We start from the raw sequence: 115343 nt of genomic DNA, 5'->3' as shown, positions 1-115343 counted from the left end.
TGCTAGAAAGTGAAAAACTAGCACCTTTTAAGTCATTTTACTCACTGCACCAATAGGTTTATTCATTACTTTCAAATCTAGTGCTACTGCCACGACAGTAAGCAACCACAATCAGCTACAAAAAGAGGCCAAGGTTTAATACCCTGGCCTCTTTTTATGGCTTACCTTCCAAACAAGGGCTAATCCACTCGCTCTAGCAATCGTAGTAGAGAGCCAGTTCGTAGGGGTGGGGCCGCAGGCGCATGGGGTTCACTTCGTTGTCGAGCTTGTACTCGATCCAGTTGCTGATGAAGTCTTCGGTGAAGACGCCAGTGCTGGTCAAGAAGCTGTGGTCAGCTTCGAGAGCCTTGAGGGCATCCAGCAGCGAGCCGGGGGTAGACGGAATCTTCGCCAGCTCCTCGGGGCTGAGGTCGTAGATATCCACATCCAGCGGGTCGCCGGGGTCGATCTGGTTTTTGATGCCGTCGATACCGGCGCAGAGCATGGCTGCAAACGCCAGGTATGGGTTCGAGGTGGCGTCCGGGCAGCGGAACTCAAGGCGCTTGGCCTTGGGGTTGTCGCCCGAGAGGGGAATGCGCACGGAGGCCGAGCGGTTGCCCTGGGAGTAGGCCAGGTTCACTGGCGCTTCAAAGCCGGGCACCAGACGCTTGTAGGAGTTGGTGGTGGGGTTGGTCAGCGCCAGCAGAGCGGGGGCGTGCTTGAGAATGCCTCCGATATACCACAGAGCCATTTGGCTCAGGCCGGCATAGCGATCGCCCGCAAACAGAGGCTCACCGTTGTTCCAGATTGACTGGTGGGTGTGCATGCCAGAGCCGTTGTCGTTAAACAGAGGCTTGGGCATGAAGGTAACGGTCTTGCCCCACTTCTTGGCGACGTTCTTAATGCAGTATTTGTAGATCATCAACCAGTCAGCGGCTTCGATCAGCCGACCAAAGCGAATGCCCAGCTCGCACTGACCACCGGTGGCCACTTCGTGGTGGTGCTTCTCGATTGGCACGCCCAGCTTGGCCATGGTCAGCAGCATTTCGCTGCGCATGTCTTGGGAGGTGTCGGTGGGGGCAACGGGGAAGTAGCCCTCTTTGTAGCGGGGCTTGTAGCCCAGGTTGCCGCCTACTTCTTCGCGGCCAGTATTCCAGCGGCCCTCGACGCTATCGACGTAGTAGTAGGCCGAGTGCTCGTTTTGGTCGAAGCGCACGTCATCAAAGATGAAGAACTCAGCTTCGGGGCCAAAGAAGGCGGTGTCGCCCAGACCGGTGGACTTGAGGTATTCGATCGCCTTGGTTGCGATCGCTCGAGGGCAGCGAGCATAAAGCTCCCCGGTGCGGGGCTCCTTGATGGTGCAGATCATGCTCAGGGTCGGCTCCGCCATGAAGGGGTCGATCCAGGCGGTGTTGGGATCGGGCACCATCATCATGTCTGACTCGTTGATGGCCTTCCAACCCCGAATGCTGGAGCCGTCAAAAGCTACCCCATCGGTAAAACTGCTCTCGTCAATCTGGCTCTTGTGTAGAGTGAGGTGCTGCCAGATACCCGGCATGTCAATAAATTTCAGATCAATTAACTCAATGCCGTCATCCTCAATCCATTTCAGGATGTCTGCTGGGGTTGCCATGAACTACTCCTTAGCCTCTTTAGCGTTCAAACGTGGGGAAACCGATTTAACTCGTCGTAGATGATGCCCTGGCTCCGTCCCAATTTCCCTGCCAAATCGGCAAGGCTGCAACAGGCAAGCCCTATACAACACCGGTTTGTTGGCACGGGCACTCTGACCCTGCTGGTTCCACAGGTATCAACTCATCAGAATCATCCTAGGGAGAGGGGTTAGCCCGTTTTGTATCACCTAATACTTTTTGTCAGGGAAAGCCAACAAAAGCGCTAGGTCAGTCCATGATGTTTTGTAACAATTCGCTCATAAAGCCCCGCCTCTGACGGGCCTGGGCAACCCAGGGGTTAGGCCCCCGTGGTAAACTTCTTCGAAGATTAAACCTGGCAATTTATCAGGGTTTTGGCCCTTAGGGTTAGAGCCTTTAGCCAGAGACGGGCAGCCTGCGCCTGCCACCATTTATAAAATGCTGTTTGCCAAGTGAGAGTTGGGAGAAACCACCTATGCGGGACGCTGTCACCACGCTAATCAAGAATTACGACAACACTGGACGCTATCTCGATAGCAGCGCCCTCGACTCTATTAAGTCCTACTTTGACAGCGGTCTCGATCGCATCAAGGCGGCGGCAATCATCAGCGCTAACGCCGCTGGCATTGTCAAAGAAGCGGGCGTTACCCTGTTTGCCCAAGTCCCTGAGCTGATTCGCCCCGGCGGCAATGCCTACACCACCCGCCGCTACGCCGCCTGCCTGCGCGATATGGACTACTACCTGCGCTACAGCAGCTATGCCCTGGTAGCTGGTAACCCCGATGTGCTCGACGAGCGAGTGCTGACCGGGTTGCGCGAAACCTACAACTCCCTGGGCGTGCCCATTGCCCCTACGGTGATCGGCATTCAGCTGATGAAGGACCTCGTGAAGGCCAAGGTGCAAGAAGCGGGCGTAGCCGATCCCTCTGTGGTCGACTATCCCTTCGACTACATCACCCGTTCGATCAGCGAGACCAGCATCTAAGCGAAATCGGAGGAATGGTGTAGCGAACGGCTGCTTCGTGACGACCCCTCCCCTAGCTCTGGGTATAGACTTTGGCACCTCTGGGGTGCGTGCCGCTGTGGTCAATCCACAGCGGCATTTGTGTTGGCAATATCGCCAGGGCTACCCCGACTTGCCGGCTCCAGAGTGCTGGCGGCAGGGGCTCTTTGCCTTGCTGGAGGCGCTGCCGGGGGCGATCGCCCCCCAGATTGGCCGAGTGGCGATCGATGGCACCTCGGCCACCGTGCTGCTGTGCGATCAGGCAGGAGAATCGATTATTACCCCACTGCTCTACAACCATCCCTGTAGAGAATCCCTGGCAACCGTCAAAGTCCTGGCCTCTGCTCAAAGCCCCGCTGCCAGCGCCACATCGAGCCTGGCCAAGCTGGTGTGGTGGCACCAAACGTTGCCCGCCTCAACCTGGAATCAAGCGACCTATCTGCTGCACCAGACCGACTGGCTCAGCGCCCAGCTCCACGGCCAGTGGGGGCTGAGCGACTACCACAACAGCCTCAAGTTGGGCTACGACGTGGGCAATCTCGACTATCCCGACTGGATGCAGGGGCAGCCGTGGAGTCGGGTACTGCCTCGGGTGCTGGCACCGGGAGAATTAGTGGGGTGCGTGACGGAAACCGTGGCCCAGCGGTTTGACCTATCGCCCCAGTGTCAGGTAGTGGCAGGCACCACCGACAGCATTGCGGCCTTTTTGGCCAGCGGCGCGATCGCCCCAGGAGATGGGGTCACATCCCTAGGGTCAACCTTGGCCATCAAGCTGCTCAGCAACCAGCGAGTCGATGTGGGCGACTACGGCATCTACAGCCACCGGCTAGGAAGCCACTGGCTAGTAGGCGGTGCGTCCAACAGCGGCGGTGCCGTGCTTGAAAAATTCTTTGACCGAGAGGCTTTAGCCAGCCTGAGTCAGTGCATCGATCCAGCCGTGCCTACGGAGCTAGACTATTACCCCCTGGCTGCACCAGGGGAGCGCTTTCCCATCAATGACCCCACCCTGGCTCCGCGGCTCTCGCCGCGCCCTGAGGATGACACCGCGTTTTTGCACGGCCTGCTAATGGGCATTGCCCGCATCGAGCAGCGCGGGTATGAGTTGCTCACTCAGCACGGGGCATCGCCCCTGCGGCAAATTTTCACGGCTGGGGGCGGTGCAGCCAATGAGACCTGGCGTCAGCTGCGGGCCAACCTGCTGCCGGTGCCCATCAAAAACGCCGCCTCGGTGGAGGCGGCGGTCGGTAGTGCCTATTTGGCGCTGGGGTGGCTAAAGGATACGATTGAGTGATCCTTAAAGCGGGTGAAGGGGCGCGATCGCTCTACCTCGCCCCCAACTGCTCGGCTACGAATTAAGCTTATTGTCCCGGCGATATTGCAAGTAAGCCGCAACGAAAAGCCCGGCCAGGGTGACAGGAATAAACCCTAGAACAATGCCACTTAGCAAAGGCTCAACCACAGCAATACTCCTTATCTCAACAAAAATCTATGGTCTAACCATAACACTAATCAGGGTCTGAACTAAGGCCTTCAGCCGCTAACCCCGTGCCGGTCTGTCAGTTTAAGCACCCCGATCGAACTAGCGCTCTGGCGCGATCGCAAACGCAAGTTAGTGGCTTCGTTACCAATGTTGGAAAGAGGCCATTTTAACGGGAAGGTGTTTGGGGTCAAGCCCGGCCCTGGCGGTATTGTAGACAAGCTCCAACTAGAGCTTGCGCGACCTCTGGGCAGCCACCCCAGTGCAGGTGCAGGTATGAGGCATGAATACGATGCGATCCCCAGCCCTCGGTGGCATGGCGCTGGGTTGCTCCGTAGCGCTTGAGTTGATACAGCGGCGAGGGAGATGGCGTTTCTGCCTCGGAGCGGTGAAACTCGTGCCCCCAAATGGTTTGACCGGTCTGTAAAAGTAAACTGTCTTGTTCCGCTAAGGCGTGACGGTAGCCTAGAGTGAGTCGTCCGGTCATGCGCACGCTGGTGGGTAGCACTCCGACCATAGGCCAGGCATTGTCGTTTAGATCGACTAGGGTAGTGGCCAAATACATCAATCCGCCACATTCAGCGTAGACGGGTAAACCTTGATGAATAAGGGCGTTGAGCGTTAAGCGCAACTCCTGGTTGGCGGCTAGCTCGGCAGCAAACATTTCGGGAAAGCCGCCGCCGAAGTACAACCCATCGGCATCGGCAGGAGGCTGGGCGTCCCGCAGCGGACTCCAGGGAATAATCTCGGCCCCCAGGGCAGTGAGAATGTCGAGGTTGTCGGGGTAGTAGAAGCTGAAGGCGGGGTCTTGGGCGATCGCGATGCGAGGGGTGGGGGAGTGGGAGGGTGGGGGAGTGGGAGGGTGGGAGAGTGGGAGGGGATAGGGAGGGTGCGAGAGTGGGGGAGTCGGGTCGGCAAGCAGAAGGGGGGTGAGGGCGGGCCAGTCGAAGGAGGTGTGGCCGAGGTGGGCGAGGCGGGTGAGGATGTCGGGAAGTTGGGGGAGTTCGGCGGTGGGCACGAGGCCCAAGTGGCGATCGGGGAGGGCGATCGCAGTTTGCCGTCGCAATACGCCAAGAATCGACAGATTGATGCCGGCTATGGCATCGGTGAGGAGTTCGAGGTGGCGATCGCTGCCTACCCGGTTCAGCACCACCCCGGCAAGTTTCACCCGAGGATCCAGCGTACGGTAGCCGTGAATAATCGCCAGCACCGATCGCGACAGACGACTGCAATCGACCACTAGCAGCACGGGCAGGTTCAGCAGACGAGCGATATGGGCGGTGCTAGCGACATCCGAGAGCCCAGACGCGCCGTCGAAGAGGCCCATGACCCCTTCCACTAAGGCAAAGTCAGCTCCCTGGCAGCGGTGGGCAAAGCATTGCTGCACGTAGGTTTCTGAAGTCAAAATGGGGTCGAGGTTGTAGCAGGGTCGCCCCGTGGCCTGCTGGTGGAACATCGGGTCAATGTAGTCTGGCCCCACCTTAAACGACTGCACGCGGGGCGATTTTTGCGCCAGGGCCGCCAATAGCGCCAGGGTGACGGTGGTCTTACCCACACCGCTGCGCTCGCCCGCGATCACTAGGCCGCCGGGGCTAGCCGCTGTACTCAAGACCCTGCCCTCATGGTTAGCTTCCTACTGTTAAATCTGTGCAAACCATCTTATCGAGGGACGGGTACCGACGGTGGCGGTTGGGTAATCTGGGAATATCTACGGCACGGGATAGCCCAACGCAATGACGACTCCTTCGCTCCTGGAGCAGGCCAAGGATGGGGATGCAGCAGCGATCGCTGCCCTGCTTACCCACGCCCTCAAGCCCAGGGGCATTACCGTACGGGGCGACCGCCACAGCTACTGTTTGCAGCTGTGGTTTAGCGGCAGCCCTACCCCACCCCAATCGACAACGGTGGCCTACGTCCGCCGCACAATGGCAAAATTACAGCCCTCCGTCATTGGTATTGTGCAACTCCATGGCACACAAACAGGCGAGGCTCAGCCTGTTTGGACTGAGGAAATTGCCCTGCTATCGCTGTTCTCAAAAGCTCCCTTGTCTGACGAGTCACAGGCCTGTGAGACGCTAACTTCCACAACTGATGGGGGCAGAGCTGCTACCCCGGCACCCCCAGCGCCAGTAGCAGTAGTTCGCGCCTACGAGGAACTGGGGCTATCCCTCGGAGCCCCACTCCCTCAGATAGAGGCTGTGTATTTTAAGCGCCGAGCGGAGCTGCTTCGCCGAGGCGATCGCGCCGCCCTAGAGCCCCTCAAGTGGGCCTTCACCACTCTCAAAAATCACCTCGAACAGAGCGCTGTCCTCCCGGGTCAAGCTTCCGATAACCACCCCAGCCAGGACTCAGCTACGACGAGCGCCACGGCTAAGTCAGGAATGAAGTTGGTGTCGCGATCGCAGCCTTGGCCAGCCCAGATCCACTTAGACCACCTTGCCCGAGCCGACGATACTGACATTTTGTCATTTCAAAATCGCTACAGTAACGGGCTGATTTTCCCCGGCCTGATGCTGCTAGGGATGCTGATGAATGCCATGCCCATCGTGAATGCGCTGCTGTTCGGCATCAAGATTTGGCTGCATGAGTTTGGTCACGCCACCGTCGCTTGGCTGTCGGGGCGGCAGGCGTTGCCCCTACCCATCGGCTGGACGAGCTACAATCCTCAGCGATCGCTTTTGGTTTACCTCGCCATTCTGGTGCTGCTGGGTCTGCTATTTTGGGCTGGACGCCGCGAGGGTCAGCGCTGGCCCATAGTGCTGGCTGCAACGCTAGCTGTGATTCAGTTTTATATGACTTGGCTACTGCCCGCCGATCGTTTTGAGATGCTGATGGCCTTTGGCGGCGTGGGGGGCGAAATTTATCTGTCCGCCCTGCTGATGGTGGGATTCTACTTCCCCCTGCCCAACTACTTTCGGTGGGATTTTTATCGCTTTCCGGTGGTGCTGGGGGCAGCCTTTTGCTTTTGGGGTCAGGTGTGGCTGTGGCAGCAAGTTCCTAAGGGCAAAGCCTCAATTCCCTTTGGCAGCCTGTGGGGCGAAGCCGAGCACGGCGACATGAACCAGCTGATCGACATTCACGGCTGGATGCCGGGCGACATCATCAGCACCTACGGCACCCTAACCCACCTCTGCCTACTAGGAATCATTGGGGTCTACGGGTACAAGCTATTTCGGCAGCACCGTGAGATTTTTATTGCTCTTGGGCGGCAGTGGTTACCCTAGCGATGCCACTCGGTGACGCCGCCCGGCTTGTCGATCAAAGTAATGCCCTCGGCTTGAAGTAGGTCGCGGATGCGATCGCCCTCGGCAAAGTCTTTCGCGGCTCTGGCCTCGCGCCGCTGGGTCAGCAGCGCCTCAACCTCGGCATCCGACAGTCCGCCCTCAGTGGATGCTTCGACCCCAGGCTGAGCTTCTAACCCCAGCACCTGAGCTAGGCACACCAGGGTTTGCCACTGCTGGCGGAGAACATCGCTAGCGGTGTCGGCTTCGCCCGTGTGGGTGATCAGATTTCCCGCGCGGCGCAGGTCTTTGGCCAGGTCAAACAGCACCGCCAGTCCCCCAGCGGTGTTGAAGTCATCGTCCATCGCGGCTTGGAAGGTTTGTACCGGATCACTCTCCCGGTCAATGCGCATGGCTGCTGGGTCACCAAAGGCGGAGTCTTCAACATCGACCCAGCCAAGCTTGGCCCCATACTGGTAGCCAAACAGCAGCCCGTCCAGGAGCGTGCCCCAACTGGTTTGGGCGGCGGCGATCGCCTCATCGGTAAAATCTACCGGTTTGCGGTAGCTGCCCTGGAGCAAAAACAGCCGCACCGCCATGGGGTCAGGGGCGTTGGGCGCATCCAGTAAATCTCGAATGGTAGTGAAGTTGCCGAGGGATTTCGACATTTTCTCGCCGCCCACGTTCACCATGCCGTTGTGCATCCAGTAGCGCGACAGTGGATGGCCAGTAGCCGCCTCCGACTGAGCGATCTCGTTCTCGTGGTGGGGAAACACCAGATCGCTGCCGCCCACATGGATGTCGATGGTGTCGCCGAGGCGATCGCGAATCATTGCCGAGCACTCAATGTGCCAGCCCGGTCGTCCGGGCCCCCAAGGCGACTCCCAAAAAGGTTCACCTTCTTTGGCGCTTTTCCACAGGGCAAAATCGAAGGGGTCTTGCTTGATCGAGTCTTCGGCGGCGACCCGACCGCTGGCTCCGGCCTGCATATCGTCGAGATTGCGGCCCGAGAGCTTGCCATAGCCCTCAAATTTGCGCACTGAATAATACACATCGCCGTTGGCGGGGTAGGCGTAGCCCTTCTGCTCTAGCTCACCAATCAGCCGCTGAATGCCGTCGAGGGTTTGGGTGGCGTAGGTGTATTCGTCGGCCTCCACCACGTTGAGGCGGGCAATATCCTCCAGGTATGCCTGGGTATAGCGCTCCGCCACCGTCTGCATAGAAGACTCTTCTGACTTAGCGCGGTTGAGAATTTTGTCGTCAATGTCAGTAAAGTTTTGCACATAGTGGACGGCGTAGCCCCGCCACAGCAGGTAGCGTCGCACCGTATCCCAAGCCACGTAGCAGCGGGCATGGCCCAGGTGCGAATGGTCATACACCGTGACGCCGCAGCAGTACATCTTCACCCGGCCCTGCTCCAGGGTTTCAAAGGGTTCCTTCTTACGAGTCAGGGTGTTGTAGAGAACAATGCTCATGGCAGGGCGGGGCAACGGCGCAGAATGCCCAGTATATAAGTTATAAAAGGCGCTAACAGAACGATTCAACACTGAAACCGCCCTGGGCGCAACGCAGCGCTCAGGTATTGCAGATAGCCAAACAAGCCCACAAGACTAAAATCCAAAATTGCTCCCGTTCACCGCAGCACCTCCGCCAGGGTTTTAACGACGGTGTTGCTCTTCCAGTAGCCGCTGTGAGCATCGCCACCCCACAGCAGAGGCAGCCGTCCCCAGGTAATGGGCAAGCCGCGATGCTCAGTAATCACATCTCGCAGATGCACGTAGAGCTGAGCATTGCCCATCAGCCGAGGCATTAGCCCCTGTAGGGGGTAGGCAATCGGGTCACCGGGGTGCAGGTAGTTATACCAGGGCAGCGCTTTCTTGCCGCGCTGGTGGTACAGGGTTTGCAGCATGGCTCGCAAATCCTTCGTCAAGTCGTGGGTGCTATCGCCGGTCACCGACAACAGGCTAAACAGCGCGATCGGCGACCCCAGGGTGTGCACGCTGGAAATATGTATTCCCCGCCCCGGCTCCTGGCCCAGACCAAACAGGGTATTGCGCAGCTGGGTTACCGTTTGCCGAGTCTGGCGAGTGCTAGCGTCTTTGTCCAAGCTAGGGTCATCCCAGCGGGTGGCAAACAGCAGGTCGAAGAGAATGACGCTGCCCAAGCTGTGGGTGACAATGTGGAGGCGATCGCCGCCGCCCGACTGCGCCCCTTGCAGTATCGGCAAAGCGATTTGCTGAAACCGCTGCACCACCTGAGCCCCCACGTGGCGGCTGAGATACAGAGCCGCATCGCCCGCAAACTCAACTACCTCTTTAATGCGAAAATCGGCCAGCCACAGATTGCGCCACTGGGGAGAGGCTTCAAGCCCCTGGCGCAGACTGGCCTGGGGCTGCACGTTCAAGTCGCCCCAAAATACGACGATGGGTTTAATCGTGCGTCCGTTACTACCGATGCTTCGCTGCACGTTCTGGAGCAGTTCCTGAACGGTGCGGTTAAACTCCTCAGGCTGACGCTGCTTGACGCCGTGGACGAATAAAACGTAGTCGGTGGCCATAGCAGTGTTCTCCAGAGGCGATGGGTAATACAGCTTACCTGCGCACCACCAGGTCGCAGGCATCGCTCTATAGCTACAGGAGTAGCGGCAACATTCCAGAAGATTGCCGCTGGCAGCATGCAGGATACCTGTAGGCTGGGGGATTGGTTTGGCCTAAGTCAACCTGTAAACTCAAATATGTAGGATTTGATTTGAATATATTGGGAGCCATGGTTAGTCGATCCAGCCTGTGTCGGATAGTTGTAGCCACGCTGATGGTGCTAACCCTTTGCCTCAGCTGGGTGGGCCCGGCCCAGGCCACCAGCTACGATCGCCAAAACCTGAGAAAGACCGACTGGTCTAACCAAGACCTGCGCGACAACAACTACACCCGCGCCGACATGGCCGACGCCGACATGAGCCACGCCAACCTGCGCGGGGTTCGCCTGTTTGACACCACCCTGGCCCGCGCCAACATGGAAGGAGCCGATATGACCGGAGCAACCCTAGATGGGGCTCGTTTCTTTCAGGCCAACCTCACCAACGCCATTCTGGAAGGGGCCTACGCCTTTGGCACCGACTTTCGCGAGGCCATTATTGATGGAGCCGACTTTACCGATGTGCTCCTCGACCCCAAGGTCAACAAAATGCTCTGCGATGTGGCCAAGGGCACCAATCCAGTCACAAAGCGCAACACCCGCGATACCCTCTACTGCCCCTAGGTTTAGATCAGTTCCCCCCAGCTAAAACTGGGACGGCGAACTGGTGTGTAGCCATTGCCGACTACCGATGAAAACGTCCTAACCTTCGTGGCAACGGCGATGAGGTTAACCAATCAGAAACAAAAGCCCCTGCGCTGAGTTCAGCGCAGGGGCTAAAGGCATGGACTTCAGACGGTCAAGACACCCTAAGCCGCAACGGGCTCAGCCGAGTTAATCGTAATAACCAAGTCGTTAAAGTCATTGTCAAACAGATCTTCAAAGCCCCAAACGTTGCCGTTGCGCTGGATGCGGGACTCACCGATCGTAGCTAGGTCATTGATGTCACCATCCACCAGCAGCACAGGGGCGTAGTAAGTGCCACCGGGCAGGGTCAGGGTGACATTGTCAGTCACCAAGTTGTCGACAAACAGCTCGGCATCGAGCAGGTTGGCGACAACGGCCTCCTCGTAACCAGCATCTCCGGCCCCAAGACCATCCACGCGCCCCTGGGCGTCGGTTTCATAGAACCTCAGCACGTTATCGAAGGTCGCCTCGCGGGTCACGGTAATATCAACGACGACATCGCCATCGATACCGGTCAGGTCAACCAGCTCAGCCACAGGCGGCTCAAACGCCTCATCCCCAAACAACGTGCGGTACATCATCTCGTAGATGAAAGTGTTGTCTAAGGTAGAAGGCAGCAGGTCGGCATTGAGACCATAGGCTTTAGACACGATGCTGCCAGGGAAGTCGGGGGTGCCCACCCAGGCCACACCGAAGTTGCCCATGGGGCCATCGATGCTGTCGGTAGCCGCAAACGAATCCCAGGGGAGCTCCACACTGCCGGTGCTGCCGGTAGCGCCGTCGAGAAAGACAGGGGTACCTGCTTCGGTAGTGGGGTTGGCGTAGATGAACGGTACCTCAGTTTCTTCTCCACCCAGAGCCGGTCCTGAGATGGGGTTACCCGAGGGGCGAGTGTAGGGAGCAAATTGGAACACCTGTAGACCGCCGGCATCGCTATCGGCAGCGGTGACTACCAGGGTGTTGGGGTCAACGTTATCGACGTAGTCCATGGCGACACCAATGGCGGCATCGGCCCGACGCACGGCTTCGATCGTGCCTGCTGCATTGTTGCTGTTGGCAAAGTTGTCGGTGCCCTCTTCCTCCAGCACCACAAAGAAGCCATCGGGATCGTTAGACACCAGCTTGAGAGTGGCATCCAGCATTTCGGCAACGGTGGGAGCGGTCGCCACGTAGAGGGGCAGGGGAGAATCTGTATTTAGCCCTAAATCCTCTTCGGTGGTGGCGTCAAAGGTAGCATCAGCGGCAAAGACACCCAGCAGCTTTTCGGGAGGGTTGTCGCCATTAACGACCTCATTCATTTGATCTTCTGTGTAGACCACGGTGTAGCCGAGGGATTCTGCCAGTTCGATCAGGTTGGTCTCAGGGCGACGCTCGGGCCGAGTTTCAGCAGCATCGATTTCGGTGGTGACGTGGAAGCCAGTGGTACCGACGGGCAGCATGTACAGCTCACCCCCGCCCAGAATGACATTGGTGCCAGAGCGAATGGTCTGCTCGATGATTTCGGCATACTTGTCGCGGGCGCGGATGTCATCGCCGTCGCGGTTGGTGGTGGCGGCGGCAAAGGCGGCGGTGCCCGGTTCGGCCATCTGACCCGACTGAATCAGCGCGGTAGCTTTGCCCGCCTCGATCGCCTCCTCCAGAATGGTTTTGCCCACGTTGCCAGAAGCCGGTACCACAACGGAGTTGTCTTCTTCTAAACCAAAGGACTCGTTGAAGACCTTGACCCCGTTGGCGTGGGTGACGGCCCCGGCATTGGAGGTGCCGGTCAGCTGGTTTTCCATGTGGCCCAGGTAGACCCCGGCGTTAGACATCTTGTCCCAGTTGAGGCGACCATCTGGCCCCTGGTCGATGTTGCGCAGCGCCATGTAGTGGGAGGGGCTGGTGCCATCGGGGTGAATGAAGATGACGTTGCCAGTCTCAGCGGTGGGAGCAGGCGCCACCTTAGTTTGGTCAGGGATGCGAGACTCAAGTTCTACATCGAACAGAGTTTCATACATCAACTCGTAGATGCCGGTGTTGTCGATGGTGGCGGGTAGCTTGTCGGCGTTGAGACCTTCGGCCTTGGAGACGATAGAGCCCGAGAAGTCAGGGGTACCGGCCCAGCCCACCGCGAAGTCAAAGACGTCGCCATCGGCATCAGGAGCAGCCACAAAGGGCAAGGTGCCCACGCCGCCCACGCCGTCGAGGGGTACCGGCCGGTCGTCGAGGGTGGGGTTGTTGTTGATGGTGCCTACGGGCTCAGCGGGGTCCACGTCAGTGACCTGTAACCCACCGGCATCGCTGTCGGCAGCAGTGATGATCAGGGTGTTTTCATAGCGGCTGAGAAAGTCTTGAGCAACGCCGATCGCGGCATCGGCCCGCCGCACCCCCTCAATGGTGCCAGCGGCGTTGTTGTTGTTGCCAAAGTTATCGGAGCCTTCTTCTTCGACGATCGCGATCGAGCCATTCTCAAAGTTGGGATGGGCCTCCATCAGCTGCTGGGTGACCTCTAGCATTTCGGCCAGCGTGGGCGCCGTCTCTAGGTAGAGGGGCAAACCACCTTCAGCCAGCACTTCTTCGGGGCGATCGTTAAAGGTGTGAACGGGCGCGAAAACCCCCAGCACCTTTTGAGGCGTTGCCGACTGCTCTAGCAGGGCATAGAGCTCATCGCGGGTATAAACCACGGTGTAGCCTAGGGACTCAGCCAGCTCAATTAAGTTTTCAGAGGGGCGACGGACGGAGTCGCTGGCGATCGCGTCGTATTCCGCAGCGGTACCATGAAAGCCGTCAGTGCCCACCGGCAGCAGCGTGACTTCGCCCCCAGCCAAGATAAAGTCCACCCCAGACTCAATCACCTGCTTGGCGATTTCAGCGGTTTGGCTGCGAGGCACAACCGTTCTACCATCGACTTCAACATTGCCGGTCTCAGCCACAAAGGCGGCCGTACCCGGTTCAAAAATCGCCCCAGACTGCACTAGCGCGGTGACCTTGCCTGCGTCGATCGCCTCCTCAACGATGGTTTTGCCCGTGTTGCCCGAGAGCGGCGTAATCTCCGAGCCATTTTGCTCTAGACCAAAGGATTCGGCATACACCTTAGCCCCAGTGGCGTGGGTGACAGCACCCGCATTGGAGGTGCCGCCCAGCTGGTCTTCCATATGCCCTAGGTAGACCCCGGCATAGTCCAGGTTGTCCCAATTAAGGCGACCATCGGGGCCTAGATCGGCAAATCGCGCCGCGGCGTAGTGAGATGGGCTAGCTCCATCAGGGTGAATGAAGATAACGTGGTTGTTGGCCATTGGTATGCTTCCTTACAGATTGTGTCTCTAGAACCGGGCAAGCTCTACACAGCAACCTTTCGTCTCGCCTGGCCCATCCCAAGCGCTGCAAACCTGGCAAAGCGCACTAAAGCAGGCCACACCGGTTGCGACCGTGCGACGTCTCATTGCCTGAGCCCGATAGCTCAGGGTTGAGACAAAGGTTAGAGTGGGGCAACTCCCCAATCGCGTTAGAGGGGCTTAAGACTGAGCGTCGAGATCCGGTTACTGCTTGACCGCCGCTTGATAATCTCTCACAGCAACTTTAAAGAGAAGCTGACATCGGGTTAACGGATGCCCCGTAATTGGTTTAATCATTTCGAAAAGTTCTTAACCGCAAGTTCCATCCCACCCAACCAACCTGTTCAGATAGTCCTTTCAGGTCAATGGAGTGAGATGGGAACTGGCTTAGCTTCAAGCCATTTAAGCAACGGCCTCAGCCGAGTTGACGGTGACGATTAGGTCGTTGAAGTCGAAGTCGGTGAGATCTTCGAAGCTCCAAACGTTCCCGTTGCGCTCAATGCGAGACTGCCCCAGGGCCGCATCGTCGATCGTGACCAGGTTCTCAGGGTTGCCCTGAATCAATAGCGCTGGCGCGTAGTAAGTGCCACCCACCAGCAGGATGGATTGATCGACAACGCTGAGATTGTCGAGGGTTAAGCCGTCTGCATCGAGCAGGTTAGCCGCAACCGCTGCTTCATAACCAGCTTCACCGGGTAAAAGCCCATCCACAGCGCCCCGAGCATCGGTCTCATAGAATTTCAGGACGTTGTCGTAGGTTGCTTCGCGGCTCAGAGTAACATTCACGGCCACATCGCCATCAAACCCGGTCAGGTCAACTAGCTCAGTGACAGCGTCTCCAGCCAATCCAGCGACGCCCAAACGAGGGTCGAGGTTTAAAGGCTGATCGAGCTGAAGTTCGATAATTTCGTTGTTGTCAATCCCCGGTGGACGGCCCACCGAGAAGGGGTAGTTGTTATCGTTGGCCACCAGGATGGTGTCGGCATCGAGCACCAAAACATCCTCAATCGTTTGAAAGGGGAAGTCAAAGGTGGTGCTGCCGTCGCCGTTGAGATCGTTGGGATCGCTGATGTTCAGCAGATCGACCAGCTCTTCTTTTTTGACAAAGCCCTCGCTGTTGAGCTGAGACAGGTCAACTTTGAAGATCTTCTTGAACTCGGCGGCCTCACCCTGGTTGTTATCGCGCTCAATTACGAGAAACTCGTTGGCGTTGATGGGAGTGAAGTCGCCGATCGCATGGCTAGTCGACTCCAGCTGATACAGACCTGCCACTCCCTCAAAGGAACTGCTAGCCACATCAAATTCGTAGATGCGCAACGAGCCAGCGGGGTCACCGACGACGGTGCCCTCCAGCATCGGGTAGAGGGTGGTGCGATCGGGGCTAAAGGCCATGCCCTCAAAACCCTGGGAGCGATTGAGGTTTGCCACTGCCGGCTCTTCAATGAAGATGCTGCGGGCGGTAAAGCCGGTGCCAGGGAAATCGGTAAAGAAGCCGTCTACCCCTAGCTCGATGAACTGCTTATATTCATTAATGGGGTCACCCTCATAGCTGTCGGGCAAGAAGAAGCTCTCATTGCGCAGCGTATAGAGGTGAACCAATAACCCAGCATCATGGGCGTCTTGAATCAGGGTGGTAGGGGTGCCGGTGACGCGATCGCCATCACTGATCGACCCATCGCCATTGAGGTCATCGGGCTGACTGTTGCCATCAGCATCCACCGTGCTCAGAGGCACAATGCGCTGTTTGTTGGGACCAATGCCGGCAGCATACTCAGCAATTTCGGCCAGCCCTGCAGGAGTAGACAGGTCGGTGTAGGTGCGAGCGTCGCCAGCGACCACAAAGTCGTAGGGCTGACCTGAACCACCAAACAGCTGCACCAGCAGAATGTCGATCTCGGCGGCGGGCATGATGGTGTCGTTCAGCGCCTTCAGGTTCGCCACCTCAAAGGACTGAATATAAACTCGGCTGGGGTCAGTGAAGCCCTCCGCCACCAGGGTTTCCACCAAGATTTCGCTGGTGTTGAAGCCCTGCTGCTCAAAGAAGGTGGGGTGCTTGGTTTCGGGATAGATGCCGATTTTGCGTCCGGTTTCCGCCTCGACCTCTTGCACCAGGTCAATCACCTCCGCTAGGGTGGGCACCTTCAGGCCGTCGTTGTTGAATTCAGTACCCCGGATAGCCGGAATCCGCTCAATGGCGTTGAGCTGCTTGACCTCTGCCAGGGTAAAGTCTTCGGCAAACCAGCCGCCCCGCAGAACGCCGTCCAGGTTTTTCACCGTCAGGCGATCGGCAAACTCAGCCCGGAGGTAAACATCGGTGCTGGTGTCGGTGGTGTTGAGCACGGGGTTACCGCTGGCATCCAGCTGAATGGTGCCATCAGGGTTCAGCGCCACCACCCCTAACATGGGCTCGTGGCGAGCGATCAGCACGCCGTCTTTAGTCACTACCAAGTCGGGCTCGATGAAGTCTGCCCCTTGGGCGATCGCCAGCTTGTAGGCCTCTAGGGTATGCTCAGGCCGCTCACCGGATGCCCCTCGGTGCCCAATCACAATGGGAGCACCGCCAGTCAGCGTATCGAACTCTGTGGTGGCGAGAACTTCAGGGTTCTGGGGAGAGCGGACAAAGTCACTGGTGATTTGATCACGCACCAAATCCCCCGTGCCAGGGAAGTCGGTGAAGTAGCCATCCACCCCTAGGTTGATGAACTGCTCATACTCTTTGTTGGGGTTGCCTTGATAGTCGGCCGCCAAGAACCGCCCCTCATTGCGGAAGGTATAGGCGTGGACAAACAGGCCCGCATCGTGGGCATCGGGAATCAGCGTGGATGGGGCAGTGGTCGTTTTGTCGGCGTCGTTGACTGCGCCATCGCCGTTCACATCGTCAGCCGCCCCGTCGCCATTGGCATCAACACCTTCGACGGAAACAATCATTCGCTTCCAGGGGCCAATGCCGTCGGCGTAGGCGGCAATTTCGGCCAATCCTTCTGTCGTTTGCAGATCGCCGTAGGTGCGGGTGTCGCCAGCCACCGCAAAGTCGTAGGGACGTGCGTTGACATCCTCGTAAATGAGCGAGCCATCCAGCGCCACATCGTAGGCATCCAGCAACTGCACCAGCGGAATGTCGGTCTTGGTATTCAGTTCCTTCAGGTTAGACACTTCAAAGGATTGAATAAAGACACGGCTGGGGTCAGTGAAGCCCGTAGCCTCCAGGGTGGCCAACAGGGGTTCTTCCAGCGACAGACCGAGGTCGTCGTGGTAGGTGGGGTGCTTGGTTTCAGGATAGATACCGATCGTCTTGCCCGTATCGGCCTCAACCTGCTTAACCAGGTTGATCACCTCTTCAAAGGTTGGGATTTGGAATACGCCATCAAACGCATCGGTGCGGTAGCCCTGGGGCATGATGGCGCGCAGGGTCTTGATTTCTTCAAGGGTGAAGTCGGAGGCAAAGAACTCGTTTTCGTAGGTGACGCCATCGATCACACCCGTGCGCTTGCGATCAGCGAACTCGGGGCGGCTAGCGACATCGGTGGTGCCTCCCAAAATGGGCTCGTGGCGAGCGATCAACACGCCGTCTTTGGTGGCTACCAGGTCGGGCTCGATGAAGTCGGCCCCACGGGCGATCGCCAGACTGTAGGCCTCTAGCGTGTGCTCTGGCAATTCACCACTCGCACCCCGGTGGCCAATCACCAGTGGGGCCTCGCCGTTGAGAGTGCTCAAAGGTTTGATATTGGGAGTAGCAATGGGCGCATCTAGCAGCACACCGGCGGCGTCAAAGTGCAGCAGGTAAGGGCCAAATTCATCGCCAATCCAGATTTCACCGTTGCCGTCAATGACAAACGATTCCACATCAAAGTCAGCGCCAGTGAGAAAACGCTCTGTCGTCTCCCCATTCACAATGTCAAAGGGAATCAGGTTGTTGGGGTCGCTGAGCTGCACAAAGCCCTGAATATCGACACTGCCATCCCCACCTTCTGAACCAGCCAGGCTCGGATCAGCCTGGTACAGCCGCAGCAGGTAGTCAGCACTGTTGGTCTTAGCACCAAAACCATTGTCCGACAGAAACCAAAAGGTCGAGCCATCGCTACCGGGAGCAAACTGAACGCCGCTGAAGCCTTGAATAGGCTGACCATTGAAGGGGCCAGTGCGACCATTGCCGGTGACGGGTGCGCCAGTGCCATCGTTGCCGCCAGCGGCAGGGCCTTCGGCAAAGGTGTCAGCGGGCAGTGAGGCAAAGCCAGTCAGCTCTGCACCCTGGGTTGTATCTAAATTCATAGCTGTCAGGCTCTCCCAAGTGACTCGTTGTAGTCCGTTCAAACAGGCATCAAAATCCTTTGCCGAGCTATCAACTCAGCAAGTTGTTTTCACCCCAATTTCCAGGGAAGATGCTCTCACAAAAGCTTTGAAATGAGATTAAATGTGGGCTACCTTAGGGTTAACTTTGTTTCCCTATAAGTTAAGGAATTGTTTAAGGAGGAATTTATTGTAGACTTAACCATCTACGGATCCCGCCTATTCCTTTGATATAGAAGATTGCTTAAGCTTAAAGTCCTTATTTGCTACAAACGTTTTGAGTCAGGAAAGGTTCGACGTTGCCAAATCATCTTTCCTAACCAGTTCGCCTCGAAAAGAAAATTTCTTAAAGGGAACCATTAAGCAATAAAACTTGGTTTAAACTCAGACAAATTCTAAGATCAATATCTGCGTAGTTAATGGGATATTAGCAGGGTAAATGTGATCGCATTTCCACGAGCATTCTGCTAAATTCAACTATTGAGTATATGCAAGTTTATAAAACATGCCTTTATAAAATCCCTTACTAGCTAACACCAAATCCGAATTTCATAACCCCGATTTCATATGGGTCAAACTGTAGGGGCAAATGCCATTTGCCCTACTGAATTGAGAACCCCGTAGGGGCGTAGCGTGCTACGCCCCTACAAATTAGGCGTATTCATGCGGGATTGGTATAAGCAGGTGAAATGGTTCTATAACCAATCTGACCTGAACAATTATGCTGATGCGGTGAAGATAGCAACTTCAGCCCCTTGGCAAATTTGGGGCGTCGGGTCGATCGTTGATGATGATGCAGTAGCGGTTGCGACCCGCCAGTTTGGCCTGATATAGAGCGGTATCGGCGGCAGCCAGTAGCTCACTGGGCAACTTTTCCTGGAGGGGTACGCAGCAGGCGATGCCAAAGCTCAAGGTGATGTGGTCAGCTACTGACGAAAACCCGTGGGGCAACCGGGCTTGGGCAAACTGCTGTTGAATTCTAGTCGCTACTGCCATTGCCCCCACCAGCGTAGTTTTGGGCAATAGCACCACAAACTCTTCGCCGCCGTAGCGAGCCAGCACGTCCCCAGGGCGCTGAATATGATCCTTCAACAGTTGGGCCACCTGCTGCAAACACCGGTCCCCAGCCGGGTGCCCGTAGTGATCGTTGTAGGGTTTGAAATAATCCACATCACACATGATTAGGGCCAGAGAGGTAGTGGCCCGCTGGGCCTGGGCCCACTCCTGCATGAATACCTGATCGAAATAACGTCGGTTGGCTACTTGGGTGAGGGCATCTGTAGTGGCAACCCGACTTAGCTCTCCATTCGCCTGCTGTAGTTGCTGAGTCAACTCTTGCAGCTGCATCTCCGCCCGCATCTGAGCATCGATGTCTTGAAACGCCCCATAAAGACGTGTGCAGGTGCCATCGACAAACTCCGCCTGCCCCAGCGATCGCACCCAGCGCAGATTTCCCTTAGCGGTCACTACCTGTAGCTTCTCATCCCAGGGTTGCCCGGTGAGGCGCGCGTTCTCGATGGCAGCGGCCATGCGCTGACGGTTAGCGCCCGAAGGGTAAAAACTGAGCGCTGTCGCCAAGGTGGGTTCAAAGTCGGCATCTACCTCATGGATTTCTCGGGTAGTGGGGGTCCAGTGCACCAGGTTCTGCTGCAGATCGACTTCCCAACCGCCAACGCGGGCTACGCTGTTGGTCTGCTCTAAAAAGACTTTGGTGCGCTCAAGCTCTTCTTCCATATGCTTGCGCTGAGTGATATCGCGCCCCTCCGGAATCAGCAGCACCACCTGACCTTGGTCATCTAAAACCGGCCGCAGGGAAAAATCGATGGTCATCATCTGCTGATTGGCTCCCTGTATTGCCACCTCATAGCGCACAAACTCACCTCGGCCAGCGGCCGCGATCGCCTGCTTGAGCTGGTCCTGGGTTTCAGGGGAAACATCCCACCAGCCCGTTTCCCAAGCGGGGCGATTCACCACATCTTCTCGACTGAAGCCGCCAAAGGCTAGGGCGGTTTGATTGGCCTCTAGCAAAATACCCTCTGGCGTCAGCAGACCAATGAACTGATACATCTGGTCAAAAATTGCCTGAAAGCGTTGCTGACTTTCCCGCAAAGCCTTCTCTGCCGCTACTCGGTCAGAGACATCCCGCACCATCACCAGCGCTTTGTCCCCCTCTAGGGGCACAATCCGCGCCTCTTCGTAGTAGGGATGGCCATCTACAGTAATGGTGTATTCGTAGATCTGCCGCTCGCCGGTGTCGAGCGCCTGCCGGATGAAGTGCAGCCGCTGATCGGCTAGCGCTTGGGGCAGCATTTCGTAGACTGACTGAGGGCGTTGGGTGTCAACATCGCCGTAGAGGGTAATCTCGCCGCCAGAGATAAAGTCATAGCGTAGACCATAGCGATCGATGCGCATGAGCAGATCGGGAATCGCTGACAACATGGCCTGCTTTGTAGCCTCGCTCTCTTGCAGAGCCAGCGCCGTTTGCTTGCGCTCGGTGATGTCCTGCACGTAGCCCAAAAACCTGACTACTGTACCGTCGGTTCCATAGATGATCCGAGTAAATTCATCGATCCATCGATAGTCGCCGTTGGCATGGCGCAACCGATATTCTGTGGCAAGGAAAGGGGTTTGGGCCACCACAGCCGCGCTTACCTCAGCTTGCACCTTGTCAATATCGTCTGGGTGAATGAGCGAGGCGAAGGCTACACGGCCCTCCACGAGATCGCTCGGTTCATAGCCAAGCTGGGCCTGCACATTTGGGGAGACATACTCCACGGGCCATTCATCGGTTGGCCCCCAGCGAATGACGACGGTGGGGCCATCGATGAACAGGCTACGCTCTTCTTCAAGGGCTTGCTCTATCTGTTTGCGATCGCTGATGTCCTGCACGATCGCAATGTCTGAAATAGCTTGCCCATCCCCATCGCGCAGAATAGACAGCACTAGATTTGTCCACCGCACGCTGCCGTCTTTATGGAAATAGCGTTTTTCTAGCGTGACTGACGAAACCTCTTCCGCATAGAGTTTGGCCAAGGCAGCTTCAGTTTCTTGCCGTTCATCTGGATGGGCAATGTCTTGATAGCGCAGCTGGAGTAATTCTGCCTCGCTGTAGCCCAGCATGTCGCAGTAGGCCTGGTTAGCCTGCAAAAAATGACCCTCTAGGGACGCCTGGTTGATGCCCAGGGCCGCCTGCTGAAAAATGGCCCGCAGCCGACTTTCACTCAGGCGCAGGGCTTCCTCTAGCTGCTTTTGTTCAGTAATGTCAGTGGCGACGCTATCTAGGCGAACCGGCTTACCCTCTAGGTCATAAACCACCCGCGAGCGATCGCGCACCCAGCGCACCTCTCCATCGGCTCGGGTAATGCGGTACTCTAGATCAAAGTGTTCTTGCCCGCTGAGCTGCCCCAAAAACTGCTCAATCTTGGGTTGGTCGGCTGGGTAAATCAGACAGCGCCACAGATCAGTGGCATTCAAAAAAGCCTCCTTAGAATAGCCATAGAGAGTCTCTACAGCAGAATTGACGTACCGAGTTGTCATCGTCGGTAAATCGATTGACCAAACGACGCCGTTAATATTGCTGAGAATGTTGTCAAGCAAAGAGTGCTCGTGGGCGAGCTGAGTTTGAACAACCCGTAATTCCTCGGTGCGTTCTTTGACCTGCTGGGCAAGCATTTGGTTGAGATGCTCCTTGAGAGCCTCGGCCTGCTTACGCTCAGTAATATCTCGCAGAATAGACAGGTGAAAGTGGGGAGAAACGTTGGCCGTAGCCGCATACTCCACAATTCGTTCTTCCCCGTTGCCTACCCTTAAAGCAATTTCTCCCTGCATGTGCCCCTGGGCTAAAAACATCCGCCACTGTTGATGCAGGTCAACCCCAGGGCGCAAAACACAAAAATCGGCAATGGTGCGGCCAATTATCTGGTCTTGATCACAGTTCAGCAGCTTGCAGGCAGCAGGATTAACCTCAACATACCGACCCTGATCGTTAGCAATGAGCATGGCATCCAAGGCCATGTTAAAGAGGTTGCGACCTTGAGATTCTAAAGCCACTCCCTCTTCCCCTAGGCCAGCCTGAGGTAAGGGGCCAAGGTTTACAGGCAACCCATTAGGAGTTAGAGACACAATAAAGTGCAGGACGAAAAACAACAGGGAAATGGAGACACCTCAGGTGGGCAGGTTTCACCACACCAGGGTTTTTAGAAAACGTGGGGCAAAAAGTAAAATCCTAAGAGTGAATATAATCTGAGTCGTTTAACCACTAATTTAGGGCGGCGGCAGCCTTCTTTCTGTATCACTACCGCTATGCCCATATCAATGGACCTATATTTCCCAACTGCTTGGCAATTTATCCCGCCCAATCTATTTCTCTTTCAGCAACAAACCCGTTGAGGGTGCTGGCGCTATCTACGGCCGGGCTTCTCTAAAGGGCAATTATTGCAGCAGTTGATTGAGTTAGGACACCTTGACAGGCGGAATCCCCTAGTAGGGGCACTGCAATGCCCCTACGTCGAACCTATCTCAGTCCAATGGACATTGCAATATCCTGCACCAGATGCCAACAAAACAGCCCCTGCCAGAAGTCACTGACAGGGGCTGTTAATTCAAGGGGTCAAGCGCTTAGCTAGCAGCGGCACCGCTGCGGCTGTAGGTAGCCCAGAAGCTAGGGTGCACCTTGCCCTGGATGTGGTTCCAGTATTGGGCAGCTTCGGCGGGCAGGCCGGCTTCGGTAGCTAGACGAGCTAGCATCGATTGCTGACGCTGCTTCACAGAGCGATGACGGTTCATCATGCTCATGCGGGCTTTGTCTTCGGTGCTAAGGGCAGTTGCCATAGCAGGGGCTGCGATCGCAGGCACAGTTGATGCCACAGCCACGGGCACAGCCTCAACTACAGGCGATGCCTTAGGGGTACCAGTCTGGTAACCCACACCGCGATAGACCAAGTCTAGGGTGGGCTGCTGCACGGTAGCTTTCTTGACGGTGCGAAATCGAATATCTACGCCGCGGAACTTGCCAACTTCATCGGTTAAGTTGGATTCCACAACGGGGGGATTATAGTCGTAGCTTACGCCGCGATAGGTGAGTTTCATGGGGTCGCCTCCAAAAGATCAAGGGTTTGATCAGAACATTGGGGCGCGTTCCTTCGGGGGCTATTAACCCCTACTTCCGTCTCGCTTTAGCCAGTAACGAAAAAGCGAGATGAACGAATTTCTGATTACTTCTGTATAGTAAGCTACGGTTTTGGCAAATGTCAAGGCAAGTTCTATTCCGTATAAGCTTCTACACAATCCCGTATGCGTTGTAGGTCAGGCCTTTGAAGCACTTAGCGGCAGCTCAGAGAAAATTTGCCAAACTTGCCCATCGTGACGGAGCAAGGTGAGAGTGGGCACTTCAAACTCTGCCGAGAAAGGTCGGTGCTCAAACTCAGCCCAGGCCTGGTGAAAGGCAGCGGGCGCAAGGTCACGAAAGCCAACGGTGACATGGGGCGTAAAGGGCCAGGGGGCGAGACGATGGTCAGAACCAGTTCGGTAGCCCTCCCGCAGCCCACAGTGTGTTTCTAGATGAGCTATTAGGGCTGGTTGAACGGCCATTAGCGCTGCCGTCTGATGCACATCTATATAAATCACTCGCGGGGGAAAGGCGCTAAACCCTTCTAAAACGATGGGAATAGGCTGCTGCTGATGGGCAAATCTGTGCAGATGGTGCTGTAGCTCGTCCAACCGCTCTAGAGACCAATTAAAGGGCGGCTGTAGGGTGATGTGAGGCGGCGATTTCAGGGCGGCTCGGCTGCTAAATCGCTGCTCAATTTCTTGCTTGATGGCGGTGACGGCGTCCTGCACCGGCTGGGGCGGCAGTAGGGCCACAAAAAATCGAGCAGACTTTGGCGATGGGCTGGCCATGGAGAGCGAACGTTAGCGATGAGAATTTGGGCTAGGGCCAGCGATCGCGATCCCTTTCATAAAACGACAGCCGGGCGTAACCCATAAAGGTAGATTTCACCGTTTCACCCACCGGATAGGCCGTCGCCCCAAATAGATAGACCCCGCCAAAACGAGGATTTCGCACGGGCCGCAGAGCCAAGGTAATAGGTACCCCAGGTGCGGCTGGTGGGTCGAAGGAAATCGTCAATTCGCGGGAGTCTTGGTCCTGGGTAAGTTCGCCTAGGGGCAGCGACACCCGACCATTGGGGGTGTTAGCAAAGGCTTCAGTGGCTTCTAGCCGATAGCGAAAAATTGGGTCATAGCCTTCATTCAGGCGAATGACCACCCGATCCAGTGGCTCAACTGCCGCCTCAGGAAAATCAAAGGTGAGGTAGTAGGTGACATTGCTTTCGCTGACCAGATTGCGGGTAGCGTAGCTTTCGGTCAAGCGCGGTGGGTACGAAAAACCAACGGTGCCATCAGAGTACTGAATCGCCGGGGCAGAGGTTGGCACTAAAAATCCCCAGGTAGATCCCAGGGTTAGTAGACCGGCACCGGCCAGAGCAACGCCTCGTCTAAACGATGGCCAAGGTAGGGACGGAGACATAACGCGATCGCGGCAAAGGGCTACTCACCTTCGGAGACGGCGGCATCGCCAACTGAGGCTAGATACCTCAAGTCTAGCGCTGTCAGCCCGAGAATTTGGGCCGAGAATTTGAGATCACGCTAATTGTCAAATAGGTTGAGCTGAAGTTCTGGCTTCACCCGCATCACCACCAGAGTCATGTCGTCGTCGTTGCTGCGATCGCCCCCAATGAAGCGATCGATCAAGTCAAAGGTGTAGTCTAAAATCGCCTCGGCTGAAGTGCAGTTGCGGCAGGCCCACTGGAGAGCCCGCTCCAGGTTTTCTTCCTCAAAGCGCTCACCGCGAGGGTTAGAGGCCTCGGTAAAACCATCGGTGTAAAACACTACTGTGTCGCCCGGCTGAAGCTCTACCTCGGCTTCGCAATACTCGGTGTTCATATCGAGCCCCAGCAACATACCAGGGGTATCAAGCCGGGTGATGGTGTTGGTGGCCGCCTGCCACAGCAGCGGAGGATTGTGGGCGGCGTTGCCGTAGGCTAGGCGGCGAGTTTTAGGGTTGTACTCGGCATAGAACAGCGTCACAAAGCGATTTGAGCTTTCTAAGTCGCTGTGCATGACGAAATTTAAATCTTGCAAAATGCGGGCAGGCGAATGGCCGTTGAGCACCTCAGTTCGCAGCATACCCCGCATCATGGTCATGATTAGCCCGGCAGGCACCCCTTTGCCCATGACATCCCCAATGGCAAAACTCCAGGGGGCTGCTGCCGTCTGCTGAGAGCCGGCCTGGCGTAGCTGGTCAAAGGTGGTCGGGATAAAGTCGTAATAATCGCCGCCTACCTTATGAGCAGTGCGGCACTTAGCTGCCAAATCCATCCCCTGGATAGCGGGGCACTCGCGGGGCAGCAACTGCAGCTGAATTTCAGCTCCAATTTCGAGCTCGCGATCGAGGCGCTCTTTTTTGCGCACCGCTGCTGTTAGTTCATTATTTTCGATCGCTACCGAAGTCTGATCAGCCACCAATCGCACCAACTTTTGGCGAGTCTCCGTCCAGGCATAGTCGGGGTCGCGGCTAAACACGTAGAGCCGCCCCCGCTCTACGTTTTGCACGATAATAGCAGTGCCAAACAGCTGAAACTCGTCACCCAGGTAGCGGTTGACCTGGCGATCGAGGGCCAGCATAGCATTGCGCGCCATCGACATCATAGTGCTCTCAGGGGCAGCCTTAAAGCTAGCCGTCACCTGGCGAGTAGCAGCCTCTAGAGCCGATCGCACATCCTGGCACTGGTCTTCACTCTGGCAATGCAGCCGCTCTAGACGGACCTGCCCATCAGCTCGAAACAGCACTAGGGCACCGCCGCTAGCATCAGTTACCCGACTGGCAATCATGGGAATCAGCTCTAGGAACTGATTCAGGTTGTTGAGGCTGCGTAGAGCAAACCCTAGCGAACTGAGCAAATCTTGAATTTTGTACTGCTCACGCTGCAGCCGAGCCACCAGTTCTTTGAGGGCAAACACGGGTGGAGTATCTGGCAGAGCGCTACTGCTAACGCTCTCAAAAGAAGGTGATGGCCCGGATGGCATGGGAAAAGCTGTCATGGACGACCTGTGCAAAATGCTCTCGTGAGACTCAACAAACCAAATGACCAACTAAATATAGGGGCTAACCGAAAAACTGGCGCACGTCTTTGCCCTTAGACGTAGAAAATCCCCATTTTTGGCGGCATACAGCAATTTTTGCGAAGGTAATCCCGGCCGGCTGCAACCGGGGATAGCCCATAGTAGCGCACAAATTGAAGGCCAAGAATAGCATTCTCGAAAGGACTTAACTACCCCTGGGGAGGGAGATTAGCCAGTGAGGCTGGAAGCGAGGCATGGTTAGTTTTTTACCCATGAACCCTGGTGCGATCGCCACCACCCCCGGCAAACCGCCAAAGCCTCCTTTTGGCTACGGCACACCACCGGGTAGTTGAGTTGAGGACGATTCAAAATATATAGAGAAATTTTTAGCTGTTCAGCGATCGCGCACTTGATATCTTCTCCCCCAGGTGCGCCAGAGGCCTTGGTGATCACCTGAGTGATACCCCACTGCTGCCAGAGGGCGCGTTCTAGCTCAGCAGTAATGGGAGGACGTAGGGCGATCAGGCGATCGGGAGTAAAGCCCGCTAGTAGGGCAGCCTCCAAGGCTACCGACGACGGCAGGATACGGGCAAATAGGGTAGTCTGGGTCTGCCAAGGGGCAAAGTGGTGCAGCCAGCGGTAGCCAAGGGTCAGCAATGTTCGCTGTTTCAGCAAAACTTCAGGAGCGAGCACGGCCTGAAGATCTTCTATATAGTAAACACGCTCATTGGAAGAGGTTTTTATAGCAGGACGCTCGTAGCGCCAGTAAGGAAGGTTGAGGGCGCGAGTAGCAGCGATCGCCCCTTGCGAAATTTCCACCGCGAACGGATGCGACACATCCAACACCGCTCCAATGTGCTGAGCCTGAATAAACTCCCCCAGCGACGCCACGTTTAGTCCCCCAACTAGAACCCTTAGATAGCTACTCTTTTTGTAGGCATGCTGCGCGATCGCCGTCGTCACCGTAACCAAGCAGGGAATCTGCTCCACCGCCAAGGCAGCGGCCAACTCCACCGCCTCCCCTGTACCCCCAATCACCCACAGGACTGAACCTCGATTGTCCACAAATTCTCCCCAGTATCGTGTGCCCATCCAAGCCGCGAAAATGCGTCTCTCTATCCCCTCGCCTCAAAAAATTGCAGCGGACGCGTGGGTCTGTCCCTACACTCTGCTACCCTTTCCCTCATGATCTGCCTGGCCCGGCCATGAACCAACTACTGCTGATTCCTATTGTTGCGTTTGCCAAGCTGCTGACCCTGGCCCTGCGTATATCCGGGCGGGGCTCGGGCACCGCCTTGCCGGGTTATCTGGTCGGCCGCTATTTTCCCTTTGTGCTAGAGGCACTGGTCAGCCAAATTCCGGTGGTGGTGGCTATTACCGGCACTAACGGCAAAACCACCAGCCAGACGATGCTCAGTGCCGTGCTTGATCAAGTTCCGCGGGCCAAGGTGCTGCGCAACAAAGCCGGGGCTAACCTCAGCCAGGGTATTTTGTCAGAGCTCCTTAAGCAGAGCAACGCCGTTGGCCGCCTCGACTTTACCCACGCAGTCCTCGAAGTAGAAGAAGCCACCCTGCCTCGCATCGCCCGGCTGCTCAAACCCAATATCATCGCCGTCACTAACCTTTACCGCGACCAGCTCGATGCCTATGGCGAAATCGATCGCACCGAAAAGCTGATTCGCGACGGCATCGCCCAGTGTCCCACCGCCGCTGTGGTCGTCAATGGCGATGATCCCCGCACCTCTCGCCTCACCCACGGGCTAGAGAACGCCACCTACTTTATGTCGCTTGCTCCAGAGTACGCCCGTTTTTTACCCTACGAGGGCAAGCTCAACAGCCACGTTCCTGGCAGTCAAGGGCTAGAGGCGACGAACATCCACATCAACGAAGACCTAACCACCGACTTTTCAGTTCAGGGGCAAATCAATCATGAAACAGTGCACCTGCCCCAGGCTAGGACAGTATCGCCAGGATTCTTCCACGTTTACAACGCGCTGACCGCGATCGCGATCGCCAACCTCTTAGGTATAGACGGAGCCACTGCGATCGCTGGGCTCAAAACCTTCAAACCAGCCTTTGGCCGAGGCGAAATCCTTACCCGTCAGCAGGGCGACAAACACGTCAATTACCGCCTACTGCTGGTAAAAAATCCCGCCAGTTTTAGCCTCAGCCTAGAGCTGCTGCGCAATATCCCTGGCCTTAAGCTCATCCTCGCCATCAACGACAACACCGCCGACGGCAAAGACGTCTCCTGGCTGTGGGACAGTGAACTCGAAAGGCTCAACCAGGCCAATATTGACTGGATTCTCTGCACCGGCATTCGCGCCAAGGATATGGCGGTGCGGCTAAAGTATGCGCTAGATGTTCCCCCCGACCCCATCCCAGCCGAAGAATCGATCCGCCAGACAATTGATTTATCCTTTAAAAAGGCTAGTTCTGGCGACACGGTGTTTGTGCTGCCCACCTACACAGCCATGCTCGAATTTCGCAAGCTCATGGGCAAAACCTTGGATGTGGTCTAACCTACCCCACCCATCTACCCCTTACCCATCCACCCCCTACCCATCCATGCCCTACGCCCTCACCATTACCCACCTCTACCCCGACTACCTCAACCTCTACGGCGACACCGGCAACCTCATCGTGCTGCGCCGCCGCTGCCAGTGGATGGGCATTGACTGCACAGTGAAACCCTTGACCATGGAAGAGGTAGCCCAGAGCGGTCAGACCGATCTTTACTTTATGGGCGGCGGCCAAGACATGGATCAGGTGGCGGTAGTCAATGACTTCCACCAGCTCAAGCACGAGGCCATCCGGGCCGATACCGAGGCGGGAGTAGTGTTCCTGGGGGTATGCGGGGGCTACCAGCTCATGGGCAACACCTTTCTGATGGGCAATGGTGAAGAAACCCAGGGCCTGGGCATCGTCAACGTCAACACCCGTGCCCCCAGCACCGACGTCAAGCAGCGGTGTATCGGCAACCTGGTTGTGGAAATTAACTTTGCCGTCTACACCGAGATGCAGACCATGTATGCTACCCCTCGAAAAATTCCCCGTACCCTAGTAGGGTTTGAAAACCACTCAGGGCAAACGTACCTCGGCGAGGGCGTAGAGCCCTTAGCCAAAACTATCGCTGGCTTCGGTAATAATGCCACCGCCGAGTACGAGGGCGCACGTTACAAAAACGTCTTTGGCAGCTACATGCACGGGTCGCTACTGCCTAAAAATCCACATTTTGCCGATTACCTGATTGGGCTAGCCCTACGCCGCAAGTACGCCGATGCCAACCTTACCCTGCCCACCCTGATCGATACCGAAGAATTTGCTGCCCACGAGTTCGTTGTTCAGCGCTACAGGTAATCCTGAGCCATGAAGGCAACCTCTAAGGTTCTGGTGGGCCGACAAAAAAGTCCGTGGTTGGCGGTTAATCTATCCGCAGCGCTGCCTGGCATGGGTCAGATTTATGACGGTGCGATCGCCCGTGGTTTGGTCATCATCGCTGCTCATCTAGGGCTCGTTGTCTTCATCTTCTGGTCAATCTTTGCGCCTAGGGGCAACACCTTGCGAGGGTTAATGTCCCTCGTTCCATTGATCAGTCTTTATATATTTAATCTGTGGGATAGCCATCATGGAGCTAAGCAAGGTATTACTCTCAACGAGTTCAGCCCACTGCGCTACCAATCTAGCGATCCTTGGTACCCCGTGTTTCTCTCCCAGATATTACCGGGGCTAGGGCACCTGTTTTTGCAGCAGGCCACCGTAGGAGGGACGCTGCTAATCTTAGGCATTTTCACCGCCTACCTAGCCAACTTCAACTCAGCTCTGCTACCCATACCGCCCATTATTTGGGCGCTGGGTTGCGGGTTGGTCTACCGAGCTGCTCCCACCCGTCAACGTCAGTGGAGCTGGTTAGGAGGGCTGCTCGTAGCAGTGCTCCTAACCCGTCTGGCGATCAGCTCCATCCCATTTGTCGTACCGCAAAAAGTGGTGCAGTGCATTGTGCCAAGCGAGTCAATGCTGCCCACGCTAGAGGTGCGCGATCGCATATTTGTTCGCCCTCGCCCCCTCGGATATCCCCTAGCCGTGGGCGACATCATTGTCTTCTCTAACCCTGAGCGCACTCCGATTGAACAAGCCGGAGAACTCAAGAATTTGATGGTGAAGCGGGTCATTGCTCTGCCCGGTCAGCAGGTAGAGATTCGCGACGGCCAAGTGTGGCTTAATGGCATTCCCCTAATCGAGTCTCACCTAGTCGCGCCTATCCTCTACCAATGGGGGCCCAAAACGGTACCCACTGACCACCTATATGTACTCGGCGACAACCGCAACAACAGTCGCGATTCCCACGTGTGGGGGTTTCTGCCCCGAGCTCACGTGGTGGGCAATGCCTACAAAATCTATTGGCCACCCCAACGAGTACAGCCTTTACCTTAGTTGAGAATATTCTCAACTACTTTATTCGTTCATCACAAATTTAAATTGTTGATTTTCAGTCCTTTTTAGAGTTAGATCAATCTCCCATCAGGGTAATTTAAGGGTGATTTTGTTTGCCAAAGGCCAATCTGAACAGCTGCCGCTATATTTATATGGTTTTCACATGTTGACAGTCTGACTTCACCGACTGCTCACAATGATAGTCCGGGTCAGGGCTAAGCTAGCCAACAGGCGTATCTTAGGAAAGCCTAAATATGTATGTCGTCACTATGCAAAAGGATTTACGTCATGCTTAGGTACGCTGATCACACTCCAGTAGCGACTTTATGAGTCCTAAAGTACACAACTTCATGATCAAGTTAAAACCTTGTTAATGCAGTTGAAGACAGCAGGTGAGTGTAGAAGTCTGGCGTAAGCTACGGTAAGAATACTTAAGCTAAAGATGCATTCAACTCAACTTAGTTCCCTAGCCCACGGCTAAATAGAATTTTCAGAAATGGGAGTTTTCATTTAATATAGGCAGTGTTTTACTAAGACAAATGAGTTGAGAATTTAGCTCAGCTTCCGCAGGTTGAGCGCGTCAGTTCGAAGACCAGAACTTCCTAGTTTTATTAATTTCTAGAGGGTTTATGAAAGCAGTTATATTAGCTGGTGGTTTAGGTACTCGCTTAAGTGAAGAGACTAGCATTAAGCCTAAACCCATGGTTGAGGTTGGGGGCTATCCCATCCTTTGGCACATCATGAAAATTTATGCTGCCCACGGCATTAACGAATTCATCGTTTGCTGTGGCTACAAAGGCTATGTCATCAAAGAGTACTTTGCCAACTACTTTTTGCACATGTCAGATGTAACCTTTGACTTGCGTTACAACCAAATGAATATTCATAACGGTAACGCCGAACCGTGGAAAGTCACGCTAATTGATACCGGCGCATCGACGCTGACCGGTGGACGTCTCAAGCGGGTAAGAGAATATATTGGGTCTGAGCCCTTTTGCTTCACCTATGGTGATGGAGTTAGTGATGTAAACGTCACCGAACTCATTAAATTCCACGAAGAGCAGGGTACCCTGGCCACGCTTACCGCAGTCAAGCCCCCTGGTCGATTTGGGGCCATCTCCCTACATGAAGGACAGACCACGATCGCATCCTTCGCTGAAAAAGCCGATGGCGATGAAGCTTACGTTAACGGTGGCTATTTTGTCTTAGATCCTCAAGTAATCGACTTTATCCCCGATGAGGACGTCATGTGGGAGCATGAACCCCTAACGAAGCTAGCTGAGATGGGACAATTGTCAGCCTACCGTCACGACGGCTTTTGGCAACCCATGGATACTCTTCGAGATAAAAATAATCTTGAAGGATTGTGGAAATCTGGAGAAGCTCCTTGGAAAGTTTGGTAATTCAAGCCTTTTCCAAAACAGCCTGCATAACTGCACACTAGAGCAAACATAATGTCCAATACCTACGACTACGCTATTGTTGGCGGTGGCATTGTGGGCTTGGCTACAGCCATGAAGCTGAGCCAAATGCTCCCCAGCGCCAAAATTACCGTCATCGAAAAAGAGTCCTCCTGGGCTTATCATCAAACAGGTAACAACAGCGGAGTTATTCACTCCGGCATCTACTACAAGCCCGGCAGCTTCAAAGCAAAATTTAGCCGAGCCGGTTGTCAATCAATGGTAGACTTTTGTCGCCAGCATGACATTCCCTATGACGTCTGTGGCAAAGTCATTGTCGCGACCCAAGAGAAAGAACTACCCCTCCTAGAGAATCTCTTTCAGCGTGGTCTTCAAAACGAGATTCCCGTTACCAAGATTACGCCAGAGCAAGTCAAGGAGATCGAACCCTACGTTAACTGTATTGCCGCTGTTAAGGTAGACTCAACCGGCATCGTTAATTACAAAGCCGTCTGTCAAAAGTACATTGAGATTATTCAAGAGGCGGACAACGACCTCCGTTTGAATACCAAGGTACTAGGCATCTCCTTAGAACCACAAAATGTAGTTCTAGAGACTAACAAAGGCACCATAAAAGCGAAGTTTTTGATCAACTGCGCTGGGCTATTTTCGGATAGAGTAGCCCAGATGGCTAACCTCAAGCCCTCGGCAAAGATCGTGCCTTTTCGCGGTGAGTACTACGAGCTAGTGCCCGAGAAGAGACACATGGTTAATACTCTGATCTATCCGGTACCCAATCCCAGCTTCCCCTTCCTTGGGGTGCACTTTACCAAAATGATCGATGGTAGCGTGCATGCTGGTCCCAACGCAGTCTTAAGTTTGAAGCGGGAAGGCTACAAAAAGACTGATTTCGACCTGAAAGACTTTGCTGAAGTGATGGCTTATCCAGGCTTCTGGAAGCTAGCCTCCAAGCATGCAGATGAAGGTGTCCGCGAGATCGTTCGTTCCTTCAGTAAAGCGGCCTTCGTTAAAAGCTTACAACGCCTCATTCCAGAGGTTCGTAGTGAAGACGTTGTCCCCACCCATGCTGGGGTACGGGCTCAAGCGCTAATGAATAACGGCAGCTTGGTTGATGACTTCCTCATCGTTAACGGAGAGCGGTCAATTCATGTCTTAAACGCGCCGTCTCCGGCAGCCACGTCATCTCTGGAAATTGGTAAAGAGGTTGCCTCCCAAGTGGTTAATGCCACTGCTCCAACCTCCGTCGCACTCTAATCATACTCAAACAGGAATTCACCCATGAAAGTATTAGTTACTGGTACAGAAGGCTATCTTGGCTGTTTGCTGGCACCGTTACTCCTGCAAAAAGGCCATGACGTGATTGGCGTTGATACCGGCTTTTATAAAGCAGGCTGGCTATACAACGGCATTAACTCGTCAGCTAAAACCCTAAACAAAGATATTCGCAACATTGAAGCTGCCGATCTTGAGGGTGTAGAAGCCATTGTTCACATGGCTGAACTATCTAACGATCCCTTAGGTAAGCTCGCCCCTAATATCACCTATGACATCAACCATAAAGGGTCTGTGCGCCTAGCAGAATTGGCTAAGGCCGCTGGGGTGCGTCGATTTGTCTATATGTCATCCTGTAGCGTTTACGGGGTTGCTGAAGGCGATGACTACGTTACCGAGGAGTCTGAGGTCAACCCTCAAACCGCCTACGCTAAATGCAAAACCCTTGTAGAGCAAGATCTGAAGCCCATGGCGGACGACGACTTCTCTCCCACCTTCATGCGTAATGCCACTGCTTATGGGGCATCTCCCCGCATGCGCTTTGACATTGTGCTCAACAACCTCTCAGGGTTGGCTTGGACAACCAAAGAGATTCGCATGACCAGCGATGGTACTCCCTGGCGTCCTTTAGTGCACGGTTTAGATATTGCTAAGTCAATTATCTGTGCCCTCGAAGCTCCCCGCGATATTGTCCACAATCAGGTCTTTAACGTCGGCGACACCAACCACAACTACCAGGTGCGCGAAATTGCAACGATTGTTGCAGAAACTTTCCCTGAATGTCAGCTGAGCTTTGGCAAGCCAGACACGGACAATCGCAGCTATCGCGTATCCTTCGACAAGATCAATAGCGTGCTTCCTGGGTTTAAGTGCGACTGGGATGCCAGACGTGGTGCAGAGCAACTTTTGAAGGTGTTCCAGCAAATCGATATGACCGAAGAGATGTTTACCTCTCGCGGCTTTACCCGTCTCAAGCAGCTGGAGTATCTCATTCGCACCCAGCAAATTGATAAAGATTTCTTCTGGAGCTAGCCATGATTTTTGAAGCAACTAATCTCAAAGATGCTTTTGTCATCGATCTCGAAATTCGCAGCGACGACCGAGGCGGCTTTGCTCGTACCTTTTGTGCCAAAGAATTTGAAGAGCATGGGTTAAAGCCCATGGTTGCGCAGTGCAACATGTCCTTCAACTACAAGAAGGGTACTCTGCGGGGCATGCATTATCAGCTTGCCCCGGCAGCCGAAACTAAGCTGGTACGCTGCACCCGCGGCGCTATCTACGATGTCATCATCGATATTCGCCCCGATTCTCCGACGTACATGCAGCACTTTGGCATTGAGCTAACCGCTGACAACCGTAAGGCGCTCTATGTACCTGAGCTGTTTGCCCACGGCTACCAAGCATTGACCGACGATGCTGAAGTGATCTACCAGGTAGGTGAATTTTACTCCCCTGGTTATGAGCAGGGTATTCGTTATGATGACCCCACGTTTGGCATTAAGTGGCCAATTCCTGTGACGGTTATTTCTGAAAAAGATGGTCAGTGGCCTCCCTTTAAAGGCTAGGTAATCTTCTGCCAGTTCTTTGCTGAGACGAAGTCCTCTGCCAAAGAACTGGCCTTTATTGAGCTATTTCAAGCTAATCTATCGCTTAGGCTTAAACACCATGTTTATTGTTGATACGGCGCTAAAAGCTAGACAGGAAGCCGGTAATCCGGTTCGAGTGGGGATGATCGGCGCGGGGTTTATGGGGCGTGGGGTCGCTAACCAAATGCTCAACTCTGTGCCGGGTATGGAGTTGGTAGCGATCTCAAATCGCAACGTAGATACTGCTAAGCGGGCTTACCAAGAAGCAGGTGTCGAGGACATTAACGTCGTCTCCACTGTAGCTGACTTGGAAAACAGCATTGCAGCAGGCGGCTATGCCGTTACTGATGACCCGATGCTGTTGTGTCGAGCAGAGGGAATTGATGCTCTGATTGAAGTCACTGGTGCCGTAGAGTTTGGTGCCCATGTGGTGATGGAGGCGATCGCCCACAAGAAGCACGTCGTGCTCATGAACGCCGAGCTAGATGGCACCATTGGCCCTATTCTCAAAACCTACGCCGATAAAGCTGGGGTGATTTTGTCAGCCTGCGATGGCGACCAGCCTGGCGTTGAGATGAACCTCTACCGCTTTGTTAAGAGCATCGGCCTTACTCCGCTGGTGTGCGGCAATATCAAGGGCCTACAAGACCCCTACCGCAACCCCACTACTCAAAAGGGGTTTGCCGAACAGTGGGGGCAGAATGTAAATATGGTAACCAGTTTTGCCGATGGCACCAAAGTCTCTTTTGAGCAAGCTATCGTTGCTAACGCCACCGGTATGACCGTCGCCAAACGCGGTATGTTGGGCCACGATTTCAGGCTGCACCAGGATGAGTTGGTCAAGCAGTACGATCTCAACTACACCGGTCATATTGACGACCTAACTAAGCTGTACGATGTCGACCAGCTCAAGGAACTGGGCGGCATCGTCGACTATGTCGTAGCGGTAAAGCCTGGCCCTGGAGTCTATGTATTTGGCACCCACGACGATCCCAAGCAGCGCCATTATCTGAACCTATACAAGCTGGGTGAGGGGCCTCTATACAGCTTCTACACCCCCTATCACCTGTGCCACTTTGAAGTGCCACTGTCGGTTGCCCGCGTTGTGTTGTTTGGTGACGCCGTTATGACCCCCATTGCTGGCCAGAAGGTTGATGTGGTGACCACCGCCAAAATCGACCTAAAAGCTGGTGAGACCATTGACTGCATTGGCGGCTTTATGACCTACGGCGAGTGCGAAACCGCTGAAATTACGGCGGCGGAAAACTTGCTTCCAGTGGGTCTAGCTGAGGGCTGTAAGCTAAAGCGGGATGTCGCTAAGGATCAGGCGTTAACCTACGACGATGTCGAGCTGCCCCCCGGGCGTCTGTGCGATAAGCTGCGGGCTGAACAAAACGCTATGTTTGCTCCGCAAAAATCCCTTGCCGGGGTAGCGTAGCTGGAGCAATTTCCCACTACTCAATAGACTTATGGCAAGAGGGGAAGTCCACGATGGGCTTTCCCTTTTTTATGATCTTGCTGAGGGGAATGAATGCTTGAAAAGCAGAGTAGGATACACCACGGCTGCCGGATCTGAGGGGGGCGATCGCATATCTAGGCAGATGAACATTAATGAGCTTGCCAATCTACATTGCTAACCTACCCCTTGTCACTAGCTATAGCGGGTCAAGTTGACGCGATAGCGCTCTTTTTTAGTAACGGCAACTTCACCAATTTCGAGCCTTCCCTTGCCGCGAATTGCGATTAAGTCCCCAGTGGACAGGGTGTGGCTGGCTTGGGTGATCGGCTTCCAATTCACACGCACGTCGCCGCTGTTGATGAGGTCAGCCATTTTGCTGCGCGACATACCAAACCCGGCAGAGGCCACTGCATCGAGTCTCAGGGATGCTTCAACAGTGGTCAGGTCTTTTTTCTGAGGAGCACGCACCCGCAGTTGATCCCACTCTAGGGGCTGAGTTTTTACGGGTACAGAGCGTACTTGAGTAAGGGACTGGGTGAGAAATTCTGCCAGTTCAGGCACAACGATCGCCTGCGCCCCCCGCTCTCCAAGCACGATGATGTCGCCCACTTTGCCACGGTGCAGGCCGGTGCCAAGCAGGGCTCCTAGAAAGTCGCCGTGGCTGGCGGGATCGAACATAAAGTTTCCCCCTACCGTCAGTAGCGATAGGGGAATCTGGGTCTGATCTAAGGGAATATAGGCTCGCGCGATCGCCAGCCGCTGGCGCTCAGCCTGGGGATAGCCACCCCAGGCGAGGCTGTGAACATCGGTCAATCGCTGGAGCAGCGCTTCGGCCTCAATTTGCTCGGGGGGCGACAAAAAGTCGGTAACGACGATATCCCAGGTTTTGATAGCCTGGTCGGCCTGGTCTAAAACACGGGCCAAACAGTCGCGGTTGTCGAGCGATTTCAGCAGGTCATCCTTGGGCAGCATGGGCAGAGAGCGTTTAGCGACAGATCAGTAATGGTGGTGGACTTAGGCAAACCCAACCTTCGGGCACTGATCCTAGCTTACTGTCAGGCAAACCTGGGGCAGAGGAGGGAAACTAGGTGGTTATGGGTTTCAACCTGACCACCTGGTTTCTGCAGCGGTAGTTAGTTGGCGATCGCTTCAGTCACCTCCTTGCGCTTGGCATAAATGCTCTTCAGGTGGCGCTTCACTGTATTGACAGTGATGTAGAGCTCCTGAGCGATCTCGTCGTAGGTGCGATTGGCTCGGCGCAGCACCCACACGGCTCGCTCACGGGGGGTGAGGTCATACTGCAATGCCTCAAGCATGGCAGAGGCGTGGGCCGCACGGGTTTGATTTTCTAAAGACACCAGCAGATAAGCACTGGCCGTAGCAGGCAGCTCGAGCCACTGAATACGGGCTCGAATTTGGTGTCCAGAGCAAGACGTAAATTCTTGGGTGAGCACCAGCATGGTTTCGGGGTAAAACTCACGGCTTTCTAGGAGGTGCACACACATAGCTTTAAGGCCGGGGGGCAAAAGATTGGTACTATCACTGCCGCTGAGATCGCGGCAGAGGGCTCTACCCTTCTGATTGCTGTGTACGCAGGTGCCGTCTTCAGTCAAGACTAAAATTCCATCAACAAAGCCTTCGAGTACGGCGCTGAGCAGGGGTAGATTGGCCTGGGTTGCTGGGGAAGCAATAAAACGAGAATTAGAGAGAGTGGTGGATGAACTCATAGTGACCATGGGGCTACCTGGTTTAAGACACGACAGAGTTAAGGGAGTCATCCGGAAACACAGCCGGTTAAGTTGCGCTGGGATGGATTGCGCTGGAGTTTTCAGTAAAGAGAACCTCAACCTGGAGGGTGGGATCTCCGCACACTAGGGACAGTTTTCTAAGTGGTTTCTACAGGGTTGCAGCGGTGGCGAAGGTGAATCGCCCGTAAAAAAACGGATAAAACTGACAGATTCTTCACCAAGATGAAGCGTCGTTCTGGAAAGTTTGGCAAGTTTCTATGGCAATTTGCTGACTTTTTAAGTCATTTACTGGCAGATAGAAACCGCTCTCGAGTTAAAGGACTTGTATGAATGCTGTTCACCATGTCCTGAACAGAGAAACAGCAAACTACCAGAGCGCCCTGCCCAATCTGCTGCACTAGCCACTAAGTTGTTGCAGCAATTTGGTAAGACAGTTGAAAAAGTAAGTGCTTGTCTATATTGTTATGGGCATTCCATTGGGCTAAGGGCCATAGCAACGAGTATGATATCGGCCAATCGACGACTGCTAAAGCGTTTGCAGGGGGGCATTATGGCCGCTGCGATCGCACTTCCCTTCCTCTATCCAATCTTGCACGCGGCAAGCTATGCCCAGTCACCTCCAGCGGCGGCAGAGGCCGCCCTTAATCAGGGGTTAAGCCTCATTCAGCAGGGGCAAATCGACGGTGCTCTGGCCCAGTTTCAGCAGGCGGCAGCCCTAGACCCCACCCTGGCTGCCGCCCATTACAACGTTGGCCTAGCCCTGCGCCAAAAAGGTGAGCTGCAAGAGGCCGCCTCCGCGTTCTGGGCGGCGATTCGAGCCGATCCGCAGTTTGCGCTGGCCTACGCCAACCTAGGCGGGGCTCTGATCGAAGGCAATAACCTTGATCAGGCCGAACAGTATTTGCAGCGAGCGATCGCGATTCAGCCCGACCTCGGCAATGCCCACTACAACCTGGGCTTGGTTTATCAGTCTCAAGGGAAATTTCCCGAGGCACTGGCGGCGTTCGAACGGGCAGGTCAATATAGCCCCAATGCTCCCGAGTCATTTTTGCAGCGGGGCATTATCTACCTACAAACCGAGCGCAACGCCGAAGCCGAGGCTGTGCTGCAACAGGCTCTGACGCTTCAGCCCCGGTACGCGCAAGCCCACTACAATTTGGGAATTGCTCGATTCAACCAGGGGCAAACCGAGACCGCTCTCAACTCGTTTCGCATAGCGACCCAAATCAATGGTAGCTACGCTGACGCCTACTACAGTGCTGGGCTAGCTTTTATTCAGCTTGGTCGTTTTGATGAAGCCCGCACCGTGCTGGAATATGCCAAAAACCTTTATATCACCATGGGTAACCCGACTTGGGCAGCTAAAGCCCAAAGCCACCTTGGGCAATTGCCCGAGAGCTAGCGGGTTTCAAGGGGGACGGTTTAGCGATTACGCCACTATTTCACTACCGAAGCACTATCTAAACTTGAGCTTGCGAGAGGCGTAGAGGCACATTTTCAGCAAGATTAGCCCTTCTCTGACGTGGGCAATATTTGAGCTGCCGTAGGTGCGGGGCTGGTATCGAATTGGCACTTCCACAATGTGGAGGTTGAGCTTAGCAGCCCCAAACAGCAGGTCAAAATCCCCAAAGGGGTCGAAGTCGCCAAAGTAGCTGCGCCCGGCGGCAATGCGCTCATAGTCGCGTCGCCACAGCACTTTGGTGCCGCAAAGGGTGTCTTTAAGCGGCTGCTCTAGCAAAAATGAGAAGAGTAAAGCAAAGATTTTGTTGGCCACCATATTGAGCCAGGGCATGGCGGTCGTAGAGCGAGGGTAAACCAACCGCGATCCGTTGGCAAATTCTCCCCGACCTGAGGCCAGCACCTCGACAAAGTGGGGCAAATCTTCTGGGGGAACGGTCAAGTCGGCATCGAGAATCAGCAGAATGTCACCGCTAGCCTGGTCGAACCCGAGCCGCACTGCATCCGCCTTGCCCCGCCCCGTCTGCTGGAACGCCTTCAGGGTAAAGGGCCCTCGATAGGTCTGCACCAAATCCTGAATGGCTTGCCAAGTCTGGTCACGGGAATGGCCTTCGACAAAGATGACTTCGGTATGGGCACCTAGCTGGGGCAGCCGAGCCACGGCAGCGGCAATGTTTCCCGCCTCATTTCGAGCTGGAATGATGACTGAACAGGTCGGCTGCTCTGAACTGGGAACAGGCTGAGGCCGAGCCACAATAAAGGTCGTTAGGCAAAGGTGCTTGACCACGGGCAGAGGCGCTAGATAGCGGTTCACCAGGCCGGCTATGCCGGGCACAAACTTGGGCCAGAGAAACCGGTTGCCCCGCTGAAGGGAGCGATAGCCAGTGATGGTGAGTAGGTTGGCCACATCATCCATGCTGAGCCAGTTTTGGGGAGGCTGGGGACGGCGTTGCCCTATCCGTTCGGCTAAGCCCAGCAGAGGTTCCCAAAGGTGGCTGTGGAAGGTGAGAATCAGACGGGTGTGGGACTGGCAAAAAGGCTGCAATCGCTGGAGCACAGCCTGAATATCGCCTAGGTAACCTAGCACTCCTGACAGCAGAATGTAGTCGAACTGGCGGTGCTCTGGGTCCAGCTGAGCGGGTTCGATCGCCTCAGCATCTAGCGTGTAGAAGGCGAACTCAGGATATTTCTGGCTAGCGATCGCCGTCACCGCTGGAGCAAAGTCAATGCCTACCCCAATCGCTGGAGCGGTGGCATGGAGCAGGTCGCCAGTACCGCAGCCGACTTCTAGCACGCGGCAGCCGGGCGGAATAATAAATTGATGAAGCCGAGCCAGATCGCCGTAGTAGTAGCGGTTGCGACGACTCCAGCGATCTAGCTCGGGGGCAGTGTAGTCAAAGTAGGCCCGTATATCTTGCTTGAAGTCTTGCTTGGGGGCCTCAAGCAAATTAGTGGAATGGGCTTGAATCACAGACGTTTAGGACTTCTTGAGGGGCTCAGCAGCGTCATCCCGCTCAATGTAAAGGAATAAAAAGGCCATGGCAACAGCGGGAAAAACAAGCCCCACCAAAGGAACCAAAATAGAGGGTAAGAATGCAGCTGGCATAGGGTTTCTACCTCAATAGCAACATCACAGCGTTGAGCATAAGACTACTGCGAATCGGCGTTCTATATGTCTATCTTGTTACAAACTTTCTCACTCGACGGGGTCGCCTCCTCCTGAAGCAGGCGGCTGTGCCACCAGGCCTGGGTTTCGCGATCGAGCTTGGCAGTGTAGAGGGTGGTGACAAACGACTGGGCTCCGTAGCCTTGGCCAACGATTTCAACGCAGTAGGAGGGCGACTTGCGGGTAGCCATATCGGGCACAAACCGCTTGCCAACGCGCCGCCAACTGGGTTCTTTGCCCCGCCACTGAATGCGGCAGCAGGGCCAAGGGAGCTGATCGCGATCGAACAGTCGGCAGCAGGGACCGACGACGCGGTAGGTCAGGTGCGCCCCTGGGCTCTGAAAAACGTGGCCCGTAGACCAGGGATGCTCTGAGGAGGGTTGCAGGGGCGGTATCATAACAGCATGTAACAAATGGCCAATGTTGAAGTAGTCTACGGGATTTTCTATGGCTGAGCCAATTACTCCAGCGGTGAGCGATCGCATCTGTAAGCACATGAACGACGACCACACCGAAGCGGTTCTTCTTTACGCCACTGCCTACGGCAACCAACCCACCGCCACCGCCGCCGTGATGGAATCGGTGGACCCCGAGGGTATGACCCTGGCGGTGACCGTAGACGGTGCCCCAACCACCGTGCGAGTGCCCTTTGACCACACCCTAGAGGGGGCCGAAGATGCTCACCACACCCTAGTTGCCATGCTCAAACAGGCAAAAGCCAGGACTTAAGCTGAGATCTTTGCCATGAGCGTCTCTATTCAATTTTTGCCTGATGGTGTCATCGTCGATGCCGAGGTGGGGGAACCCCTGCTGGCGGTGGCCGATCGCGCTGGGGTGAGCATTCCCACCGGCTGCCTCATGGGATCGTGCCACGCCTGCGAAGTAGATTTGGAGGGTCAAGCAGACCCGATCTGTGCCTGTATTTCGGCAGTGCCGCCAGGCCAGGATAGGCTCGTCGTCAACCTTTACGTCGACCCCACCTGGTAGGGATTCTGCCTGGCATCGCTCAGCTACGCTCTGAAGCCTTTGCTCAACGTCGGCAAGAGGCGGCGCTGGCGAGATGGGATAAGGGTTGAGGTTGCACTGCGATCGCCCCCAGTCACCAACTCCTGCAAGTACCCCCAGGCCTGTTGTTGAGCGGCATCCCAGCTCAGGTGTTGGCGGTAGTGCTGCCAAGCCGAGAGGGCTAGGGTTTGGTAGCGTGGGTAGTCGGCCATGACGGCAGCAATATATTGGGCGTAGTCAAGAGCGGTGGCTTCTACCGGAAAGGCTCTGCCGTTAATGTCGGTCTGCAATACGGTGGGAATGCCCCCTACGGCGGCGGCCACGCAGGGAAGACCGGCGGCGTTAGCTTCACTAATGGCGACCCCAAAAGTATCGGCCTTGGTGGGAAAGATTAAAAAGTGGGCGGTGCTGAGCAGGTGAGCAAATTGGGCCTCACCCGCGGGGGTAGCGCGTTCAATGAACCCGAAGGAGCGCACAAAACTGGGGCGATCGCCTACCCATTTAGGTTCACAGCCGACAACCCAGAGTTCGGTCTTCACGCCCTGCTGGTTGAGGGTTTTGGCCACCTCCAGTGCCAGCGGCCCGCCCTTGCGTTCCCAGTCCACGCCAAGAAACAGCAGTCGGCAAGGGTTTGAGGGCCGCTGCGCAATCAGGGCTTCTACCTCAGTCTGAGTCAGATCCTGAGCTCGGCTGGCCCCGCGGGGGATGATGCGAATTTTGTCAGCGGGTAGATCGTAGAGATCGATCGCAGACTGGGCCGCCCACTGAGAGGTGAGAATGACGCGATCGCACCGTTCCAGTGCTTCCTTCTCTACAGTGTGCAGCCGCCGCCGAGTCTCGGAACACAGATTAGTTAAATAGGGATAAAAATCCACCAGGCTGCCCAACAGGGCATCGGTCCACAGCACCGTGGGCAGCGCAGTGCGCACCCGCGCCAGAGGAATCGCATTCTCAGGACAAAGCAGCAGGTCAGCCTTAGATTGGGCAAGTTGAGCTTCAAGCTGGCGAGCGTAGTAAGGCGCAACCCAAGGTTCCACAGGGCTGTAGTAGCTCTGCCCCAGGCGTTGGTAAAGTAGCCACTTGAGCCGAGTAATTGGCACCCTGCGCCGCTTCAGCGGGCCGAGAAACTCAAGCTCTGCTCCAGCATTTTGCAAGAGTTCAGCAATTTTTTGCCCGGCTCCGTACAGGCCCAGATGGCGACGGGGCCAGGAAGCGCGATCGCGCACATCGTAAGTGGTAGCGTAGGCAATTTTCATATGAATAAGGGTTGAGCTATGGCTAGCCCAACCCTCTCAGCGACTGAGCCTAGAATGCCCAGGAAATCTCATCCGGCAACGATAGTTAGATGAGACGAATCCAGTAGCGATCGCGCCCTCTCCTTTTGGCTTGGTACAGCGCGGCATCGGCGGCGGCGATCAGGTCTTCAGGCGACTGGTCTGCGGTGGGCACCACGCTGGCGATACCGATGCTGATGGTGAGGTAGTCGCTCACGGACGACTGGGGATGGACCATTTTGAGGGCGGCGATTTCGTCTTGAATAGCCTTGGCAACAATCTCAGCTCCAGCGCGGCGAGTGTTGGGCAGCACCACCGCAAACTCTTCGCCGCCGTAGCGGGCCAGCAGGTCGGCAGCGCGCTTGACGGCGCGGGTGGCGGCGGCGGCGATCGCGATCAACGCCTCATCCCCCTGCTGGTGGCCCAGGCAGTCGTTATAGGGTTTGAAGAAATCGACGTCAAACATAATCAGCGACAGGGGCTGCTGCTCGCGCACCATGCGCTGCCACTCTTGCTCCAGGTACTCGTCAAAGCGGCGGCGGTTGGGGATGTGGGTTAGCCCATCCAGAGTAGCCAGGCGCTCCAGGGTTTCGTTGGCCTCAGTCAGGGCGGTTTCCATCCCCTTGCGATCGGTGATGTCGATGCAGTTCGTAATCACGCCGTTGATGGTGCCGTCGGCATCCTGGAAGGGGCTAATTACGACCTGGTACCAGCGGCGAACGCCACTTCGGTCGATCACTTCCTGCTCACCCTGGTATGGAATTTGGGTCTCAATCACCTGTTGATGGATGCGGTGCTGCTGGATGGCCTCAAACATCGAAACGTTGGGGTTGACGTCGGTGTCGAGCTTGCCCACCATGTCGGCGGGGGTAATGCCGTGAAGGCTGGCGCTGGCGCGGTTGGCCATCTGCACCCGGCCCTGACGGTCCTTGACCACAATGATGCTGGGAATGCTGTCGATCACATTTTGCAGAAACTGACGCTGGCGAGCGATTTCGGCCTCGGCTTGCTTGCGTTCGGTGATGTCGCGCACGATCGCCAATACTTGGTCAGGGCCACTGGTGACAATCCGCGCTTCTTCATAGCGCCAGCCGTCGGTTGTGGAAAAGCGATATTCGTAGACCTGAGGTGCGCCGGTTTGTAGCGCCAGCTGAATGTAGTGCATGCGCTCGGCAACCATATCGGCGGGAAGCACCTCATGCATGGGTCTGCCGATCTGGGTGCTGGGTTCAGCAATCAGGTTGACCGCTCCGGCATTCATCACGTCGAGACAGATGCCATCGCCCGAAAACCGCACCAGCAGGTCGGGAATCGCCTCTAAAATAATTCGCTGGGTGGCCTCGGCCTGGCGCAGGGCAGCGGTGCGATCGGCCACCTGGCGCTCCAGGGTTTGGTTGTAGTCAGCCAGTAGGGTTTGGGCCTGCTTGCGGGTGGTGATGTCTTGAAAGGCAGCGATCGCATATTCCACCTGCCCCCCCTGGTCAAAAATGGGCGTCGTCACCATCTCAACGGGGATAGCCTGATTACCCGGTCGCAGCTCAATATCGTCGGCCCAGCCGGGCTGTCCCCGCAGCGCCATGGTTATGGGCAATGCCGCGGTAGGGTAGCGCTGGCCAGTACTGGCCCGGTAGGCAATGCAGGTTTCGTCCAGCCCGAGGGACGGTATTGAGGGCATGTCTTCAAGGCAGAGCAAAATGCGGGCCTGCTGACTCGCAAACACCATCTGGCCGTGGCAATCGTAGACGGCAATGCCCAAAGGAATGCCGTCTAAAAACTGTCTCCAGCGCCGCTCGCTGCGCTGAAGCTCGTGGTTGAGGTGCTCTAGCTCGGCAAATGAATCGTGTAGCTTAGCTGCCATGGTGTTGAACGCCCGCGCCAGCTGCCCCAACTCGTCGGTGCTCTCAATAGGGACTGGGGTTTGCCAATTGCCCTGGGCCGTAGCTTGAATGGCCCGGCGCAGCTGGGCAATGGGCTGTAGCACTCGATTGACCACCGCCAGCCCCACCACCACCGAGCTGCCAATGGCACCCAGGCTCACCAACGCCACGGCCCAGTTGCCGAGATAAAAGCTCAAAAACCCCAGCAGCCCAACCGCACTAACCAGCTGAAGCACAAAAATCGCTACCAACACCGTGCTGAGCGAAAAGGGCTTAAGCAAACGGCTCAATGGTCGGTAGAACGGGAGTTTTGGCACTGGATTGAGCGGCAATATTAAGTGAAGCAAAACACCCTACCTACTTTTCTAGAATAAAGCGCCTAGACCGGCCCTGAAACACTTGCTGTGCCACATGTTTACAGAAGGTTAGGGCTTGGCTTATAGGCCTATCCTAGGGGCTAAGTAAAGGCTAGCCCGTGATCTCAAACAGCTATTTCAGCACCCTCACGGAACAAGTCAGGTGATTTAAAGCAGTTGCAGCCGCAAGGTCTTGGTTCTAGGCGTTTTTAGTGGGCTTGGCATAAAAAATGTTAAGCCTCTGTCTACGATTTTCTAGGGATTATACGGTCTAGGTCGGAGCCTCTTAGCCTCTCCTTAACCCCAAAGGGTGTCTGGGCCTGCAATAGTTAGGATGTCCACGCTTGCTAGCCGGTAGCGCGATTCTGGTGCCCTCATGTTAAACACCCAAGCTCTAACCTCTACAGATGTAGCCCTGAGGGCCGAGAATCTCAATGTCTACTATGGCTCTACCTTAGCCGTGCGCAACGTAGACCTACACATTCCTCGGAATGAGATTATCGCCTTTATCGGCCCCTCTGGCTGTGGGAAGAGCACGGTTCTGCGCTGCTTCAACCGCATGAACGATCTAATTGCGTCATGCCGGGTAGAGGGCAAGATCACTTTCCACGGCAGCGATATTTATGCCAAGCAGGTAGACGCGGTAGAACTCCGCCGCAGAATTGGCATGGTGTTTCAAAAACCCAACCCTTTCCCTAAGTCAATCTACGAAAACGTTGCCTGGGGCGCTCGTATCAATGGCTACCAGGGTGATATGGATGAGCTAGTGGAAACGTCACTGCGCAAGGCCGCCGTGTGGGATGAAGTGAAGGATAAGCTGAAGCAGAGTGGTCTGTCGCTGTCGGGAGGACAGCAGCAGCGCCTCTGTATCGCCCGCACCATCGCCATTCAGCCTGACGTCATTTTGATGGATGAACCCTGCTCGGCCCTTGACCCAATCTCGACCATCAAGATTGAGGAAACCATGCAGCAGCTCAAGCAGGACTACACAATCATCGTGGTCACCCACAACATGCAGCAGGCCTCACGGGTGTCCGATCGCACCGCTTTCTACAACGCTGAGGCGACGGACAAGGGCGGTAAGGTCGGCTATCTAGTGGAGTACGACCATACCGAAGTCATGTTTAACAACCCCCGTGAGCAGTTTACCCGCGACTACGTTTCGGGCCGTTTTGGCTAAGTTTGCTCCACTAACGCTTGGTTGTGAACCGTGTGGTTGATTTAGCTCAACCACACGGTTTATTACTTTAATAGCTGGGGTGAGCAGATTGACTGTAGTCAGACGATTCCCTTGATACCCGAGCGCCGTAACACCTATAGGCCGTACAACCAGGCAATCAAGAGTGGCGTTATCACCGTCAAAATTATGTTGAGGGGCAAACCGACTCGGGTAAAGTCAAAGAATTTGTAGCCCCCTGGGCCATACACCATCGTGTTGGTCTGGTAACCGATCGGCGTGATGTAGCTGTTAGAGGCCGCAAAGGTGACGGTGAAAATAAAGGCGATGGGGTTTAGCTCTAGACTTGTGGCTACTCCCGCTGCGATCGGAATCATTAAGATGACGGCAGCGTTGTTTGAAAGCAGCTCGGTCAAAAGATTAGTCACCAGATAGAAAATTATCAGCAGGACAATGCCTGAGGCTCCACCGCCAATGGCGGCTAGCTGCTGGGCTAGCCAGTCCGTAGTACCAGAATTTTCCATAGCTGTGCCGAGGGGAATCAACCCGGCCAGCAAAAAAATCACGTCCCACCGCACCGAACCATAGATTTCTCCTGGTTTTAGGCAGCCTGTAATCACCATTGCCATCACCCCCATCAGAGCGGTGACGAGAATAGGAGCCCAGTTCAAGGCGGCGACCACAATTACTCCCAAGATGATCGCGATCGCGACCCAAGCCTTATCAACCCGCAGGCCCTCAGCCTCGCGCTGTTCGAGAACCAGCAGTTCTCGGGTGGTTTGCAAGCCGGTAAAGCTGCTCTGAGGTCCCTGCACCAGTAGCAAGTCGCCAAAACGGAGGGGAACTTTGCCCATGCGATCGCGCACCAGTTCTTCGCCTCGCCGGATGGCCAGCACCGTGGCGTTGTAGCGTTGGCGAAAGCGCATTTCCTTAAGAGTGGCTCCGACCAATCGAGAATTCGACAGAATCAACACCTCAGCAATGTGCTCTTCGCTGGTATCTGGCTCGTCTTCAATGGGTTGTTGGCCAAATTTGACCTCAGGTAAAATGTCTAGCCCACGCTGATCTTTGAGGTTGAGCAGTTCATCTCGGCCGCCTCGAATCAGCAGTACGTCGCCCGCCTGCAGCACCTTGTCGGCTAGGGGTTGGGCAAAGTGGCTACCATCGCGAATGATCTCCAACACGTCGATGTCAAACTTTCGCTGAATTTCGCTCGCTTTTAGGGTCTGACCAATTAGGGTTGAGCGCGGGGTGATGACGACCTCGCTCATGTAGTCTTTCAAATCGTAGTTTGACAAGTTAGGGGACGACGATTTGCGATCGGGCAAGAGTTTGGGCGCAAATAGAGCTAGGTAAGCCAAGCCCACAGCAAAAGTGATTACCCCAACGGCAGTGAACTGAAATAGCCCGAATTCTCCATAGCCCAAGTCTTTGGACACCCCACTGGCCAGAATGTTAGTCGACGTGCCGATCACCGTAATCATGCCGCCCAGCACCGTGACGTAGGACAAAGGAATAAGCAGCTTCGATGGCGAAATGTTCTGTTTGTTACACCATTCCTCGACAATCGGCAGAAAGATGGCCACCACAGCCGTGTTGTTGATAAAAGCAGTGATCGGCCCTACTAGGATGCCCATCACAAAAATCTGTCGGGAAGGCTCCTTGCCTCCCCATTTCAACAGCCAGTCTCGCACGATCTGAATTACACCAGTTTTGGCGACTCCAGCGCTCAGAATGAACATGAGCATGACGGTAACGGTGGCGGCGTTGCCAAACCCGGCAATGCCTTCCTCGGGCGTAACTAACCCTAAAACAATTAATACAGTGGCGATCGCCAGGGCGGTCAAATCTACCGGTAGCCACTCTGCCACAAAGGCGATCAGAGAGCAGATCAGCACCACCAACATTAGAAAAATAGGATTTTGAATAAAGTCCATACAAATTTGAGGCTGAGACTGAGCTTAAGTCTTGCACACCGCATGCTTTAAACAGTTGAGGGTCACCGGAGGCCCATTTAGCTTTTTTCCTGGTTTCATGCCAAGGCATACACCTGCTGTGTAGAAGCCTAATGCGCTCACTGGACCCAGGACTTGAAAAATTTCCGGCAGCAGTAGTCGTCAAAAGTTATCGCCGTCTTTCAATGCTTGACCTGAGCAGCTTTTTTTGTCTGGTCTGGTCTAACGAATTAGTGAGAATGTTTTCCTTAGCTCGCGTACTGGGTTAGGGGCAACCTGATATGGCCATACAATTAGGTTCTAAGGTAGTACTATCCTTTGAAGATTTTTCTTAAAAGCCTATGACTAGCCCCGATGTTTCGCCCTCGGCTCCGGGCTCGGCGGCCGTCCCCAAGCCCAACCTAGGCCTTCTGACCATGCTGCGCCTGGGGGTGTTCAACATGGGTTTGGGCATTATGTCGCTGCTCACCCTGGGGGTGCTCAACCGGGTGATGATCGAAGAATTGCGCGTACCGGCGCTGGTGGCGGCGGGGGCGATCGCCGTGCATCAGTTTATGGCCCCCGCCCGAGTGTGGTTTGGCCAGATGTCTGACTCTAGGCCAATTTTTGGCCACCACCGCAGCGGCTATATCTGGCTGGGCATTGTGACGGTAGCGGTGACGGCGTTTTGCGCGTTGCAAGTGGTATGGCAGATCGGCAGCCGCATTGCCGAGGGAGGCTGGGGGCCAGCGGTGTATCCGTGGGTGGGGCTGCTAGGGCTTCTGTTTGCGATCTACGGTCTGGCGTTGAGCGCTACCTCGACTCCGTTTACGGCGCTGCTGGTAGATGTGTCGGATGAAGATAGCCGCTCTCGCCTGGTAGGCATTGGCTGGGCCATGCTGATGGTGGGCATTATCGCCGGGGTGATTATCACCTCCATCGTACTGAAGCCGATTGAGCTGAATGCCCCTTTTGACCAGGTGCGCAGCGCGGTGAACCGACTGTTTGTGATTGCCCCAGCGGTGGTGTGCGTACTGGCGGTGCTGAGCACCTACGGCATTGAGCGCAAGTATTCGCGGCTGACCCAGCGATCGTCGCTGCGCGATCGCGAAGACAGCCTCACCCTCGGTCGGGCCCTCAAGATTCTCACCGCCAGCCGCCAAACGGGGCTGTTTTTCACCTTTTTGCTGGTGCTCAGCCTCAGCCTGTTCATGCAGGATGCGGTGCTGGAGCCCTACGGTGGCGAAGTCTTTGGCATGACCATTGCCGAAACTACCCAACTCAACGCCGCCTTTGGTATGGGAACGCTGCTGAGTATTATCGCCAGCGGCTGGCTGTTAGTGCCCCGCCTCGGCAAAAAGCGTACGGTGGTGCTGGGCTGTAGCTGGGCAGCGCTGTGCCTGGTGGGTATCACCCTGTCAGGGCTGACGGGCAACCCGGCGATATTGTTGACGGCGGTGTTTCTGTTTGGCACGGCCTCTGGCATTCTCACTTTGGGGGCGATCGTGCTGATGCTCGATCTGACGGTGGCCGAGACAGCAGGCACCTTTATTGGGGCCTGGGGGTTGGCCCAGGCGATCGCCCGAGGTAGCGCGACAGTTCTCGGCGGCGGCGTGCTCGATTTGGGTCGCGCTATCCTTAGAACCTTTAACGGAGCGGGAGAAGTGGGGCAGCCCCAGGCATTTTTGGCCTATGGGCTGGTGTTTACCCTGCAAGCGATCGGCATGCTGGTCGCGATTTGGCTGCTCAGCCGGGTGAATATTCAAGAATTTCAGGCCAATGCCAAGGCGGCAATCACCGCTGCCCTCGAAAACGATATGGATTGAGCATGTCACAAAACTTTTGGGACGAGGTGCTGGCCTTTGCCGAGGCGACCACAAAAACTGTGGGGCAAAAGCTGCTCGAAGACTTTGGCCAAGTGCAGGCCGACTTGAAAGCTGACGGCAGTTTGGTGACCCGGTGCGATCGCTGGGCCGACGATACCCTGCGCGCCGCTATTTACCAGCAGTTCCCCGATCACGGCGTGCTCAGCGAAGAGGTGGAGCACATCTTCCCTGCCACCGACTGGTGCTGGATTATTGACCCCATTGACGGCACCACCAACTTTACGCGCGGTATTCCGGTGTGGGGCATCTCCTTGGGGTTGCTGTATCGCGGCACTCCTGTGTTTGGCTACGTGGCCATGCCGCCGCTCAACCAGTCCTTCTATGGCTACTGGCCAGGAGAAGGCGGGCTGGAGATGCCCAGGGGCGCGTTCTGCAATGGTCGTCCTATCCACAGTAGCGACGCAACCCCCGACAAGACCCAGTTCTTTAGCCTCTGCGCCCGTAGCACCTCGGTACTGGAGAAACCCTTTCCCTGCAAGATTCGCATGCTGGGGTCGGCGGCCTATAACCTGCTGCTCGTAGGAGCTGGCTGGGCAATTGGCGCGGTAGAAGCGACACCCAAGATTTGGGATATTGCAGCAGTGTGGGCGATCGTCCAAGCCGCCGGGGCCACCTGGGTACCGCTAGATGATGTGGAACCCTTCCCGCTGATGGTGGGCAAAGACTACAGCACTCGCCCCTACCCCACGCTAGCAACAGCCCAGGCTCCCCTAGAAGAATTCTTTCGGCCGCTGGTACAGCAGGTGGCCAATTCCTAGACGGCGCGATCGCCAGCCCAAAATTACAAGGACTCGGCGGCAGGGCGCACAAACTGCTTTCCGCAATTCTTGCAGAGATAGCACTGCTTGCCCCGCCGCCGCCCGTTCTTCGCCAGCTCCTGAGAATTACAGTGAGAGCAAATCATTACATTCATTACATAGCCGTGAATCTGATCGCCCACATCGGCAGCCAGGTACGCAGCCAGTAGCACTGGAATTTGCTGCACCAGGCGATCGCGCTTGTCTTCATCGGGCTGCCGCAGAGCCGCCAAAATGAGGGCGTTACAGCTATGAACGCAGACCTCTGCTAGGAGATCGCGCCGCTCCGTTGGCAGGTCTGGGTTGCGCTGGTGCAGGATGGTGGAGAGAAATGCGATTGCTTCCTGGGTCAGGCTGTCGTCGATAGTTTGGAAGCGATCGCGCGCCGTGTAAAACTGCACAAACATCACCCGCGACACTGGCTGCTCAAACATTGCCACCACGCCAGTGGTGAGCTGAGTCAACATTTCCTGCAGCGGCAGTCGCCAAAATTCTTGGGCATTGGCTTGGCTCCACATAGCCTGCACCCGTTCCAGGTGACGTAGTTCCATCGCGTTAAAGATCGCCGCTTTATCGGGAAAAAACTGGTACAGCGACCCAATCGCCGTGCCCGCTCGCTCGGCAATTTGGTGAGTAGTGGCCGCCTCGTAGCCCACTTCGTCAAACACCAGCGCGGCGGCTTCTAGAATTTTTTCGACCCGCTGCTGGCCCCGCCGCTGCTTAGGCTGGCGACGCAGATTGCTTGACGAATGCGATTCATCTGTCATATTTTTAAAACACGACGAACTTCTCACAATTTTATATCTGTTGGAGGCTTCTATGCAGTCCATGCTTCCCGGTGCGCCCTGGCTTGTGGCGCACAAGTCTGTGTTGACCACTAACCAGCCCCGCAAAATTTCCCTCTACGGTAATGATTACGTCCTGTGGAGAGATGGCGCAGGCGAGGTTCATGCCCTGCCCAACGCCTGCCCGCACATGGGGGCAATGCTGTCAGAAGGCTGGTGCGAAGCAGCGGGTGACGGCAGCAGTCGAGTCGTTTGCCCCTTCCACGCCCTAGGGTTTGACGAGCGGGGTTGCACAGTGCTGCCGGGGTCCAAGCAACAAACCCTGCCTCAGCTAGAGCCCCTAGAGCTAATTGTCCAGGGCGATTTTGTTTGGTCCTACGGGGGCTACGAGCCCAAGGTGCCAATTCCCGGGGTGCTGAATGCGATCGCAGCCGAGTACACCTTCATGGGCTCTACCGCCGACTGCTCGGTCGAAACCGACCTGCTCTCCATGCTGCTCAATATGCACGACTACAACCACCAAAACGGCACCCACCGGGACCTGTTTCGCATTGCCGAAGTGCAGTTTCACCAGTTTTTGGACCAAGGGTATGAGTCACACGCCTACTACGACATGCCCACCGCCCCCTACTCGCTGATGGAAAAGCTGCGCCGCCCCGATCTGTTTCTGCTGCCCAGCACCCTCAGTGCCCACATGGAAAATCACTTCCCCGCCCTGGTAACCTTTCACGGCGAATCGTCCTTGGGTAGAGTGGCCCAGTGCCACCTGTTTGTACCCGAGGCCAAAAACCGCACCCGCACCTACATTCTGCTGTTTGGCCAAGCCAAGCACCCAGCCTTTAACCTGATGGGTCGCGCCTATCTCAACTTTGGCCAAGTGGTGGTCGATCAAGATGCAGCTATTTTGGGCAAGATTTACCCCAACGCGCCGCAAAAAATCAGGCTCAATAACGAGGTGGGCATGGACTGGGTACGCCGCAACTTTGCCAATTTTCCAGCCGTCGTTGAACCGACATTTTCCAAATAGATCTGCTTTTAGAGCAACCTACTGCTCTGGCACCAGCTCCGAATTCACCTCGTTGATGGGACGACGGCGCAGCTCTTCCGACTCGGTGCGGGGCAGCAGGTCAAAGACCTCTCGCATGACATCGTCGATCGCCTCGTAGGGGACTATGCCAACTTCGTTAAACACCAGCTCTCCCTGGGCATTGAACACCAGAGTTTGGGGAACAGCATCCTTGAAGTAGTAGCCCGGCTCGTTGGGCTCGTAGGAGTCTTTGACGGGAATTGCATCGGCCATAATCGGCACAAAGTTGGTCACCCGACCGTAGGGAGCCTGAAGCTGGGAAATAACCGACGCAAATTTCTTACAGTCGCTGCTGTCGTCTACATAGATCACCACAATGGCAGGCTTGCCGTAGCGCAGCGATTGCTCCAGGCTGACCTTAGGCGGCACTAGCGACCCGTTACCAGCGTAGAGGGCAAAGATATTGCCGTCGTAATTGTCGTCGGTGAGGCCGGCTAGGGCAGCGGGCTGCCCGCCCAGACTCAGCCACAGCACCAGGGCCGCGCAGGCTAGGCCAAAGCCACGGCTCAAGCCAGTCAGGGCCTTGGGGAAAACGGCTAGGGTAGAAAACGGTGCAATAAGCCAGCGCAGCATGGCAATGTCCTTGGTCTAGGGGCTGAGGCCGAGGCGTAATAGCCACGAAGCCACAGACTCTATTAGGCCACAGAATGGCGGCGCTTAAAGCTGAGAAGCGCGAAATTCCTCTACTACGGCCCGCATGGCTTCGGCATTGGCCGTGCGGAGATCGTCGGGGGTCCACACCACCACCTGATAATAGTCTTCGCCCATTTCAATGGTGGTGTGCAGGTAGGCCACGGCCTGCTCAGACACATTGCCCCGCACCTCGTACTGCACCGCCGGAAAGCTGCTGATCCGCTCGACGCCGGTGCGGGCCTGGTTGGCAAGCACCTGACTAAAGCCGCCCTTGAGAATTTGCAAATAAACGTTGGCCTGATCCTCGATATTGCCGCGGGCCACCGCCTCGCGATTTTCACCGAGCACGACCAAAAACATGTTTTCGTCGAGGTTGTAGGCCTCAAGGTCGGCGTTGTTGTGCAGAGTGCCGGTAGGGGCGGCGCTCCAGCCGGGTTGCAGCCGGAGCTGCACAGGCTTCATGCGGCTCACCAGCATATCGCCGCGAAACCCGTTGTCAACATACTGGTTGCTCATCTCGCCGGTGCCCTCGGGCGATCGCGACAGACCCAGGGTGTCGCACCCCGCTAGCCCCAGCGCCACTAGCCCTGCCACTAGAACGGGCCGCATCCACTGCCCTGTCCCTGTCACTCCAGCCATAGCTCACCCTTTTGCGGTCGTTGGTTTGGTTTGCCTTAAGGGTATAGCAACACCTCCGCAATGGCCCCATCCTCTCTTATGCTAGGTAGGGGTTTAAGGTGCAAGATATCAGGTGCAGGGTTTGAGATCTCAGATCGGCCTTGACCCTAAAACTAAGGCCTTTTACCCTTCCCCGTTGCCCCGAATCTAGAGTTAACCCCATGTTACGAGCTGGCATTGTTGGCCTGCCCAACGTTGGCAAATCTACCCTGTTTAACGCCGTGGTGGCCAACGCCAAGGCCCAGGCCGCAAACTTTCCCTTTTGCACTATCGAACCAAACGTGGGCATTGTGGCGGTGCCCGACGCCCGGCTGCGGGTGCTAGCCGACATCTCTAGCTCAGTGGAGACGGTGCCGGCTCGGGTTGAGTTTGTCGATATTGCGGGCTTGGTGCAGGGGGCCAGCCAGGGCGAAGGACTGGGCAACCAGTTTTTGGCCAATATTCGCGAGGTGGATGCGATCGTCCACGTGGTGCGCTGCTTTGAGGACGACGACATCATTCATGTCTCCGGCTCGGTTGACCCGGTGCGTGACATTGAGGTGATTAACCTCGAGTTGGCCCTGTCTGATTTAGCCCAGCTCGAACGCCGAGTCGATCGGGTGCGCAAGCTGGCCCGCGCTGACAAGGAGGCCCAGGCCGAGCTGGCCATTCTCGAAAAAATATTGCCGGTGCTCAACGAGGGCAAACCTGCCCGCCAGGTGGAACTCGACGCTGAAGCCGAGGCGATCATCAAACCCCTGGGACTGCTCACCCGCAAGCCCGTCATCTACGCCACCAACGTCTCTGAAGAGAATCTGGCCAGCGGCAATGCCTGGGTGGAGCAAGTGCGGGCGGTGGCGGCAGCAGAAAATGCTCAGGTGGTCGTGATTTCGGCTCAAGTGGAGTCAGAACTGGTGGATTTGAATGACGAGGAGCGCAAGGACTTTCTCGAGGCCCTCGGCGTCGAAGAAGGCGGCCTCAAGACGCTGATTCGCGCTACCTACGAACTGCTGGGGCTACGCACCTATTTCACCACTGGCCCGAAGGAAACCCGCGCCTGGACAATCAAGGCGGGCATGGTTGCCCCCCAGGCGGCTGGCGTTATTCATACCGACTTTGAGCGGGGCTTTATTCGCGCCGAGACGGTGGCCTACAAGGACCTGGTGGCCGCAGGGTCAATGGCTACGGCCAAAGATAAAGGGCAGGTCCGCAGCGAGGGCAAAGAGTATGTGGTGCAGGAAGGCGATGTGATGCTATTTCGGTTCAACGTGTAGCCCGCGTTTTACTATCCTCCAAAGCACACAAAAAACCTCGCCACAATAGTGGTTTGTGGGGGAAAATCTATCTACAATTTGACCCATTGGCGGGGCTGGTTCTCTAGCTCCAGGTTTGTAGGTATATCGCTGTGGCTTTACCGCTTCCACCCTATCTTCAGTTTCGCTCGGCGCTACATCGGCTTCAGCGGGTCCCCCCTTGGGCGCTGCTGTCGCTGGTGTTGAATGGGCTGCTGTTTATCACGGCGATGGCGATGCTGCGACAGCTGAGTCAAGCGGGGGATGCGGTGCTGCCCCAGGCCAACGCCTTTGCGGCTGACCCGCAACCGGTTGCCCCCTTTGAGCCTGAGTTGGGAAAGCGCCACAGCCTCGATTACGAGCAGTGGGTGGCGCTGCTGGCAGCCGAGGCTGAGGCTGCGGTAGCCATTGATGCGCCAAGTCAGACGGTTTTGCTGGGCGATTCCCTAACGCTGTGGTTTCCGGCCAACATGCTGCCGGGACGTAGAACCTGGATAAATCAAGCCATCTCAGGGGAAAAATCGACTGGCCTGCGCGATCGCCTCTACTTGCTCGACAGCACCTCTCCCGAAGCAGTGTTCATCATGGTGGGCATCAACGACTTGATCTGGGGTGGCTCTGAGGCCGACCTGGTGTACAACGTCCGCAAAATGGTGGACTACCTGCACCAGACGCATCCCCAAACGCGAGTGGTGGTGCAGTCAATTTTGCCCCACGGTGGCGAGATGGCCACCTGGGAAGGGCGCGATCGCCTGGTGGCCGTCTCCCCCGATCTAATTCGTGCGGTGAATGCTCAGCTGAAGGCTGTAGCCGCCGAGACAGGGGCTGAGTTTTTAGATTTGTATCCGCTGTTTGTCAATGGCGACGGCTATCTGCGAGCCGACCTCACCACCGACGGGTTGCACCTCAACCAGGATGGCTACATGGTGTGGCGCACCGCTCTGGCTCTGCTCAATGAGACAGAGTTTCAACCTTAGGGTGGGCTGGGACATGCCAAAACTGTTCTGGACCTTCCATGAACCGTGAGGGTGAGCAATCGCCCACCACCGTCAGCGGGCAAGCTCCGGGCACTAGGCTAATAGCCAGATCCACGGCCGCAAAGCTGAGTCGGCGATCGCTAGGGCAAACCTCTACCTGAGCAGAGGTCACCCCTTGGCCACGGTGGGGCAGGATATAGGTGGCCGTAAGCGTATAGGAACCGGCCGGTAGGTCATAAAAGCAGTAGTGGCCATCGCCGCCGCTCTGGGTTTGGTCAGGTCGGGCTAGGGCCAGCGGCTGCTCTAGGCAATCAAGCAACCGCTGCGCTGTTGCTAGAGGGTCCGAAGACCGCTGCCATTCGGCAATGAGGTCACCGTAGTAGGCTTGAACATCAGGGCGATGGGCGATCGCAGCAACTAAAAGCGCCATGACCCCTTCGGCAAAGGCGGCCGGGGCAGCAGTAATGCGCACCACGGCTTGAGGCATGATGTCGCCGGTAGCGGCGTTGGTAATGGTGCCTGCGATCGCAACTCGATAGGGTCGAGCAACATTGGGTAAAGGCTGGTTGGCTGTCTGAGAGCCGGGCATAGCTATCTTCCAATAGAATTACAAGGGAAATCGGGCACTGCTGCACGAATCGGAGCGCGCCGGCCAGTCATAGAATCAGAACTGCTAAGCATTCGGCATTTCAAGGCACAACGGTTTTGCCTTGAAATTTCAAGATTGCAGTCTGGTTAAGGTCTGGCAAGCCAGCTTGCAGCTAAGCCTGCCTGGAAAAACAAAGAGTTACAAAAGTAGCTTTAAAGCGCTTGGGCCTGATGGGACCCCTAAGACCAGCGCATTTTTCAATGGCAAAGCAAATTTGATTGAGAGAGCAATTGCAAAGAATTTATTGTTAGCGTCAGCATATACTCGCGTGGAGCCAGAGGCTATTGCGAGCCCAAGCCCATGCTACTGCGATTTGTTGCAGCGTTGAAGTGCCGTTAAATTAAATTTGCATCAAGAACGTTTTGGGTTGTGTACTACAAGGGCACTGAGGCAGAACAACAGACCTGGACAAGCGGTTCAATGATTCAGATTTAGGTAGAGAAGCCCACCGATGCCCGCACTTAAGCTATATCGGTACCAGTTCCAAGCGATAGCGATACAACGCCACAGGTTGATTTTGAGCCTTGAGAAACTCGGGATCCTGGGGCGACAAATACACCGCCGTCACCTGGTCAGCCCCCACGCGGGTGGCGAAACCCGACCCCGCAGAGCCGTCTGCTACTCGGCGATAGGCGGTGGTAGTTTCCACTTCATTGAAGTAAGGAATTGCAACGCCACCTCGAAACACCTGCTGAAATCGCTCCACAGTAATAAATTCAGCCTCCCCAGGCACTTCAATAGTTCGGGCCGTCACTGTGGACTCAAGCTGACGGTTGCCCTTCAGCAGCGTCACCTGGCGGTTGGGATTGCTGGGGTCTACCTTGACCGCCTGCACCACAACCTCTCCCAGGTAGGCGCGAGCCATGCTTAATCCATTAAAGGCGCGATCGGCTACGGTTTGCGGCGAACCGGCTACAGCGGGGATTAAACGCTGCACGGCTCCCAGCGGGCCACGCTGCGCCCCCCGTGGTGCTGCTACAAACTGCACTGGACAGGTCACTGGGATACCTAGCTGTGCGCGATTGCCCTCAAAACCAGGAGTCACCAAGTCAGGAGCCATGGGTGCCGCCAAATCGACTAGAGTGCTGGTGAGCTGCCACTTGCCCCGCAACCAGTCGGGATAAACCAAGTCGCCTCGAGCCACAGGCAATGCGGGCTTGGTGCCCCACTGGGGAAAAGCCGCTAGGCGCTCGACCAAACTTTGACCGCCCTTTAAAGCCGTCGCGCCCACCGGAGCCTGACCGCTGCACAGTAGCCACACCGTCAGTAGCAGGGTGAGCCAGAACAGACGGCGGCGCAGGAGAGTGAGCAGCGATCGGGGCATAGATGAACGACCAAGATAATAAGCTAGAACGACCTAAATTCAGACCTAGCATACCTTAGGTGAGGATCTGCTCTGCGCCCCCGGATTGGAATGGGCTAGGGTTGGGCACCAAACCTACAGCCTGGATAGATTGGCTGATTTTTTTGGCCTACCTAAGCAGGGCAGATTGAGAACTGTTAAGGTTGCAAGAATCAGAACTGCCCTGGCTCAGACAACCGTTTACCAAGGGCGAGCTTCTGGCTATCCTAAAATATCTATCCTAGGGTAGAGGACACCTTCTTTTTGCTCCGACATTCGCTCCTGCGACCTGAAACGCTGGAAGTTATAACCCAAATCCCAATTATCGTCGCCGTTGAGGATTTCCTTTGGAAACGCCCCCCTCCAGTTCCCAGTTCTTCAGTTCTCAACTCCCCAACCTGCCGGCAGATATAACTGTCGCCGATCTACTGGAGCGCTACGCGGCGGGGGAACGAGACTTTCGCGGCATTCAGCTAATTGGCGCTGACTTGAGTCGACAGAACCTCAGCGGGGCCAATTTTCGTCAGTCTAATCTGCAAAATACGACCTTTGCTGGGGCCACGTTGGTTGGGGCTAACTTCCGTGAGGCTAAGCTCACCGACGTCAATTTTAATCAGGCTACGCTGATTTTAGCCAACTTAATTGGGGCTGACATGGCCGATGCTCGCCTGGTGGGAGCCGACCTGAGTGAGGCGGGTATGCGAAGCGCTAACCTGGTGCGAGCCGATCTCAACCAGGCAGTTTTACGCGAAACCAACCTCAACGAAGCGGTGCTCGACCACGCTACGCTGCACAAGGCCGTGCTGAGCGAGGCTAGCCTCAGCCGGGGCAGAATGCTGGCGGCCGATATGGAAGGCGCTAACCTGGAGCACGCCAATATGACCAGTGCACTGATGAACCGAGCCGTCCTGCGAGGAGCCGTGTTGGTGGGTGCGGTGTTCACTGGAGCTACCCTCGAGGGGGCTGATTTTCAGGAGGCCGACATGAGTCGAGCCAAGTTAACGAGCACAAACCTGGTGAATGTCAATTTGTCCTATGCCAATTTGCGCGGGGCCAATCTGAGCTGGAGTTCTCTGCGGGGGGCCAATCTGCGGGGGGCGACCCTATATCGCACCCGCTTGAGCTGGTCAAATCTCAGCGGAGCTGACCTCACCGATGCGGTCATGATCAACGCCAAGCTTGACTACACCAACCTGCGGCGTACCGATGTGCACGGCACCATCATGCCCGACGGTTACACCATGGGCTCCCAGGAATAACGCTTTTTCGGTCAAGCCTACTAGCTTCAATTGTTGGAGTCGCTAAAACGTAGCCCGTCACTGGGAGGTAGCCGGTTTGCTGCCGGGCTGGTTGGCCTGCATCGGTAGCTGTGGCCCCAAGAAGGGCCAATATACTGCTGTTAGAGAAGGGGGGGTATGGCGCAAATAGTCAACCATTTGGCGCTGTAGAGCCTGAAACTGGTCCTGGATTGCCAAAGCCTCGAGATGGAGTAGAGAGGGCAGGTAGCTGATTAACCCTTCTTGACGGTGCAGCCCGCTCTGCCGCAGCCGAGGCCAAGCGGCTAGGCCCTCGGGCACGGTCTGACTCAGGCGCAGTGACATCGTAGTCGTTGAAAACGCATGGGCCACTGCGGGGTCTAAAGCTGGAGCGTAGGCTTCAGCCTCAGAAGTCTGCTGCATGACAAAGCTGAAGCTCACCCCCTGGAGAAAAATGCGCAGAGGGGCGGTGGTGACGTCGGGTAACTCGGCCATAAACGGAATGCGGCCCAAGTCGGCGTTGAGGTTGTTGGGATCGCCAACGCTCAAATGTGACCCGCCCACCACGGTAACGAGATACTTATCGGCAGGTAGCTGCATGAAGGGGCGCAACTGTTGGCTGGCCATGGGCGTGACGGTATCGTGGGTGCCGGCCAGAACCAGGGTAGGCACCCGCACTCGGCTCAGTCCCGTTTCGCCAAACAGCACTCCGGTGAGGGGGTTGGCCACAATCAGCTGAGTGATCCGATCATCGCGCAGGTTAGCGTATTTAACGGGCAAGTCTTGGGCGGCGCACTGAAGCCAGTCGGCGGGGGAGACGTTGACTGGGTTAAGGGTTTGGCAGTAGGCCTCAAGCGATCGCAGATCCAGCGCCGCCCCGGCTAGGGCCAACCCCGTATAGCCGCCAAGGGAATGGCCAATGAAAGCTACCTCGTCCGTGTTGAGGCGATCGCGCAGGCTGTAGGAGTAGGTGTTGAGTCTTTCTAAGCGATCGAGCACGTAGCTGATATCGCGGGGTCGGTCAAGAAACTCGGTGGCCGGTAAAATGCGGCTCTGGGCAGCGGCCTCAGGCAGGTCGTCGGGAGGCAACGACAGCAGGGCGGCAACATTGCTGCCGGGGTGCTCCACAGATACTACCGTAAGCCCATGGGAGGCTAAATGCTCGGCCAAGTAGGCAAAGAAGCGGCGATCGGCCCCAAACCCATGGGAGATCACCACCAGCGGGCCGTGGCTGTCTTTGCTCCAATAAATATCAAGGGGAATGCTGCGATCGCGACTGTGATCGCGCAACACCAGCTCCCAGCGCTCGACCGCCGAGGAGCCCGTGGCAAAGGGATCGGTTTCCAGCAGCGGAGCAGGTTCGGCTGTCTCAGCCGCAGGGTCTTTGCGCAGCACTCGACCGAGCGCCTTACTCTCCATTTGCGCCAGCTGAAACTGAGAGGCCAGGGTGAGCAGGGTGCCCACGTCAATCTCTAGGGTGTCTTGGGGCATGGCCCGCAAAATACCCAGCAGGGTAAGGCCAGACTCCGCTTTACCCACCTGTTCGAGGGTGACTCGCAGATCGTCGGCAGCCAGATTGGGCGCGATCGCCCGCAAAGTGTCGAGCAGCCGCGCTCCGCCGGGGGTCTGCAAAATCTCGTCTAAAATTACCTGGCTCACCTCGGGTTCTAGGGCGATTTCGCCCTGGAGCACCTCCTGGATGCTGGCGTTGAGCAGCGGCCGGTAAAGCCGCAGCGATCGGGGGACCTCACCTGTAGCGGCAAACGCCTGTAATTCATCAAGGCTCACCGTCTGAGATAGCCGCCCCAGACGCACCGTCACCGAATCTGCTGCCGCTGCCGAGGGGGCCACCGCCAACCCACCTACGAGCAGTCCGCTAGCTGCAACCGCGCCCCAGCCCCATCGTCTGAGGGGGGAGAAAAGACTCAAGCGAGACACTGTAGATCGCACGGCAAAAGGGTTAAACGCAAGGGGGTTAGCGGACCAGGGTCGAGCAATGGTACAGAGTTAAGCTAGGAGTACAGTACCCAAATTTTCTCTAATCGTTAACTTAATCTAAACGACAGCTCCCCTGGCTGGCGGGAATCCATCGTCAAGTTTTTTTGCGATCACTCAGTCGTTCAGCCCAACGCCCTTGTCTGCTCAGGGGCCCAACCAACTGAGAAACTCAGTTCACCACCGTAACCCTACTAGTTGCTCAATGGCCTACATCATTATTGGTGTTATGGGACCGGGAAGCTCAGCGACCCCGACCCAGATAAAGACAGCCTATGCCCTTGGACATGCCATCGCTTCTGCTGGCTGGGTAGTGCTTACCGGGGGCCGTCAGGCGGGTGTCATGGAGGCTGCCTGTCAAGGGGCCAAGGCAGCGGGCGGACTCACGGTGAGTATTTTGCCCTCCGCAAATGGGGCCGATCGCTCCGCTGCCGTAGACATTCCCATCCTGACAGGCTTAGGGGATGCCCGCAATGTCGTCAACGTGCTGTCGAGCCAGGTAGTAGTGGCCTGCGGACTCGGCCCCGGCACCGCCTCTGAAATTGCCCTCGCCCTCAAGGCCCAGCGCCCTGTCATTTTGATAGAAATGCCCCCCGGAGCGATCGCCCTGTGGCAGAGTTTAGCGACCGGGCCGTTGGCGATCGCCGACACCGTTGCTGTCGCCATAGAGCAAATCCAGCAGTGGCTAGCACCCTGATCTTGTGAACTAGGGTTAACTGACGCGCCCAAGATTTTCGACAAACCCGGTTACAGGCAACCAACGGTAGGTGTTGCAGACCACATTGGGGGTGTGATCACAGCCAGGAGACAAGAATTTATCTAATGTAAGGTAAGAGCTATGCCCTCCACCCGCTGGTGCCATGACCGACAACCAACCGTCCCCCAAGGAAAACTTTCTCTTCCCCCGCAGCAAGTATTGGGGTGAGTTTACGCCGCAGCAGCTAGCGTTTAACGCCAACCTGCAAGAATTTGCCCAGCGGGTTTCCTTGGTGTGCAACCTTGAAACCGGTGGCAAAATGTCGGCTGACGAAGCCTATGACGAAATCAAGCGCCTGTGGAAAGACCTAAAGACCTCTAAGGCCAATTTGCTAGATGCCAAAGCCTCCCCTCCGCCAGAGCTACCCCCCGAAGCCTAGCAATTCGACGGCGAGTCTGGGGAGAATGGATTTTTCTGAGGACGTTAGCGGACCTCTAGGCCTTCATCCTTGGTTCTAATAACGGTGAGCCAGGGTTAAGACCAAAGGTGGCCGCTACAACGGGTCGGATTCCCTCGGTTGAGATGTGCAGGACTATATAACTCGCTCAGTTTTTTTGCTCTAGATAACCATTGGCTAGCTCTAAAACGCCGAGGAGGCCAACCAAAAGCTGACCAAAAACCCGGCGATGGTCGAGAAGGTCACCGAGCCGCCGCCCATCTCGTAGGCTTCGGGCATCATGGTGCTAGCGACCATAGCGAGAATAGCACCCCCGGCAGTGGCCTTGGCCATAGCTAGCATCCATTCAGATGCCACCGGCACCAGCTGACTGCCGACCATAGCTACTAATCCGCTGAGCAGCACCGCACCACCCCACAGCGCCAGAATGCGTTGGGCCGAGGTACCCGCCTGGCGCATGCCAATGGAGCTCGACATCGCCTCGGGAATGTTGGAGATAAACACCGCCATTAAGAATGATGCTCCCGTGTGGCCTGTGCCCACGTGAAAGCCAATCACCAACGCCTCGGGAATGTTGTCGATCATGGTGCCCACCAAAATGGCCAGGGGGGCCGAGCTTTGGGCCAGCTCCTTGAACTGCTGCTCTGAAATAGGAATATCGACCTCGACGCTGTCGAGCACTTGCCGCCGCCAGTGGTCATCATCCACCGGAGCAAGCTTAGCGGTAGACTGGGTAGTTTCGCGCAGCCGCCGAGCCAAAATGCGGCTCAGCCCGCTGGAGAGCTGAGGGGCATAGGTGAGCATGGCGTCGAAATCGGCCTTGTCGAGTTCGTAGAGCTCCATAGGTGTTTTGGCCACCACCGTGGCCGATCGCTCTTCTCCAGTCAGCAGCGCCATCTCGCCAAAGATTTCCCCAGAGCCCAGGGCGGCCAACCGCTGGGGGCCTTTATAGATCTCGGCATCCCCCTCCACGATGAGAAACATGGAGTCGCCAGGAGCACCCTCCTGGCATAGCACCATCCCCGCCTCGACCTGAAGTGGCTTGAGCAGGGGAATAATTGCCTGCATTTCGTCAGGGGAAAGACTGTGAAGCACTTCGATGTGGCCAATGCGATCGAGCACCTCCGAGGCTTCATCCTGGCGGTGGTGGTAGAGAAACCGCCGCGACGACGACGGGTGGCGAATAAAGCCCCCCTGGTTGTCGATGTAGCCCACAATGACGGAAAACAGGGTGCCGCCCAGGGCAAAACCCGCCACCAGCGGCAAGAAGCCGCTGCTCTGGTAGGCGGGCAGGGTAATGTCGAAGGCGATCGCAGAGAGCAGCGTGCCGCTGCCAAAGGCCATTATGGCCGCTGTGATCGATCGCGCCGGTCGCCAGGCAATCCCTAAAATGGCCCCTACTAGCAAGCTAGAGGCAGCCAACAACCCTTGAACTAGCGCAGCAATGGGAACGCTCATTGACGAAATGACGGGGCATTATGACCAGGTTACTGCACAATGCTCCGCTTCCTGGCAAACTAGAGCCTAGGATTTTAACCGGTCTATGGTCTGTCTGCTATGAACCAACCGACCCAGCGCCGTCGCTCCGCCTTTAATCGTCAACCGCGTCAGCGTCAGACGAGACGGCCCTCCAACCGCCGCCCCTTTTTTGGATTGTGGCTGCTGTGCGGCCTGCTCTACGCCGTCGCTGGCCTAATTTTGACCTCCCTGGCCAACCCCTGGATCTGGCTGGTGGCTGCCGGGGGCACCGTAGTGCAGGGGACAACCTTAGCTGGTCCCGAAGCGCTAAAACGATTTCGGTGGCTGACGGCCAATCTGTTGGTGCTGGGCAGCATCGTAGGGGGCACAGCCCTAGCGGTGGCGCTCTCGATCGCCCTCAACCATCTGGGCACCGACAACCTAGATGAACTCACCCTCGGCAGAGCATTTTTGGAAATAGTGCTCTACAGTCTGCTGGCGGTACTGTTGGCGGTGCTGTGCAGCCTAACGACGGCAGCCCTGGGCGATCGCCTGCTGCGGCGCAATAAAGGCAGCAGAACCAGCCTGATTTTGCTGGTGACCTGCCTGCTAGGGCTAGGGCTGGGGGGGGCAATCGGGCTGCTAATTACCAGGCTGCCCGTTGCTTAGGCAATGGCGTAGCGAAAGCTGAGGGTTGCCCAGCGATCGTGGTGCAGAGCGTAGTAGTCAGGATCAGGCTTTTTCTCCTCGTCAGAGCTGGTGCTGAGGTCTTGCAGCAGCGCTTGGGCCAGCCGCAGGGGCTGGGGCACCGGGCGAAAACCTGTAGCCAGCGATGGGGGATCGTCTCCCAGCACGGCTAGGCACTGATCCAGGGGCTGGGTGCTGAGAATGACGTAGGCTTCTACCCAGGTGGCCACCCCCGGCATGGCCCAGCCAGCCCCATCGGCGGGGATAGAAATGAGCTGCCCCGGTGACAGGGGCATGGCAGCGGGCGGAACTTCGGCTCCATCAGCGGCGATCGCATCAGGCAATGTGACCAAGGCGTTGCATTCTCCCCGGCTGTCAAAGCTAATCCACAGCAGGTGGAGGATTTCGGTCGAGGTGTTAGCTAAGCGATAGCCGATACGGCCATCGCGAGGCAGCATAATTGGGTCATCGGTCGCCGACCTTTGGGCCTGTCGAATGGTTAGGGGCCAGGTGACAGCAGAGCTACGCTCGGTAAGCTGCACCAGCAGCGGCATGGGCTTGGGCTGCACCGCCTCTAACAGCGCCGCCGCCCCCACCTGGGAGGCCGCATGGTTTTCGGTCAATCGCACTAGCTTAAGAGCCAGCAGGGTTTGCAGGTAGGGGGTAAGCCGGTTGACCGTTGTTTTCACTGCCTCTTCTTTGGCCAGCATGGTGCCAGGCAGCAGGGTGCGGTTGGGGGCAAACAGTCCGTAGCTGCTCTCTGCGGGGTGTTCTCCCCCCTGGGAGGCTCCCCGAGCATCACTATCTAGCTTAGGCAAGGCCTCACCAGCGTTGGGCAGGGCAGCGGTCAGGGTGGGGGCTGGGCCAGTGGGCAGCCGGCCAAATAGGCAATCAGCGGCCTTTTCACCAGCGGTCACCGAGGTCACCAGGGGAATGCTCGACAAGGCGCTAGTAGCATCTACTCGCTCCACCCGCTTGAGCTGGCTGTCGAGGGCCACAATTAAATCGATGGTCTGGGGCAGTCGCCGCACCTGCTCGAACAGGGGCTGATGGGCGATCGCCGGTGGAGAAACCTCGCTCTCCAGAGGCCGGACTACGGCTTTTAAGCCCGTGCGCGACTCCAGCCGCAGGAGCACAGCTGCCCCATCGGCTTCGGCCATCAGGCGAGAGCCGGGCTGTAGGTAACGCAGCACCTGGGGCGGCACACCTCCCAGCCACGCGGTCAAAGGCCGCTCATCGCTGCGCGACAAAAGTACCCCTGCCGCTGGCGGCAGCTGGGGCGTTAGGCTGTAGGTCGTTGGGCCAGTGTAAGGCGGTAGGCGATCGCTTAGACCGGGCTGCTGATCAGCCCCTACCCAACGCTGGAGTCGCGAACCAGCGCGCTGTATTAAGACCTTAGCCGTGGAGTCAGGTTCTGTTTCCCAAAGACTCTGGGTAAGGGCGTAGGTGAAGACCCCAGCGCTAAACCCGTCCCAATGGCTTTCTAATACCAGTCGCCCCACGTCGGCCGCCCGTAGCACTAGCCCTGGCCAGGGAGCGTCTAGCGGCAGGGAAGATATTTCCGTGGGCGACGACACCATACCCGTAGGCACTGTCGGCCGGGATCTAACTCGAGAATTTCCCCAACGCAGATAGCCCGCATCCTGACTGCCGGCATCGATGACAGTGGTCAGGTTGGCAGTGGCCAGGGGCTTGAGCTGAGCAATAATTTCGGCCTCAAGCAGATCGCCTAAAACAGGATTAGCTTCACTGGGCAGGCGGCTGTCCACCGTTACCCAGGCGGCCTGTAGCGCGTTCGAGGCTTCGGCCCCAACCACTCGCACCTGACTGCCGTAGCCGCTAAAGTGCAGCAGCACAACATCGTCGGCCTGGGCCTGCTGCACCAGATGTTCGTCAATGGCAGTCAAAATGTTGGCACGGGTGGCCTCCTCATTGATCACCGTGACCACATCCGCTGACTGAAAGCCAAAGCGATGCACCAGCAACTGCCGCTGGAGCTCCACATCGGTGACGCAGCCCTTGAGAGCAATGTCTTGGGCTACGTCGGGGTCGAGGGCGCGATCGGGGTAGGCATTGATACCAATCAACAGGGCCAGCCGACGACGGGCGGGCTTGGCCAGGGCTTCCTGGTAGCGGCTATAGGTTGTTAGCCAAGCCGTACCGCCTACTCCCAGCGCTCCTAGGGCCAAGCTTGCCTGCTGCAAAAACGCCCGTCGTTTCAGTGTCACCGAGTTGATTGCATCCTACTAGCTGACGGCTTCGGGAACCCGCATGGCCTTAGCCAGCTCCGCCGCCACCTCGGGCCGAGAAAACTCAGGGGGGGGCAGCTCGCCGCGGCGCAGCATCTCCCGTACCTTGGTACCCGACAGGTGAATCCGCTCGTCCTTGGTGCTGGGGCTAGTTTTAGAGGTGGCCATGCCCCCGGTGCGGGTGCAGTAGAAGGCGTGCTCAAACTTCATAGGCACGATGCCCAGCTCCGTCGGCTCAAACTCGTCGAAGATGTATTGAGCGTCGTAGGTGCCGTAGTAATCGCCCACTCCAGCGTGGTCGCGGCCCACAATGAAGTGGGTGCAGCCATAGTTTTTGCGGATCAGCGCGTGGAAAATCGCTTCCCTAGGGCCAGCGTAGCGCATTGCGGAGGGATTGATCGCAAGAATCACGCGGTCTTGGGGGAAGTAGTGTTCCACCATAATCTCGTAACAGCGCATGCGCACATCGGCAGGAATATCGTCGGATTTGGTAGCCCCTACCAGCGGGTGCAAAAACAGCCCGTCAACGGTTTCTAGAGCGCACTTTTGAATGTACTCGTGGGCCCGGTGGATCGGGTTACGGGTCTGAAAGCCGACGACGGTCTTCCAGTTGCGATCGCGAAACAGCGCCCGCGAGGCTGCCGGGTCAACCTGGTAAGCGGGAAACAGCGGATGGGGATCGCGCTCCAGCAACCACACTGGGCCAGCTAAATTCACCGCTCCCTGGTCGTAGACCACCTTAACGCCAGGGTGCTTCTCATCGTCGGTGCGGTAGACGTTGACCGCCTCGTGGGCCTTATCGTATGTGTATTTTTCTTCCAGTTCCAGCACGCCGACAAAGCGGCCGGTGGAGTCATCCAGGCGCACGAGACTGCCCTCTTGCAGGGGGGCGGCGGTGGCTTCATCCACCGACAGGGTAACCGGAATTGCCCAGGGTAGGCCGTTGGCCAGGCGCATGTCGGTAACAACGGTGTCGTAGTCAGCTTTTTTCATAAAGCCGTTGAGAGGGCTAAAGCCGCCAATGGCAATCATTACCAGATCAGAGAAGGCCCGCTCATCCAGTCTCACCTGAGGCAGGGTATCGGCTTTGTCTGAGAACTCAGTTCTTTGGTCGGGCGTCGCTAAGCGATCGACCAGAGTGCCGCCATGGGGGACAATACCGTTTTTTTCTAGAGTCATGGAGATACCGCTACCTTCTGCTGATGATGAAACATGAAAGATTTGAAGCTAAGCCATGGCCTAGCTAACCAAAGCAACTCCGGTTTTCCGCTGGGGAAACGGGGTTAGCTGTCTTGTTCTATGAAATTACATCTTGGTACCAATGTCACCCAGGCGCTGAGCTGTCTCTGGGGATGGCCAACTCTAGCCCGCCACCACATTAATCGCGATTGATCTGCTTCCAGAGGGGGTGAGATGGGCCCTGGGCGGCGATGCGAGCGCACAGTTTCTCAAGTCGCTGCTGCTCGTCTTTGGTCATGCCCCACAAAATATAGCGGCTCTCGGCCACCAGTAAAGCAACGGTAAGGCCTACGCACAGCCCCAGACCTAGGGCGGCAGGACGGTTATAGGCCAAACCCAACCGTACCGTTGACCAGGTAAAGTACTGGCGCAGCTGAGCAATTTCAGGGCTCAGGCTCCACAGGCTGAGGGGTGCTACCGTCAGCCACAGCAGTCCACTAATCGTCCACCAGCGGCGTAGCATGATGGCCCGCAGGCGCTCCAGAGGCGCAGGATAGCTAGGAGTGCCCATGGCTAAAAATCCGTTAGCTTTGGGTTTCGGGCTGAGCTTCTGCCAGGCCAGGGTCGTCGCTGTAGGCCTGGCCCGTGCGTTCTCGCCACAGAGCCAGCAGCGAGCTGGCCACAAAAATGCTGGAGTAGGCCCCGGCCACAAAACCCACAATCAACGCCAGAGCAAAATATTTCAGGGTGGGGCCGCCAAAGATCACGATCGCCACTAGCGGCAGCGTCGTGGTCAGCGAGGTATTGATCGAGCGGGCCAGGGTTTGGTTGACGGCACTGTCGACAATGTCATTGATGTGGCTGCCGGGGCTGAGCTTCATGTTCTCCCGCACGCGATCGTAAATCACCACCGTGTCATTAACCGAGAAGCCCACAATGGTGAGCAGCGACACGATGAACAGACTGTCAACCTCGACGCCGAGCACCAGCCCCAGGATGGCAAACACGCCAGCGGTAATAATCACGTCGTGAGCTAGAGCCAAAATCGCCAGCAGCGCATAGTCGAGCTTAAAGCGCAGGCTCATGTAAGCCACAATTCCAGCAAAGGAAACCAGCAGCGCGAGTAGGCCTGCCACCAACAGCTGTTTCCCCACCACCGGTCCGACAGTATCAATCTGGGTAGAACCGGGGTCAAAGGGGCCGATGGCCTCGTCGAGTGCGCTTTGCAAAGGTGCACGCTCATCTACAGTCAAGGTGCGGGTGCGAATCGAGAGCACCTGCTGGTCTTCCCCTAAAAGCTGAAGGCTGCTGGAGTCGAGCCCCTGATCTCCCAATACCTGTCTAACGTCTGCTAGCTCTAGCGGTTCGGTACAGCTTTCGGTAGTCACGCAGGCCCGGGTCAGCTGGAGCCGGGTGCCACCAGCGAAATCAAGGCCCGGCTTGAGGGGCGCACCCAGTTGCTGCCACGAGATCGCCATGGCCACGAGGCTGACCAGCACCAGCCCTATCGAAATTCCCCACCACAGACCGCGCTGCTTAATAATGTTGAGCTTCATGGGGCACTCCTAAGGGCGAACGGTGTCGGGGCGAGCAGTGGTTAAGCCGGGGCAAAATAGGCTGGGTCGCCGGAACTGCGGCAGGCTAATGGCTAAGAACATTAGGGTGCGGGTACAGGTCAAGGCAGTAAACATGCTGATAATGACGCCAATGGCCAGAGTCAGGGCAAACCCTTTGACCAGTCCGGCTCCAAAGTAAAACAGCGCCAGACAGGAGATCAGGGTGGTGACGTTGCCGTCTAAAATGCTGGAAAAGGCCCGGTAGAAGCCCGATTCAACCGAACGATAGAGAGTTTTGCCCGCCTGTAGCTCTTCACGGGTGCGCTCAAAAATTAGCACGTTCGCATCTACTGCCATGCCGATGCTAAGAATGAATCCGGCAATACCCGGTAGGGTGAGGGTGACTCCCAGCAGGTTGAAGGCCGCCCAGGTGAGCAGGGCATAGATGATCAGAGCAATGTCAGCCAGAATGCCGGGCAGACGGTAGTAAACCGCCATGAACACCAGCACCAATCCTAAACCAGCGATGCCGGCGTAGAGGCTGCGCTGAATACTGTCGCGGCCTAGGGTAGGACCTACGGTGCGATTCTCAACCACCTCTACGGGTAGGGGCAGGGCACCACCGCGCAGCTGAATCTCTAGGTCGCGGGCCGACTCAGCGGTAAAGTTGCCAGAGATAACGGCGCTACCCCCGGTAATGCCGGTTTCGGCGTACTGCACAGCCACCGAGGGGGCGCTCAGCAGGCGGTTGTCGAGGAAGATGCCGATGGTGCGGCCGGTACCGGCGATCGCCTTACTGACCTCAGCAAACTCGTTGCCGCCCTCGCTGTTGAACTGAATCACCACTTCCCAGAGGGTGCCGCTGGTGGGCCGGGCGATCGCATCGGTCAGCTTGTCTCCACCTAGAGTGCTGAGCTCAAACAAAGCCGCCACGGCCTTTTCGCTAGCCGTAATATCGGCCTGGAGTTTGTCGATGCGGGCCTGGGTATCGCTGTTGATTTCCCCATTCGATGGCAGGGTGGCCTGGAGCGCTGCCAGCTCGCCTAGGTGACCTTGCAGCACCTGATTCTCGATCTGGAGCTGCTGGTCAGTACCGGGCCGCTGAGCGCGAAACTCTAGTTGAGCCGTACCCCCCAGCACTCGCTCTGCTTGCTGAGGGTCGCTGACGCCGGGCAGCTGCACCAGCAGCTGGTTGTTGCCCAGCTGCTGCACCACCGCCTCCGAAACGCCCAGGCCGTTGACTCGGCCTTCGACCACGGTTTGCACCGCCTCCAGCTCCCGCTCAGTAATAGTGGGAATGGCGGCGGTGGGCTGTACCTGGATGGTGAGCTGAGAGCCCCCCCGCAGGTCTAACCCCAAACGGGTGGGTATCTGGGTTATCACCACCACGGAGGCGATGGTGAGCACCAAAATAACCCCTAGCCAAGCTCGATATTTTGCCATTGCGGTTTGCTGCGGTGTAGGTGCGGATAGGGATCCCTTGGAATGGGCTGTGCCCTGGGATCGCGGCGATGGGAAGGACTGTTCCTAACTAAATATTAGGAGAAGGTGGCGGAGCCCACCCTACAGCGGCTCCCTAAACCTTGAGGGCGACCATGTTTTCGACGGCGGCCTCGATTTGTTTGGGCTGCACAATGGTCAGTGTCTCTAGCTTACCGTTGTAAGGGGTAGGGATGTCTTGGGAGGACAGGCGCACCACCGGGGCGTCGAGTTCGTCAAAGTAGCGATCATTAATGGAGGCAATGATTTCGGCACCGATACCGCCGGTTTTCATGCACTCTTCCACAATAATGACCCGGTGGGTCTTCTTGATTGAGGCACCAATGGTGTCGAAATCTAGCGGCTTGAGGGAAATTAGGTCAATCACCTCCGGGTCAAGGCCCTTTTTCTCTAGGCCCTTGACTGCTTGGGTGACGTGGTGGCGCATGCGGGAGTAGGTGAGGATAGTGACATCCTTGCCGGGGCGGACAATTTCGGCCTTGTCTAGGGGCACCACGTACTCGTGGTTGGGCAGATCTTCTTTCAGGTTGTAGAGCAGCACGTGCTCAAAAAATAGCACTGGGTTGTCATCGCGGATGGCGGCCTTGAGCAGCCCTTTGGCGTTGTAGGGGGTCGAGCAGGCCACGATCTTCAGCCCCGGCACCGCCTGAAAGTAGGCTTCGAGCCGTTGGGAGTGCTCGGCCCCCAGCTGCCGCCCCACGCCGCCAGGTCCGCGAATCACCATGGGAATTTTATAGTTGCCGCCTGAGGTGTAGCGCAGCATGCCGGCGTTGTTGGCGATTTGATTGAAGGCCAGCAGCAAGAAGCCCATGTTCATGCCCTCGATAATCGGGCGCAGGCCGGTCATGGCAGCACCGACAGCCATGCCGGTGAAGCTGTTTTCGGCGATCGGGGTGTCGAGCACGCGCAGCTCGCCATACTTGTTGTAAAGGTCTTTGGTGACCTTATAGGAACCGCCGTAGACACCGACATCTTCGCCCAGGACAAAGACGGTGTCGTCGCGGCCCATCTCTTCGTCGATGGCCTCGCGCAGGGCGTTGAATAGGAGGGTTTCTGCCATTGCTTTGGTCTAAATAGGGTAGGGGGTGAGTGAGTGGATGGGTGGGCGGGTGGATGGGTAGGGTGCATTCGCGGTTAACTCCCTCAGGGGATCCCCATGCCAATGCCGTACCGCATACACCGTTTTTAGGAACCGTAGGGTGGGCACTGCCCATCGCTGGATAGGCGGGATTTCGAGCGCCGACCTCAGTTCCAGGGCGATCAATCCTCGGCGAAGATATATTTATAGAGGTCGTCGGGCCTGGGCTCGGGGCTCTCTTCGGCAAAGGTGAGGGCGTCGTCGATGCGAGTCTGGATGCGATCGCGCACTTCTTTCAGCGTCCCCTCGTCAGCCAGATTTTGCTCTAGCAGGTAGCCCTCAAACCGCTTGATTGGGTCGCGGGCCAGCCAGGCTTCTTTTTCGGCCTTCGATCGCAGCTCATCGGGGTCAGCCAGGGAGTGGCCCCTAAAGCGGTAGGTGAGGGCTTCGATTAGGGTAGGGCCTTCGCCAGCGCGGGCGCGCGCTACGGCCTCCTGGGCTACGGCGCGGACGGCCATCACATCCATGCCGTCAACTTCGACGCCGGGCATGCCAAATACTGCGGCCTTCTTATAAATCTCGGGCTGGGAGGTGGCGCGCTCGTGGGCCATGCCGATCGCCCACTTGTTGTTTTCCACCACAAATAAAATCGGCAGCTTCCAGAGGGCAGCCATGTTTAAGCACTCAAAGAACTGGCCGTTGTTGCTGGTGCCATCACCAAAGAAACAGGCGGTCACCTGGTCGGCGCTAGAGTCGCCCAGAGCGTCGCGGCGGTAGCGCGACTGAAACGCCGCCCCCAAGGCCACGGGAATACCTTCCCCGATGAAGGCAAAGCCCCCCAGCATGTTGTGCTCGCTCGAAAACAGGTGCATCGAGCCGCCCCGCCCCTTGCTGCAACCCGTCTCTTTGCCAAACAGCTCGGCCATGACATTCTTGGCAGGCACCCCGGCACTGAGGGCGTGGACGTGGTCGCGGTAGGTGCTGCACACGTAGTCGTCAGACCGCAGCGACTTGATCACCCCGCTGGAGACCGCTTCCTGACCGTTGTAGAGGTGCACGAAGCCGAACATCTTGCCCCGGTAATACATCTCGGCGCACTTGTCCTCAAAAAAGCGCCCCAGGATCATGTCTTCGTAGAGCCTCAGCCCCTCTTCGGGGGCGATCTGAGCTGCTGGAGCGTGGAATTGGGGTAACGTCCGTTCTTGAACCATGGGTTTGCTGGGTCCTACGCCGCGATGTCCAACATTTGACTATACCGAAAAGTATCCCCCCTTGGGCAGAGAGCCGGCTGGGATATGCCTTTCATCATACCGACCGGGCTGCTGGGCTATGGTGCTCGACTTGGCCATCAAGCTAAGATCATGCTGACCGTTGTGCCCACTGATTGCTCTCTGCTGCTCACTGTGAAGCCGTCTGGAGTTAGGAATAGGATCTTTATTCAACCTTTAATGTGCTCGCCTACTAGGTAAATGGTCTTTACCCTAACTGAACCGGGCGCTAGCCCTGCGATCGCGCTAAAGCATCTCGCTGACCTAGATTGAGCTTAGACATTGCTGGGTTAGTCAAGGGTCGCGATCGCTCTGGCAGTGGCGGCAAAGATGTGTTATAAACTTCACTTTTGTCCTGATTTTGGGGCAAACGCGATAGGGTGTAGCTATTTCCTAGAATGCCGTTGGGTCACAGAGTGGCACGGTCTAGGAAAAGTGACGGTTGAAACTAGGTCTCAGGGTCATGGATGCGTAGCAAGGACTTGTGAGCAAAGATGGATCCTAAGGGTGCGGTGCGCGTTAAAAGTTCGGCGGTTTAGACAGTCCGCAATAAATCTTTTCGGATACTATTTCGAGTGAATTCGCCGTTGGGGACGTGAGCTGTGCAAATTCCGTTAGATTACTACCGAATTCTGGGGTTGCCTATCCAGGCGACCGCCGATCAGCTGAAACAGGCCCATCGCGATCGCGGCTTGCAGCTGCCCCGGCGCGAATTCTCCACCGCCGCCATTGAGGCCCGCAAGCAGCTCATCGACGAAGCCTACATAGTCTTGTCTGACCGCGATCGCCGCCGCAACTACGACAGCAAGTTTCTCGCCAGCGCCTACACCGTCGATATGGCCCCCGAGCCCCTGCCCGAGGGTGTGCCGGGTCTAGAGGTAAGTGCCGACGCGGGAGAAGCAGCGCTCAGGTCGCTCGCCACAGAGCCCGGCGGCAGCGAGGCCCAAAGCTCCAAAATTGAGATCGAGAGCGATCAGCTAGTTGGGGCCCTCCTGCTGTTGCTAGAGCTAGGGGAATACGAGCAGGTGCTTCAGTTGGGTCAGCCCCAGCTAGTCAACCCCTACGCCAGCGGCGGTTTAGCTACCCCCGAGCCCGCCCAGGATGACGTGGTGCTCACCCTGGCTTTAGCCTGCCTTGAGCTAGGCCGCGAGCAGTGGCAGCAGCGTCAGTACGAAATTGCCGCCGAGTCGCTGCAGACGGGCCACGAGCTGCTGGCCCGAGGCAACCACTTTCCCGCTATTCGGGCTGAGATTCAAGCCGAACTGTACAAGCTGCGGCCCTACCGGGTGCTAGAGCTGCTGGCCCGCCCTCTCGACCAGACCCGCGAGCGCCGTCAGGGGCTCAAGCTGCTCAAGACTATGCTCGAAGACCGGGGCGGCATTGAGGGCACCGAGGACGACCTCTCGGGCCTAGCGATTGACGACTTTTTGCGCTTTATTCAGCAGCTGCGCGACTATCTCACTGCCTCCGAGCAGCAGGAGCTGTTTGAGCACGAGGCCCGCCGCCCGTCGCCCGTGGCCACCTACCTGACCGTCTATGCTCTGCTGGCTCGGGGCTTTGCCCGCCACCAGCCCGCTCTGGTGCGCCGCGCCAAGCAGCTGCTGCTGCGCCTAGGGGCTCAGCAAGACGTCCACCTAGAGCAGGCGGTGTGTGCCCTGCTGCTGGGCCAGACCGAGGAGGCCAACCGCGCCTTGGAGATGAGCCAGGAGTATGAGCCCCTGGCCTACATTCGGGAGCATTCGCGCCAGTCGCCTGACCTGCTGCCGGGGCTGTGTCTCTATGCCGAGCGCTGGCTCAAGGACGAGCTGTTCCCGCACTTTCGCGACTTCAAAGACCAGGAGGCCACCCTCAAGGACTACTTTGCCGATGCCCAGGTGCAGGCTTACCTGGAGACTATGCCTACGGGTTCGGGTGCAGAGCTGCGATCGGAACCGCGCCAGTCAGCTGCTTCCCAGGGGGTGTTTGAGCAGACCTCCCTAACCACCACCCCGGGGACGGGCCAATTTCCAACGGCTCAGTTTCCAACGATTGAGGGGTCGTTGCCCATTGGGGCCCCCACCATGCCCAACCCTGCCACCACCGTCCGGCGCCGTCCGCCTGAGCCGGCCCCCAGCAGCAGTCGCCGTCCACCTGAGCCAGCCCCCGTCAGCAACGGCAATGGTGCTTATCCTAGACCGGCTGTCCGCAACGGCAATGGTCGCCCGAGCCAGCCCGAGCCTCGGCTCAGATTGGCAGAGGAAAACATGCCCGACCCCGAGTTTCGCAGCGGCTATGCCGACGATGACGATCTCTCAGTGGCTGAGCGGGTCGCTCAGCTGTCACCCGAGGGCAAAATGACCACACCGGGGAGCGAGGCACCGACTAAGCCAGCACCTACGCCAGAATCAATTGCCCTAGATGGGGAGCAGACTCTGCCGCCCGCCATTGCCCCTGGGCGGCGCAGTCGCGGGGCACCCCACTGGGGTCGGTTGGCCCTAGTTGCAGCGGCGGGTGTTTTGGGGCTTGGAATTTTGGGTTTTGGCACCATGCGGGCATTGGGCTGGGTTACTGGCATCTTTAGCGGTCCTAGAATTTCGGGCAAACCCCTAGCCATTCGCGTTGACCAACCCGCCTTTGAAATTCCAGAAGCACCGCCAGCCCCTAGCGAGATTGGCGTCAACGATATGGCCGGTCGGGTGATTAATGAATGGCTAGAGATTAAGCGGGGGGCACTGGGCGAAAGCTACCAGGGCGATCGCCTCGATGATATTCTGCTCGAGCCCGTGCTTACCCAGTGGACTCGCCGAGCCGATGCCGCCGCCGCCGAAAGCTGGTATTGGGAATACGAGCACAAGGTGGAGATTGAATCGGTCACCCCCGATGACCCAACCGCTGACAGTTTGCAGGCGATCGCTGTAGTTTCTGAACAGGCGAAGCTGTTTGAGTTTGGCGTTGAAAACGCTGACGCCGCCTACAATGACACCCTGAGAATGCAGTATGACCTGGTGCGCCAGGATGGCAAGTGGTACATAAAGGGCATGAATAAGTTAGCCGATGTGAATTAGTAGGTAATAGCTGGGCTTTCTGTTCAGAGACCGGTTATTGCCCTGACCGCCGCATGAGTTACCATAAACGCCCCTTTCAAAGGCTGTGGTTCGGCAATTTCTCCGGACGGGCAGAGCCTAACTGTGTTTTGATAGAATGCTGTTCGTATTAACTCCAGAGCTGAATGCCAGTAGATAGCCCGCCCGCTCCCCAGCCGCCCCTAGTGCTCGACACCCTTGCTAACCCAGGGCTGCCCAACGACGAATGTCCTCGTCGGGCACGCATTCAGCTTGACCTGCTGCTGCTGGCCATTGAAGCCCTCGATCTGGGGGGCAGTGAAGCTATGTTGGGCACCGCTCGTGACCTCGGCCTAGAGGGCTTGGTCAAAGGCCGGGTGCACCTGTGGTTGCTGCGAGGCACGAATCCCATGCGCCGCTACAGCCAGCGGCAGCCTTTAAACATTGAAGAGGCTAAAGCCCTGGTCATTATTATTTGCACCCTAGCGCGGCGATTGACGGTGGTGGTGCGCCAGCTGCTAGTGGGCTATCAGCAACTAACCGACAAACAGCTCTCCCCCGAGCACCACTTTCGCTTGGCCGACTATCTGAGCCGCTTTCGCAGCCATTTCCGCGCCCGCATGAACCCACGCCGAGCCGGGGTGATTGCCTACAGCAGCGACGAAAAGCTCGATGAGCTGGCCCTTGAGCTTTTGCAAGAACTGCTGCTGTGCGCTGGGGTGCTCGGTCCCCAACGCCTCTGGAATAGCCTGTTTGACGGAGAAGTATCATGACCGTTCAACGGCAATATACCCTACCCCACTGCAACCTGGTCTTAGAAGGGCTTAGCGCTGACGCCAACGACCCCCTGTCACCCCTGGCGGTGTTGATGAATGCCGAGTGCCACCTACCCGGTGCCACCGATGCCACCCTGGCCGGGGGGCGAGAATTTTTAGACAGTTTAGTGACCGCCGTAAGCCGCTACGGGCAGCAGTTGCTCAGCGGCGTGCCCTACCCTAGGACGACAGGGTCAGCGCCACCCATAGTGGAGATCAAACCAGGTGATCTCCCCTACCACCACCACCTAATTGTGCAGCAGCAGCCCCTGGGCGGGCCTGTTAGCGACGTCAACGCGCTGCCGCCGCTGGATATCCAGCTCACTACGGTGCAGTTCTATGACCTGATGGAAGCGGTCGACCAGCTACTGGCCGACACTCAAACGCTGCCCGACATGAAGGCACAGTTTCAGGCGGTATCGCGGCGACTGGTGCGACCCACCGAACCCATAACGAAGCGGGCGGCCCCCGCAGCCCTAGGAGCGGCGGCCTTGGTTGCCGCCGGACTGGCCCTATTCTTTGTACCCCCGCCCGAATTTGAGCCCACTCGTCCAGAGTCCGAGGCTTCAGCCCCGGCAGCAGCCAGCGCGGTGCCTGGAGGACCCCCCAGAGCCGACGATGAAACTAGCGAAGCAGTGCCTGCTGACGGCGATGGCTTAGACCGTCTAGAGAGTGCCCCAGCGATTACCGACGCGGCCACTGTTGCTCTGTTGCAGTCTGACGTGACCCAGCGGTTGCAGGAGGCCTGGGCCGATGCGCCACGACCCAGCGGCGACCTAGCCTATCGCATGGCGGTTTCTGAAGACGGCGATATTTTGGGGTATCAATACGAGAACGATTTGGCTCTAGAAGAGGTCGATAATACCCCACTGCCCAAGCTTACCTTTGTGCCGGTGGCAGGCGCAGAGCCGGTGCGAGAGCGCGTGGCCCAGTTTGTTGCGACCTTTACCCCTGACGGGGAAGTGCGGTTAGAGCCGACAGAGGTTCCGGCTGAGGCCGATGCGACTGAGAGTGATACCACTGAGGGTGATGCTGTTGAGAGTGACGCGGCGGCCAATGCGGCTGAGCTGCCGGATCTAGAGGAGAAGGTGACCGACGGCGATCGCATTCGCGAACTCAACAGCGACCTTTACGACAACATTTTGGCTGAGCTAGAGCCCCTGTCAGCCAATGAGGACCTGCGGTTTCGGGTGCGCCTGACCGAGGCGGGCGAGGTGGTGGGCTATGAGCCCGTCAACGCTGCCGCTGGCCTGATGGTGAACGAAACCCCCCTGCCCAATTTGGTTACTGCAGCCGACAGCACTGCCAATCAGGCTGACTTTCAGGTGGTGTTCACCGAGAGCGGTGTGCTGGAGGTCAACCCCTGGGATGGCTGGCCCCAATAGCTCCTCTCCTAGCGCTGCCGATGCCCTTATGATGCTGGCCTAATGTTTCTAGCCCGATCGCGTCATGGCTGATTCCCCCAATCTGCCACCGTTGCCCTCCGACCCTGCTCCGGCGGCTCCCCGCTCGACTCCACCGCCTGCGCCCAAGTCTCGACCCTGGGCGGGGCTGCACGCGCTGTGGACTCTGGTAGTGCGCCTGGTTATTCTGGGTGCCGGGGTAAGTGTAGGCTGGCTGGTTGGCATGCTGGTAGCTCAGGCGATGCCCTCCCGCAACCCTGACCCGCCGCTGACGGAGGTTGCCCTGCGCCAGGGCAACCAGACCCAGCGCAAACTGCGGCAGTTGCCCAGCTGGTGGCAGGGCGATGGCCCGATTGACGGAGTTGTCGATGAGGTAGCTCTAGCGCCGGAATCTTCCCCGTCCCAGTCTGCTGGCGCCACGGCTGCACCGGAGGCTGCACCGCCTATACCTGAGGCTGAGCGCGATCGCATTCAAACTAACCTCACCGCCCTGCGCCAAGATCTGACTCGCCTTAATACCCGCCTAACCGAGCTAGAAACTAGCCTGGGTGCCCCAGCCGCCGGTACGCTTGAAGCCCGCCTACAGCGCCTCGATCAGCGGCTCGGGGCCGACGGTGGAGCCAGCAATGCACCGGAAGCGGCGGCGGCAGAGACTCCAGCGGTGAAACCATCCCCTGAGGCCGAGACAGGGGCTCGGGTGGCCTATCAGGAGCCGCGCTTTGCGCTGGTGCGCGATCGCGTTGTCTTGCCCAGCGCCCTACTCTTTGAGCCGGGCAGCAGCATCCTTACCCCCTCTGGCCAGCAACTGCTCGACAGCATTGCTGCCGACCTGAGCCGCTACGGTGCCGCGACCCTGCTGGTGGGCAGCCATACCGACGGTGCGTCGTCTCCTGACCTAGCCAGTCAGCTCACCCTGCAACAGGCCGTGGCGGTGCAGCAATACCTGAGCCCTCAGTTAGAGGGCGGCGGCATTCGCTGGGTGCCAGTGGGCTATGGTCAAACTCGCCCCACCGCTGTGGGCACCACCCCCGCCGACCAGCAGCGCAACCAGCGGGTCGAAATTGGCATTGTGCCCGGTAGCTAACCAATGAGACTTGTATTTTTTGGAACCCCTCACTTTGCTGTGCCCAGCCTCCAGCGGCTGCTGGCCGAGCCAGGGTTTGAGGTGGCCGCCGTCGTCACCCAGCCCGATCGCCGCCGGGGCAGAGGTAGCCAAGTGGATGCTTCGCCCGTCAAACAGATCGCCGTCGAAGCTAACTGTCCAGTCCTGCAACCCACTCGCATCAAAAAAGATGAAGCCACCTTGACCGCCCTAGAGGCCATCCAGGCCGACGCCTTTGTGGTGGTGGCCTACGGTCAGCTACTCTCCCAGCGCATTCTGGATATGCCTCGGTTGGGCTGCATCAATGGCCACGGCTCGCTACTGCCTGCCTACCGGGGAGCCGCCCCGATTCAGTGGTGCATCGTCAACGGCGACACCGTCACCGGCATGACCACCATGCTGATGAACCTGGGCATGGATACCGGCGACATGCTGCTCAAGTCAACCCTACCCATTGGCCTGCTCGATACCGCTGGGGAGGTGGCGACAGCCCTGGCTCAACAGTGCGCTGGTCTACTGGTAGAAACCCTGCACGGCCTGGTCGATGGCATTCTCAGCCCCCTGCCCCAGGACGAGGCCCTGGCCACCTACGCGCCCTTAATTCAGAAAGACGATTTTGAGCTGGACTGGAGCAAGGCGGCGATCGCCATCCACAACCAGGTACGCGGCTTCTACCCCAACTCCGTCACGACCTTTCGCGGGCAGCCGTTGAAGGTCATGTCTACGGTTCCCTTAGGAGAACCCTACTGGGCAGAACTACCCTCAGACTTAGTGGCGATGCGGGAGGCAGTGGATGCAATCGTGGCTGAAACCGTTCTCTCAAGTTCTCCCCCAGGAACCCTGGTGGGCTTGCTCAAGGGCCAAGGTCCTCTCGTACAGACCGGCGACGGGCTGCTGCTGCTGCGCCAGGTCAAACCCAGCGGCAAACAGGCTCAGTCAGGGAGTGATTTCGTCAACGGCAGCCGCCTACAAGTTGGCGAATCCCTCGTCTAAGCCAATCGCCTCACACTCTATAGTCAGCTAGATCTATTTGGCCATCCTTTCCGCAGAGATAACGACCGATGGAAACAGAGCCTTCAGCATCTGCGGCGGTCTATGGCCCCGTACCAGAATATTTGCAAGCCCGCCGTGAAGTCGTGTTTTTGGTCCTGGGGGGGCTGTTCCTTGGCACCCTGGGAATGCTCAATATTCTGGGCATTAGCCGGTTTGTCAATCTATTTACCTGGGGTGATTTTGCCGTCACCGTGGCGGTAGGAGTGCTGCCCTACCCCCTGACCTTTCTCTGCACCGACCTGATCTCAGAACTTTACGGCAAAAAGCGGGCCAATCAGGTGGTCTGGGTAGGGCTGCTGCTCAATCTATGGGTGCTGTTTATCGTGTGGTTGGGGGGCGTGCTGCCGGGGTTTGAAGCCACCAACCCAGCCACCGGCGAGCTATTGCGCGACGCCGCCGGGCGACTGCCAGTCTTCTTTGAAATTCGCAACCTTACCTTTGGGGCGGTGACAGCCTCGATGCTGGCCTACCTAATGGCCCAGTTTGTCGATGTCTATCTGTTTCACTTCTGGAAAGAGCTGACCAAGGGCAAGCACTTGTGGCTGCGCAACAACGGCTCTACCCTGATTAGTCAGCTGGTCGATACCATCGCCGTCGTGCTGATTACTCACTTTCTCGCCGGAGCGCTGCCCATTGATGCAGGCCAAGAGCTATGGCCGCAGCTCATTCGCTTTATGGGCTACGGCTACCTGTTTAAGCTAGTGGCCGCCTTGCTCGACACAGGGCCGTTTTACCTAGGCGTATTTTGGCTGTCAAACTATTTAGGCTTAGAATCTCCCGTTGCCGAAGTCAAAGCACCTTTGTCTGAACCACCCAGGGTAAAACTAACCGATGGTTCACGATGATTTCTCTCCAAAATTGTATTTCTACAAAGATTTTCCTATAACCATTACTGGTAGCTCCGGGCATAGTGGCTTGGTCCAAAAATGAAGCTCAAAATTAGAAAAATCCATGATCTGGCCATTCTTCCGTCCTATGCCCATCCAGGAGATGCTGGGATGGATCTCTGCTCCGTTGACGATGTAAACATTGCGGCTGGTGATGCGACTCTCATTCACACCGGACTTGCGATCGAGCTACCTCCAGGAACTGAAGCTCAAATTCGGCCTCGAAGTGGGCTAGCGCTCAAGCACTCGGTGACAGTGCTCAATACCCCAGGAACTATTGATGAAGGGTATCGAGGCGAAATTGGCGTAATTTTGATCAACCACGGCAAGCATGCCTTTAAGGTCGTCAAGCGCATGAAAATTGCTCAAATGGTGATTAAGCCAGTACTTCAAGTTGAAATTGAAGAGACCGATGAGTTTACTCAAACCTTAAGAGGCCAGCAAGGATTTGGCTCAACGGGAATATTATGACCCGATCGCTTCAAACGACACCGGCCCCCTCGCCCCATTGAGTAACAAAACTAGGGCAGCGGTATAACTGGTAGGTCTGACACTTCGTTAATCTGCTCTAAGCTGCGACTCTTAAACTCAGTCTGGGTCAAAAAGCGAAAGGTTTCCTGATACATGGGCTTCCAGTATTCGTTGCTCATGTTTTGGCTCACCTCTAGCGGGTCAACCATCGGATGGGGTACCAAGGCCTCGCTGGGGAAGGTGTATAGGTAGTGGTTATCGTAGCGCTTGAACATTGAGGGCTGACTGAGAGACTGCGCAAATTTTTGGTTGGTTCGTAGGTCAGCAGCATCTTCGTTTTCGGTCAAAATCATCAGCGTTGGCTGGGGCCACAGGGCTGCGATGTTGTCTTTACTTTGCACAAACGCGCCAAACCGATTGGCGGCCGTAAAACAGCCCAACGGAAACCGTAGTTCATCCCAACCAAATTCTTTGACATCCAATGGGCCAGCTAGGTTGATGTAGCGCTCGCGGGTTTCTCCGCCATACACCTCTAGCAGCGGCGCAAAGGCTACCACTTTGGCAACTCGCTGGGGGTTTTTGGCCCCCAGGGCTAGGGCCACGGCCCCACCAACAGATAGGCCCACCGTATAGATGGGGCCAGGTAGCGCCTCTAGCTCAGCTAGGCGAGCCTGAGCATCGCTTAAGTAGGTCAAATGAGACGACACAAAATAGCGGTCAAAGTCAGGGTCGTTTTCGCGCTCGATCGCGGCAATAATATCCAGCAAGCGGGGTTCTAGCTTGCTGAGGCGGGCCATCAGCCCCACCATCTGCACGGGGGTCGGGGTAGCACCGTCCCCAGAGGCTGCTAGGTTGGCGAGGAAATGTTGTAGCACCGGGTCGGCGCTAACTTTTTCCCGCAGGGGAATCAAAATTTCGGGTTTGAGGTCAACCTGGGGCCAGTTTTTATCGGGATTGACATAGGCATGGCCCGCTAGCGTGGCCTGATACACATTGAAGCCATTGCGAAACAGATAGTCGGCCAGACGCGACATCTGATGGGGTTTGGCACTAAACCCGTGAAACATGAGCACCGTTCCCTTAACCGGGGTATCTGCTCCGTGAAACAGGTAGTAGGGAAAAGCGCCATCTCGCCGGTCGGAACGGGCGGCAATAGTTTGTACGTAGGTGTCAATGCGCTGCCGCGTAGTCTGGAGCTGATCGTGAGTCGGTGTCGTGGGGCTGGTTTGGAGGGTGACCATGAGCCTAGGGGGTGAGGGCTATATCGTAACTACCGTCGAAAGGCTAAGGCTGCCTTCCCCGGTTGCTACAGAGACACTAGCCCAAATTCCGCTAGGGCGGGATAAAAATTGCGGTTTTCGTGACCGGGGCGACTGAGTTTGATCAAAGCAAAGCGTTGCAGAGGACGCAGCGATTGCCACTGCTCCAGCCCAATCTCAACCCCAACCGCCTGGGCCTGGGCCTGCACATCTGTGGGGATGACATCTCCTCTGTGCCAAGGAGGATGGGGGTCGATCGCCAGGGTTGAGGCCGGGGTGCCTTGAACGCGGTGCACCAGCGCCTGCACATAGGCGGTATAGGCCACGGTGGAGTCGCGATCGCTGCACTGGAGCTTGGTGAGCTGATCGCGCTCGGCCTCGCTAAACCGATGCCAGTGTTCTAGCTTGAGCTTGACGCCACAGGTATCGAGCTTAAGGCGCACCTGCATGGGAATGCAGCGCAGCGACTCAACAAAGTCGGCCTCAAACTGAAAGAAATCGTTGGTTTCTAGCGGTGTGTTGGCCTGGGTCATAGCTTATTTAAGGGCAACGGTCCTAGCGGGGTTGAATTGAATGCACATCGAGGCGGTAGGTCTGCCCCTGGTGGGTAATGGTCACTGGAGCAGGGCCAGCTCCAGCCGCTAGTGGCGGAGCAGGGAGGGGGGTAAAGGTGACCCGCTCAACCTGGGCACCAGCGACGGGGGTAAGCGACCCGGCCACTTGGCTAGCTTGCTCCAGCTGGTTAGTCAGCGATACCAGACCATTGAGCCCGTTGATCAAATCGCGCAGGTTGCGGCGCAGAACCGGGTCGCCGGTTAGCTCATCTACATCGGCCATCACCTTGTGGGCACTTTGAAAGACGCTGCGGGCCGAATCTAAGGTTTGCTGGAGCATGACCAGGTTTTCGGCGCTGTTGAAGGTGCCCGTAATCGAGCGAATATCGGCGGCAGCCACGGCGGCATCGGCGGAGAGGCGCTCCAGGTTAGCAATAAATTGGCCCTCCTGAAAGGCCGGACCAAGGGTAGTGGTAATGGACTGGATTTGGGTAGCGCTGCGATCGAGATTGGTGAGGGTATTCACCAGGGTGCCCCGGTTAGTAACCACCAGACGGTTGAGCTCAGTGCCAGTAATTTCAAATTGGGCGGCGGCACTGCTGACATTGTTGGTGGCCCGGTTAGCTGAAGCCATCAGCGGCCTCAGGTCGGTTTGCAACTGCCGCGACAGCACAATCAGCTCCGTCGACAGCAGGCTGGCGCTCTCGGTCAGGGTGGTGGCGTTGTCGAGGGTCGTTTTGAGGTCAGCAATCAGCTCTGGATCGGCAAAAGCATCGGCGAGTCCTTCGGCCGAGCGAATCAATGAGTCGTAGCTGGCTCCCACCTGACCGTTGAGGCGATCGCCGTCACAGATAATCGTCTGGCCGAGGCAGCTATCCTCTGCCGGTTTAACAGCTAGCTCTTGATCACTCAGCAACCGCTGGGGGGTAATGTCGATGGTGGTATCGCCAATCAGCCCCGACTGGTTAACCATAATCACGGCATCGCGGGGAATGCGCAGATCGCTGCTGCCAATTTCTACCGCCACATCTACAGCGTTGGCAGTGGGCACAATACTCAATACCTGCCCTACGGGCACTCCCCGATAGCGCACGCTGGTGCCCTCTTGCATGCCCAAGGTGTTGTCAAACACGATGGTAGCTCGGTAGGTCTGGCGGCCCGGGTTTAGCCCCCGCAGCCACAGCACCAGACCGCCAAACAGTCCCACCGCTATAAGAATTAACAGCCCCACCGATCCTTCTCGAATTGCCCTTGCCCGCATGGTGCCCCTTAATTCAACCGCTCAACGGCTTACTCACAATCTTATTCTCTACCGAATCAGCTCTACCTGAGCCAGGTTAAAAGTGGCGCTGGCCAGTTTGGGCCTAATGCACCATCTGAATTGGTCCCTCAACCCGGCCGCTAAAGAACTGCCGCACAAAGGGGTTATCGGTTTCATCGACGGCGGTAACCGGCCCCTGCCACTGAATTTTGCCCCGGTGCAAGAAAATCACCCGATCGGCAGTGCGACGAATGGTGCTGTCCTGGTGGGTGACAATTAGGTATGAGCTGCACCCGTTGTTGCGCTGAATAGCGCGAATCAAATCTTCGATCACCGTAGAGGCGATCGGGTCGAGGCCGGCCGTAGGTTCATCGTAGAGCAGCAGTGCCGGTCGATCCTGGGGATTTTCAGGATTTGAGACAATCGCCCGGGCAAAGCTCACCCGCTTGCGCATGCCCCCCGACAGCTCTGCCGGGTAGCGGCTGCCTGTACCCGGTAGCCCCACCATATCAAGCACGTCCTCGACAATCTGGCGAATCTGACGGGCGGGCAGTCGAGAGTGCTGGTAGAGCAAAAACCCTACATTCTCTTCGACAGAAAGGGAATCAAACAGCGCAGCTTGCTGAAACACCATGCCTATACCCACCGGATCTGGCGAATCTTCGATCAGCCCCTCCCGTCGGTTCCCCTGCACATAGATCTCGCCTTCATCGGGGGACAGCAAACCGGCAATGATTCTTAAAATAGTCGATTTCCCCGTGCCCGAGGGGCCAATGATCGCCACCGCCTCGCCTCGGTTCAGTGTGAGATCGACATTGTCGAGCACTTGATTGCCGTCAAACTGCTTCGAGATGCCCTTGAGTTCTAGCAGAACCTCGTCGCCGCAGCCATCTGCGTCGGGCGGTGCGGTGCGGGCAGACGAAGGGATGCCGGATTGCCCTGGAATCGTGCTGGAATTGTGGAGATCGGCCATAGACCTTACCGATGGGAGTACCCGTGTCTGCTCAGCGGTCTGGTTGCCTGGGGTGGTCGAGCCAAGCGGTTGGGTTTACCAACCATTAACAGCCACTGGGCATATCCATGACTTGACTCTATCAAATAGCCGCTAAAATCGAAGGCGCTGGTGCTCATCCTATCAAAGGCTGTCTGAAACACCTGGGCAAATTTCGTCCACCCATCGGGAAGTTGCTTGGGATAAGTCATTTGGGCTAAGTACAATAGCCCGATCGCCCACAGCCCTATTGTCCGCTGCAAACCGCCGCTCAGGTTGGTCAGATCGCTATCGACCTCCTTTCATGTTCTTAAAACCTTTTTATACGGCCTTGACTAGACTGTTTCGTAAGGTCGGTCGGGAGACGCTAACCCTAGCCCCACCGCGGCGGATCAATCGGCTGATGTGGTGGCTGGCACCGGGGCTGCTGGTCAAGCGCTGGCTATTTCTCAGTATGGCTGGGGTGCTGCTGGTTGGAATCGGCGGCATGATTTGGCTCAAGCTGACGCCGGTATTTTATACGGGACGATTGCTGGGGGCGGCGCTGCGGGCCTTTACGACCCACGTGCCCAACTACGTCAGCGGCCCGGTGGGTATCTTGCTGGGGCTGGGGCTGATTTTTTGGGGCCAGAGCCGCACCGTGGGCGCCATCACTGATGTGTTGATTCCAGGGAATGAGGAGGACCTGCTCGACGCCCTGCTGACCCAGCGGCGGCTGTCGCGGGGGCCGAAGATTGTGGTAGTGGGCGGCGGCACTGGGTTGTCTAACCTGCTGCGAGGCATGAAGCGCTATAGCTCGAACATTACGGCCATTGTGACGGTGGCAGACGATGGCGGCTCGTCGGGGCGGCTGCGGCGCGAGATGGGGGTGCTGCCGCCGGGGGATATTCGCAACTGCCTGGCTGCTCTAGCAGATGAAGAAAAGCTGCTGACGGAGCTGTTTCAGTATCGGTTTGAGTCGGGCAGCGGACTGGTGGGCCACAGCTTTGGCAACCTGTTTTTGACCGCTATGAATGAGATTACGGGGGATCTGGAGCAGGCGATCGCCGCCAGTTCTAAGGTGCTGGCGGTGCGGGGCCAGGTGCTGCCCTCAACCTCGGTGGATGTACAGCTCTGGGCCGAGCTAGAGGACGGTCGCCGAATTGTTGGTGAGTCAAAGATTACCGAGGCACGGGGCCGGATTGTGCACATCGGCTGCTTGCCCCCCAACCCACCTGCCCTGGCCAAAGCGGTCAAGGCGATTGAAGAGGCCGACTACATTGTGATTGGCCCCGGCAGTCTCTACACCAGCATTATTCCTAACCTGCTGGTGCCCGATCTGGTGAAGGCGATCGCGGCTCGGCAGGTGCCTCGCATCTATATCTGCAACATCATGACTGAGCCGGGCGAAACCGACGGTTTTTCGGTATCTGACCACATTCGGGCGATCGACTCGGCCTGCGGCTGCTACCTGTTTGATGCGGTGCTAGTGCAAAAGGTCATGCCCTCCGATACGGTAATCAGCCACTACGCCAGGGCGGGGGTAGGGCCAGTGCTGCTCGATCGCGCCGCCATTCTCGACTCGGGCCGCCGCATTATCGCTGCCAACGTGATGGAAGAGAGCGCAGATCTAACGGTGCGTCACCACAGCGAGCGGCTGGCGCGGGTGCTGCTGCGGTGGTACACGCGCACGCAGCGGCTTTGGTAAACAGGGTATAAGGTTTAGGGGCCGGGGTTTACGGTTTAGGGCTGCACCTTAAACCTGTGTAATCTCTAAGAAGGATCGGTGTTGAAGCGGCGGCCAACCCAGCCGACAATGCCGCTAGCGATCGCCCCGGCCATCAGCACGCTCAGGGCAGGCATAATCAGCGGATTCCACAGCGAGTACCAGAGGTCTAACCCGAGGTCGACATTCATGCTGCGCCCCAGTACTGCTACTAGAAACCAGCCCAGGCTAAGCAACACCAGGCCCAGGTCGGCCACTAGGACCCAGCTAATCAGGCTAGAGATGCGTTGTGTGATGGGCGTTTCTTTCATGGGGTTAAGGATAGAAGGCTTGGGACGAGGAATATGTTGGCAGAGATTGGGCGAGCGAGCCTCGATCGCGCTCAGCCGCAATTTTAAGTCAAAAATTAGGCTGCTCTAAGGACTAGAGCAGCCTACCAAAAAGACTAAGTATTAACTGATTGATACAAAATTTGCCTTGGCTGAGGCAGGTAGCTGGCCTGGAGTTATCTTAAGCGTCAAGATTCTGGATCAGCAGATTGTCGGGGTCAACGTAGTGACAAACGGCATCATCCACGCAAATGAGAGCCCAGCCAGAGGCCTCAATACTGACCAATTCATAGTCAGCATCCTGAACAAAAAATCCCTTGTGATTCCGGGTTTCGGGCTTGATTGCAACGGGGTTAGTAGACATGACTAATGCTCTCCAGAAAACAGCGACCAGCAGTGGTAAGAAAAGCTTATGGCTTACTTGAGGAAATCCTATCACTGCCTTCATGAGAATTTTATTAAGTAATCTAAGGCTTTATTGCAGAGAAGCCGTGTAACTGGATGTTACGAGGCGATCGCACCCCCGATGTAGCTTGTCAATCCCTTGATTTATCGTTTCCTGATTGCAGAATCACATAATTTTTGCCGTCAAAGGAAGATTAACTAAAGTTTTATGAATTCTCTATCAGTTCCGCAGAATCACTGAAAAAACGGTAGAAATACTCATGGGTTGCGGCGGTTTTCCTAATGTTTATCCGGTTTTTCTCGGATTCCTCCTTAGGTTAGATGCACTCTCGGCGGCGATGTGAATAGTTGGGTTATTAACTTGAATTCGGTCGCTGTTGCACAATTATAAATGTTCGCCAAAATCGCACATTCCTCTCCGTCAAACAGCCGCCAACATACCAGAATTGCAAGAATTTGAGTTAGTGCCCAAAGCCAAGCCCTAAAATTTGGGTGATTTAACTCGATGGATTAGTCGCTTCCTATGACCTCTCCGTGGCTAGGCTGGATTCAGCAACTTCAAGGCATTGCCCAAACCGGGCTGCACTATAAAAATCATCCTTTCGACACAGAGCGCTACGAACAGATTCAGGCGATCGCCGCTGCCATGCTCGCTGCCCAAATTGACACCGATCCGCCTACTGTTCTGAATTTCATGCAGCAAGAGCAGGGCCACGCCACTCCCAAAGTCGATGTTAGAGGGGTCGTGTTTCGCGATCAAAAAATTCTGCTTGTGCAGGAGCAATCAGACGAACTATGGGCACTACCCGGCGGCTGGGCCGACATTGGTGACTCCCCCAGCCACGCTGTAGAGCGCGAAATTTTTGAAGAAGCGGGCCTCACAGCTCGAGCCACCCAGCTACTAGCTTGCTACGATCGCGCCCACCCCCGTCACGGGCACCCGCCAGCCCTGCACCACAGCTACAGACTGGTGTTTCACTGTGAGATTACCGGTGGGCAACTCACTCCCAGCTACGAAACTCCAGCCGTTGACTTCTTTGGCCCCAACGACATTCCGCCCCTTTCCCTAGGGCGCACCGGGCCAGACCAAATTCAACGCTTCTTTGACTATCTAAAAAACCCCAACCAACCCACCGATTTCGACTAACCCTTCACCAGCTCAACCGCCCCCACTTTTCTACTTCCCTACTCCCCCACCCCCATACTCACCCACTCTCCTACTTGCCTACCCTCCTACTTCCCGTCCTCCTACTTCCCACCCTTCTGCAACGACCCCTGAAACACCCGCCGACCAACAGGCTCTCCGCCCGATGGCACCAATCGCAGTGGGCTCTGTCCATCTGAACTAGCCACCAGAGGTTCGTAGGCAATAGCGATAGGAAAATCGCGCTGATCAAAAGCCTCTAGCAAAGTCTGCCGGGGCAGCTCAGCCGGGTCAATAAAGGTCGGATCGTAGTCAAAAAATGCCTGGCGCTGGCTCTCGATCTGCACGCCGCTGGCCCGCATTTCTTCGTCGTAGGCCAGGGTGTAGTTGACGAAGTCGGGCTGGCGTTCCCCCAGCTGAATGCGGTCTTTAATCACAATGCGATTTTTAACCGTGAGAGCGTACCGACTGGGGGGCGGGGCATCGTCAGCAAAGTAAAAGCGCTTGAGGTCGGTCTTGGCTGCCAGGGCAACACGCTGGCCCGCTGGCAGCTTGAGGCCGCTGAGGTCAAACCCAGAGCTTTTAGACACCTGGCGATCGGTGAGCGAAAACCCAGTCTCTGGGGTAGACGAATTGAACTGGTAGGTCCTAGTCTCATCGGTGAGATTGATCGACAGGTGGGGCAGGTCGGTGGCTTGGTTGGCCACCAGGGTAATTTCCGGCCCGGTGGCGTTGGCCACCAAAAACAGGGTGAGGGTTTGGCTGGGGTCAAGCCTGAGTTCGTCAACGTTGGCCGTATACCCCGGCCCCGTGAGCTGGAGCGTGGCGGTCTGGCTAGGTGCCGTGGCCACCCCAGTCAGGGTGACCTGAAGAGGTTGCCCTGACTGGTCGGCGGGCAGTCGATAGCTGGCAGGCACATCGCGGTTCAATCCACCTTTGAAGGGCACCAGCTCTACGGCATCCTGACTGCTGAGGGCCGGTGGGGATAGGTCGGAGGACGCTGACTCCTCGTAGGGGGTGACGGTGAGCACCCCTTCTCCAATTAGGGTGATGTCTACAGTGGCGGCTTTTGGCTCGGTCTCGGCCCCAGTCTCAACCTTGACGCCACAGAAGGGGCAGGTGAAGGGGCCGGTGGCGGCCAGCGGCTGATCGGCTGGGGGCTGCCGCCACGATCGCTGAGTTAGATCGAGGGTTTTGCTCTGGCCATCGCCCTCAAACACCGGGGAACTGGCGGTGGGCTGGTAGGTCCAGGTGTCGGCCTGGGTGTCAAACTCCACGTGGAGGTCGGTGGGATTGTTGGGCCGACCGGCGGGGTAATTGCTGTCGTAGACGTAGACCCAGTATTTGCCGCTGCCTCGGTCTTCGACGCGGTAGGGGGTGAGGCTGTGGCCCTCGGTCAGGGCACCCTCTAGGCGACGGTAGACCCCCATAGTAAACGGGTCGAGGGAGCCGCCGAGAAAGACACCCAGCAGCGATCGCAAAATTTGAGTCGGGGTAAAGGTGTCGCGCACGGCCTGGGTCTGCTGAGCTACCTCCGTCACCCCCTGCATCAAAAACAGGTTGGCGATGAAGGTTTGCAGATCAAACAGGGTGCGCACCAGGCCAAACACCGTGCTCCCCAGCAGGGCATTGACCAACCGCTGCCACCAGGGCAAGCGCGGCTGGCTGGGCTGCCACAGGTCAAGTACCGCTGCGGCCATGCCCTCTGAGAGGCCCTGGTTCATGCGGCCTAGCTGAGTTTGTAGCCAGCTTTGGGCAGCGGCGGTGAGCACGCAGGTAGTCGATTCGCCTCCGATACAGACCTGAGTGCCAAACAGCTGTTGCAACTGCTCAGTCAGCACCTCTTCCCAAGCCTGAGGATTGCGGGCAATATCGATGGCCTGGGTTAACTCTTGGTTGGAAAACTGAAACCCGTTCACCGCTGGGTCAAAATTGGGCAGGGCCACGCTACCGCCGGGCAGTGGTTCGATCTGAGCCAGCCGGTTTGAGCGATTGGTAGTTGGAGCAACCGTTGGGGCCTGAAGCCTAGTTGCCCAAGGCGAAACGGCAGCCAGCGCACCGTAGGGCAGCAGTTGCACGGTGATGTAAGTTGTGAGCAGCATGACCGCCAACCACCGCCACCGCCGCCATGAACCTAGTTTGATGCCGTGAAAAATTGCCACTGCTATGCCCGCAACGCACTGCCTGGTGATTGTAACTAAAGGGGCCGTCGCCTTGAGTTAGTGCCTAGGGCAGATGAGCTACTGGCTAAGATAATTCACGAAGCTGGAATTCAAGCCCACCGGGTTCTTCTTACCTGCATGGGCAGTTTGCGGCTTTCGTTCAGGATTGCTAGATACAGGTGTGAATTAAAAAAACCAGCGTCTCTCGTAGGGGCAGGCGGACGTAAAGCCTTTGGTTTGGCTACGCCTATACCCTATCCAAATTCATGTCACCGCTCAGCAACGCCTTCGTTCCGTTTTGTGGTGGTTCAGCCTGTCGCTTTTCGTTTATGGAAGCCTAACTGAATGTGGGCGTAAAAGCGCATCATGAAAAGCATTTCTCAGGCTTATTAAACGTTTAAGTTCTTTTCTTAATATATTTGGGAAAATTTTAAGCTTTGTAGCAATACAAGGTTTCTAGCTAAAGTGATAGTCCCCTGCGATCGCTGATTTAGTTAAAATTACGGCCACATTGGGGTGATTATAGGAATTAACTATGTTTTTTCAACTACCGCCGGCTCTACCTCCCGCCACCGCTACAATCTCCACCGTCGAGATCATCGCTGAGTGCGAAAAGGGCAGTCGTGACTGTTTCCCTGAAGATCGAGTTGGGGTTACTGTTGAGCCCGCTAAAACGACTGTTCTTGACCTCACGGGGACCATTGCTGCCGTATTTCATCCCGAAGCGCACGCTTAAATTAGATAGCTGCTGCTACCATCGGCCGATGGAGATCGACCTAGCGGCTTTTTGCTAGGTGCAGAGCCGTTGCTGGGTTAGAGTGCCTCTAACTCCAGATTGGCCGCCGCTGCTGCCAGGGCTGTCAGTGACTCTGGGGCCGGCAGGTAGGGCAGCGTTCCCAGCACAGGGGTCTGAGCCAGACTGGCAATCAGCCCCGCTGGCGCCCACTGCTCGATCTGCTCAGCGGTATAGGGCTGAGAACAGTTGAGCACAATGCCCCGGAGGTCGAGGGCGTTTTGCCGAGCCAGGGCCACGTTGGCGATCGCCTGGGCGATCGCCCCCAGCTTAACCGGCACCACCAACACCACCGGCAGGTGCCAAGCCGCCGCCAGATCCGCCACGGTGAGTTCATAGGTAACCGGCGACCCCAGCCCCCCCAGCCCTTCTACCAGTACCCAGGGGTGTTGCTGGGTAGCGGTTTCCAAAGAGCGCCAGGCCGAGGTGAGATCCACGGATCGGCCCTCTAGGGCAGCGGCCAGGGGTGGGGCCAGAGGTGCGTCAAAGTACTGGGGCGTAATGGCCTCCAGACTGGTGTTAGGGAAAAAGAGGCGCTGGTACAGCTCGCGATCGCCCACCCCCGACTGAAACGGCTTTAGCACCGCCGGAGCTTGGTCTGGCCGATGCTGCTGCCAGTAGGCTAATAGAGCGCTGGTGAGAACAGTTTTACCCACTTCGGTGTCGGTACCGGCAACTAGCAGCGCATTCAAAGAAACCATATGCCCTTATTAGAAAAAATTGGGAAGAGAAATGAGTTGAGGGTGCAAGGTCTAGGGTCTAGGGCTGCCCCTTTGAACCTTAAACCCTGAACCTTTAACGCAACCCCTTAATTTGCCGATATCGTCAGCACGTAGTTAGACGGGCGGGGCGACGACACATCCACAATGTAGTCGCCACTGCTGGGCAGCTGCCCCTGCCACGACAGCACCCGCGACGCGTCAGGAATCAGCTCGCCGTTGGGAAAGCGCACATCAAGGGTGACCGGGCCGCTGACGCTGGGCAGCTCTAGGGCCAACACCTGCCCCTCCTGAGCATTGACGATGTAGCGGCGCGAGCGGGCTTCATTGACCTGACCCGACACCTGCACGCTGGTCTGCCCCGGCGGAATTTGCACCCGCTGCTCAACCACGTTGGCGTCGGGGTTTGGCCCCGGTTCGGTCTCGGGCTCAGGCTCCACCGGGGGCTGAGGCTCAACGCTAGGCTCAGGATCGGGCTCAACAGTCGCCTCAGGGTCGGGCTGGTCGCTGAGACTCACCTCTAGCTCGTAGTCACTCTGCTCTAGACCCTGCACTGGGCGCAACTGCACAATATATTCGCCATCGACGGGCAAGGTGCCCTGCCAGTTGAGTACGCGCTGGGCCGAGCTATCCACCGGCTCGCCCTCAGGGGTGAGCACGGTGATCAGCACCCCTTCGCCGGTCATGCGGGTTAGCAGCACCTGACCAGCGGCGGCGTTGAGGCGGTAGTTGATAGTTTCGTTGCTGCGCAGACTGCCCCTGACGGTGCGATCGCTCCCCGGTTGAATGGCTAGGTTTTGGCTGTACTCAACCGGGCTAGTTTCGGGGGTAGGCTCAGCCGTGGGTTCGGGAGTGGGCTGAGGCTGCTGGGGGTCAAGGGTGATCTCAGGTGTGGGCACCGGAGTCGGGGCCGGGGTGCGGTTGAGCAGGCTCACCAACGTCCAGCCGCCGAGGCCCGCCAGCAGAGCCAAAATTCCGCCAATCACAGCCACGGCCCAGGGGTTTTCCCACAGAGTGGCGGGCTCGGCAACGGGCACCGGGGCGGTGTAGTTAGGCGCTTGGGTTGCAGCACCTACCTTGGTCGGCTGATACTGTCGACCCACGGCCACCGTTCGCACCTGAGAGGGCGTTGATGCTGCGGCAGGACCGGGCGCTGTGCCCACGGCACCGAGAGCCTGAGCCATTTCGCTCACCGATTGGTAGCGATCGCCCGGTCGGTAGCTGGTAGCCTTTCGCAACACCTGAATCAGGCCGGGGCTGAGGGTGCTAGGCAAATGCCAGCTGAGGTTGACGTCGTCAAAAATCTCCTGGGGTTCTTTCCCAGTGAGCAGCACAATGGCGGTCACCGCCAGGGCGTAGAGGTCGCTGCTGGGGTAGGCCCGGCCCGACTGCATTTGCTCGCTGGGAGCGTAGCCCAGCTTGCCCACCGAGGTGGCCTGGCTCAGGGTGCCCGGCGGCTGAATGCGGGTGACGACTTCTTTAACCACTCCAAAGTCGATCAGCACCGGCAGGCTGTCGGCCTGGCGCTGCATGACGTTGTCGGGGCTAATGTCGCGGTGAATGATGCCCTTGCTGTGAATGTGGGCCAGCACCGGCAAAATCTGCTGCAAGAACTGCCGCACCTCGGCCTCTGAGAAAGCCATCCCCTGCTGAATCCGCTGGTTGAGCAGGTCGCGGTAGGTGACACCGTCAATATAATCTTGCACCAGAAACAGGCGCTGATTTTCCTCAAAAATGGCCTGAAACTTAGGGATCTGCGGATGTTCAATGCTGTAAAGAATGGCGGCTTCGCGCTGAAATAGCTGAAGCGCCTTGTCAGAAAACTGATCGCCCTGCTGAGGTTCGAGTTCTTTAACGGCGCAGCGTTCGTTAAAGCGGCCTAGGTCTTCGGCTAGGTAGGTGCGCCCAAAGCCGCCATGACCCAGCTCTTGCAGCACACGGTAGCGGTTCTGAAGGGTGGTACCAGGGGTCAGGGTGGGGTGCATAGATTTGAACAATTCAGGGCTGAAAATAGGCAGCCAGTCTGCCAGAGCGATCGCTACACCAGTTTACAGTAGGATTACCGACCGCTTCATGGGTGCTCTGGGCGGGCGTCTACGCCGCCAATGGGGAGGAAGACCCTACTGGAGGAATGCTAACGCCTTTGCAACAATAGTAAAGCGAGCACTAGAGCGCAGGCATGTCGCTCCCCAGGTACGCAGCAGGCTGACGCAATGCTGAAGGCAGCGATCGCGGTTCAAGACTAGAACAGGGGCAACGGCCAGTTAGATAGGGCCGTCATCACCACTTATTAAGCAACCTATATAGGAAGGCAACAGGCCATGGGGCTAGGGTTAACGGGCAAAGACGACGCCAGTGTTCTAGATACAGAGACTGCGGGCACCATCGCGGGAGGGTTTCTCCCGCAGCTGAAACCGATGCTGACCCTACCAGCGCTGCTAAAGCGACCGCTGTTGGTGGGCGGTTTAGGCCTTTCTGCTACCCTAGCCCTGCTGGGCAGCACCCACATCAACCCCCTCGATAGCTCGACGTTGCTCAGCGCCATTGCTATGGGCTCGGGTTTATGGTGGTGGCGGCGGGGTGTGCCTGCGCCAGCGGCCCCCAAGCCCATTGCGCCGCCCGTGGTCGATCGCACTCGGGTTGAAATCGAGCTGGCGACGCTGTCGGCTCTGATCGACACCCTGGCCCAGGAAGCTGAGCTAGCCAGTCAAGCAACCACAGTCTCAGCTCCGCTCACCCGCTATCGCCAGGGACACCAAGCCCTAGGGGCAGAACTCGATCGCCCAACGCTGCGGGTGGCGATCGCAGGCGAACCCCGCACCGGCAAAACCACTCTGCTCACCCTGCTCACACCCCCATCCGATGCAGCCGTTGAGAAAAACTCTTCCTTGAGCTTTGAAGAAGTGGCCCTGACCGCCACCCCTGACTGGCTCGACTATGACGGCCTGCTGCTAATCACCGACGGCGACATTACCGACAGCGCCCTCACTCTGCTGCGGGAGCGCGCGATCGCCGGTCAAGGCGCTGTGCTGGTGTTCAACAAGCACGACCACTACGACTCTGCCGACCAGCAGACGATTTTGGCCCAGCTTCAGCAGCGGGTGGCAACCCTGCCCGCCACCGTGCCCGTCGTCACCGCCGCCGCTGCCCCTCGGCCAATTAAGGTGCGCCGTCACCAGGCCGACGGCACATTTACAGAAACTATAGAAACACCTGCCCCCGCGATCGCTGGGCTTCAGGCTGCCCTCGATCGCGCCATAGTTGCTGAGCGATCAACCCTAGTTGCGGCCACGGTGCTGCGCCGCAGTCAGGCCCTGCGCCAGCAGGTGCAAACCGACCTCAACCGCCTGCGCCGCGATCGCGCCCTGCCCTTGATAGACCAGCTTCAGTGGGTAGCCGGGGCCGCTGCCTTTGCCAACCCCGTACCCACCCTCGACCTGCTGGCCACCGTCGCCATTAACGGCCAGCTGATTCTCGATCTGGGCAAAATCTACGGCTTTAACCTTACTCTCAACGAGGCTAAAACCGCCGCCGGCACCCTGGCTAGCCTCACCGTCAAGCTAGGCCTGGTTGAACTCTCGACCCAGGTGCTCACCGCCGTACTCAAAAGCCACTTCGCCACCTACCTGGCCGGAGGCCTGGTGCAAGGACTCAGCGCCGCCTACCTTACCCACATGGCCGGCCTCAGCCTGGTCGACTACTTTGAGCAAGCCGCCCTAGCCGGCACCCCCACCAGCGAACTGTCCTGGGACGCGATCGCCCAGCGCCTGCAAACCACCATCCGCCAAAACCGCCAGCTCAGCCTGCTGCAAACCCTCGCCAAACAGGGCATCGACATTCTCAAGCCCACCCCTGCCCAGCTCCCCGCCAGCACCGCCCAACCCCTCGACCTCGAACCGATCGCCCTCGATGCGATCGCCGAAACCATCCCCGCCACCACCATCCCCCTCGAACCCACCCCACCCCACAACTAACCCTCTCCCACTCGCCTACCCATCCACCCTCCCACCCGCCTACCCATCCTCTCCCCCATGCCCCCCTCCCCCCTCCTCTCCCGCGCCCGCCAAACCCTCAGCCAGGCCGTGACTCGCTACTCCACAGCGGTCCAGGGCAGCGCCAACCCCCACCAGGCAGCGGTGAAACAGGGCTTAGGCCAGCTCCAAGCCCTCAGCGCCAAGCTAGAATCGCGCTGCCTGCGGGTGGCAGTCTTTGGCCTGGTGAGCCGAGGCAAGTCGGCGGTCATCAACGCCCTAGTGGGAGAGAGCATCCTCGAAACTGGCCCGCTGCACGGGGTCACCCGTTGGCCTCGGTCAGTGTACTGGCAACCCGAAGTGGACAGTGACCTACCTTGGCAGATTGAGCTGGTGGATACGCCCGGCCTGGATGAGGTCGGTGGCGATATTCGCGCCGAGATGGCTCAGACCGTGGCTAACCAGGCCGACCTGATTCTATTTGTGGTGGCGGGGGAGATTACCCAGCTAGAGTACGACGCCCTGGCGGAACTACAGCGCGGGCACAAGCCGCTGCTGCTGGTGTTCAATAAAATTGATCTGTATCCCGAGATCGACCGCCAGGCGGTATATGCCACCCTCAATAGTCTGCGGGCTGAGCTGGGCCGAGATACTCCAGGAGCCAAGTTGGCTGTAGAGGAGGTCGTCATGGTGGCTGCCAGTCCGGCCCCACTTCAGGTGCGGGTAGAATGGCCCGATGGTCGCACCAGTGACGAATGGGAACCCCAGCCCCCTCAAATTGAGCCGTTGCGCCAAGCGCTGTTAGCCATTGTGGGCCAGGATGGCTCTGCCCTGGTAGCCCTCAATGCCCTGCGCCACGCCCGCTCGATCGAGGGCGATATGGTGGACCATGTCAGCCGTTTGCACAGCGATCGCGCCGACGAAACCATCTGGCAGTTTGCCAAGTACAAAGCCGCCGCTGTGGCCCTCAACCCGATCGCGGGGCTGGACCTGCTGGGCGGCGTGCTAATCGATCTGGTAATGATTCGCACCCTGGCGCGACTCTACGGCTTTCCGATCACGGGTCATGAGGCGGGGCGGCTGTGGCGGGCGATTCTCAAAAGCTCGGGTACTCTGCTGCTGAGCGAGCTGGGCAGCGGGCTGCTGGGGGCGGGCAAAACCACCGCTGCCTTGGTCACCCTAGTGGATAGCGTCTCGGGGGTAGCTGCTTTGGCGGGGGCAATGACAGCCCAGGCTAGCGCCGCTGGGTACGGGGCATACACCGTTGGCCAGGCCGCTAAAACCTACCTAGAGCAGGGTTGCACCTGGGGGCCAGAGGGAGTTAGCGCGACCCTAGCGGCTCTACTCAACGACACCCAAACCTCGGCTACCCTAGCTCGTCTACGCCAGGAGGTTGAGGCCGATCTGGTAGCGGTTTCGACACCCCATGGCTAGCGGTGTCGCCCTGATCTCATTGGGGTTTTAAACCCACAGCTTGGATGACCTCATCCCTAGGCTCCAGGGTAACCAGGGCAATGCCGTTTGCGTCTAGGGCATTAAACACATCTAGGGTGATGCCGCTGTCGAGGGTAATTAGCAAGCGCGTCCAAATCTCCAGCTCGCTGCCGCCAATAGACATCTGCCCGCGGCCAAGGGAAACAGCGGCAATGGTGGCACCGAGAATGGCGTCGAGCACCGCCACCCCTTCCCACTGCCAACGCACCGTTGACCCACCAAGGGAAAAGGGCAGCACCCGGCCCACCTCAATGGCCAGGTCATCAAACTTTTGCCAGGAAATCGACAGAGTGGAATCGCCCACAGTTAAAAACAGCGGTAAATCCATCCAGTCGCTCCACTGTTGGTCGTCGTCACACCACATCTGAGCCAGCTCGTAGCCCAGAATAGGCTGCCCGAGCAGCCCCGAAAAGCGGTTTTGAATCAGCTGGAGCTTGGCCTCTTTGGCGGTGACGTAAAGCAAGGGATAGCCAGTTCGAATCCAATATAGTGAAGCCGAAGACAGCCTGACTGGACGCCGTTTGTCCTGCCAATTCGGGAGCCGTCCAACAAAATTGGGTAACAGACAGCGCTACGGCGACTCCGGCAAGAACTGTAGACCATAGCGACTGGCGATCGCAGCGACTTGTTTGCGATCGAGGGGTTGTTCCTTTGGCAGCCGGTCAATCTCAACAAAGAATTGCTCAAATCCGCCGGGGGTCATGGTATTCATCGCCATGCCGGGCTCTGAACCGATGTTGCGAAAGGTATGGGGAATGTGGGCCGGTAGATGCACAAAATCCCCTGGGTTAGCGACTACGGTTTCGTCGCCAAAGCGAAACTCATAGGTGCCCTTGAGAATGTAAAACAGCTCGTCCTCATGCTCATGGACGTGAAGCGGCGGTCCGCCCTCAGGAGGCGTATTGCTAATGACCACTGAGTAAGCCCCATCGGTCTGCGAACTCATAACTTTGCCTACAATTTCTAGGCCAAAGATCCGCCAGGTGGTGCCAGCATCGGCCCCAACCCAAAAAGGCGCAGCAGTGGTTTCAGGTGGGTTGGCGTCGGGCGCATCTGCCCAGGTGAGCGAGGAGCGACTGCTCAAAATTAGAATAACCAGCGTCATTAGAGCGGCGATCGCAGCCCAGCCTAGGCGTCGCAGCGAGAAAAACAGGCTGCCATCAATAGATCTAAATCTGCTGGTCATGGCGAGATAGGGAGCAGTTATTGTCAAAAATATCACAGATCGATTTTCAATCAATCCCCTGTATTTTTTACGTTTGTATTAACTCCCTAAATCTAGTTGTCGTCGAATTTTATCGAAGACTCTCTCTAACTCCTGAGCTATCTTGGTTGATAAGTTCTTGTACGTGGGCGGGCTGTAACCCAAGCCAGCTAACGGTTTGGTCTAAAGTCCAGCCTCTGTATTCAGCGATCGCCCGCAGATGGGTCAGGGTAATAGCAGGCGAAGACTTAGTGAGCCAAGATTTAATCACATGCCGTTCCACTTTTAATGCGGCTTCTAGGTCTGGTCTGGTGCGGTAACGAAGTTCTTGGTTGAGCCAATCTACTAGAGCCTGAGTGTTCCAAGGATAGTAATTTTGCATAATTAAAAAGCTCTTAGCAGCTGTTAGGTTTCGCTTGAAGCATGAATTAATTCGATGGTAAAACCCAAAAGTGACAACTTTGTGACTAGAGCAGCTGTCGCTATTTCAGCACGGTCATAAGCAGACGGTTAGCAAAACTGATGGAGCGTTTTCACAGCCAGCACCATGCTGGACAAAGGCTATAATCCTTTGCCCAGCTCGCGTTTCTTACGCACTTGGGATGAACTAACCTGGAGCCGTTACACGGCCAAGAACTCTTGAATAATGTCGTTGGTGAGTTCGCTGGTGGGACCATTGGCCACGATGCCGCCCCGCTGCATGGCGTAGTAGTAGTCGGCCTGGCGCACAAAGTGCAGGTGCTGCTCCACCAGCAGCACTGAAATACCAGTGGTTCTAATGATCTTCTTCACCGCCGCCTCAATATCGAGAATGATTGAGGGTTGAATGCCTTCGGTGGGTTCGTCTAATACGAGCAGTTTGGGCTGGCCCATGATAGCGCGGGCGATCGCCAGCTGCTGCTGCTGACCGCCGCTGAGGTCACCCCCCATGCGATCGAGCATGTCTTTCAGCACTGGAAATAGCTCGTAGATCTCCTCAGGCACTTCTTTCTGTGCCTTGCCGCGACTGCCCAGGGCCTCTTGGCCAATCAGCAAATTCTCCCGCACCGTTAGCCGCGGAATCACTTCTCGGCCCTGGGGCACGTAGCCAATGCCCAACCGCGCCCGGCGATCGGGGGGAAAGCTATTCACTACCTGCCCCTCAAAGCGAATTTCGCCCGTGCGCGGCCGCAGCACCCCCATGATGTTTTTGAGCATGGTGGTCTTGCCCACGCCATTGCGGCCAATCAGGCAGACCATCTGCCCCTTGGGGATAGTCATGCTCACATCCCGCAGAATGTGGCTTTCGCCGTAGTAAAAGTTCAGCCCCGAGACCTCCAGCATGGGCGCGGTCATGGGGTCTTGTAGAGCCGGGGCGGGGAGGGTGGTGGTCATGGGGAGTGGGGAGTAAGGGGGTGGGAGGGTGGATGGGTAGGAGAGTGACAGGTAGGAGAGTGGATGGGTAGGAGAGTGGGTGATGGGGTGAATAGTAAACTGACTCATCCACCCATCTACTCGTCCACCCATCTACCCCCGCGCAGCTAGTTCCTCTAAGGCGGCGGCTTCTAAGCGGCTGACGGTCTCGGGAGGCAAACTGAGCAAATTCAGCAGTTTTTGGTAGACTATGGCCTCGGTTTGATTGATCTGGTTCGAGCTAATTACCTCGTAGCTGAGCATGAGGGCTTCTTCTCGCTGGGCTTGGGTAGTGAGCTGAGGTACTAGGTCTTCTAGGGGAATTTCGGTGGCTAGCAGGTTTTGGAGATCGCTGCGCAGCTCAGCCTGCTCTTCGGGAGCGTGGGCAAACTTGCGGCTGAGGCGATCGAGAATTAGCGCCTGCTGCACATCGGCGAAGTTGTCGTCGGCCCAGGCCATGGTGGCGGCAATGCGCAGCAGCAGCATTTGCTCGGGGGTGAGACCGGTTTCTTTGCCCAGGTAGACCTCAATCACCTTGGGGTCGGTCTGCACCTGGTCCATGGTGCCTTCAAAGAGCACGCTGCCCTGGTGCAGCACGGTAACCTGACGGGCAATCTGGCGCACAAACTCCATATCGTGCTCAATCACCACGATGGAGTGGCTTTCGGCCAGCGACATCAGCAGCTTGCCGGTCTGCTCGGTCTCTTCGTCGGTGAGGCCCGCCACCGGCTCATCTACCAGCAGCAGGTCGGGCGACTGGGCCACCAGCATGCCGATCTCAAGCCACTGCTTCTCGCCGTGGGAAAGCAGCGCGGCGGGGATGTCGGCTTTGTGGTCGAGGCCAATGGTTTCGAGCAGGCCGCCCACAGTGCGCTTTTCGGCGGACGGGGCCTTTTTGAACAGCGTGGAGAAGACGTTTTTATTGCGATTGCAGGAGAGGTCGAGGTTTTCGCGGGGGGTGAGGTTGAGGTAGACGCGGGGAGTTTGAAACTTGCGACCAATGCCCAGACGAGAGATTTCGTGTTCTTTGTATTTGCGCAGATCTTGACCTTTGAAGTAGGCTACGCCCTCGGTGGGTTTGGTTTTGCCGCTGATTACGTCCAAGAAGGTGGTTTTGCCCGCGCCGTTGGGGCCGATGATCACCCGCAGTTCGCCCTCATCCATGCTGAAGTTGAGGTTGTTGATGGCCTTAAACCCATCAAAGCTGACCGTGACGTCTTTAATCTCTAGGACTTTGGTGCTCATTGTGGGTGGATGGGTGGGGGTGGATGGGTAGGGTGGGCACTGCCAACCATTGGACTGTGGGGCTAATTGAGGTCTTTGCTGAGTTAGGTGAGCAATGCCCAGATAAGGGGCTGTTGCCTGAGCTAGGCTGCGGAAGCCTCAGCTAAGTAGTGGGCAATGCCCACCCTACTTTTCAGCAGACTACTTTTCGGCGAACTCGGGGACAGCTTCAACTACCGAATCGCTATCGCTGGCGTAGGGCACGTCTGTAGGGGTGAGGCCTAGGGCCGAGCTAACCGCAGAGCCAAATTGGCGGCGACCCCAGCCAATAATGCCGTCGGGTAGCGCCGTCACCACAATCAAGAACAACGCCCCCTGGAAGAACAGCCACACGTCAGGAAAGCGCTCGCTGAGCAGGCTGCGGGCCATGTTCACCAGCACGGCACCCAGCACGGCGCCCACCAGAGTAGCGCGCCCGCCTACGGCAACCCAAATCACCATCTCGATAGAGAAGGCGATATCCATCACCTGGGGCGAGATAATGCCAGACTGGACCGTGTAAAGGGCACCGGCAATACCCGCGATCGCCCCTGAGACCGCAAACACCAGCACCTTAAACGCCGTTGGGTCGTAGCCTGAGAAGCGCACCCGGTTTTCGTCATCGCGGATGGCCACCAGCATGCGGCCAAAGCGCCCGCTGGTAAGCCAGCGGCAGAGGGCGTACATAGCGATCAGCGCAATGACGGTGCTGATGTAAAAGAACATCCGCATGCCGTCGCTGCCCACCTGCTGGCCCATAAACACCGAGGTAGAGGTTTTGAGACCGTTGGTGCCGTTGATCAGCTTTTGCTGACCATTGAACAGGTTAAAAAACACCACCAGGGCGGCCTGGGTCAAAATTGAGAAGTAGACCCCGCGAATGCGGTTGCGGAACACCAAATAGCCCAGCAGCCCCGCCACGATCGCCGGAATGGTAAATATCGCCAGCAGCGTAAACGGCAGCGAGTTGAACGGCTGCCAAAACCAGGGCAGCTCCGTCACCCCGTAGAGGCCAAAAAACTCTGGCAGTTGCCCCTCGCCCAGAGTGTTTAACTCCAGGTACATGGCAAAGGCATAGCCTCCTAAGCCAAAGAAGATGCCGTGGCCCAGGCTGAGCAGGCCCGTGAAGCCCCAGATTAAATCGATGCCTAGAGCCACGATGCCGAGGGCCAAAAAACGCCCCAGCAGATTCAGCCGAAAGCCCGTCAGCAGCATCGGCATAATCAGAATCAGGATGAGGGCGATCGCAATAACCGCGATCGCCTCAATCATCAACTTGCGCTTTTGGCTGGCCTTAGCGGCCCGACGCGGTTGAACGGCAATATCTGTAGTCATAGCCCTATAGCTCCACCGAACGGCCCTTCGGCGGGAACAGCCCAGCGGGCCGCACCTGCAAAAAGGCGATAATCAACGCAAACACCATCACCTTGGCCATGCTCGTCGTGGCAAAAAAGGTGAAGAAGTCAAACGCAGGCTTAAAGAATCCCGTCGGCGGAAACAGCAGCGCCATGGTGCCCGACCCCACCAGATAGGTCGTGATGCCAATCACTAGTGCTGCCACAATGCTGCCCACCAGTTTGCCAACCCCACCAACTACAACCACCATGAAGGCATCAACGATGTAGTTGGCCCCCAGGTTAGGGCCTACCGAGCCCAGTAGCGTCACCGCGCACCCGGCTATCCCCGCCAGTCCAGACCCCAGAGCAAACGTAATCGCATCCACTTGCCCGGTGGGAATGCCCAAGCAGGCACTCATGCCTCGATTCTGAGTCACAGAGCGGATTCGCAGCCCCCAGGCGGTGCCGTTGAGGAACCAATAGACTGCCACCAAGCAAAGAATGGTGAGCACAATAATGAACAGTCGGGCAGAGGGAAACTGCAGCGAATCGCCCAGGGTGATGCCCCCCCGCAGCCAGCTGGGCGGCGTGACATCCACGTTGCGGGTGCTAAACCAGGCCCGCGAGAACTTAGTACTGCCAGCATTGCCGATCAAAATCCAGGCCAGCACCGCGATCGCCGCCGACAGCCCCAAAAACACCGGGTTGGCCCAGGCTTGAATGCGCTCCCAGTCGGTGTAGCGCGTCAGCACCCAACGACCAACTAAAAACAACACCCCAAAAATACCCAGGCCAATCACCATCGGCAGGCTGACGCTGCGGATGAACTGAATCAAAATCAGGCTCACCCCCCAAGTGGCCAACAGCGTTTCTAGGGGACGTCCATAGAGATAACGAATCACCGTTCGCTCTAGCAGCAAGCCCAGTAAAGCCGCCACCAAAAACGCCAGAGGCAGGGCCGCAAATATGTATAGATCAGGAGCAATCCCCCCAATGCTTTTAGCCGCATTTTGCACCACAAATGTGGTGTAAGCCCCAAACATCATCAGTTCGCCGTGGGCCAGATTAATGACCCCCATCAAGCCAAACACGATCGCTAAGCCCAATGCCACAATCAACAGCACCGCACCAATGCTAATGCCATTAAAAAGGCCACTAATTAAGCCTTCCAACACAGCCTTTACCGATTTAGGAACAACGCGCTACTTAACAAATGTTAATTGACCCGCCATAAAAGCTGGGCACAATCTCAGTGGAATATAAGGTGCCTCGCAGAGAAGAAATGTTCACCCTTTACAATTTTTGCCTGGTTAAAGGTTTGATTTCTACCGTCACTTGGGGCTGTTTTACCCTTTATCTTTTTGAGAAATTAGCTAGGCAAAAAGCCAAAGCTCTAGGTCGAGCAGTTCAATCTTCTAGCAACTCACCAAACGGCAAGAATAGTTGCTTACCTAAGTATTTGACCGACTCTATACCAAGGGCGGGGACACAGCTTGCTGCACCCCCGCCAAACTACTGTTCGACAGTGCCGCGATCGCGGCTACAGCCTAACCCTAGACCTCAAACTTACCGCCCTTAGCGGGGTCAGACCAGTCGCAGGCAAAACCGATGGTGTCGGGCACAAACTGGTTCCAGGGCTCCGGATCAATCGGGCCGTCGGTTTCCCAGACAATGTTAAACATGCCGTCATCCATGACTTCCCCAAGCCGTACGGTCTTCGAGAGGTGGTGATTGGCGTTCATCGTCACGGTACCTTCGGGGGCAGCCATGCTCTGACCGTAGGCCGCCGCCCGCACCTCAGCAATATCAAAGCTGCCTGCGGCTTCCACGGCCTGCTTCCACAGGTAAACCATGATGTAGGCGGCTTCCATGGGGTCGTTCGTCACCCGGTCGTCACCAAATTCGGCCTTGAAGTCGGCAACCCACTTTTCGTTTTCGGGGGTTTCAACGGTTTGGAAGTAGTTCCAAGACGCCAGGTGACCCACCAGAAACTCGGGGCCAATCTGACGGACTTCTTCTTCTGCCACACTCACCGACATTACGGGGTACTGGTCAGGCCCCATGCCTGCGCCCTGGAGCTGCTTAAAGAAGGCCACGTTGCTGTCACCGTTAAGGCTGTTGAAAATCACGCCGCCGTCGGGCATGGCAGCCTTGATTTTGGTGATGATCGGGGTGACTTCGGTGTTGCCCAGGGGCAGATAGTCTTCACCTAGGGTGTTGCCGCCCTTAGCCGTCAGCTGTTCCTTGATAATGGTGTTGGCGGTGCGGGGAAAGACGTAGTCAGAACCCACCAGGAAGAAGTCTTTGCCCTTGTTCTCGAGCAGCCAGTCTACCGCCGGTTCAATCTGCTGGTTGGGAGCAGCCCCGGTGTAGAAGATATTCTTAGAGCACTCTTGGCCCTCGTACTGCACGGGGTACCACAGCATGTGGTCCTTGGACTCAAACACGGGCAGCACGGCCTTGCGGCTAGCTGAGGTCCAGCAGCCAAACACAACGGCTACCTGGTCGTCATCGATCAGTTTTTCGGCCTTGGAAGCAAAGGTAGGCCAGTCAGAGGCGCCATCTTCTGTGATGGCTTCAATTTGCTTGCCTAAGACACCACCAGCCTCGTTGATTTCTTTGATAGCGAGCATCTCAGCATCAACCACAGTGGTTTCGCTGATGGCCATGGTGCCGCTGAGGGAGTGCAGAATGCCCACCTTAATGGTTTCTCCATCGGCGGCGGCAGTATCGGTGCTAGCGTCGGTAGCACCGGTATCAGTGGTGGTGCTGCCGCCACAGGCTTTGAGCAACATGGAGGTGCCCAGGGTCGCAGACCCATACACCAAGAACTTACGTCGATTAAATCGAGTTACCATTCAACCTCGCTCCTGACTCTTTAATGGAAGACTGTCTGATCGAGAAATCACGTAGACCGTCAGAGTGGATATTAGGAGGTGTGATTGGCAGTAAATGTAGCCTAGAGTACCAAAGGCCTCAACTTCTTTGTAACGTTTCTGAGATGTGTGAGTTAGAGTGACCTCTTTCTAAAGACTGATTTTGGGCGATCGCCACGAATGTATCGGCACTAGGACCTCAACCGGGCTTTGCCAAAACTCTGCACGACGCTCTTAAAACAGCTCTAGTCAAGGAACTAACGCTACGGGTTCAGCCGCTGCGTGGTAGCTAATAAAATCGATAATGGTGGCTAGACCCGCCTGGGTTTTGAGGTTGGTAAAGCCAAAGGGGCGATCGCCCCGCATCTTGAGAGCGTCTCGCTCCATTACCTCTAGGCTGGCGCCCACCATAGGAGCCAGGTCGATCTTGTTGATTACCAAAAAGTCAGATTTAGTGATCCCCGGCCCGCCCTTGCGGGGGATTTTGTCCCCGGCGGCCACGTCAATGACGTAGAGGGTCAAATCGACCAGTTCAGGGCTGAAGGTACTGGCCAGGTTGTCGCCGCCGCTCTCCACGAACACCAGATCAAGGGGATCAAAACGGGCTTCAAGATCTTCGATCGCCACCAAATTCATTGAGGCGTCTTCGCGGATGGCGGTGTGAGGGCAGCCGCCGGTCTCAACCCCAACGATGCGATCGGGGCTGAGCGCCTGACTGCGCACTAAGAATTGGGCGTCTTCCTGGGTGTAGATGTCGTTAGTGACTACGGCAATGGAGTAGCGATCGCGCAGCGCCTTACAGAGGCTATCTACTAAGGCTGTCTTGCCCGAGCCCACCGGGCCTGCCACACCAACGCGAAAGGGATTTGCCATGTACGCTTAAGCCAACATCAGGATGCTCGATATCTTACACCGCCTATGCAGCTTGAATCCCTCGCCGAAATGTTTGAGCCGCCTCTAGGCGAGATGTCTCGGCCATCAACACGCAGCGGCAAAATAGCTCAATATCTAGGCTCGACAACTCGGCAATCTGGCTGCGATCGATCCGTTGATACTCGCCGCCCTCCAGGTGATACAGACTCAGCAGCCCATCTTCCCAAAACCAAACTTCTGGCACGCCCAGCAAGCGATACCGCGCCAATTTGGTGATGTTGCCGCTGGTGAAAGTCACTTCAATGGAGAGGTCAGGGATTGCCTTCGGGCCACCCATACAGTACGACTCGTCGGCCTGGGCAAAAGCCTCACCCTCCCGCTCTTGATCCATCAACCCAGTAGGATAAAAGTCATGCCTTGGTCCACAAAAAAGAGTTCTAGCAAAAACCCAATCACCGACTTAAAAAACTCGTGATCGCGTCCTGGCGTCAGCACCTCCACAGTGCGGTTGTAGTAAAACAGACGCACTCCAGGGCAATCTTCCAAGCCCTGTTGGATCAGCTTAAACTGTGCCCAGGTGCGATCGCCATAGGCTACCCGTTGATCGGTTGAAGAGCTGAGAACTGTTGGCATAGTCATGGATCGAGCCTTCCCCTCAATCCTACTGTACGCAAAGGCCCTCAGGGATTTTCAAAATCCCTGAGGGCTGGGTTGTCTTCACCAGAGAAACCTAGGTTCTGATGTCTCGCTAGCTGTACTTCTCGTTGGAAGTGGTCTCTAGATCAAACAGCACCTGAAGGGTCTGCATCGCTCGCTTGCGAGCCTCAATGTCGCGCTGGGCGCGCAGCTGCACCATGGGGTCGTGGAGAATTTTGTTGACGATGCCCCGAGTCAGCGCCTCAATCACTTCCTGGTGCTTTTCGGCGAACTCACTGCCCAGGCGCGACAGAGCCTTCTCTAGCTCCTGCTCGCGGATGGTCTCGACCTTGCTGCGCAGGCTGCTGATCGTGCCCACGGTGTCGAGGGAACGCCACCAGTCCATAAAGCTCTCCACCTCTTGGTCGAGCAGCACCTGGGCCTCCATAGCCATGCGGCGACGGCTGGCCTGGTTCTGGGCCACCACGGCCTTCAGATCATCGACGTTAAAAGCGTGAACGTTGTCCAGCTCGTTGGCGTTGGTGTGAACGTTGAGAGGCACCGAGATGTCGAACACCATCAGGGTGCGGTTGTTGACCAGCGGGGCCAGATTGTCGCGATCCAGAATTGGCTCGGTGGCCGAAGTACAGGTAAACACCACATCACAGGCCTCAACCGTCTCCAGCATGGCAGCAAGGGTACCGGTGCGAATGTTGGCATCGGGGAACTGCTTGGCCAGCTCATTAGCACGATCGATGGTGCGGTTGAGAATGGTGATGGTGCAGGAGGAATCTTTAGAAACTAGGTGCTGCACCAGCAGGCGAGCCATTTTACCCGCGCCCAGAATGCTGATGTGGCAGCTGTTCAGGTGGGGCACCTTCATGCGGGCCAGTTCTACAGCGGCGGAGCTGATAGAGACGGCTCCGGTGCCGATGCTGGTTTCGCTGCGCACGCGCTTACCGGCGGTGAGGGATTGCTTCAACAGGCGATCTAGCACCCGGCCGATGCTTTTGTGCTGCTGGGCCAGCTGGTGGGCATGCTTCACCTGAGCAAGAATTTGCCCTTCGCCCAGCACTAGACTGTCGAGGCCCGCGGCCACCCTCATTAAGTGGTTGACGGCATCTTGGTGCAGCAGGATGAACAGGTGCTGGCGCAGCTCGTGGAGGGGCAGGCCGCTATGTTCAGAGAGAAATTGGGTTACTTCGCGAATGCCCTGCTCGGTTTCCTCGGTCACGATGTGGATCTCGAGACGGTTGCAGGTGCTGAGGATGGAGACTTCGTCGATGTGGGGGCAATGGGTGAGATGGGCGATCGCGTCACCTGTCTGAGCCGTCGGAATGCTAAGTTTTTCGCGAATTTGCACCGGGGCGGTTTTGTGGCTCAGGCCAATTACGGCGATATTCATTCTTCCTCCACGCGTTTAGTAGTCACCTAATTTTATGGTGTTGACAGATCCTTGGGGGGAGCCTGGTCGCCTAGGAATGGCCGCCCGAAGGTTGCTGTATACACAATTGCCAATATGTTTGAAGTTAGAGATAAACAGGGCCCGACTCAAGGAAACTCAACAAAAGTCCATCAAAAACTGTAACAAGGCCCAAAAAAAGAGATGCGAGGATCCCGCATCTCTAGGCTAACGAATTTAACCCATACTCTAGGGCGTTTTTACGCCCGTCAGCGTTTATTTGCCAAGACTGATCTCCCGAGTCAATGCTGTCCAAGACAGCTTTTTTGCCCTCCATAAGGAGGGCAAGGGGATTCAAGTCAGGCAGCCGCTAGGCCTAAGAGCGCCTAGTGCAGTTGGAGAGCCTTAGGCTGGTCAACCATGTGGATGGTGTCCACAAAGCGAGCGGTCTTGGACTGGCTAGAGATTACCAGCGACTGGGTTCGCATACCGCCGTGGAAGAAGCGCACCCCTTCCATCAGTTCGCCGGGGGTGATGCCGGTGGCAGCAAACAGCACGGTCTCGCCCGAGGCCAGCTCGTGAGCATCGTAGACCTTATCGATATCGGTGATGCCCATTTCGTTGAGACGGGCAATATTGGCTTCCTTGCTTTCGCCAATCAGGCCGGTTTTGACCACAGCGGGGTCGTAGATCAGCTGACCCTGGAAGTGGCCACCTAGGCAGCGCATAGCCGCAGCGCTAATCACCCCTTCAGGAGCCGCACCGATGCCCATCAGGGCGTGGGTGTTGGTGCCCGAGAAGGCACAGGAGATGGCCGCACCAACGTCGCCGTCAGCAATCAGCTTGACGCGGGCACCGGCGTCACGGATTTCTTTAATCAGGTCGTTGTGGCGATCACGCTTCATGACCACGACCACCAGCTCATCAATGCCGCGATCGAGGCACTCGCCCAAAATTTTCAGGTTTTCGGTGGCCGACTTGTTGATGTCGACCTTGCCCTTAGCCTGGGCCGGAGCCGCCAGCTTCTTCATGTAGAAGTCGGGAGCGGCGAACAGACCACCCTTCTCAGAAATTGCCAGCACGGCCATAGAACCGTTTTGGCCGTAGGCCACTAGGTTGGTGCCTTCGCAGGGGTCAACGGCAATGTCAATTTCGAGCAGTTCGTCGGGGTTGCAAAAATCGGTGGCATTGGGCTGGGTGCAAATGCCCACTTCTTCACCGATGTAGAGCATCGGAGCATCGTCCCGCTCGCCCTCTCCGATCACAATGCGACCGCGCATGTGAATTTTGTTCATGCGCTCCCGCATGGCTTCGACTGCCACCTGGTCAGCGATATTTTTTTCGCCCTTGCCCATCCAGCGGGCCGATGCGATCGCAGCCTGTTCGACAACCTCAATAATCTCAAGACCGAGGGTACTTTCCACGGGATCAATCCTCCAAACTGCCTATATTTAGTGGGTTTCGCGTTCCCCATCTCGATTTCCCAGTCTATCAGACGGTGGGATCAAGGCATAGGAAATTGTGCTGGGCAGAACAGAGAATGAAGGAATCGTGGAGAAGATAAGGATGTGGAGAGATAAGGAGAAAACGTATTTGTTCTCCTCACCCCCTCATCTTTCTCATCCCTCACGGTTTCCCTAGGGCACGGCATACTCCGACTCTACCGCCGGTAGCTTACCCTGCTGCACCAGAGCCTGGTGAATCATTGCGACAACCTCGGCACGGGTAGCGGCCTGGGCTGGCTTGAGCTGGTCGCGATTGGGGTGATTCACCACCAGGGCGTTTTCCGCGGCGGCAGCCACCTTGGGGCGGGCCCAGGGGGGCAACGGACTGAGGTCAACAAAAGCTTGCAGCGTTTGGTCTGGGGCGGACGAGTCGGTTAGCCCCAGACCCGAGGCGAGGGAGACTAGCACCTCATAGCGGGGTACCGCCTGGTCGGGGCGAAAGTCACCTTCGGGGTAGCCGTTCATAAAGCCTTGGGAGACGACGCTGTCAATCGCTGGAGCGGCCCAGTAATTGCTGGGCACGTCGACAAAGGCGCGCACCGAACCCTCCCGGGGGACATCGCCAAAGGCCTCATTGAGAAGAGCCGCTAGCTCAGCCCGAGTCAGGGGTTGATCTGGCTGAAAGCTGCTCTCAGGAAAATTGGGCAGATATCCACCATCAAACATGGGCTTGATGAAGGGGTAGGCCCAGTAGGTAGGCGGCACGTCAGAAATATCAAGGGGTTGAGTGGAGTCGACAACCCCGGTTGAGGGGTCGCTCAGCGTCTCATTAGGATTAACTGGAAGCACAACACCCGATGGTGATTCCCTGGTCACCACCGAAGAGCGCTGCTCTTCAGGGCCAAACCTTGGTCCCCCAGCGACAGGATCCTGTTGAGGGCGATCGCCCCGTTCAAAGGTACGCGGTTCAAAATCTTCCTCCGCCCCCTCCATTTCTGGCTGGGCAAGGGAAGACGGCTCCTCGACACGGCGCGACAACAGATCCGGGTCGGCCAGTGGCCCCTGGCTGCGGGTTAGGCCCCACCACAGGATGGAGCCTATACCCAAGAAGGCCAGCACTACTGCCAACAGCTCGTCAGGCTCAAGGGTGCGACGCGTTCGGGGAGCAGTATCGCCAACGCGGCGACTAGCGTCAGACGGGTTGGGCGGGTCGGGGGGGAGATTCACCATGGTTTGGCAGGCTGGCAGCAACGTCCAGGGTTATCCTACCAGAGCCGGCTCGCGCTGGGGGGTAACAACGGGGTTACCAGCCTCGTCAATGTCGAGGCAGGCGCGATCGCCCTCCTCCAAAGCGCCAGACAGAATGGCCTCAGCCAGGGTGTCTTCTACCAAGCGAGCGATCGCCCGACGCATGGGGCGAGCTCCATAGCGCTGGTCGTAGCCCTCGCCTGCCAGCCTGGTGCGGAAGGCGTCGGACAGGGTAACTGTCATCTGGCGATCGGCGATGCGCTTGTTGACTTGCTCGAGCATCAGATCGGCGATCTGGTTGACCTCGTCACGGGTGAGCTGACGGAAGACGATGATTTCATCGATTCGGTTCAGCATTTCCGGACGGAAGTACTGCTTCATCTCCTCATTGACCAGGTTGCGGATGTTGTTGTACTGGCTGGTAGCCGCATCGGTAGTGGCAAAGTCAAAGCCGAGACCAGCACCGCCCTTCTCAATCACCTGCGAGCCAATGTTTGAGGTCATGATGATCAGGGTGTTCTTAAAGCTCACCACCCGCCCCTTGGCATCGGTCAAGCGGCCGTCGTCGAGCACCTGCAAGAGTACGTTGAAGACCTCGGGGTGAGCCTTCTCGATCTCATCCATCAAAATGACGCTGTAGGGCTGGCGACGCACCGCCTCGGTCAGCTGACCGCCCTCGTCATAGCCCACAAAGCCCGGAGGTGAACCAATCAGCTTTGATACTGTGTGGCTCTCCATAAACTCCGACATGTCAAGGCGAATCATTGCCTCCTCGGAGCCAAACAGGGCCACAGCCAGAGCCTTAGATAGCTCGGTCTTGCCAACCCCGGTGGGGCCAGAAAATACGAGGCTGGCAATGGGGCGATCGCCGCTGGCCAAGCCCGAGCGCGCCCGACGAATCGCTTTAGCGGCCACGACCACAGCTTCGTTCTGACCAATCACCCGCTCGTGGAGCACGTCTTCGAGGTGCAACAGGCGCACGGCCTCGGTTTCGGTCATCCGGTTCACCGGAATGCCCGTCCAGGCAGCAACGATGTCGGCGATGTTGTCTTCATCGACATTGGGCAGGGCTGGCACGCTGTCAGCCACCGCTTCACCATACTCGGGAATGTCGGCCTGAAGCTGCTGAATCAGCGCCTGCCGCTGCTCCCGCAGGGTTTTAGCCTTGGGGAATTCTTGCAGCTGAATGGCTTCATCCAGCTCTTTGTTGACCTGGCGCAGCTGCTGCTTAAGTTCCTTAGAGGGATACTTAGGCATGAACCGCAGCTTCACTTGGGAACCCGCCTCATCGAGCAGGTCGATGGCTTTGTCGGGCAGGTGGCGATCGCTGATGTAGCGATCCGACAACTTGGCAGCGGCCTCTAACGCTGCGTCAGTAAAGTTCACTTGGTGGAACTGCTCGTAGCGGCTGCGCACCCCCTGAAGAATCTCAATGGTCTCGCTCAACGAGGGCGGGCTGACGGTGACGGGCTGAAAGCGGCGCTCTAGAGCGGCGTCGCGCTCAATATGTTTGCGGAACTCATCGATGGTTGTGGCTCCGATGCACTGCATCTCGCCCCGCGCCAGAGCCGGCTTGAGCAT

At 57.0% G+C, this 115343-nt stretch carries 96 protein-coding genes and 1 riboswitch (1 of these 97 only partly in view); of the genes, 37 read left to right on the top strand and 59 right to left on the bottom strand.

The annotated features are described in order from the left end of the window. Window positions 1-193: 193 nt before the first annotated feature. Window positions 194-1612: a type I glutamate--ammonia ligase gene (gene glnA / locus H6F59_RS17015; RefSeq protein ID WP_190517459.1), complete on the bottom strand. Its 1419-nt coding sequence runs from the start codon at window positions 1610-1612 to the stop codon at window positions 194-196. Window positions 1613-2106: 494 nt separating this feature from the next. Between glnA and apcB the strand changes: the two genes are divergently transcribed. Next, window positions 2107-2616, top strand: coding sequence for an allophycocyanin subunit beta (gene apcB / locus H6F59_RS17010; protein ID WP_190517462.1), 510 nt, complete (start codon window positions 2107-2109; stop codon window positions 2614-2616). 37 nt (window positions 2617-2653) lie between these two features. Continuing rightward, window positions 2654-3925, top strand: a complete 1272-nt coding sequence (locus tag H6F59_RS17005; protein ID WP_190702627.1) for an FGGY-family carbohydrate kinase — start codon at window positions 2654-2656, stop codon at window positions 3923-3925. 54 nt (window positions 3926-3979) lie between these two features. On the opposite strand, the gene petG is transcribed toward H6F59_RS17005, so the two are convergent. Next, window positions 3980-4093, bottom strand: coding sequence for a cytochrome b6-f complex subunit V (petG, locus tag H6F59_RS17000; RefSeq protein WP_190517464.1), 114 nt, complete (start codon window positions 4091-4093; stop codon window positions 3980-3982). Between the two features lie 208 nt (window positions 4094-4301). After that, entirely contained in the window at window positions 4302-5720 is a 1419-nt protein-coding gene (locus H6F59_RS16995; RefSeq protein WP_190702624.1) for a cobyrinate a,c-diamide synthase, read from the bottom strand. A 124-nt stretch (window positions 5721-5844) separates the two neighbouring features. Here H6F59_RS16995 and H6F59_RS16990 point away from each other — a divergent pair, with 124 nt between their 5' ends. Further along, window positions 5845-7335 carry a hypothetical protein gene (locus H6F59_RS16990; RefSeq protein ID WP_190702621.1) on the top strand — a complete coding sequence of 497 codons (1491 nt, stop codon included), beginning with the start codon at window positions 5845-5847 and terminating at the stop codon, window positions 7333-7335. Here H6F59_RS16990 and cysS read toward each other — a convergent pair. Together cysS and H6F59_RS16980 are read right to left on the bottom strand one after the other, a co-directional pair. Further along, window positions 7332-8807: a cysteine--tRNA ligase gene (gene cysS / locus H6F59_RS16985; protein ID WP_190702618.1), complete on the bottom strand. Its 1476-nt coding sequence runs from the start codon at window positions 8805-8807 to the stop codon at window positions 7332-7334. The genes H6F59_RS16990 and cysS overlap by 4 nt on opposite strands. 158 nt (window positions 8808-8965) lie before the next feature. Further along, the gene (locus H6F59_RS16980) at window positions 8966-9889 is read right to left on the bottom strand and encodes a hypothetical protein (RefSeq protein WP_190702615.1); all 924 of its coding nucleotides are present in this window, start codon (window positions 9887-9889) and stop codon (window positions 8966-8968) included. A gap of 209 nt (window positions 9890-10098) precedes the next feature. Between H6F59_RS16980 and H6F59_RS16975 the strand changes: the two genes are divergently transcribed. Next, on the top strand, window positions 10099-10590 hold the full coding sequence (locus tag H6F59_RS16975; protein ID WP_190702612.1) for a pentapeptide repeat-containing protein: 492 nt from the start codon (window positions 10099-10101) through the stop codon (window positions 10588-10590). A 185-nt stretch (window positions 10591-10775) separates the two neighbouring features. On the opposite strand, the gene H6F59_RS16970 is transcribed toward H6F59_RS16975, so the two are convergent. The 8 genes from H6F59_RS16970 to H6F59_RS16935 form a co-directional block, all read right to left on the bottom strand. Continuing rightward, window positions 10776-13928 carry an alkaline phosphatase gene (locus H6F59_RS16970; RefSeq protein ID WP_190702609.1) on the bottom strand — a complete coding sequence of 1051 codons (3153 nt, stop codon included), beginning with the start codon at window positions 13926-13928 and terminating at the stop codon, window positions 10776-10778. Window positions 13929-14369: 441 nt separating this feature from the next. Continuing rightward, window positions 14370-18236, bottom strand: coding sequence for a glycerophosphodiester phosphodiesterase family protein (locus H6F59_RS16965; protein ID WP_190702606.1), 3867 nt, complete (start codon window positions 18234-18236; stop codon window positions 14370-14372). A gap of 765 nt (window positions 18237-19001) precedes the next feature. Continuing rightward, window positions 19002-22304 (bottom strand): PAS domain S-box protein, encoded by a 3303-nt coding sequence (locus H6F59_RS16960; protein ID WP_190702603.1) that lies wholly within the window; start codon window positions 22302-22304, stop codon window positions 19002-19004. A 567-nt stretch (window positions 22305-22871) separates the two neighbouring features. Continuing rightward, the gene (locus H6F59_RS16955; protein ID WP_190702600.1) at window positions 22872-23342 is read right to left on the bottom strand and encodes a DUF4278 domain-containing protein; all 471 of its coding nucleotides are present in this window, start codon (window positions 23340-23342) and stop codon (window positions 22872-22874) included. Window positions 23343-23384: 42 nt separating this feature from the next. Beyond that, window positions 23385-23460: riboswitch (Glutamine riboswitch) on the bottom strand. 98 nt (window positions 23461-23558) lie between these two features. Beyond that, a complete protein-coding gene (locus H6F59_RS16950) occupies window positions 23559-24152 on the bottom strand; it encodes a 2'-5' RNA ligase family protein (protein WP_190702597.1) in 594 nt (197 codons plus the stop codon). A gap of 31 nt (window positions 24153-24183) precedes the next feature. After that, entirely contained in the window at window positions 24184-24780 is a 597-nt protein-coding gene (locus H6F59_RS16945; RefSeq protein WP_190702591.1) for a DUF2808 domain-containing protein, read from the bottom strand. A gap of 119 nt (window positions 24781-24899) precedes the next feature. Beyond that, a complete protein-coding gene (locus H6F59_RS16940) occupies window positions 24900-26354 on the bottom strand; it encodes a PP2C family protein-serine/threonine phosphatase (RefSeq protein WP_190517489.1) in 1455 nt (484 codons plus the stop codon). A gap of 279 nt (window positions 26355-26633) precedes the next feature. Further along, on the bottom strand, window positions 26634-27467 hold the full coding sequence (locus tag H6F59_RS16935) for a cobalt-precorrin-6A reductase (RefSeq protein ID WP_190702587.1): 834 nt from the start codon (window positions 27465-27467) through the stop codon (window positions 26634-26636). Window positions 27468-27580: 113 nt separating this feature from the next. On the opposite strand from H6F59_RS16935, the gene H6F59_RS16930 reads away from it, so the two are divergent. The 8 genes from H6F59_RS16930 to H6F59_RS16895 all read left to right on the top strand — a co-directional run bounded on the left by H6F59_RS16930 (window position 27581) and on the right by H6F59_RS16895 (window position 36526). Continuing rightward, a complete protein-coding gene (locus H6F59_RS16930) occupies window positions 27581-28897 on the top strand; it encodes a Mur ligase family protein (RefSeq protein WP_190702584.1) in 1317 nt (438 codons plus the stop codon). Continuing rightward, the gene (locus tag H6F59_RS16925) at window positions 28887-29735 is read left to right on the top strand and encodes a type 1 glutamine amidotransferase (protein ID WP_206755218.1); all 849 of its coding nucleotides are present in this window, start codon (window positions 28887-28889) and stop codon (window positions 29733-29735) included. The genes H6F59_RS16930 and H6F59_RS16925 overlap by 11 nt, the downstream gene beginning before the upstream one ends. A gap of 9 nt (window positions 29736-29744) precedes the next feature. Continuing rightward, window positions 29745-30809: a signal peptidase I gene (lepB, locus tag H6F59_RS16920; protein WP_190702576.1), complete on the top strand. Its 1065-nt coding sequence runs from the start codon at window positions 29745-29747 to the stop codon at window positions 30807-30809. 629 nt (window positions 30810-31438) lie between these two features. Beyond that, window positions 31439-32212, top strand: a complete 774-nt coding sequence (gene rfbF / locus H6F59_RS16915; RefSeq protein ID WP_190517501.1) for a glucose-1-phosphate cytidylyltransferase — start codon at window positions 31439-31441, stop codon at window positions 32210-32212. A gap of 51 nt (window positions 32213-32263) precedes the next feature. Further along, the gene (gene lhgO / locus H6F59_RS16910) at window positions 32264-33484 is read left to right on the top strand and encodes an L-2-hydroxyglutarate oxidase (protein WP_190517503.1); all 1221 of its coding nucleotides are present in this window, start codon (window positions 32264-32266) and stop codon (window positions 33482-33484) included. A 24-nt stretch (window positions 33485-33508) separates the two neighbouring features. Next, window positions 33509-34534: an NAD(P)-dependent oxidoreductase gene (locus H6F59_RS16905; RefSeq protein ID WP_190517505.1), complete on the top strand. Its 1026-nt coding sequence runs from the start codon at window positions 33509-33511 to the stop codon at window positions 34532-34534. A gap of 2 nt (window positions 34535-34536) precedes the next feature. Next, a complete protein-coding gene (gene rfbC, locus H6F59_RS16900; protein WP_190702573.1) occupies window positions 34537-35067 on the top strand; it encodes a dTDP-4-dehydrorhamnose 3,5-epimerase in 531 nt (176 codons plus the stop codon). A 100-nt stretch (window positions 35068-35167) separates the two neighbouring features. After that, window positions 35168-36526, top strand: coding sequence for an NAD(P)H-dependent oxidoreductase (locus H6F59_RS16895; RefSeq protein ID WP_190702570.1), 1359 nt, complete (start codon window positions 35168-35170; stop codon window positions 36524-36526). Between the two features lie 213 nt (window positions 36527-36739). Here H6F59_RS16895 and H6F59_RS16890 read toward each other — a convergent pair whose 3' ends face one another. Further along, window positions 36740-37519 carry a photosystem II S4 domain protein gene (locus tag H6F59_RS16890; RefSeq protein ID WP_190702566.1) on the bottom strand — a complete coding sequence of 260 codons (780 nt, stop codon included), beginning with the start codon at window positions 37517-37519 and terminating at the stop codon, window positions 36740-36742. Window positions 37520-37680: 161 nt separating this feature from the next. Next, window positions 37681-38274: a helix-turn-helix transcriptional regulator gene (locus tag H6F59_RS16885; RefSeq protein ID WP_206755217.1), complete on the bottom strand. Its 594-nt coding sequence runs from the start codon at window positions 38272-38274 to the stop codon at window positions 37681-37683. Between the two features lie 523 nt (window positions 38275-38797). Here H6F59_RS16885 and H6F59_RS16880 point away from each other — a divergent pair. Then, complete coding sequence (locus tag H6F59_RS16880) at window positions 38798-39697, top strand: tetratricopeptide repeat protein (protein ID WP_242021524.1); 900 nt, start codon at window positions 38798-38800, stop codon at window positions 39695-39697. Window positions 39698-39751: 54 nt separating this feature from the next. Here H6F59_RS16880 and H6F59_RS16875 read toward each other — a convergent pair whose 3' ends face one another. The 3 genes from H6F59_RS16875 to H6F59_RS16865 form a co-directional block, all read right to left on the bottom strand. Beyond that, window positions 39752-41200: a glycosyltransferase gene (locus H6F59_RS16875; RefSeq protein ID WP_190703046.1), complete on the bottom strand. Its 1449-nt coding sequence runs from the start codon at window positions 41198-41200 to the stop codon at window positions 39752-39754. A 30-nt stretch (window positions 41201-41230) separates the two neighbouring features. Beyond that, window positions 41231-41359, bottom strand: a complete 129-nt coding sequence (psaI, locus tag H6F59_RS16870; RefSeq protein ID WP_190517518.1) for a photosystem I reaction center subunit VIII — start codon at window positions 41357-41359, stop codon at window positions 41231-41233. Between the two features lie 62 nt (window positions 41360-41421). Beyond that, the gene (locus tag H6F59_RS16865) at window positions 41422-41817 is read right to left on the bottom strand and encodes a hypothetical protein (RefSeq protein WP_190702560.1); all 396 of its coding nucleotides are present in this window, start codon (window positions 41815-41817) and stop codon (window positions 41422-41424) included. 49 nt (window positions 41818-41866) lie between these two features. Between H6F59_RS16865 and H6F59_RS16860 the strand changes: the two genes are divergently transcribed. Both H6F59_RS16860 and H6F59_RS16855 read left to right on the top strand, forming a co-directional pair. Beyond that, window positions 41867-42148: a DUF2470 domain-containing protein gene (locus tag H6F59_RS16860; RefSeq protein ID WP_073607857.1), complete on the top strand. Its 282-nt coding sequence runs from the start codon at window positions 41867-41869 to the stop codon at window positions 42146-42148. Window positions 42149-42163: 15 nt separating this feature from the next. Further along, entirely contained in the window at window positions 42164-42406 is a 243-nt protein-coding gene (locus H6F59_RS16855; protein WP_190702557.1) for a 2Fe-2S iron-sulfur cluster-binding protein, read from the top strand. Window positions 42407-42429: 23 nt separating this feature from the next. Here H6F59_RS16855 and H6F59_RS16850 read toward each other — a convergent pair whose 3' ends face one another. Together H6F59_RS16850 and H6F59_RS16845 are read right to left on the bottom strand one after the other, a co-directional pair. Further along, on the bottom strand, window positions 42430-43680 hold the full coding sequence (locus H6F59_RS16850; protein ID WP_190702553.1) for a glycosyltransferase family 4 protein: 1251 nt from the start codon (window positions 43678-43680) through the stop codon (window positions 42430-42432). Window positions 43681-43765: 85 nt separating this feature from the next. Continuing rightward, entirely contained in the window at window positions 43766-45856 is a 2091-nt protein-coding gene (locus H6F59_RS16845) for a diguanylate cyclase domain-containing protein (protein WP_190702550.1), read from the bottom strand. A gap of 451 nt (window positions 45857-46307) precedes the next feature. Here H6F59_RS16845 and pstB point away from each other — a divergent pair, with 451 nt between their 5' ends. After that, window positions 46308-47111, top strand: a complete 804-nt coding sequence (gene pstB, locus H6F59_RS16840) for a phosphate ABC transporter ATP-binding protein PstB (protein WP_190517533.1) — start codon at window positions 46308-46310, stop codon at window positions 47109-47111. Between the two features lie 134 nt (window positions 47112-47245). Here pstB and H6F59_RS16835 read toward each other — a convergent pair whose 3' ends face one another. After that, a complete protein-coding gene (locus H6F59_RS16835; RefSeq protein ID WP_190703043.1) occupies window positions 47246-49036 on the bottom strand; it encodes an SLC13 family permease in 1791 nt (596 codons plus the stop codon). A gap of 368 nt (window positions 49037-49404) precedes the next feature. Between H6F59_RS16835 and H6F59_RS16830 the strand changes: the two genes are divergently transcribed. Both H6F59_RS16830 and H6F59_RS16825 read left to right on the top strand, forming a co-directional pair. Beyond that, window positions 49405-50868 (top strand): BCD family MFS transporter, encoded by a 1464-nt coding sequence (locus H6F59_RS16830; protein WP_190702543.1) that lies wholly within the window; start codon window positions 49405-49407, stop codon window positions 50866-50868. A 2-nt stretch (window positions 50869-50870) separates the two neighbouring features. Continuing rightward, window positions 50871-51686, top strand: a complete 816-nt coding sequence (locus tag H6F59_RS16825) for an inositol monophosphatase family protein (protein WP_190702540.1) — start codon at window positions 50871-50873, stop codon at window positions 51684-51686. Between the two features lie 23 nt (window positions 51687-51709). Here the strand turns inward: H6F59_RS16825 and H6F59_RS16820 are convergent, their stop codons facing one another. After that, entirely contained in the window at window positions 51710-52492 is a 783-nt protein-coding gene (locus H6F59_RS16820) for a TetR/AcrR family transcriptional regulator (RefSeq protein ID WP_242021523.1), read from the bottom strand. A gap of 52 nt (window positions 52493-52544) precedes the next feature. Between H6F59_RS16820 and H6F59_RS16815 the strand changes: the two genes are divergently transcribed. After that, window positions 52545-53537, top strand: a complete 993-nt coding sequence (locus H6F59_RS16815) for a Rieske 2Fe-2S domain-containing protein (RefSeq protein ID WP_190702535.1) — start codon at window positions 52545-52547, stop codon at window positions 53535-53537. A gap of 18 nt (window positions 53538-53555) precedes the next feature. On the opposite strand, the gene H6F59_RS16810 is transcribed toward H6F59_RS16815, so the two are convergent. Next, window positions 53556-54170, bottom strand: a complete 615-nt coding sequence (locus tag H6F59_RS16810; protein WP_190702530.1) for a thylakoid membrane photosystem I accumulation factor — start codon at window positions 54168-54170, stop codon at window positions 53556-53558. Between the two features lie 84 nt (window positions 54171-54254). Then, entirely contained in the window at window positions 54255-54869 is a 615-nt protein-coding gene (locus tag H6F59_RS16805; protein WP_190702525.1) for a hypothetical protein, read from the bottom strand. Between the two features lie 200 nt (window positions 54870-55069). Here H6F59_RS16805 and ychF point away from each other — a divergent pair, with 200 nt between their 5' ends. Both ychF and H6F59_RS16795 read left to right on the top strand, forming a co-directional pair. Beyond that, complete coding sequence (gene ychF / locus H6F59_RS16800; RefSeq protein WP_190702521.1) at window positions 55070-56161, top strand: redox-regulated ATPase YchF; 1092 nt, start codon at window positions 55070-55072, stop codon at window positions 56159-56161. A gap of 131 nt (window positions 56162-56292) precedes the next feature. Beyond that, window positions 56293-57156: a GDSL-type esterase/lipase family protein gene (locus H6F59_RS16795; protein ID WP_190702518.1), complete on the top strand. Its 864-nt coding sequence runs from the start codon at window positions 56293-56295 to the stop codon at window positions 57154-57156. On the opposite strand, the gene H6F59_RS16790 is transcribed toward H6F59_RS16795, so the two are convergent. Further along, window positions 57131-57745 carry a hypothetical protein gene (locus H6F59_RS16790; RefSeq protein WP_190702515.1) on the bottom strand — a complete coding sequence of 205 codons (615 nt, stop codon included), beginning with the start codon at window positions 57743-57745 and terminating at the stop codon, window positions 57131-57133. The two genes, H6F59_RS16795 and H6F59_RS16790, sit on opposite strands and share 26 nt — an antisense overlap. Window positions 57746-58271: 526 nt before the next feature. Continuing rightward, a complete protein-coding gene (locus tag H6F59_RS16785) occupies window positions 58272-59129 on the bottom strand; it encodes a DUF6816 family protein (protein WP_190702512.1) in 858 nt (285 codons plus the stop codon). Between the two features lie 365 nt (window positions 59130-59494). Here H6F59_RS16785 and H6F59_RS16780 point away from each other — a divergent pair, with 365 nt between their 5' ends. Beyond that, window positions 59495-60406 carry a pentapeptide repeat-containing protein gene (locus H6F59_RS16780; protein ID WP_199308750.1) on the top strand — a complete coding sequence of 304 codons (912 nt, stop codon included), beginning with the start codon at window positions 59495-59497 and terminating at the stop codon, window positions 60404-60406. 57 nt (window positions 60407-60463) lie between these two features. Here H6F59_RS16780 and H6F59_RS16775 read toward each other — a convergent pair whose 3' ends face one another. Then, the gene (locus H6F59_RS16775; protein ID WP_190702509.1) at window positions 60464-62332 is read right to left on the bottom strand and encodes an alpha/beta hydrolase; all 1869 of its coding nucleotides are present in this window, start codon (window positions 62330-62332) and stop codon (window positions 60464-60466) included. Window positions 62333-62603: 271 nt separating this feature from the next. Between H6F59_RS16775 and H6F59_RS16770 the strand changes: the two genes are divergently transcribed. Both H6F59_RS16770 and H6F59_RS16765 read left to right on the top strand, forming a co-directional pair. Further along, window positions 62604-63095 carry a TIGR00725 family protein gene (locus H6F59_RS16770; protein ID WP_190702506.1) on the top strand — a complete coding sequence of 164 codons (492 nt, stop codon included), beginning with the start codon at window positions 62604-62606 and terminating at the stop codon, window positions 63093-63095. Window positions 63096-63258: 163 nt separating this feature from the next. Then, entirely contained in the window at window positions 63259-63534 is a 276-nt protein-coding gene (locus H6F59_RS16765; protein WP_190517567.1) for a hypothetical protein, read from the top strand. 201 nt (window positions 63535-63735) lie between these two features. On the opposite strand, the gene H6F59_RS16760 is transcribed toward H6F59_RS16765, so the two are convergent. Next, a complete protein-coding gene (locus tag H6F59_RS16760) occupies window positions 63736-65010 on the bottom strand; it encodes a cyclic nucleotide-binding domain-containing protein (protein WP_190702503.1) in 1275 nt (424 codons plus the stop codon). 99 nt (window positions 65011-65109) lie between these two features. Between H6F59_RS16760 and H6F59_RS16755 the strand changes: the two genes are divergently transcribed. Further along, the gene (locus H6F59_RS16755) at window positions 65110-65679 is read left to right on the top strand and encodes a hypothetical protein (RefSeq protein WP_190702499.1); all 570 of its coding nucleotides are present in this window, start codon (window positions 65110-65112) and stop codon (window positions 65677-65679) included. On the opposite strand, the gene H6F59_RS16750 is transcribed toward H6F59_RS16755, so the two are convergent. The 7 genes from H6F59_RS16750 to pdhA all read right to left on the bottom strand — a co-directional run bounded on the left by H6F59_RS16750 (window position 65676) and on the right by pdhA (window position 74470). After that, window positions 65676-67925, bottom strand: a complete 2250-nt coding sequence (locus tag H6F59_RS16750; protein ID WP_190702496.1) for a caspase family protein — start codon at window positions 67923-67925, stop codon at window positions 65676-65678. The genes H6F59_RS16755 and H6F59_RS16750 overlap by 4 nt on opposite strands. Window positions 67926-67943: 18 nt before the next feature. Next, on the bottom strand, window positions 67944-69125 hold the full coding sequence (gene sat, locus H6F59_RS16745) for a sulfate adenylyltransferase (RefSeq protein WP_190702493.1): 1182 nt from the start codon (window positions 69123-69125) through the stop codon (window positions 67944-67946). A gap of 199 nt (window positions 69126-69324) precedes the next feature. After that, window positions 69325-69696 carry a hypothetical protein gene (locus tag H6F59_RS16740; protein ID WP_190702490.1) on the bottom strand — a complete coding sequence of 124 codons (372 nt, stop codon included), beginning with the start codon at window positions 69694-69696 and terminating at the stop codon, window positions 69325-69327. Window positions 69697-69709: 13 nt separating this feature from the next. Next, complete coding sequence (gene secF / locus H6F59_RS16735; RefSeq protein WP_190702487.1) at window positions 69710-70681, bottom strand: protein translocase subunit SecF; 972 nt, start codon at window positions 70679-70681, stop codon at window positions 69710-69712. A gap of 9 nt (window positions 70682-70690) precedes the next feature. Further along, window positions 70691-72124, bottom strand: coding sequence for a protein translocase subunit SecD (gene secD, locus H6F59_RS16730; RefSeq protein ID WP_190702484.1), 1434 nt, complete (start codon window positions 72122-72124; stop codon window positions 70691-70693). Window positions 72125-72257: 133 nt separating this feature from the next. Continuing rightward, entirely contained in the window at window positions 72258-73241 is a 984-nt protein-coding gene (locus H6F59_RS16725) for an alpha-ketoacid dehydrogenase subunit beta (protein ID WP_190702480.1), read from the bottom strand. A 200-nt stretch (window positions 73242-73441) separates the two neighbouring features. Next, a complete protein-coding gene (gene pdhA, locus H6F59_RS16720) occupies window positions 73442-74470 on the bottom strand; it encodes a pyruvate dehydrogenase (acetyl-transferring) E1 component subunit alpha (protein ID WP_190702478.1) in 1029 nt (342 codons plus the stop codon). A 659-nt stretch (window positions 74471-75129) separates the two neighbouring features. On the opposite strand from pdhA, the gene H6F59_RS27370 reads away from it, so the two are divergent. The 7 genes from H6F59_RS27370 (at window position 75130) to dut (ending at window position 83299) form a co-directional block, all read left to right on the top strand. After that, window positions 75130-77571, top strand: coding sequence for an IMS domain-containing protein (locus H6F59_RS27370; RefSeq protein WP_190702474.1), 2442 nt, complete (start codon window positions 75130-75132; stop codon window positions 77569-77571). 164 nt (window positions 77572-77735) lie between these two features. Further along, window positions 77736-78341, top strand: a complete 606-nt coding sequence (locus H6F59_RS16710) for a DUF3038 domain-containing protein (RefSeq protein ID WP_190517595.1) — start codon at window positions 77736-77738, stop codon at window positions 78339-78341. Further along, complete coding sequence (locus H6F59_RS16705) at window positions 78338-79768, top strand: DUF4335 domain-containing protein (protein WP_190702471.1); 1431 nt, start codon at window positions 78338-78340, stop codon at window positions 79766-79768. Before H6F59_RS16710 ends, H6F59_RS16705 begins: the two co-directional genes overlap by 4 nt. A gap of 64 nt (window positions 79769-79832) precedes the next feature. Continuing rightward, window positions 79833-80870, top strand: coding sequence for an OmpA family protein (locus H6F59_RS16700; protein WP_190702468.1), 1038 nt, complete (start codon window positions 79833-79835; stop codon window positions 80868-80870). 3 nt (window positions 80871-80873) lie between these two features. Beyond that, window positions 80874-81881 carry a methionyl-tRNA formyltransferase gene (gene fmt, locus H6F59_RS16695; protein WP_190702465.1) on the top strand — a complete coding sequence of 336 codons (1008 nt, stop codon included), beginning with the start codon at window positions 80874-80876 and terminating at the stop codon, window positions 81879-81881. A 68-nt stretch (window positions 81882-81949) separates the two neighbouring features. Continuing rightward, window positions 81950-82786, top strand: a complete 837-nt coding sequence (locus tag H6F59_RS16690) for a queuosine precursor transporter (RefSeq protein WP_190702462.1) — start codon at window positions 81950-81952, stop codon at window positions 82784-82786. Between the two features lie 81 nt (window positions 82787-82867). Beyond that, window positions 82868-83299, top strand: a complete 432-nt coding sequence (gene dut, locus H6F59_RS16685; protein ID WP_190702460.1) for a dUTP diphosphatase — start codon at window positions 82868-82870, stop codon at window positions 83297-83299. Between the two features lie 50 nt (window positions 83300-83349). Here the strand turns inward: dut and H6F59_RS16680 are convergent, their stop codons facing one another. The 4 genes from H6F59_RS16680 to H6F59_RS16665 all read right to left on the bottom strand — a co-directional run bounded on the left by H6F59_RS16680 (window position 83350) and on the right by H6F59_RS16665 (window position 87346). Continuing rightward, the gene (locus H6F59_RS16680; RefSeq protein WP_190702457.1) at window positions 83350-84540 is read right to left on the bottom strand and encodes a carboxylesterase; all 1191 of its coding nucleotides are present in this window, start codon (window positions 84538-84540) and stop codon (window positions 83350-83352) included. Window positions 84541-84605: 65 nt separating this feature from the next. Then, window positions 84606-85091, bottom strand: coding sequence for a nitrate reductase associated protein (locus H6F59_RS16675; protein ID WP_190702454.1), 486 nt, complete (start codon window positions 85089-85091; stop codon window positions 84606-84608). Between the two features lie 22 nt (window positions 85092-85113). After that, window positions 85114-86373, bottom strand: coding sequence for an MlaD family protein (locus tag H6F59_RS16670; RefSeq protein WP_190702452.1), 1260 nt, complete (start codon window positions 86371-86373; stop codon window positions 85114-85116). A 103-nt stretch (window positions 86374-86476) separates the two neighbouring features. Then, window positions 86477-87346, bottom strand: coding sequence for an ABC transporter ATP-binding protein (locus tag H6F59_RS16665; protein ID WP_190702450.1), 870 nt, complete (start codon window positions 87344-87346; stop codon window positions 86477-86479). Between the two features lie 322 nt (window positions 87347-87668). Between H6F59_RS16665 and yvcK the strand changes: the two genes are divergently transcribed. Further along, window positions 87669-89051, top strand: a complete 1383-nt coding sequence (yvcK, locus tag H6F59_RS16660; RefSeq protein WP_190517619.1) for a gluconeogenesis factor YvcK family protein — start codon at window positions 87669-87671, stop codon at window positions 89049-89051. Window positions 89052-89116: 65 nt separating this feature from the next. Here yvcK and H6F59_RS16655 read toward each other — a convergent pair whose 3' ends face one another. After that, window positions 89117-89380 (bottom strand): hypothetical protein, encoded by a 264-nt coding sequence (locus tag H6F59_RS16655; protein ID WP_190702448.1) that lies wholly within the window; start codon window positions 89378-89380, stop codon window positions 89117-89119. 199 nt (window positions 89381-89579) lie between these two features. Then, window positions 89580-89762, bottom strand: a complete 183-nt coding sequence (locus H6F59_RS16650) for a hypothetical protein (protein WP_190702446.1) — start codon at window positions 89760-89762, stop codon at window positions 89580-89582. A 564-nt stretch (window positions 89763-90326) separates the two neighbouring features. Between H6F59_RS16650 and H6F59_RS16645 the strand changes: the two genes are divergently transcribed. Continuing rightward, window positions 90327-90950: an NUDIX hydrolase N-terminal domain-containing protein gene (locus tag H6F59_RS16645; protein WP_190702444.1), complete on the top strand. Its 624-nt coding sequence runs from the start codon at window positions 90327-90329 to the stop codon at window positions 90948-90950. Window positions 90951-91051: 101 nt separating this feature from the next. On the opposite strand, the gene H6F59_RS16640 is transcribed toward H6F59_RS16645, so the two are convergent. Then, window positions 91052-93049 (bottom strand): hypothetical protein, encoded by a 1998-nt coding sequence (locus H6F59_RS16640; protein ID WP_190702442.1) that lies wholly within the window; start codon window positions 93047-93049, stop codon window positions 91052-91054. Between the two features lie 595 nt (window positions 93050-93644). On the opposite strand from H6F59_RS16640, the gene H6F59_RS16635 reads away from it, so the two are divergent. Continuing rightward, entirely contained in the window at window positions 93645-93845 is a 201-nt protein-coding gene (locus tag H6F59_RS16635; protein WP_190517632.1) for a hypothetical protein, read from the top strand. A gap of 77 nt (window positions 93846-93922) precedes the next feature. Here H6F59_RS16635 and bioD read toward each other — a convergent pair whose 3' ends face one another. Together bioD and H6F59_RS16625 are read right to left on the bottom strand one after the other, a co-directional pair. Beyond that, window positions 93923-94603, bottom strand: a complete 681-nt coding sequence (gene bioD, locus H6F59_RS16630) for a dethiobiotin synthase (protein ID WP_190702439.1) — start codon at window positions 94601-94603, stop codon at window positions 93923-93925. Between the two features lie 107 nt (window positions 94604-94710). Further along, entirely contained in the window at window positions 94711-96606 is a 1896-nt protein-coding gene (locus H6F59_RS16625) for a serine/threonine-protein kinase (RefSeq protein ID WP_190702436.1), read from the bottom strand. 336 nt (window positions 96607-96942) lie between these two features. Here H6F59_RS16625 and H6F59_RS16620 point away from each other — a divergent pair, with 336 nt between their 5' ends. Continuing rightward, the gene (locus tag H6F59_RS16620; protein WP_190702434.1) at window positions 96943-98595 is read left to right on the top strand and encodes a DUF697 domain-containing protein; all 1653 of its coding nucleotides are present in this window, start codon (window positions 96943-96945) and stop codon (window positions 98593-98595) included. Window positions 98596-98652: 57 nt separating this feature from the next. Further along, window positions 98653-100026 (top strand): GTP-binding protein, encoded by a 1374-nt coding sequence (locus H6F59_RS16615; RefSeq protein ID WP_190702431.1) that lies wholly within the window; start codon window positions 98653-98655, stop codon window positions 100024-100026. Between the two features lie 16 nt (window positions 100027-100042). On the opposite strand, the gene H6F59_RS16610 is transcribed toward H6F59_RS16615, so the two are convergent. The 15 genes from H6F59_RS16610 to H6F59_RS16545 all read right to left on the bottom strand — a co-directional run. Further along, the gene (locus tag H6F59_RS16610) at window positions 100043-100549 is read right to left on the bottom strand and encodes a hypothetical protein (RefSeq protein ID WP_190702428.1); all 507 of its coding nucleotides are present in this window, start codon (window positions 100547-100549) and stop codon (window positions 100043-100045) included. 108 nt (window positions 100550-100657) lie between these two features. Continuing rightward, window positions 100658-101272: a cupin domain-containing protein gene (locus H6F59_RS16605; RefSeq protein WP_190702425.1), complete on the bottom strand. Its 615-nt coding sequence runs from the start codon at window positions 101270-101272 to the stop codon at window positions 100658-100660. A gap of 109 nt (window positions 101273-101381) precedes the next feature. Then, a complete protein-coding gene (locus H6F59_RS16600) occupies window positions 101382-101672 on the bottom strand; it encodes a hypothetical protein (protein WP_190702422.1) in 291 nt (96 codons plus the stop codon). Between the two features lie 239 nt (window positions 101673-101911). Next, a complete protein-coding gene (gene urtE, locus H6F59_RS16595) occupies window positions 101912-102664 on the bottom strand; it encodes an urea ABC transporter ATP-binding subunit UrtE (RefSeq protein ID WP_199325845.1) in 753 nt (250 codons plus the stop codon). 132 nt (window positions 102665-102796) lie between these two features. Further along, window positions 102797-103927 carry an urea ABC transporter ATP-binding protein UrtD gene (urtD, locus tag H6F59_RS16590; protein WP_190702419.1) on the bottom strand — a complete coding sequence of 377 codons (1131 nt, stop codon included), beginning with the start codon at window positions 103925-103927 and terminating at the stop codon, window positions 102797-102799. A gap of 180 nt (window positions 103928-104107) precedes the next feature. Next, window positions 104108-105280: an urea ABC transporter permease subunit UrtC gene (gene urtC, locus H6F59_RS16585; protein WP_190702416.1), complete on the bottom strand. Its 1173-nt coding sequence runs from the start codon at window positions 105278-105280 to the stop codon at window positions 104108-104110. Window positions 105281-105284: 4 nt separating this feature from the next. Next, entirely contained in the window at window positions 105285-106457 is a 1173-nt protein-coding gene (urtB, locus tag H6F59_RS16580) for an urea ABC transporter permease subunit UrtB (protein ID WP_190702413.1), read from the bottom strand. A gap of 378 nt (window positions 106458-106835) precedes the next feature. After that, a complete protein-coding gene (gene urtA / locus H6F59_RS16575) occupies window positions 106836-108140 on the bottom strand; it encodes an urea ABC transporter substrate-binding protein (protein WP_190702411.1) in 1305 nt (434 codons plus the stop codon). A 267-nt stretch (window positions 108141-108407) separates the two neighbouring features. Beyond that, the gene (ureG, locus tag H6F59_RS16570; protein WP_190702408.1) at window positions 108408-109031 is read right to left on the bottom strand and encodes an urease accessory protein UreG; all 624 of its coding nucleotides are present in this window, start codon (window positions 109029-109031) and stop codon (window positions 108408-108410) included. 43 nt (window positions 109032-109074) lie between these two features. After that, a complete protein-coding gene (locus H6F59_RS27365) occupies window positions 109075-109422 on the bottom strand; it encodes a Uma2 family endonuclease (RefSeq protein WP_313887238.1) in 348 nt (115 codons plus the stop codon). After that, on the bottom strand, window positions 109422-109670 hold the full coding sequence (locus H6F59_RS27360; RefSeq protein ID WP_313887237.1) for a hypothetical protein: 249 nt from the start codon (window positions 109668-109670) through the stop codon (window positions 109422-109424). The genes H6F59_RS27365 and H6F59_RS27360 overlap by 1 nt, the downstream gene beginning before the upstream one ends. A 109-nt stretch (window positions 109671-109779) precedes the next feature. Further along, complete coding sequence (locus H6F59_RS16560; protein ID WP_190702405.1) at window positions 109780-111072, bottom strand: glutamyl-tRNA reductase; 1293 nt, start codon at window positions 111070-111072, stop codon at window positions 109780-109782. A 383-nt stretch (window positions 111073-111455) separates the two neighbouring features. Beyond that, entirely contained in the window at window positions 111456-112493 is a 1038-nt protein-coding gene (gene glpX / locus H6F59_RS16555; protein ID WP_073607804.1) for a class II fructose-bisphosphatase, read from the bottom strand. A 213-nt stretch (window positions 112494-112706) separates the two neighbouring features. After that, window positions 112707-113744 (bottom strand): S-layer homology domain-containing protein, encoded by a 1038-nt coding sequence (locus H6F59_RS16550; protein WP_190702402.1) that lies wholly within the window; start codon window positions 113742-113744, stop codon window positions 112707-112709. A 30-nt stretch (window positions 113745-113774) separates the two neighbouring features. Then, window positions 113775-115343 carry the 3' portion of an ATP-dependent Clp protease ATP-binding subunit gene (locus H6F59_RS16545; protein ID WP_190702397.1) on the bottom strand. Its footprint extends 909 nt past the window's final position, so the window shows 1569 of its 2478 coding nt (coding positions 910-2478); the start codon falls outside the window, past its right edge; its stop codon occupies window positions 113775-113777.

It is taken from the genome of Nodosilinea sp. FACHB-141 (genome assembly GCF_014696135.1).
Classification (GTDB): domain Bacteria; phylum Cyanobacteriota; class Cyanobacteriia; order Phormidesmidales; family Phormidesmidaceae; genus Nodosilinea.
This window is presented reverse-complemented; position numbering and strand designations above follow the sequence as displayed.

What these genes read in the sequence shown, in the direction of transcription:
- glnA (WP_190517459.1), bottom strand. Translation starts at nt 1,612, where the DNA reads ATGGCAACCCCAGCAGACATCCTGAAATGGATTGAGGATGACGGCATT.
- apcB (WP_190517462.1), top strand. Translation starts at nt 2,107, where the DNA reads ATGCGGGACGCTGTCACCACGCTAATCAAGAATTACGACAACACTGGA.
- H6F59_RS16990 (WP_190702621.1), top strand. Translation starts at nt 5,845, where the DNA reads ATGACGACTCCTTCGCTCCTGGAGCAGGCCAAGGATGGGGATGCAGCA.
- cysS (WP_190702618.1), bottom strand. Translation starts at nt 8,807, where the DNA reads ATGAGCATTGTTCTCTACAACACCCTGACTCGTAAGAAGGAACCCTTT.
- H6F59_RS16980 (WP_190702615.1), bottom strand. Translation starts at nt 9,889, where the DNA reads ATGGCCACCGACTACGTTTTATTCGTCCACGGCGTCAAGCAGCGTCAG.
- H6F59_RS16975 (WP_190702612.1), top strand. Translation starts at nt 10,099, where the DNA reads ATGGTTAGTCGATCCAGCCTGTGTCGGATAGTTGTAGCCACGCTGATG.
- H6F59_RS16970 (WP_190702609.1), bottom strand. Translation starts at nt 13,928, where the DNA reads ATGGCCAACAACCACGTTATCTTCATTCACCCTGATGGAGCTAGCCCA.
- H6F59_RS16965 (WP_190702606.1), bottom strand. Translation starts at nt 18,236, where the DNA reads ATGAATTTAGATACAACCCAGGGTGCAGAGCTGACTGGCTTTGCCTCA.
- H6F59_RS16955 (WP_190702600.1), bottom strand. Translation starts at nt 23,342, where the DNA reads ATGAAACTCACCTATCGCGGCGTAAGCTACGACTATAATCCCCCCGTT.
- H6F59_RS16950 (WP_190702597.1), bottom strand. Translation starts at nt 24,152, where the DNA reads ATGGCCAGCCCATCGCCAAAGTCTGCTCGATTTTTTGTGGCCCTACTG.
- H6F59_RS16945 (WP_190702591.1), bottom strand. Translation starts at nt 24,780, where the DNA reads ATGTCTCCGTCCCTACCTTGGCCATCGTTTAGACGAGGCGTTGCTCTG.
- H6F59_RS16940 (WP_190517489.1), bottom strand. Translation starts at nt 26,354, where the DNA reads ATGACAGCTTTTCCCATGCCATCCGGGCCATCACCTTCTTTTGAGAGC.
- H6F59_RS16935 (WP_190702587.1), bottom strand. Translation starts at nt 27,467, where the DNA reads ATGGGCACACGATACTGGGGAGAATTTGTGGACAATCGAGGTTCAGTC.
- H6F59_RS16930 (WP_190702584.1), top strand. Translation starts at nt 27,581, where the DNA reads ATGAACCAACTACTGCTGATTCCTATTGTTGCGTTTGCCAAGCTGCTG.
- H6F59_RS16925 (WP_206755218.1), top strand. Translation starts at nt 28,887, where the DNA reads ATGTGGTCTAACCTACCCCACCCATCTACCCCTTACCCATCCACCCCC.
- lepB (WP_190702576.1), top strand. Translation starts at nt 29,745, where the DNA reads ATGAAGGCAACCTCTAAGGTTCTGGTGGGCCGACAAAAAAGTCCGTGG.
- rfbF (WP_190517501.1), top strand. Translation starts at nt 31,439, where the DNA reads ATGAAAGCAGTTATATTAGCTGGTGGTTTAGGTACTCGCTTAAGTGAA.
- lhgO (WP_190517503.1), top strand. Translation starts at nt 32,264, where the DNA reads ATGTCCAATACCTACGACTACGCTATTGTTGGCGGTGGCATTGTGGGC.
- H6F59_RS16905 (WP_190517505.1), top strand. Translation starts at nt 33,509, where the DNA reads ATGAAAGTATTAGTTACTGGTACAGAAGGCTATCTTGGCTGTTTGCTG.
- rfbC (WP_190702573.1), top strand. Translation starts at nt 34,537, where the DNA reads ATGATTTTTGAAGCAACTAATCTCAAAGATGCTTTTGTCATCGATCTC.
- H6F59_RS16895 (WP_190702570.1), top strand. Translation starts at nt 35,168, where the DNA reads ATGTTTATTGTTGATACGGCGCTAAAAGCTAGACAGGAAGCCGGTAAT.
- H6F59_RS16890 (WP_190702566.1), bottom strand. Translation starts at nt 37,519, where the DNA reads ATGCTGCCCAAGGATGACCTGCTGAAATCGCTCGACAACCGCGACTGT.
- H6F59_RS16885 (WP_206755217.1), bottom strand. Translation starts at nt 38,274, where the DNA reads ATGAGTTCATCCACCACTCTCTCTAATTCTCGTTTTATTGCTTCCCCA.
- H6F59_RS16880 (WP_242021524.1), top strand. Translation starts at nt 38,798, where the DNA reads ATGATATCGGCCAATCGACGACTGCTAAAGCGTTTGCAGGGGGGCATT.
- psaI (WP_190517518.1), bottom strand. Translation starts at nt 41,359, where the DNA reads ATGCCAGCTGCATTCTTACCCTCTATTTTGGTTCCTTTGGTGGGGCTT.
- H6F59_RS16865 (WP_190702560.1), bottom strand. Translation starts at nt 41,817, where the DNA reads ATGATACCGCCCCTGCAACCCTCCTCAGAGCATCCCTGGTCTACGGGC.
- H6F59_RS16860 (WP_073607857.1), top strand. Translation starts at nt 41,867, where the DNA reads ATGGCTGAGCCAATTACTCCAGCGGTGAGCGATCGCATCTGTAAGCAC.
- H6F59_RS16855 (WP_190702557.1), top strand. Translation starts at nt 42,164, where the DNA reads ATGAGCGTCTCTATTCAATTTTTGCCTGATGGTGTCATCGTCGATGCC.
- H6F59_RS16850 (WP_190702553.1), bottom strand. Translation starts at nt 43,680, where the DNA reads ATGAAAATTGCCTACGCTACCACTTACGATGTGCGCGATCGCGCTTCC.
- pstB (WP_190517533.1), top strand. Translation starts at nt 46,308, where the DNA reads ATGTTAAACACCCAAGCTCTAACCTCTACAGATGTAGCCCTGAGGGCC.
- H6F59_RS16830 (WP_190702543.1), top strand. Translation starts at nt 49,405, where the DNA reads ATGACTAGCCCCGATGTTTCGCCCTCGGCTCCGGGCTCGGCGGCCGTC.
- H6F59_RS16825 (WP_190702540.1), top strand. Translation starts at nt 50,871, where the DNA reads ATGTCACAAAACTTTTGGGACGAGGTGCTGGCCTTTGCCGAGGCGACC.
- H6F59_RS16820 (WP_242021523.1), bottom strand. Translation starts at nt 52,492, where the DNA reads ATGACAGATGAATCGCATTCGTCAAGCAATCTGCGTCGCCAGCCTAAG.
- H6F59_RS16815 (WP_190702535.1), top strand. Translation starts at nt 52,545, where the DNA reads ATGCAGTCCATGCTTCCCGGTGCGCCCTGGCTTGTGGCGCACAAGTCT.
- H6F59_RS16810 (WP_190702530.1), bottom strand. Translation starts at nt 54,170, where the DNA reads ATGCTGCGCTGGCTTATTGCACCGTTTTCTACCCTAGCCGTTTTCCCC.
- H6F59_RS16805 (WP_190702525.1), bottom strand. Translation starts at nt 54,869, where the DNA reads ATGGCTGGAGTGACAGGGACAGGGCAGTGGATGCGGCCCGTTCTAGTG.
- ychF (WP_190702521.1), top strand. Translation starts at nt 55,070, where the DNA reads ATGTTACGAGCTGGCATTGTTGGCCTGCCCAACGTTGGCAAATCTACC.
- H6F59_RS16790 (WP_190702515.1), bottom strand. Translation starts at nt 57,745, where the DNA reads ATGCCCGGCTCTCAGACAGCCAACCAGCCTTTACCCAATGTTGCTCGA.
- H6F59_RS16785 (WP_190702512.1), bottom strand. Translation starts at nt 59,129, where the DNA reads ATGCCCCGATCGCTGCTCACTCTCCTGCGCCGCCGTCTGTTCTGGCTC.
- H6F59_RS16770 (WP_190702506.1), top strand. Translation starts at nt 62,604, where the DNA reads ATGGCCTACATCATTATTGGTGTTATGGGACCGGGAAGCTCAGCGACC.
- H6F59_RS16765 (WP_190517567.1), top strand. Translation starts at nt 63,259, where the DNA reads ATGACCGACAACCAACCGTCCCCCAAGGAAAACTTTCTCTTCCCCCGC.
- H6F59_RS16760 (WP_190702503.1), bottom strand. Translation starts at nt 65,010, where the DNA reads ATGAGCGTTCCCATTGCTGCGCTAGTTCAAGGGTTGTTGGCTGCCTCT.
- H6F59_RS16755 (WP_190702499.1), top strand. Translation starts at nt 65,110, where the DNA reads ATGAACCAACCGACCCAGCGCCGTCGCTCCGCCTTTAATCGTCAACCG.
- sat (WP_190702493.1), bottom strand. Translation starts at nt 69,125, where the DNA reads ATGACTCTAGAAAAAAACGGTATTGTCCCCCATGGCGGCACTCTGGTC.
- H6F59_RS16740 (WP_190702490.1), bottom strand. Translation starts at nt 69,696, where the DNA reads ATGGGCACTCCTAGCTATCCTGCGCCTCTGGAGCGCCTGCGGGCCATC.
- secF (WP_190702487.1), bottom strand. Translation starts at nt 70,681, where the DNA reads ATGAAGCTCAACATTATTAAGCAGCGCGGTCTGTGGTGGGGAATTTCG.
- secD (WP_190702484.1), bottom strand. Translation starts at nt 72,124, where the DNA reads ATGGCAAAATATCGAGCTTGGCTAGGGGTTATTTTGGTGCTCACCATC.
- H6F59_RS16725 (WP_190702480.1), bottom strand. Translation starts at nt 73,241, where the DNA reads ATGGCAGAAACCCTCCTATTCAACGCCCTGCGCGAGGCCATCGACGAA.
- pdhA (WP_190702478.1), bottom strand. Translation starts at nt 74,470, where the DNA reads ATGGTTCAAGAACGGACGTTACCCCAATTCCACGCTCCAGCAGCTCAG.
- H6F59_RS16710 (WP_190517595.1), top strand. Translation starts at nt 77,736, where the DNA reads ATGCCAGTAGATAGCCCGCCCGCTCCCCAGCCGCCCCTAGTGCTCGAC.
- H6F59_RS16705 (WP_190702471.1), top strand. Translation starts at nt 78,338, where the DNA reads ATGACCGTTCAACGGCAATATACCCTACCCCACTGCAACCTGGTCTTA.
- H6F59_RS16700 (WP_190702468.1), top strand. Translation starts at nt 79,833, where the DNA reads ATGGCTGATTCCCCCAATCTGCCACCGTTGCCCTCCGACCCTGCTCCG.
- fmt (WP_190702465.1), top strand. Translation starts at nt 80,874, where the DNA reads ATGAGACTTGTATTTTTTGGAACCCCTCACTTTGCTGTGCCCAGCCTC.
- H6F59_RS16690 (WP_190702462.1), top strand. Translation starts at nt 81,950, where the DNA reads ATGGAAACAGAGCCTTCAGCATCTGCGGCGGTCTATGGCCCCGTACCA.
- dut (WP_190702460.1), top strand. Translation starts at nt 82,868, where the DNA reads ATGAAGCTCAAAATTAGAAAAATCCATGATCTGGCCATTCTTCCGTCC.
- H6F59_RS16680 (WP_190702457.1), bottom strand. Translation starts at nt 84,540, where the DNA reads ATGGTCACCCTCCAAACCAGCCCCACGACACCGACTCACGATCAGCTC.
- H6F59_RS16675 (WP_190702454.1), bottom strand. Translation starts at nt 85,091, where the DNA reads ATGACCCAGGCCAACACACCGCTAGAAACCAACGATTTCTTTCAGTTT.
- H6F59_RS16670 (WP_190702452.1), bottom strand. Translation starts at nt 86,373, where the DNA reads ATGCGGGCAAGGGCAATTCGAGAAGGATCGGTGGGGCTGTTAATTCTT.
- H6F59_RS16665 (WP_190702450.1), bottom strand. Translation starts at nt 87,346, where the DNA reads ATGGCCGATCTCCACAATTCCAGCACGATTCCAGGGCAATCCGGCATC.
- yvcK (WP_190517619.1), top strand. Translation starts at nt 87,669, where the DNA reads ATGTTCTTAAAACCTTTTTATACGGCCTTGACTAGACTGTTTCGTAAG.
- H6F59_RS16655 (WP_190702448.1), bottom strand. Translation starts at nt 89,380, where the DNA reads ATGAAAGAAACGCCCATCACACAACGCATCTCTAGCCTGATTAGCTGG.
- H6F59_RS16650 (WP_190702446.1), bottom strand. Translation starts at nt 89,762, where the DNA reads ATGTCTACTAACCCCGTTGCAATCAAGCCCGAAACCCGGAATCACAAG.
- H6F59_RS16645 (WP_190702444.1), top strand. Translation starts at nt 90,327, where the DNA reads ATGACCTCTCCGTGGCTAGGCTGGATTCAGCAACTTCAAGGCATTGCC.
- H6F59_RS16640 (WP_190702442.1), bottom strand. Translation starts at nt 93,049, where the DNA reads ATGCTGCTCACAACTTACATCACCGTGCAACTGCTGCCCTACGGTGCG.
- H6F59_RS16635 (WP_190517632.1), top strand. Translation starts at nt 93,645, where the DNA reads ATGTTTTTTCAACTACCGCCGGCTCTACCTCCCGCCACCGCTACAATC.
- bioD (WP_190702439.1), bottom strand. Translation starts at nt 94,603, where the DNA reads ATGGTTTCTTTGAATGCGCTGCTAGTTGCCGGTACCGACACCGAAGTG.
- H6F59_RS16625 (WP_190702436.1), bottom strand. Translation starts at nt 96,606, where the DNA reads ATGCACCCCACCCTGACCCCTGGTACCACCCTTCAGAACCGCTACCGT.
- H6F59_RS16620 (WP_190702434.1), top strand. Translation starts at nt 96,943, where the DNA reads ATGGGGCTAGGGTTAACGGGCAAAGACGACGCCAGTGTTCTAGATACA.
- H6F59_RS16615 (WP_190702431.1), top strand. Translation starts at nt 98,653, where the DNA reads ATGCCCCCCTCCCCCCTCCTCTCCCGCGCCCGCCAAACCCTCAGCCAG.
- H6F59_RS16605 (WP_190702425.1), bottom strand. Translation starts at nt 101,272, where the DNA reads ATGACCAGCAGATTTAGATCTATTGATGGCAGCCTGTTTTTCTCGCTG.
- H6F59_RS16600 (WP_190702422.1), bottom strand. Translation starts at nt 101,672, where the DNA reads ATGCAAAATTACTATCCTTGGAACACTCAGGCTCTAGTAGATTGGCTC.
- urtE (WP_199325845.1), bottom strand. Translation starts at nt 102,664, where the DNA reads ATGACCACCACCCTCCCCGCCCCGGCTCTACAAGACCCCATGACCGCG.
- urtD (WP_190702419.1), bottom strand. Translation starts at nt 103,927, where the DNA reads ATGAGCACCAAAGTCCTAGAGATTAAAGACGTCACGGTCAGCTTTGAT.
- urtC (WP_190702416.1), bottom strand. Translation starts at nt 105,280, where the DNA reads ATGACTACAGATATTGCCGTTCAACCGCGTCGGGCCGCTAAGGCCAGC.
- urtA (WP_190702411.1), bottom strand. Translation starts at nt 108,140, where the DNA reads ATGGTAACTCGATTTAATCGACGTAAGTTCTTGGTGTATGGGTCTGCG.
- ureG (WP_190702408.1), bottom strand. Translation starts at nt 109,031, where the DNA reads ATGGCAAATCCCTTTCGCGTTGGTGTGGCAGGCCCGGTGGGCTCGGGC.
- H6F59_RS27365 (WP_313887238.1), bottom strand. Translation starts at nt 109,422, where the DNA reads ATGGATCAAGAGCGGGAGGGTGAGGCTTTTGCCCAGGCCGACGAGTCG.
- H6F59_RS27360 (WP_313887237.1), bottom strand. Translation starts at nt 109,670, where the DNA reads ATGACTATGCCAACAGTTCTCAGCTCTTCAACCGATCAACGGGTAGCC.
- H6F59_RS16560 (WP_190702405.1), bottom strand. Translation starts at nt 111,072, where the DNA reads ATGAATATCGCCGTAATTGGCCTGAGCCACAAAACCGCCCCGGTGCAA.
- H6F59_RS16550 (WP_190702402.1), bottom strand. Translation starts at nt 113,744, where the DNA reads ATGGTGAATCTCCCCCCCGACCCGCCCAACCCGTCTGACGCTAGTCGC.